The organism is Exiguobacterium sp. s50, from assembly GCF_018618175.1.
Lineage (GTDB): Bacteria > Bacillota > Bacilli > Exiguobacteriales > Exiguobacteriaceae > Exiguobacterium > Exiguobacterium chiriqhucha.
Map to the genome: position 1 here is coordinate 113,948 of NZ_JACSLP010000003.1, position 115,343 is coordinate 229,290.

114 protein-coding genes and 3 other annotated features (2 of these 117 running past the window's edge) are annotated in these 115,343 nt (G+C 51.9%); of the genes, 25 read left to right on the plus strand and 89 right to left on the minus strand.

Annotated elements, in window-relative coordinates; genetic code table 11:
- From aspS to secD, 8 genes are all read right to left on the minus strand, one after another.
- Positions 1-27 carry the start of an aspartate--tRNA ligase gene (gene aspS / locus KNP68_RS05095; protein WP_131471105.1) on the minus strand. The gene continues 1,746 nt to the left of window position 1, outside the view, so only the first 27 of its 1,773 coding nucleotides appear in the window; its start codon is at positions 25-27; the stop codon falls past the left edge of the window.
- Positions 24-1,304 (minus strand): histidine--tRNA ligase, encoded by a 1,281-nt coding sequence (gene hisS, locus KNP68_RS05100; RefSeq protein WP_021066907.1) that lies wholly within the window; start codon positions 1,302-1,304, stop codon positions 24-26. Before hisS ends, aspS begins: the two co-directional genes overlap by 4 nt.
- Before the next feature lie 39 nt (positions 1,305-1,343).
- Positions 1,344-1,578, minus strand: a binding site (T-box leader).
- Positions 1,579-1,616: 38 nt separating this feature from the next.
- The gene (gene dtd, locus KNP68_RS05105; RefSeq protein ID WP_021066906.1) at positions 1,617-2,060 is read right to left on the minus strand and encodes a D-aminoacyl-tRNA deacylase; all 444 of its coding nucleotides are present in this window, start codon (positions 2,058-2,060) and stop codon (positions 1,617-1,619) included.
- Between the two features lie 16 nt (positions 2,061-2,076).
- Positions 2,077-4,266 carry a RelA/SpoT family protein gene (locus tag KNP68_RS05110; RefSeq protein ID WP_021066905.1) on the minus strand — a complete coding sequence of 730 codons (2,190 nt, stop codon included), beginning with the start codon at positions 4,264-4,266 and terminating at the stop codon, positions 2,077-2,079.
- 189 nt (positions 4,267-4,455) lie between these two features.
- Complete coding sequence (locus KNP68_RS05115; RefSeq protein ID WP_021066904.1) at positions 4,456-4,974, minus strand: adenine phosphoribosyltransferase; 519 nt, start codon at positions 4,972-4,974, stop codon at positions 4,456-4,458.
- Position 4,975: 1 nt separating this feature from the next.
- A complete protein-coding gene (recJ, locus tag KNP68_RS05120; protein ID WP_131471103.1) occupies positions 4,976-7,267 on the minus strand; it encodes a single-stranded-DNA-specific exonuclease RecJ in 2,292 nt (763 codons plus the stop codon).
- A gap of 101 nt (positions 7,268-7,368) precedes the next feature.
- Positions 7,369-8,292, minus strand: a complete 924-nt coding sequence (gene secF / locus KNP68_RS05125; RefSeq protein WP_125318020.1) for a protein translocase subunit SecF — start codon at positions 8,290-8,292, stop codon at positions 7,369-7,371.
- Positions 8,282-9,583 carry a protein translocase subunit SecD gene (gene secD, locus KNP68_RS05130; RefSeq protein ID WP_131471102.1) on the minus strand — a complete coding sequence of 434 codons (1,302 nt, stop codon included), beginning with the start codon at positions 9,581-9,583 and terminating at the stop codon, positions 8,282-8,284. Before secD ends, secF begins: the two co-directional genes overlap by 11 nt.
- A 218-nt stretch (positions 9,584-9,801) precedes the next feature.
- Between secD and zupT the strand changes: the two genes are divergently transcribed.
- Positions 9,802-10,656 carry a zinc transporter ZupT gene (zupT, locus tag KNP68_RS05135; protein ID WP_021066900.1) on the plus strand — a complete coding sequence of 285 codons (855 nt, stop codon included), beginning with the start codon at positions 9,802-9,804 and terminating at the stop codon, positions 10,654-10,656.
- 40 nt (positions 10,657-10,696) lie between these two features.
- Here zupT and KNP68_RS05140 read toward each other — a convergent pair whose 3' ends face one another.
- The 9 genes from KNP68_RS05140 to KNP68_RS05180 form a co-directional block, all read right to left on the minus strand.
- Positions 10,697-12,457 (minus strand): methyl-accepting chemotaxis protein, encoded by a 1,761-nt coding sequence (locus KNP68_RS05140; protein WP_021066899.1) that lies wholly within the window; start codon positions 12,455-12,457, stop codon positions 10,697-10,699.
- A 186-nt stretch (positions 12,458-12,643) separates the two neighbouring features.
- Positions 12,644-12,922, minus strand: coding sequence for a preprotein translocase subunit YajC (gene yajC, locus KNP68_RS05145; RefSeq protein ID WP_021066898.1), 279 nt, complete (start codon positions 12,920-12,922; stop codon positions 12,644-12,646).
- 83 nt (positions 12,923-13,005) lie between these two features.
- Positions 13,006-14,151, minus strand: coding sequence for a tRNA guanosine(34) transglycosylase Tgt (gene tgt, locus KNP68_RS05150; protein ID WP_131471101.1), 1,146 nt, complete (start codon positions 14,149-14,151; stop codon positions 13,006-13,008).
- Entirely contained in the window at positions 14,148-15,191 is a 1,044-nt protein-coding gene (gene queA, locus KNP68_RS05155) for a tRNA preQ1(34) S-adenosylmethionine ribosyltransferase-isomerase QueA (RefSeq protein WP_131471169.1), read from the minus strand. Before queA ends, tgt begins: the two co-directional genes overlap by 4 nt.
- A 20-nt stretch (positions 15,192-15,211) precedes the next feature.
- Positions 15,212-16,207: a Holliday junction branch migration DNA helicase RuvB gene (gene ruvB / locus KNP68_RS05160; protein WP_021066895.1), complete on the minus strand. Its 996-nt coding sequence runs from the start codon at positions 16,205-16,207 to the stop codon at positions 15,212-15,214.
- A gap of 10 nt (positions 16,208-16,217) precedes the next feature.
- Entirely contained in the window at positions 16,218-16,805 is a 588-nt protein-coding gene (gene ruvA / locus KNP68_RS05165; RefSeq protein ID WP_021066894.1) for a Holliday junction branch migration protein RuvA, read from the minus strand.
- Between the two features lie 83 nt (positions 16,806-16,888).
- Positions 16,889-17,968, minus strand: coding sequence for a quinolinate synthase NadA (gene nadA, locus KNP68_RS05170; protein ID WP_214798961.1), 1,080 nt, complete (start codon positions 17,966-17,968; stop codon positions 16,889-16,891).
- Positions 17,931-18,800 carry a carboxylating nicotinate-nucleotide diphosphorylase gene (nadC, locus tag KNP68_RS05175; protein WP_214798964.1) on the minus strand — a complete coding sequence of 290 codons (870 nt, stop codon included), beginning with the start codon at positions 18,798-18,800 and terminating at the stop codon, positions 17,931-17,933. Before nadC ends, nadA begins: the two co-directional genes overlap by 38 nt.
- Positions 18,754-20,187, minus strand: a complete 1,434-nt coding sequence (locus KNP68_RS05180) for an L-aspartate oxidase (protein WP_214798966.1) — start codon at positions 20,185-20,187, stop codon at positions 18,754-18,756. The genes nadC and KNP68_RS05180 overlap by 47 nt, the downstream gene beginning before the upstream one ends.
- A 96-nt stretch (positions 20,188-20,283) precedes the next feature.
- Here KNP68_RS05180 and KNP68_RS05185 point away from each other — a divergent pair, with 96 nt between their 5' ends.
- From KNP68_RS05185 to KNP68_RS05200, 4 genes are all read left to right on the plus strand, one after another.
- Positions 20,284-21,414, plus strand: a complete 1,131-nt coding sequence (locus KNP68_RS05185; protein WP_131471098.1) for a cysteine desulfurase family protein — start codon at positions 20,284-20,286, stop codon at positions 21,412-21,414.
- Positions 21,392-21,931, plus strand: coding sequence for a transcription repressor NadR (locus tag KNP68_RS05190; protein ID WP_021066889.1), 540 nt, complete (start codon positions 21,392-21,394; stop codon positions 21,929-21,931). Before KNP68_RS05185 ends, KNP68_RS05190 begins: the two co-directional genes overlap by 23 nt.
- A 104-nt stretch (positions 21,932-22,035) precedes the next feature.
- Positions 22,036-22,617 carry a DedA family protein gene (locus KNP68_RS05195; protein WP_214798968.1) on the plus strand — a complete coding sequence of 194 codons (582 nt, stop codon included), beginning with the start codon at positions 22,036-22,038 and terminating at the stop codon, positions 22,615-22,617.
- 125 nt (positions 22,618-22,742) lie between these two features.
- Positions 22,743-23,519, plus strand: a complete 777-nt coding sequence (locus tag KNP68_RS05200; RefSeq protein WP_131471096.1) for an NUDIX domain-containing protein — start codon at positions 22,743-22,745, stop codon at positions 23,517-23,519.
- A 43-nt stretch (positions 23,520-23,562) separates the two neighbouring features.
- Here the strand turns inward: KNP68_RS05200 and KNP68_RS05205 are convergent, their stop codons facing one another.
- The 24 genes from KNP68_RS05205 to KNP68_RS05320 form a co-directional block, all read right to left on the minus strand.
- Positions 23,563-24,849 carry a hemolysin family protein gene (locus KNP68_RS05205; RefSeq protein WP_256442330.1) on the minus strand — a complete coding sequence of 429 codons (1,287 nt, stop codon included), beginning with the start codon at positions 24,847-24,849 and terminating at the stop codon, positions 23,563-23,565.
- A 16-nt stretch (positions 24,850-24,865) separates the two neighbouring features.
- Complete coding sequence (gene obgE / locus KNP68_RS05210) at positions 24,866-26,155, minus strand: GTPase ObgE (protein WP_021066885.1); 1,290 nt, start codon at positions 26,153-26,155, stop codon at positions 24,866-24,868.
- Complete coding sequence (locus KNP68_RS05215; RefSeq protein ID WP_021066884.1) at positions 26,156-26,596, minus strand: Spo0B domain-containing protein; 441 nt, start codon at positions 26,594-26,596, stop codon at positions 26,156-26,158.
- A gap of 75 nt (positions 26,597-26,671) precedes the next feature.
- Complete coding sequence (rpmA, locus tag KNP68_RS05220) at positions 26,672-26,953, minus strand: 50S ribosomal protein L27 (RefSeq protein WP_016508537.1); 282 nt, start codon at positions 26,951-26,953, stop codon at positions 26,672-26,674.
- A 12-nt stretch (positions 26,954-26,965) separates the two neighbouring features.
- The gene (locus KNP68_RS05225; RefSeq protein WP_031200131.1) at positions 26,966-27,301 is read right to left on the minus strand and encodes a ribosomal-processing cysteine protease Prp; all 336 of its coding nucleotides are present in this window, start codon (positions 27,299-27,301) and stop codon (positions 26,966-26,968) included.
- Between the two features lie 3 nt (positions 27,302-27,304).
- Positions 27,305-27,613, minus strand: a complete 309-nt coding sequence (gene rplU / locus KNP68_RS05230; protein ID WP_016508528.1) for a 50S ribosomal protein L21 — start codon at positions 27,611-27,613, stop codon at positions 27,305-27,307.
- 15 nt (positions 27,614-27,628) lie between these two features.
- Positions 27,629-27,700: a sequence feature (ribosomal protein L21 leader region), on the minus strand.
- A 55-nt stretch (positions 27,701-27,755) separates the two neighbouring features.
- A complete protein-coding gene (locus KNP68_RS05235; protein ID WP_214798970.1) occupies positions 27,756-29,081 on the minus strand; it encodes a ribonuclease E/G in 1,326 nt (441 codons plus the stop codon).
- Between the two features lie 42 nt (positions 29,082-29,123).
- Positions 29,124-29,981 (minus strand): septum site-determining protein MinD, encoded by an 858-nt coding sequence (gene minD, locus KNP68_RS05240; RefSeq protein WP_021066881.1) that lies wholly within the window; start codon positions 29,979-29,981, stop codon positions 29,124-29,126.
- 5 nt (positions 29,982-29,986) lie between these two features.
- Positions 29,987-30,655, minus strand: coding sequence for a septum site-determining protein MinC (locus KNP68_RS05245; RefSeq protein WP_021066880.1), 669 nt, complete (start codon positions 30,653-30,655; stop codon positions 29,987-29,989).
- Between the two features lie 5 nt (positions 30,656-30,660).
- Positions 30,661-31,155, minus strand: coding sequence for a rod shape-determining protein MreD (gene mreD, locus KNP68_RS05250; protein WP_052013683.1), 495 nt, complete (start codon positions 31,153-31,155; stop codon positions 30,661-30,663).
- A 1-nt stretch (position 31,156) separates the two neighbouring features.
- Positions 31,157-32,047: a rod shape-determining protein MreC gene (gene mreC / locus KNP68_RS05255; protein WP_214713915.1), complete on the minus strand. Its 891-nt coding sequence runs from the start codon at positions 32,045-32,047 to the stop codon at positions 31,157-31,159.
- A gap of 13 nt (positions 32,048-32,060) precedes the next feature.
- The gene (locus tag KNP68_RS05260; RefSeq protein ID WP_021066877.1) at positions 32,061-33,098 is read right to left on the minus strand and encodes a rod shape-determining protein; all 1,038 of its coding nucleotides are present in this window, start codon (positions 33,096-33,098) and stop codon (positions 32,061-32,063) included.
- A 204-nt stretch (positions 33,099-33,302) separates the two neighbouring features.
- Complete coding sequence (locus tag KNP68_RS05265; protein WP_214798972.1) at positions 33,303-34,139, minus strand: DUF2785 domain-containing protein; 837 nt, start codon at positions 34,137-34,139, stop codon at positions 33,303-33,305.
- Between the two features lie 186 nt (positions 34,140-34,325).
- On the minus strand, positions 34,326-34,949 hold the full coding sequence (radC, locus tag KNP68_RS05270; RefSeq protein WP_235420135.1) for a RadC family protein: 624 nt from the start codon (positions 34,947-34,949) through the stop codon (positions 34,326-34,328).
- A gap of 29 nt (positions 34,950-34,978) precedes the next feature.
- Positions 34,979-35,566, minus strand: coding sequence for a Maf family protein (locus KNP68_RS05275; protein ID WP_251130757.1), 588 nt, complete (start codon positions 35,564-35,566; stop codon positions 34,979-34,981).
- 138 nt (positions 35,567-35,704) lie between these two features.
- The gene (locus tag KNP68_RS05280; RefSeq protein WP_058763221.1) at positions 35,705-36,412 is read right to left on the minus strand and encodes a hypothetical protein; all 708 of its coding nucleotides are present in this window, start codon (positions 36,410-36,412) and stop codon (positions 35,705-35,707) included.
- A complete protein-coding gene (pilM, locus tag KNP68_RS05285) occupies positions 36,409-38,052 on the minus strand; it encodes a pilus assembly protein PilM (RefSeq protein ID WP_214798974.1) in 1,644 nt (547 codons plus the stop codon). Before pilM ends, KNP68_RS05280 begins: the two co-directional genes overlap by 4 nt.
- 12 nt (positions 38,053-38,064) lie before the next feature.
- Entirely contained in the window at positions 38,065-38,817 is a 753-nt protein-coding gene (locus tag KNP68_RS05290) for a prepilin peptidase (protein WP_214798976.1), read from the minus strand.
- 88 nt (positions 38,818-38,905) lie between these two features.
- Positions 38,906-39,388, minus strand: coding sequence for a prepilin-type N-terminal cleavage/methylation domain-containing protein (locus KNP68_RS05295; RefSeq protein ID WP_214798977.1), 483 nt, complete (start codon positions 39,386-39,388; stop codon positions 38,906-38,908).
- Between the two features lie 141 nt (positions 39,389-39,529).
- On the minus strand, positions 39,530-40,747 hold the full coding sequence (locus KNP68_RS05300; RefSeq protein WP_029595836.1) for a type II secretion system F family protein: 1,218 nt from the start codon (positions 40,745-40,747) through the stop codon (positions 39,530-39,532).
- 4 nt (positions 40,748-40,751) lie between these two features.
- Positions 40,752-41,786, minus strand: a complete 1,035-nt coding sequence (locus KNP68_RS05305; protein WP_021066866.1) for a type IV pilus twitching motility protein PilT — start codon at positions 41,784-41,786, stop codon at positions 40,752-40,754.
- A gap of 4 nt (positions 41,787-41,790) precedes the next feature.
- Entirely contained in the window at positions 41,791-43,440 is a 1,650-nt protein-coding gene (locus KNP68_RS05310; RefSeq protein WP_242678896.1) for a GspE/PulE family protein, read from the minus strand.
- 10 nt (positions 43,441-43,450) lie between these two features.
- On the minus strand, positions 43,451-43,732 hold the full coding sequence (locus KNP68_RS05315) for a hypothetical protein (RefSeq protein ID WP_021066864.1): 282 nt from the start codon (positions 43,730-43,732) through the stop codon (positions 43,451-43,453).
- Complete coding sequence (locus tag KNP68_RS05320) at positions 43,729-44,955, minus strand: G5 domain-containing protein (protein ID WP_131471086.1); 1,227 nt, start codon at positions 44,953-44,955, stop codon at positions 43,729-43,731. Before KNP68_RS05320 ends, KNP68_RS05315 begins: the two co-directional genes overlap by 4 nt.
- Positions 44,956-45,118: 163 nt before the next feature.
- Between KNP68_RS05320 and KNP68_RS05325 the strand changes: the two genes are divergently transcribed.
- The 3 genes from KNP68_RS05325 to KNP68_RS05335 are packed head-to-tail and all read left to right on the plus strand — an operon-like array spanning position 45,119 to position 47,755.
- The gene (locus KNP68_RS05325) at positions 45,119-45,568 is read left to right on the plus strand and encodes a prepilin-type N-terminal cleavage/methylation domain-containing protein (RefSeq protein WP_131471085.1); all 450 of its coding nucleotides are present in this window, start codon (positions 45,119-45,121) and stop codon (positions 45,566-45,568) included.
- Positions 45,516-46,079 (plus strand): PilW family protein, encoded by a 564-nt coding sequence (locus KNP68_RS05330; protein WP_131471084.1) that lies wholly within the window; start codon positions 45,516-45,518, stop codon positions 46,077-46,079. Before KNP68_RS05325 ends, KNP68_RS05330 begins: the two co-directional genes overlap by 53 nt.
- A gap of 14 nt (positions 46,080-46,093) precedes the next feature.
- Complete coding sequence (locus KNP68_RS05335) at positions 46,094-47,755, plus strand: hypothetical protein (RefSeq protein WP_131471083.1); 1,662 nt, start codon at positions 46,094-46,096, stop codon at positions 47,753-47,755.
- A 44-nt stretch (positions 47,756-47,799) separates the two neighbouring features.
- Here KNP68_RS05335 and KNP68_RS05340 read toward each other — a convergent pair whose 3' ends face one another.
- Both KNP68_RS05340 and KNP68_RS05345 read right to left on the minus strand, forming a co-directional pair.
- Positions 47,800-49,383: a hypothetical protein gene (locus tag KNP68_RS05340; RefSeq protein ID WP_131471082.1), complete on the minus strand. Its 1,584-nt coding sequence runs from the start codon at positions 49,381-49,383 to the stop codon at positions 47,800-47,802.
- A 44-nt stretch (positions 49,384-49,427) separates the two neighbouring features.
- Positions 49,428-50,672 (minus strand): bifunctional folylpolyglutamate synthase/dihydrofolate synthase, encoded by a 1,245-nt coding sequence (locus tag KNP68_RS05345; RefSeq protein WP_131471081.1) that lies wholly within the window; start codon positions 50,670-50,672, stop codon positions 49,428-49,430.
- A gap of 108 nt (positions 50,673-50,780) precedes the next feature.
- Here KNP68_RS05345 and KNP68_RS05350 point away from each other — a divergent pair, with 108 nt between their 5' ends.
- The 3 genes from KNP68_RS05350 to KNP68_RS05360 all read left to right on the plus strand — a co-directional run bounded on the left by KNP68_RS05350 (position 50,781) and on the right by KNP68_RS05360 (position 52,678).
- Positions 50,781-52,217, plus strand: coding sequence for a protein adenylyltransferase SelO (locus tag KNP68_RS05350; RefSeq protein ID WP_131471080.1), 1,437 nt, complete (start codon positions 50,781-50,783; stop codon positions 52,215-52,217).
- Between the two features lie 87 nt (positions 52,218-52,304).
- On the plus strand, positions 52,305-52,481 hold the full coding sequence (locus KNP68_RS05355) for a hypothetical protein (RefSeq protein WP_158001045.1): 177 nt from the start codon (positions 52,305-52,307) through the stop codon (positions 52,479-52,481).
- The gene (locus KNP68_RS05360; RefSeq protein WP_029595847.1) at positions 52,478-52,678 is read left to right on the plus strand and encodes a hypothetical protein; all 201 of its coding nucleotides are present in this window, start codon (positions 52,478-52,480) and stop codon (positions 52,676-52,678) included. Before KNP68_RS05355 ends, KNP68_RS05360 begins: the two co-directional genes overlap by 4 nt.
- A 200-nt stretch (positions 52,679-52,878) precedes the next feature.
- On the opposite strand, the gene KNP68_RS05365 is transcribed toward KNP68_RS05360, so the two are convergent.
- From KNP68_RS05365 to KNP68_RS05480, 24 genes are all read right to left on the minus strand, one after another.
- Complete coding sequence (locus KNP68_RS05365) at positions 52,879-53,226, minus strand: hypothetical protein (protein ID WP_029595848.1); 348 nt, start codon at positions 53,224-53,226, stop codon at positions 52,879-52,881.
- Positions 53,227-53,364: 138 nt separating this feature from the next.
- The gene (locus KNP68_RS05370; protein ID WP_029595849.1) at positions 53,365-53,712 is read right to left on the minus strand and encodes a hypothetical protein; all 348 of its coding nucleotides are present in this window, start codon (positions 53,710-53,712) and stop codon (positions 53,365-53,367) included.
- A gap of 18 nt (positions 53,713-53,730) precedes the next feature.
- A complete protein-coding gene (locus KNP68_RS05375; protein WP_131471079.1) occupies positions 53,731-54,507 on the minus strand; it encodes a hypothetical protein in 777 nt (258 codons plus the stop codon).
- 94 nt (positions 54,508-54,601) lie between these two features.
- Entirely contained in the window at positions 54,602-57,253 is a 2,652-nt protein-coding gene (locus KNP68_RS05380) for a valine--tRNA ligase (protein ID WP_029595851.1), read from the minus strand.
- Positions 57,254-57,308: 55 nt separating this feature from the next.
- Positions 57,309-57,528 (minus strand) — a binding site (T-box leader).
- 47 nt (positions 57,529-57,575) lie between these two features.
- Positions 57,576-58,880 (minus strand): glutamate-1-semialdehyde 2,1-aminomutase, encoded by a 1,305-nt coding sequence (gene hemL, locus KNP68_RS05385; RefSeq protein WP_058763202.1) that lies wholly within the window; start codon positions 58,878-58,880, stop codon positions 57,576-57,578.
- Entirely contained in the window at positions 58,877-59,857 is a 981-nt protein-coding gene (hemB, locus tag KNP68_RS05390) for a porphobilinogen synthase (RefSeq protein ID WP_021066852.1), read from the minus strand. Before hemB ends, hemL begins: the two co-directional genes overlap by 4 nt.
- Positions 59,854-60,519 carry a uroporphyrinogen-III synthase gene (locus KNP68_RS05395; RefSeq protein ID WP_029595854.1) on the minus strand — a complete coding sequence of 222 codons (666 nt, stop codon included), beginning with the start codon at positions 60,517-60,519 and terminating at the stop codon, positions 59,854-59,856. The genes hemB and KNP68_RS05395 overlap by 4 nt, the downstream gene beginning before the upstream one ends.
- Complete coding sequence (hemC, locus tag KNP68_RS05400; protein WP_029595855.1) at positions 60,512-61,429, minus strand: hydroxymethylbilane synthase; 918 nt, start codon at positions 61,427-61,429, stop codon at positions 60,512-60,514. Before hemC ends, KNP68_RS05395 begins: the two co-directional genes overlap by 8 nt.
- A gap of 60 nt (positions 61,430-61,489) precedes the next feature.
- Positions 61,490-62,833: a glutamyl-tRNA reductase gene (gene hemA / locus KNP68_RS05405; protein ID WP_021066849.1), complete on the minus strand. Its 1,344-nt coding sequence runs from the start codon at positions 62,831-62,833 to the stop codon at positions 61,490-61,492.
- A 185-nt stretch (positions 62,834-63,018) separates the two neighbouring features.
- Complete coding sequence (locus KNP68_RS05410) at positions 63,019-64,185, minus strand: AI-2E family transporter (RefSeq protein ID WP_131471167.1); 1,167 nt, start codon at positions 64,183-64,185, stop codon at positions 63,019-63,021.
- A 123-nt stretch (positions 64,186-64,308) separates the two neighbouring features.
- Positions 64,309-64,905, minus strand: a complete 597-nt coding sequence (gene yihA, locus KNP68_RS05415) for a ribosome biogenesis GTP-binding protein YihA/YsxC (RefSeq protein WP_131471078.1) — start codon at positions 64,903-64,905, stop codon at positions 64,309-64,311.
- A 3-nt stretch (positions 64,906-64,908) separates the two neighbouring features.
- Positions 64,909-67,209, minus strand: coding sequence for an endopeptidase La (gene lon, locus KNP68_RS05420; protein WP_131471077.1), 2,301 nt, complete (start codon positions 67,207-67,209; stop codon positions 64,909-64,911).
- Positions 67,210-67,279: 70 nt separating this feature from the next.
- Positions 67,280-68,548 carry an ATP-dependent protease ATP-binding subunit ClpX gene (gene clpX, locus KNP68_RS05425; RefSeq protein ID WP_021066845.1) on the minus strand — a complete coding sequence of 423 codons (1,269 nt, stop codon included), beginning with the start codon at positions 68,546-68,548 and terminating at the stop codon, positions 67,280-67,282.
- A gap of 210 nt (positions 68,549-68,758) precedes the next feature.
- The gene (gene tig, locus KNP68_RS05430) at positions 68,759-70,051 is read right to left on the minus strand and encodes a trigger factor (RefSeq protein WP_021066844.1); all 1,293 of its coding nucleotides are present in this window, start codon (positions 70,049-70,051) and stop codon (positions 68,759-68,761) included.
- Positions 70,052-70,139: 88 nt separating this feature from the next.
- On the minus strand, positions 70,140-71,045 hold the full coding sequence (locus tag KNP68_RS05435) for a hypothetical protein (protein WP_131471076.1): 906 nt from the start codon (positions 71,043-71,045) through the stop codon (positions 70,140-70,142).
- A gap of 541 nt (positions 71,046-71,586) precedes the next feature.
- A complete protein-coding gene (locus tag KNP68_RS05440) occupies positions 71,587-72,099 on the minus strand; it encodes a metallophosphoesterase family protein (protein WP_131471075.1) in 513 nt (170 codons plus the stop codon).
- Between the two features lie 5 nt (positions 72,100-72,104).
- Positions 72,105-72,695: an XTP/dITP diphosphatase gene (locus KNP68_RS05445; RefSeq protein WP_131471074.1), complete on the minus strand. Its 591-nt coding sequence runs from the start codon at positions 72,693-72,695 to the stop codon at positions 72,105-72,107.
- On the minus strand, positions 72,692-73,441 hold the full coding sequence (rph, locus tag KNP68_RS05450; RefSeq protein ID WP_131471073.1) for a ribonuclease PH: 750 nt from the start codon (positions 73,439-73,441) through the stop codon (positions 72,692-72,694). The genes KNP68_RS05445 and rph overlap by 4 nt, the downstream gene beginning before the upstream one ends.
- Positions 73,434-74,240 carry a glutamate racemase gene (gene racE, locus KNP68_RS05455; protein ID WP_031200117.1) on the minus strand — a complete coding sequence of 269 codons (807 nt, stop codon included), beginning with the start codon at positions 74,238-74,240 and terminating at the stop codon, positions 73,434-73,436. The genes rph and racE overlap by 8 nt, the downstream gene beginning before the upstream one ends.
- A gap of 116 nt (positions 74,241-74,356) precedes the next feature.
- Entirely contained in the window at positions 74,357-74,620 is a 264-nt protein-coding gene (locus KNP68_RS05460; protein ID WP_021066838.1) for a phosphocarrier protein HPr, read from the minus strand.
- Positions 74,621-74,691: 71 nt separating this feature from the next.
- The gene (locus KNP68_RS05465) at positions 74,692-75,132 is read right to left on the minus strand and encodes an acyl-CoA thioesterase (RefSeq protein ID WP_131471072.1); all 441 of its coding nucleotides are present in this window, start codon (positions 75,130-75,132) and stop codon (positions 74,692-74,694) included.
- 9 nt (positions 75,133-75,141) lie between these two features.
- Positions 75,142-75,930: a succinate dehydrogenase iron-sulfur subunit gene (gene sdhB / locus KNP68_RS05470; protein ID WP_207391685.1), complete on the minus strand. Its 789-nt coding sequence runs from the start codon at positions 75,928-75,930 to the stop codon at positions 75,142-75,144.
- Between the two features lie 8 nt (positions 75,931-75,938).
- Entirely contained in the window at positions 75,939-77,696 is a 1,758-nt protein-coding gene (gene sdhA, locus KNP68_RS05475; RefSeq protein WP_131471070.1) for a succinate dehydrogenase flavoprotein subunit, read from the minus strand.
- Between the two features lie 15 nt (positions 77,697-77,711).
- Complete coding sequence (locus tag KNP68_RS05480) at positions 77,712-78,329, minus strand: succinate dehydrogenase cytochrome b558 subunit (protein ID WP_021066834.1); 618 nt, start codon at positions 78,327-78,329, stop codon at positions 77,712-77,714.
- Positions 78,330-78,552: 223 nt separating this feature from the next.
- Here KNP68_RS05480 and KNP68_RS05485 point away from each other — a divergent pair, with 223 nt between their 5' ends.
- A complete protein-coding gene (locus tag KNP68_RS05485; protein ID WP_242678873.1) occupies positions 78,553-78,945 on the plus strand; it encodes a YslB family protein in 393 nt (130 codons plus the stop codon).
- Between the two features lie 48 nt (positions 78,946-78,993).
- On the opposite strand, the gene KNP68_RS05490 is transcribed toward KNP68_RS05485, so the two are convergent.
- Together KNP68_RS05490 and uvrC are read right to left on the minus strand one after the other, a co-directional pair.
- Complete coding sequence (locus tag KNP68_RS05490) at positions 78,994-79,800, minus strand: aminoglycoside adenylyltransferase domain-containing protein (RefSeq protein WP_131471068.1); 807 nt, start codon at positions 79,798-79,800, stop codon at positions 78,994-78,996.
- The gene (gene uvrC / locus KNP68_RS05495; RefSeq protein WP_029595863.1) at positions 79,797-81,581 is read right to left on the minus strand and encodes an excinuclease ABC subunit UvrC; all 1,785 of its coding nucleotides are present in this window, start codon (positions 81,579-81,581) and stop codon (positions 79,797-79,799) included. Before uvrC ends, KNP68_RS05490 begins: the two co-directional genes overlap by 4 nt.
- 72 nt (positions 81,582-81,653) lie before the next feature.
- Here uvrC and KNP68_RS05500 point away from each other — a divergent pair, with 72 nt between their 5' ends.
- Complete coding sequence (locus KNP68_RS05500; RefSeq protein WP_131471067.1) at positions 81,654-82,967, plus strand: dihydrolipoyl dehydrogenase family protein; 1,314 nt, start codon at positions 81,654-81,656, stop codon at positions 82,965-82,967.
- A gap of 108 nt (positions 82,968-83,075) precedes the next feature.
- Here KNP68_RS05500 and mnhG read toward each other — a convergent pair whose 3' ends face one another.
- The 16 genes from mnhG to KNP68_RS05580 form a co-directional block, all read right to left on the minus strand.
- The gene (gene mnhG / locus KNP68_RS05505) at positions 83,076-83,435 is read right to left on the minus strand and encodes a monovalent cation/H(+) antiporter subunit G (RefSeq protein ID WP_214755725.1); all 360 of its coding nucleotides are present in this window, start codon (positions 83,433-83,435) and stop codon (positions 83,076-83,078) included.
- Positions 83,413-83,712 carry a Na(+)/H(+) antiporter subunit F1 gene (locus tag KNP68_RS05510; protein WP_131471065.1) on the minus strand — a complete coding sequence of 100 codons (300 nt, stop codon included), beginning with the start codon at positions 83,710-83,712 and terminating at the stop codon, positions 83,413-83,415. The genes mnhG and KNP68_RS05510 overlap by 23 nt, the downstream gene beginning before the upstream one ends.
- Positions 83,709-84,194: a Na+/H+ antiporter subunit E gene (locus KNP68_RS05515; RefSeq protein WP_131471064.1), complete on the minus strand. Its 486-nt coding sequence runs from the start codon at positions 84,192-84,194 to the stop codon at positions 83,709-83,711. The genes KNP68_RS05510 and KNP68_RS05515 overlap by 4 nt, the downstream gene beginning before the upstream one ends.
- 7 nt (positions 84,195-84,201) lie before the next feature.
- Positions 84,202-85,686: a Na+/H+ antiporter subunit D gene (locus tag KNP68_RS05520; RefSeq protein WP_131471063.1), complete on the minus strand. Its 1,485-nt coding sequence runs from the start codon at positions 85,684-85,686 to the stop codon at positions 84,202-84,204.
- Positions 85,679-86,020 (minus strand): Na(+)/H(+) antiporter subunit C, encoded by a 342-nt coding sequence (locus KNP68_RS05525; protein ID WP_131471062.1) that lies wholly within the window; start codon positions 86,018-86,020, stop codon positions 85,679-85,681. Before KNP68_RS05525 ends, KNP68_RS05520 begins: the two co-directional genes overlap by 8 nt.
- The gene (locus KNP68_RS05530; protein ID WP_131471061.1) at positions 86,020-86,460 is read right to left on the minus strand and encodes a Na(+)/H(+) antiporter subunit B; all 441 of its coding nucleotides are present in this window, start codon (positions 86,458-86,460) and stop codon (positions 86,020-86,022) included. Before KNP68_RS05530 ends, KNP68_RS05525 begins: the two co-directional genes overlap by 1 nt.
- Complete coding sequence (locus tag KNP68_RS05535; protein WP_131471060.1) at positions 86,444-88,882, minus strand: Na+/H+ antiporter subunit A; 2,439 nt, start codon at positions 88,880-88,882, stop codon at positions 86,444-86,446. Before KNP68_RS05535 ends, KNP68_RS05530 begins: the two co-directional genes overlap by 17 nt.
- A gap of 278 nt (positions 88,883-89,160) precedes the next feature.
- Positions 89,161-89,475, minus strand: a complete 315-nt coding sequence (gene trxA, locus KNP68_RS05540; RefSeq protein ID WP_021066822.1) for a thioredoxin — start codon at positions 89,473-89,475, stop codon at positions 89,161-89,163.
- Positions 89,476-89,582: 107 nt separating this feature from the next.
- On the minus strand, positions 89,583-90,548 hold the full coding sequence (locus KNP68_RS05545; protein ID WP_131471059.1) for an electron transfer flavoprotein subunit alpha/FixB family protein: 966 nt from the start codon (positions 90,546-90,548) through the stop codon (positions 89,583-89,585).
- A 13-nt stretch (positions 90,549-90,561) separates the two neighbouring features.
- Positions 90,562-91,335 (minus strand): electron transfer flavoprotein subunit beta/FixA family protein, encoded by a 774-nt coding sequence (locus tag KNP68_RS05550; protein ID WP_021066820.1) that lies wholly within the window; start codon positions 91,333-91,335, stop codon positions 90,562-90,564.
- Positions 91,336-91,415: 80 nt separating this feature from the next.
- Entirely contained in the window at positions 91,416-91,994 is a 579-nt protein-coding gene (locus tag KNP68_RS05555) for a fatty acid metabolism transcriptional regulator FadR (RefSeq protein WP_021066819.1), read from the minus strand.
- Positions 91,995-92,074: 80 nt separating this feature from the next.
- Positions 92,075-93,748 (minus strand): AMP-binding protein, encoded by a 1,674-nt coding sequence (locus KNP68_RS05560; RefSeq protein WP_214755724.1) that lies wholly within the window; start codon positions 93,746-93,748, stop codon positions 92,075-92,077.
- A gap of 137 nt (positions 93,749-93,885) precedes the next feature.
- Positions 93,886-94,353: a DUF4825 domain-containing protein gene (locus tag KNP68_RS05565; protein ID WP_029595873.1), complete on the minus strand. Its 468-nt coding sequence runs from the start codon at positions 94,351-94,353 to the stop codon at positions 93,886-93,888.
- An 11-nt stretch (positions 94,354-94,364) separates the two neighbouring features.
- Positions 94,365-95,498, minus strand: coding sequence for an ABC transporter permease subunit (locus KNP68_RS05570; protein ID WP_021066816.1), 1,134 nt, complete (start codon positions 95,496-95,498; stop codon positions 94,365-94,367).
- The gene (locus tag KNP68_RS05575; RefSeq protein WP_021066815.1) at positions 95,488-96,369 is read right to left on the minus strand and encodes an ABC transporter ATP-binding protein; all 882 of its coding nucleotides are present in this window, start codon (positions 96,367-96,369) and stop codon (positions 95,488-95,490) included. Before KNP68_RS05575 ends, KNP68_RS05570 begins: the two co-directional genes overlap by 11 nt.
- A complete protein-coding gene (locus tag KNP68_RS05580) occupies positions 96,344-96,745 on the minus strand; it encodes a GntR family transcriptional regulator (protein WP_131471055.1) in 402 nt (133 codons plus the stop codon). Before KNP68_RS05580 ends, KNP68_RS05575 begins: the two co-directional genes overlap by 26 nt.
- Before the next feature lie 179 nt (positions 96,746-96,924).
- On the opposite strand from KNP68_RS05580, the gene KNP68_RS05585 reads away from it, so the two are divergent.
- Positions 96,925-97,677 carry a hypothetical protein gene (locus KNP68_RS05585; RefSeq protein WP_214798979.1) on the plus strand — a complete coding sequence of 251 codons (753 nt, stop codon included), beginning with the start codon at positions 96,925-96,927 and terminating at the stop codon, positions 97,675-97,677.
- A gap of 61 nt (positions 97,678-97,738) precedes the next feature.
- On the opposite strand, the gene KNP68_RS05590 is transcribed toward KNP68_RS05585, so the two are convergent.
- Positions 97,739-99,309, minus strand: a protein-coding gene (locus tag KNP68_RS05590) for an IS3 family transposase (RefSeq protein ID WP_214798981.1) whose coding sequence is annotated in 2 segments (ribosomal slippage) — positions 97,739-98,670 and positions 98,670-99,309 — 1,572 coding nt in all. Because the reading frame shifts where the segments join, the coding sequence is not laid out codon by codon here.
- Positions 99,310-99,487: 178 nt separating this feature from the next.
- Between KNP68_RS05590 and KNP68_RS05595 the strand changes: the two genes are divergently transcribed.
- From KNP68_RS05595 to KNP68_RS05610, 4 genes are read left to right on the plus strand one after another with little or no spacing between them, the layout of a single operon-like run.
- Positions 99,488-99,898, plus strand: a complete 411-nt coding sequence (locus KNP68_RS05595; RefSeq protein WP_034776750.1) for a MarR family winged helix-turn-helix transcriptional regulator — start codon at positions 99,488-99,490, stop codon at positions 99,896-99,898.
- A 23-nt stretch (positions 99,899-99,921) separates the two neighbouring features.
- Positions 99,922-100,560, plus strand: a complete 639-nt coding sequence (locus KNP68_RS05600) for a nitroreductase family protein (protein ID WP_058763170.1) — start codon at positions 99,922-99,924, stop codon at positions 100,558-100,560.
- Between the two features lie 15 nt (positions 100,561-100,575).
- Complete coding sequence (locus KNP68_RS05605; protein WP_021066808.1) at positions 100,576-100,869, plus strand: putative quinol monooxygenase; 294 nt, start codon at positions 100,576-100,578, stop codon at positions 100,867-100,869.
- A 1-nt stretch (position 100,870) separates the two neighbouring features.
- Positions 100,871-101,227 (plus strand): DUF1304 domain-containing protein, encoded by a 357-nt coding sequence (locus tag KNP68_RS05610; protein ID WP_131471053.1) that lies wholly within the window; start codon positions 100,871-100,873, stop codon positions 101,225-101,227.
- A gap of 111 nt (positions 101,228-101,338) precedes the next feature.
- On the opposite strand, the gene KNP68_RS05615 is transcribed toward KNP68_RS05610, so the two are convergent.
- Together KNP68_RS05615 and KNP68_RS05620 are read right to left on the minus strand one after the other, a co-directional pair.
- Positions 101,339-102,877 (minus strand): hypothetical protein, encoded by a 1,539-nt coding sequence (locus tag KNP68_RS05615; RefSeq protein WP_214755721.1) that lies wholly within the window; start codon positions 102,875-102,877, stop codon positions 101,339-101,341.
- Between the two features lie 127 nt (positions 102,878-103,004).
- The gene (locus KNP68_RS05620; RefSeq protein ID WP_251131468.1) at positions 103,005-103,253 is read right to left on the minus strand and encodes a hypothetical protein; all 249 of its coding nucleotides are present in this window, start codon (positions 103,251-103,253) and stop codon (positions 103,005-103,007) included.
- A gap of 150 nt (positions 103,254-103,403) precedes the next feature.
- Here KNP68_RS05620 and dndD (KNP68_RS05625) point away from each other — a divergent pair, with 150 nt between their 5' ends.
- From dndD (KNP68_RS05625) to KNP68_RS05655, 7 genes are all read left to right on the plus strand, one after another.
- On the plus strand, positions 103,404-105,650 hold the full coding sequence (dndD, locus tag KNP68_RS05625; RefSeq protein WP_214798984.1) for a DNA sulfur modification protein DndD: 2,247 nt from the start codon (positions 103,404-103,406) through the stop codon (positions 105,648-105,650).
- Positions 105,651-105,654: 4 nt separating this feature from the next.
- Complete coding sequence (locus tag KNP68_RS05630; RefSeq protein WP_214798985.1) at positions 105,655-106,050, plus strand: hypothetical protein; 396 nt, start codon at positions 105,655-105,657, stop codon at positions 106,048-106,050.
- Positions 106,051-106,206: 156 nt separating this feature from the next.
- Positions 106,207-107,307, plus strand: coding sequence for a DNA sulfur modification protein DndB (gene dndB, locus KNP68_RS05635; RefSeq protein ID WP_214798987.1), 1,101 nt, complete (start codon positions 106,207-106,209; stop codon positions 107,305-107,307).
- Positions 107,308-107,335: 28 nt separating this feature from the next.
- The gene (gene dndC, locus KNP68_RS05640; protein ID WP_058763153.1) at positions 107,336-108,991 is read left to right on the plus strand and encodes a DNA phosphorothioation system sulfurtransferase DndC; all 1,656 of its coding nucleotides are present in this window, start codon (positions 107,336-107,338) and stop codon (positions 108,989-108,991) included.
- A complete protein-coding gene (gene dndD / locus KNP68_RS05645; protein ID WP_214798988.1) occupies positions 108,981-111,005 on the plus strand; it encodes a DNA sulfur modification protein DndD in 2,025 nt (674 codons plus the stop codon). Before dndC ends, dndD (KNP68_RS05645) begins: the two co-directional genes overlap by 11 nt.
- Positions 110,989-111,369, plus strand: a complete 381-nt coding sequence (locus tag KNP68_RS05650; RefSeq protein WP_214798990.1) for a DndE family protein — start codon at positions 110,989-110,991, stop codon at positions 111,367-111,369. The genes dndD (KNP68_RS05645) and KNP68_RS05650 overlap by 17 nt, the downstream gene beginning before the upstream one ends.
- Position 111,370: 1 nt before the next feature.
- The gene (locus KNP68_RS05655; RefSeq protein WP_214798991.1) at positions 111,371-112,489 is read left to right on the plus strand and encodes a cysteine desulfurase family protein; all 1,119 of its coding nucleotides are present in this window, start codon (positions 111,371-111,373) and stop codon (positions 112,487-112,489) included.
- Positions 112,490-112,539: 50 nt separating this feature from the next.
- On the opposite strand, the gene dptH is transcribed toward KNP68_RS05655, so the two are convergent.
- Positions 112,540-115,343, minus strand: partial view of a DNA phosphorothioation-dependent restriction protein DptH gene (gene dptH, locus KNP68_RS05660; protein ID WP_214798993.1) — the 3' portion only. 1,234 nt of this gene lie beyond the right edge of the window; the window shows 2,804 of its 4,038 coding nt (coding positions 1,235-4,038); its start codon lies off the right edge, out of view; its stop codon occupies positions 112,540-112,542.

Below are 115,343 nucleotides of genomic sequence, written 5' to 3' on the forward strand. Positions count from 1 at the left end.
GCCGTTCATATGTGTGCGTCCAATCATTGTCCTGCTCCTTCCGATAGTTCACGAATTTTGTCTGCGACAGCCGAAAGCGGCACGTCGACTTGTTCCCCGGTCGCCATGACCTTGAGAGAGGCCGAGCCGCGTTCGACTTCATCGTCTCCGAGGATGACGGTGAACTTCGCGTTCAAGCGGTCGGCTTGTTTGAATTGTCCTTTGAACTTGCGGCCGAGATAGTCGCGGTCCGCCTTGAAGCCTTCGATGCGAAGCAGTTGCAACAGGCGTGTCGCCGTCACTTCGACTTCTGATCCGCCTTGGGCGACGACGAAAACATCAAGTCCCGTCTCGAGTGCCGGGAGCACCCCTTCATTCTCGAGAGCGAGGATGAGACGCTCGAGCCCGATCCCGAAACCGATGCCCGGCATGTCCGGTCCACCGATGTCTTGGACGAGACCGTTATAGCGTCCACCGCCGCATAGCGTCGTGATGGCGCCGAAGCCTTCTGCCTCTGACATGATCTCGAACGCTGTGTGCGTATAGTAGTCGAGACCGCGGACGAGCGTCGGGTCGACGACGTAAGCGACGCCGAGCGCATCCAAGTGCGCGAGTACTTTCTCGAAGTACGTCTTCGACTCTTCGTTCAAGAAGTCGAGAATCGAAGGTGCCGACTTCATCGACGGGTGGTCGCGGTCGACTTTACAGTCGAGGACGCGAAGCGGGTTTTGGTGCAATCGCGTCTGGCAATCTTGGCACAGCTCGTGCTGGACCGGTTCGAAGTGACGGATGAGCGCTTCGCGGTGAGCGTTGCGGCTCTCGGCGTCACCGAGCGAGTTGACGACGACCTTGATTTGCTTCAGGCCGAACGATTTGTAAATCGTGTAGGCGAGGCTGATCACTTCTGCGTCGACGGCAGGGTCACTGCTACCGATCGCCTCGACACCGTATTGGTGCAGTTGGCGGAACCGGCCTTTTTGTGGACGTTCGTAGCGGAACATCGGTCCCATGTAGTACAGTTTCGTCGGCTGGTCGGGGCTGCCGAACAGCTTGTTCGTGACGAAAGCGCGGACGACCGAGGCCGTCCCTTCCGGACGGAGCGTATACTCGTCCTTGCCTTTCTTGACGAGCGTGAACATCTCTTTTTGGACGATGTCCGTCGTCTCGCCGACGCTGCGTGTGAACAGGTCGGTCGTTTCAAAAATCGGGGTACGAATCTCTTTATAGTTGTAACGGGCGCTAATGTCGCGTAGTTTCTCTTCGACATACTGCCACGTCTCGACCGTGCCCGGAAGCAGGTCTTGTGTGCCGCGTGGTGCTTTCATCTAAATTCCCTCCTTAGAATACAAAAAGGCTCTCGTCCGCAAAGGGACGAGAGCCTGTTAAAGTTTCCCGTGGTACCACCCTCGTTGCAGAGCCATAATCGATACTCTGCCACTCGAAATCGGTTAACGCCCGATGAAACGGCTCCCCCTACTAAGAGTTCAAGGAAGCACCTCCAAAGTGTCGTTCGGGTCATCATCCAGTCGATGCTTTCAGCCTCGGCATCGCTCTCTTTGCTGGTGGGGTGACCGTACTTTTCTTTATCGTAGGTGTTAGGTTATATGGTTCATGATGCCGAATCACGCCTGCTTCTGTCAAGCGTTTTTTTCGAGCATGAGCGTGACCGGACCGTCATTGACGAGCGCGACATCCATCATCGCCCCGAACTTCCCGGTCTCGACGACGAGCCCGTGCGTCCGCAAACGCTCGTTGAACTTCTCGTAAAGACGTTCGGCGATATCCGGCTTCGCTGCTTGCGTGAAAGCGGGACGACGGCCTTTGAGCGTGTCCCCGTAAAGCGTGAACTGCGACACGGACAACACTTTGCCGGCGACGTCTTGAATCGATAAGTTCATCTTCTCGTCCGCGTCCTCGAAGACACGGAGTCCGGCCACCTTGTCGGCGAGCCAGTTTACTTCCGTCTCGGTGTCCTCGTGCGTCACCCCGACGAGGAGCAAATAACCGGCCTCGATTTGACCGATCGTCTCCTCATCGACGGTGACGGATGCTTCTTTTACTCGTTGCAACAATACACGCACAGAAATCTTCCTTTCGTCACGTCATCATGACTCGGCTGACCGAGTACACGTCCGAGATTTGCTTAATCCGGTCGACGACTTTTTGCAGATGGTTCACGTTCGGAATCGAGATCGTCATCGAGATACGGGCCTGTTTGTTCTGGTCCCCGCGTCCGCTCACCGCCACGATGTTCGTGTTCGTCGCCGAGACGGCTTGGAGCACGTCGTTCAACAAACCGGAACGGTCGTAGCCGGTGATCTCGATGTCGACGTTATAGTTCTTCTCCTTCGCCTGACCGACTTCCCACTCGACCGTGAGGAGTCGCTCCGGGTGCTGCTCATTGATGATGTTCAAGCAGTCCTTCCGGTGAATCGACACGCCGCGTCCACGTGTGATATACCCGACGATTTCATCGCCCGGCACTGGGTTACAGCAGCGGCTCATGCGGATCAGCATGTTGTCAATCCCTTTCACCGAGACGCCGGCCTCGGCCGTCTTCTTCTTCGGCGACTGACTGACTTTCAATTCGTTGATCGCGTCCGACAGCTCGAGTTTTGGCTCTTTGCGCTGCTTCTCCGTCAACTTGTGGGCGACTTGGGCGGCCGTGATGCCATGATAGCCGACCGCGGCGTACATCTCTTCCTCGTTCCCGAAGTTGAACTTCTCGACGACGACGGCGAGCGACTGGTCATCGATCACTTCTTTCGGCTCGAAGCCGAGCTTCTTAATCTCGACGTCGACGAGCTCTTTGCCTTTCTCGACGTTCTCTTCACGCTGTTGGCGCTTGAACCATTGGCGAATCTTGTTCTTCGCCTGGCTCGAGACGGCGAGCTTGAGCCAGTCCTTGCTCGGCCCATAGCTATGTTTCGACGTGATGATCTCGATGATGTCACCTGTCTCGAGTTTATGGTCGAGTGGCACCATCCGTCCGTTCACTTTCGCCCCCGTCATCCGGTGACCGATCTCGGTATGGATGCGATAGGCGTAATCGATCGGGACCGATCCTTTCGGCAACTCGAAGACGTCCCCTTTCGGTGTGAAGACGTAGAGCATGTCGCTGAAGAAATCGACTTTGAGCGATTCCATGAACTCCTCGGCGTCGGTCGTATCTTTTTGTAGCTCTAAAATCTCGCGCAGATGGGCGATCTTTTCATCGAACCCGTTCGTCGCGACACTCTTTCCTTCTTTATAGGCCCAGTGCGCGGCAATCCCGAACTCGGCGATGAAGTGCATGTCCTTCGTACGGATTTGCACTTCGAGCGGCTCACCCTTCGGTCCGATCACCGTCGTGTGGAGCGACTGATACATGTTCGGTTTCGGCATGGCGATATAATCCTTGAACCGGCCCGGCATCGGCTTGTATTGCGTGTGGATGATGCCGAGGACGGCGTAGCAGTCGCGAATCGAATCGACGATGATGCGGACGGCCATCAAGTCATAAATCTCATTGAACTCTTTCTTATGCTTCACCATCTTGTTGTAAATCGAGTAGATGTGCTTCGGACGGCCGTTGACGTCGGCCTCGATGCTCACGTCCTCAAGTACGGTGTTCACTTCTGTGATGACCGAAGTGACGAGCGCTTCCCGCTCGGTCCGCTTCTGTTTCATCATCGAGACGATTTTATAGTATTGCTGCGGATTGATATAACGTAACGAAATATCCTCGAGCTCCCATTTGATCGTCGAGATCCCCATCCGGTGGGCGAGCGGCGCGAAAATCTCGAGCGTTTCTTCCGCTTTTTGAACTTGCTTCTCTTTCGGCATATGTTGAAGCGTCCGCATGTTATGCAGACGGTCGGCGAGTTTGATCAAGATGACACGTACGTCTTCAGCCATCGCGATAATCATCTTGCGGTGATTCTCGGCGAGCTCTTCTTTTTTCGATTTATATTTGATTTTACCGAGCTTCGTCACACCGTCGACGAGCATGGCCACCTCGACCCCAAACTCGTCAGCGAGCTGTTTGAGCGTGATGTCCGTGTCTTCCACGACATCATGAAGAAGCGCACCGATAATCGTCGTCGCGTCTAACCCGATATCAACGAGAATACCGGCCACTTGGACCGGATGCAGAATGTAGGGTTCGCCGGAACGTCGGAACTGACCGGTATGATGCAGTTTTGCGTATTCGTAAGCGCGTCTCACTTCGGCAATCTCGTCTTCACCCATATACTCCCCGAGCGCGTCGAGAAGGTCCTCAATACTTACGATTTGTTTTTTGGTCATAACATTCGACACCCTTTTTCTTACCGCTCCAATCGACTTGGACTCGTCGCAGCATGGTAGTAGTTAACGTGCATGAGTAATGTAATTTTACTTACTATTATCGAAAAAATCTGACGACCTGTCAAAGGTTGTGGGTTATTTTCCTCAAAAACTATTCAAAAACGGGAAGCTAATCGCTTCCCGTCTAGGTCAATCTTCGTAACGGATGAGTGAGAACACGTCGTATCCTTCGAGACGCTCACGTCCACCAAGTCCATCAAGTTCAATTAAGAATCCAATCCCCGCGACGACGCCGCCGAGTTGTTCAATCATTTTGATGGTCGCTTCAATCGTGCCGCCTGTTGCGAGCAAGTCATCCAAGATGACGACTTGTTGGCCCGGTTTGATTGAATCTTTGTGCATCGTCAAAATGTCTGTGCCGTATTCGAGGCCGTATGCGACGCGAACCGTCTCACGTGGCAACTTGCCTTCTTTACGGACCGGGACGAACCCGAGTTCAAGTGCGTACGCTGCCGGGCAACCGACGACGAATCCGCGTGCTTCCGGACCAGCGATGAGTTCAGCACCGCGCTCCTGAGCGTAAGCGATGAGCTCATCGACCGCTTTTTTGTAAGCCGGCCCGTCTTGCATGAGTGACGTGATGTCTTTGAAGCTGATTCCTTCTTTCGGGTAATCCGCTACTTCTTTAATATGCTGTTTGAAATCCATTTTATGTGTAAGCCTCCTGCATCTTGTTCGATCGCAATGATTGTAACCGCTCTTTCAGTTCTGCCAACGACGCATAGATGAAACGCTCCTCGAGTTGGACTCGTCCGACCCGGCGCTTATAACACGGCGCTTCGGTCAAATCGCGTTTCGGCGCTTCTGGATTCACTCCAGGCAGTCCGTCTTCCATTGTAACAAGAAATTCGAGTTCAGAGAATACTTGATGCATAAATTGAATCGTATTTTTTGACCATTTTCGCTCGATTGACAAACGAATCAAGTTTTCGCGCAGGTTTTTCCGTTCGCACGTCGCCATGTGGACGTAGTATGTTCGGAAATCTTCACGCGTCGGCAACTTCTCGAAGAACGAGCCGCCTTGTCCGAACGCACAGTAGATGCGTTCGACGTCCTCGGTCAACAAGTCCGCCAATACGTCTTCCTCGTCCGGCAAATCGAGCAAGACGACAAACGGCTTGAGCGGCGTATCAAGGTCGTGGAGCGGGAAGTCGTCCCGCCCTTGGAACGAGATGAACGACGTCGTGTCGCCCGGGAGCTGTTTCAATTCGTCGAGCGAATTTTTCTTGCCCCGATAATCGAACACTTGGAACCCGTCGACACGGATGTCTTGAATCATGAGCTGCGGCTTGCGCATCCCGTTCCATTCATTTACTTGCAGACTGCCCATGACCGAGACGTGGGCCATCTTCGAGATTTCAGAGACGACGTGACCGAAACCGAAGCCGATGCCATCAAGTTCCCGCTTATCCCCGGCGAGCTGAACCTTCAAATGGGTGTTGTCGCGCCCGATTTGACGGATATCGCGAAGTCTAGCGTCTGCCACGACGACACGCGGTGACGGATTACCCATCCCGAACGGGGCGAGCTTGCCAATCTCTGAAATCAAGTCGAGCGACACATCGTTCACGTCGAGCTTCAAGTCGACGTTGACGCGGGCGACGAACGTCTCGTCCGGAATCGATTCGGCTTGTTCGTTCAGACGACGGCGCAGTTCGGCCACGTTTTCCGATAACAGCGTCATCCCGGCTGCGGCCGGGTGGCCACCGAAGTGCGGCAAGATGTCTTCGTTCTTCGATAGTTCTTTGAACAAGTCGAAACCGTCAATCGACCGGCCCGACCCTTTCGCCTTCCCTGTCTTCGGGTCATGGCACAATAGGATGACCGGACGATAGTACGCCTCGACGAGACGTGAGGCGACGATTCCGACGACGCCTGGGTTCCAGCGTTCACTGGCGACGACGAGGACGCGGTCGTCCGTCATCGAGGCTTCGACGAGTTCCGTCGCTTCTTTGGCGATCGTCTTGACGATGTCTTGGCGTTCTTTGTTCTGTTTGTCGAGCTGTTGTGCCAGTGCGAGCGCTTCTTCCTCGCTCTCGGCGAGCAACATCTGGAGCGCCGGCATCGCCGAGTCGAGACGACCAGCGGCGTTGATGCGCGGACCGAACGCGAACCCGACCGATTCCTCGTTCAATGTCCCGTCCGTCAACGCACACACTTCACGGAGCGCCAAAATACCCGGGCGTTTCGAATCATCGAGCGCCTTGAGTCCGAGCTTGGCGAGCAGACGGTTCTCTCCATCGAGCGGGACGAGATCGGCGATCGTGCCGAGGACGGCCAAGTCGAGAAGCTCGTCCGGCATCCGGTCGAGCACGGCGTGCGCCACTTTGAGGGCGACGCCTGCCCCGGCGAGTTTGTCATACGGATACGACGGGTCGATATGAGGATGGATGATAGCGAATGCATCCGGTAACGTCTCTTTCGGTTCGTGGTGATCGGTGATGATCAAATCGACACCGAGCTCTTTCAAGAGCGCCGCTTCTTCAATCCCCGAGATGCCGCAGTCGACCGTGATGATGAGGGTGAACCCTTCACCGGCGGCCCAGCTGAACGCCTCTTTGTTCGGCCCATATCCTTCGGTGAACCGGTTCGGGATATAGCATTCCGCCATGACGCCAATCTCGGTCAAGGCGTGCCACATGACGGCCGAGGCGCTGACACCATCGACGTCATAGTCACCATAAATCAATACCATCTCACCTTCGTCGGCCGCTCGTTTCAAACGTTCGACTACTTTTGGCATCTGTTCAAATAAAAACGGGTCGTGGAACGTCAATTCATCCTCGACGTATAAAAACGCCTTGGCCGCCTCGACGTCGCGGTGCCCCCGTTGCATGAGGAGCGTCGCAAGTTGCTCCGATATATTCAGTTCTGTCTGTAACTGTTCAACAGCCGTTGTATCCGTCTCCGGATACACCCAACGTTTCTTCGCATGATACATAATGCCTCACTCCAATCAATTGTAGATTATATCAGAACGAGCGAGTGAAGTGCCGTCTTGACATTCAAAAAGGTCCCCCGATTAATTCGGGAGACCAGTGGTTACGCCTCTGGGGCAGCTGATTTCTTTTTGTTGAGCGACATACCTTTGATGAGCAACCAAAGGTACGAAGCGATGAAGATCGACGAGTACATTCCCATGATGAGGCCGACGAGAAGCGCGAGCGAGAAGCCGCGAATCGATTCGGCACCAAAGATGTACAAGGCGATGACGGTGAACAATACAGTGACGACCGTATTGATCGAGCGGACGATCGTCTCTTGAATCGCTTTGTTCACGAGCATACGGTACTCGTCCATCGTCTTGATTTTCCGTTCTTTCTCATACGCTTGAATGTTCTCGCGCACCCTATCGAACGTAACGATCGTATCGTTGACCGAATACCCGATAATCGTCAAGATCGCGGCGACGAAGTACAAGTTGACCTCGATGCCAAAAATCGAGAACGCCACAAGCATGAAGAACGCATCGTGGAGCATGGCGACGACGGTGGCGACACCGTAAGAGAATTGGAAGCGGAACGTGATATACAAGATAATCCCGAGCGATGCGAGCGAGACGGCATAAATCGCATTACGGGCGATGTCTCGGCCAACCTCGGCTGAGACGGTGCTGATGTTCGGGTCGTTCCCGAACGTCTCCGTGAATACAGTCTTCACCGAAGCGACTTCATCTTGAGTGAGCTGCCCGACGAACGTCACGTTCGCGAGCGTCCCGCCTTCTGCATATTGGACAGAAGAGATGTCTTCATCCACGCCTGCCTCGGTGAAGGCGGCCGCTAAATCGTCTTGCGACACTTGCGACTCGGTCTGGACTTCGACCCGCGTTCCAGACGCGAAGTCGATTCCGAGGTTCAAGCCGCGGAAGAACAAGATCCCGAGCCCGATGATGACGACGGCACATGAGATGAGGAACAACGTGCGCATCGGTTTAATATAGTTTAATTCAGTGAGCTTAAAGTTCACGGATTTCACTCTCCTTCACACCAAACCAGCCTTTGCGCTTGTCGAAGAGACGACTTGCGACGAGGAGGTGCATCAAATAGCGCGAGATGAAGACGTTCGAGATGAACGTCATCGCGATCGAGATCATGAGCATGAGCGCGAACCCTTTGACGGAACTCGTTCCGAAATAGAACAAGACCGCTGCCGAGATGAGCGTCGTCAAGTTGGCATCGATGATCGTACTGAGCGAGCGACGGTTACCGGCACGGAACGCCGATAGGACCGACTTCCCTGAGCGGAGTTCGTCTTTAATTCGCTCGGCCGTGATGATGTTGGCATCGACTGCCATACCGATACCGAGAACGAGACCGGCAATCCCCGGGAGCGTCAAGACGGCGTTAATCCCGTTAAAGAACAACATAATCAAATTGATATACAAAATGAGTGTGATGATCGAGACGAGACCGGGTAAACGATAGAAGAACAACATGAACAAGAAGATAGCGACGACACCGATGACCGAAGCGAATACAGTCTTCTCAAGTGCATCTTGACCGAATTGGGCCGAGACCGACGTCGAATAAATCTCTTCAAGTTTGACCGGGAGTGCCCCGGCGTTCAAGATGTCAGCGAGACGTTGACCACTCTCGGCGTCGATATCCCCACCGGAGATGATGGCTTTATCCGAAAGAATCGGTCCGTTGACCGAGGCGTCCGAGACGATTTTCGAGTTCTCTTTTTGAATCTCTTCTTCGTACGAGTCACCTTCCTCATAATCGAGCCAGATGACAAGGCGGTTTTCCGGTGCCGGGCGCTGAGCGATCTCAGACGTCACTTCACCGAACTGTTCTGCCGATTGGAGCGTCAATTCAACGACCGGGTTGCCTTGCTGATCGTAGCTGATTGAGGCGCCGCGCGGCGCGAGATCTTTTCCGTCGAGCAGGACGTTGTCATCGATGTCGCGGAACGTAAGCTGCGCCGTCGACGAGAGCACTTCTCGGGCATCGTTTTGGTTCGATACACCCGCGAGTTGGACACGGATCCGGTTATCATCCTCAATCCGAATGTCCGGTTCAGACACACCGAGCACGTTGACCCGGTTGTTGATAGCGCGAACGGTTGCATTCATCGCAGATTGATCGATGACATCGCCGTCTTCAAGCGGCTGGACTTCGTACAGCACTTCAAATCCGCCTTTGAGGTCAAGGCCAAGGTTCGTGTTCTTCACGACCCATGGTGTCGTCAAGACGGCGAGTAGGATCGTTGCAATCATGATGACCGCAAAGATCGCGATATTCCCTTTTTTGTACATACGACAAATTCCTTTCTAAACACATGTTCTCGTAAAAAACTTCTCTCGTTAACATTACAAATATTCTAAACATTTATCAATCGTTTTCCTAAAATTGTAACACGGGAGCGTTGATTTCCCACGTTTTTTTTGCGTATGCGACTAAAAGTTGCATTAGGGCAAAACTTGAGCTATGATGTGATTATCAACTTACACTACACGTAAAGGAGTCCTTTTCAATGGATAGCACGATTATCTATGCCTTTTTACTGACGTTGTTCGCTGGACTCGCGACGGGGATCGGAAGTATGATCGCCTTCTTCGCCAAACGGACCAACACAGCCTTCTTGTCGGTGTCCCTTGGCTTCTCAGGCGGGGTCATGATTTACGTATCCTTTATCGAGATTTTCCCAAAAGCGCTCGATGAACTCGTCGGCGCCCATGGCGAGCAGACCGGGACACTTTATACGGTCCTCGCGTTCTTCGGCGGTATGCTGTTGATCGCCTTGATCGACAAGTTCATCCCGTCTCCCGAGAACCCGCATGAAGTCAAATTCGTCGAGACGATGCAAAACGACCCGTCGTCCCAAGAACTCGCGACGACGGCGACCGAACGCGTCCCATTGAATCACGAGACGAAACAGCGGCTTCATAAGATGGGAATCTTCATGGCACTCGCCATCACCATCCATAACTTCCCGGAAGGTTTGGCCACGTTCATCTCGGCTCTCGATGACCCGGCCGTCGGTTTAGCGATCGCCATCGCTATCGCACTGCACAACATTCCGGAAGGGATCGCCGTCTCGGTCCCGATTTACTACGCGACCGGCTCTCGGAAGAAGGCGCTGAAACTGTCCTTCTTATCCGGACTCGCCGAACCTCTCGGCGCGGCCGTCGGCTTCCTGTTGTTGATGCCGTTCTTAAGCGACACGGTGTTCGGAATCATCTTCGCGGCTGTCGGCGGCATCATGGTGTTCATCTCGCTTGATGAATTGCTCCCAGCCGCCCGTGAATACGGACGGGCCCACCATGCGGTGTACGGCATGGTCGCCGGTATGATGGTCATGGCAGCCAGCCTGATTTTGTTAATGTAACCGAAACAGCGTCCCCTCGATTGTCGAGGAGACGCTGTTTTTATGCCTTGAATAAGTGGACGAGGTCTTTCAACTCGACCGACATATGACTCATCGTCTCGGCGATGCCGTTGATTTCTTGAATCGCGGCGAGTTGCTCTTCGACGTTCGCGCCCGCCTCTTCGACGCTTCGTTGCGTTGAGACGGCGTTCGTTGACATATCTTCGACCGAGACGGCGACCTCGGTCGTGTTCGCACTTACTTCTTCTGTCGCTGCCGCAATCTCACTCATTTGACGGGACGTCTCTTGAATGACGGTGACGATTTCACGGAACGCACCGGCGACTTCGCCCATTTGGATCACACCGCTTGTCACATGCTGGCTCGTGACATCGAACGCCGCCTCGACTTCCGACGTGTCGCGCTGAATATCGACGACGACCGCTTGAATCTGTTTTGCCGACTGTTTCGATTCTTCGGCCAGTTTTCTGACCTCGGCCGCGACGACGGCAAACCCTTTGCCGTGTTCCCCGGCCCGAGCCGCTTCAATCGCCGCGTTCAAGGCGAGCAGGTTCGTCTGTTCCGTGATGGCCGTGATGGAACGAGTGATTTTCTCAATCTCGAGCGATTGATTCGATAAGCGCTCGACCATCTGTTGCGTCAAGTCGTTCGCTTGTTGAATCTCCCGCATCTGCTGCTCGGCCAACTGAATTGTCTCCAGTCCCCCACTCGCCGCTTCGAGTGTATGAATCGTCTGCTCGTTCACGCCTTGCGAGGCAGCGGCGATTTGGTTCAAGCCGACGACGGCTTGATTGACGCCGGACGTCCCTTCTTCGGCCCGTTTCGCCGACACTTGGGCGGCAAGGTTCATCTGTTCAAATAGACCGGCTACACCTTGCGTCGTCGTGGCGACGTGGTCCGTGCTGGCATACAGTTCTTCCGAGTAGGCCGTCACTTTGTCTGAGGCCGCCCCGACTTGACGAATCAAGCCGACAAGGTTGCGTTTCATATCGTTGAACGCCGTGACGAGGTCACCGAGCTCATCGTTCGAACCGACCTCGATATCACCCCCGGTCAAATCACCTTCGGCGACGACGCGCGCTTCGTTCACGAGTCGATTGATCGGCTTCAAGAACAACTTTTGGAGTGCTACTAATGAAAGTAGACCGACAGCGACGCCGATGATGCTGATGACAACCATCCAGATGATCGACTGCCCGGCACTCGCCTGGACCGCTTCCGACTCAGCTGCGAGCGCTTCGCCTTGATACGTGACGAGGTCGGTCACCGTCATCCGGACGCGATCCGTCGTCGGTGTCACGCTCGTATTGAGCACCGTCTTGTATCCGATCTCGTCTTGTTGTTGACGGAGGTCGATGACGCGCGCCATTTCCGTGTCGAGATGTTGATTGAACTTCTCAAGATCACCGATCCAGGCGATGACTTTCGAATCTGACGACGACTGCTTGAGCGTATCCATCAGTTCGTCACGTTTTGTCTGCGCCGCTTCGAGACTAATCAGTGTCTTCGGGTTCGAGACGAGCAGATAGTAGTTCAAATAACGCTCGGCATCGGTCACGGTCAACGCCAAATCTTCGGCGACGAGCATATCTTGGAGCCGCTCGTTCAAGACGCGGTCATACTCTGACGTCGCATTCTGTAATTGATACGAGCCGAGCGCACCGACGATCAATAAGGCGATCAGTGTCGGCACGAGCGCCATCGCCATCTTACGGCGCATCGACGAGCGTCCTTTCACGCGGTCAGGGCGACGTCGTACCTTCCAATTTTTGAGTGGGCGTAGCAATCGTTTCACATCCATGTCTTCTTCTCCTTCTTTCCAATTCTTCTCAACTTGACGATAATGCAAACGTTTTCACGATTCAATTTGATTTTTGGAAATAAGGTGGATGATTCGTCGGATTGACGAAGTTTGTCAAAAATAAATCATTTTTCAAAGTATGACAAAAAAAAGACGCCTGACCAGGGATGGTCAGGCGTGGTTTGGTTACTCAGCGAATGATGAGTTGCCTTTTTTCGTCACTTCAGCAATCGCACTGCGATTGAACTTGAGGAGTGACTGGTCACATTTCAATGTGACTTGTGTGTCTTCGATTTGGTGGACGACGCCGTGAAGGCCGCCGATTGTTACGACGTGATCCCCACGCTCAAGCGCGTTTTGCATCGATTGTACTTCTTTCTGACGTTTCGTCTGCGGACGGATCAACAAGAAGTAGAACACGACGAAAATAAGGATCATCGGTAATAGTGCTACGAGAGTTTCCATGCGTAAAATTCACCCTTTCCTTCAATATCAGGTTCATTATACCGTGAAACTGAAACGTTGTCACATAATCGCTGTCAGAACAATTAGAAATTCTTGGCGTTTGGTTTGTTATACCCATATTCTTCGAAAAACTCTTCCTTGAAGTCCAAGAGACGGTCTTCGCGGATGGCTTGACGTACTTGACTCATCAAGTTCACGAGGAAGTGAAGGTTGTGTGTCGAGCAGAGGTGAAGCCCGAACATCTCGTCGGCACGAATCAAGTGGTGGACGTACGCACGTGAATAGTTCTTACACGTGTAGCAATCGCACTTCTCGTCGATTGGGCCGAAGTCCGTCTTATGTTTCGCATGTTTGATCGTGACACGGCCTTTCGATGTCATGAGCGTCCCGTTGCGGGCGATTCGGGTCGGCAAGACGCAGTCGAACATGTCGATGCCGCGAATCGAGCCTTCAATCAACGCATCCGGTGAACCGACGCCCATCAAGTAGCGCGGCTTGTTCTCCGGCATGAACGGTGTCGTGAACTCGAGCGCGCGGTACATGACGTCTTTCGGTTCGCCGACCGATAATCCGCCGACGGCATAACCTGGGAAATCAAGCGAGACGAGGTCGGCCGCACTTTGACGACGGAGATCTTCGTACTCGCCGCCTTGGATGATGCCGAACAATGCCTGATCTTGTGGACGTTCGTGTGCCGCGAGGCAACGCTCAGCCCAACGGCTCGTCCGCTCGACCGACTTCTTCATGTACTCATGTGTCGCCGGGAACGGTGGGCACTCGTCGAACGCCATCATAATATCCGAACCGAGCGCGTTTTGAATCTCCATCGCTTTCTCCGGTGACAAGAACAACTTGTCGCCGTTCAAGTGGTTGCGGAAATGGACGCCTTCTTCTTGGATGTTGCGCAGGTCGGCGAGCGAGAAGACTTGGAAGCCGCCCGAGTCCGTCAAAATTGCGCCGTCCCAGTTCATGAACTTATGAAGGCCTCCGGCTTGTTTGACGACTTCGTGTCCTGGACGAATCCAAAGGTGATACGTGTTCGAGAGGATGATGTTCGCTCCCATCGCCTTGACTTGTTCCGGGGCCATCGTCTTGACGGTCGCCTGCGTGCCGACCGGCATGAAGACAGGTGTCTCGAACGAGCCGTGCGGCGTATGGACGATTCCGTGCCGCGCTCCCGTCTGTTTACATGTGTGGATATGTTCGTATGTGACTGCGTGTTTGGTCATTTGTTCTCTTCCTTCCTCGTGATGAGCATCGCGTCTCCAAAACTGAAGAAGCGGTAACGTTCTTGTACCGCTGTGCGGTACGCATTCAAGATGATGTCGCGCGACGCGAACGCCGAGACGAGCATGACGAGTGTCGACTTCGGCAGATGGAAGTTCGTGATCAGTCCATCAATCGCCTTCAACTCGACGCCTGGGTAGATAAAGATGTCCGTCCAGCCCGATGACTCGACGAAATCCCCATGGTCGCGCACGATCGTCTCGAGCGTCCGGGTCGATGTCGTCCCAACTGCGAAGACACGGCCGCCGTTTGTACGGACGTCACGGAGCGCCTCGGCCGAAGTAGCCGACAGCTCGAAATACTCACTGTGCATCGTGTGTTCTTCAATCGTATCCGCCGTGACGGGACGGAACGTGCCGAGCCCGACGTGAAGCGTGAGCGGAATCAACTTGACGCCTTTCGCTTCTGCCGCTGCGAGCAGTTCTTCCGTGAAGTGAAGACCTGCCGTCGGTGCGGCCGCACTCCCGCGTTCACGGGCGTACACCGTCTGATAACGGTCTTGGTCGTCGAGCTGTTCACGGATGTATGGCGGGAGCGGCATCGTGCCGAGCTCATCTAAAATTTCATAGAAGATACCGTCGTAATCGAACTTGAAGCGGCGTCCCCCTTCCGGCAGCTCTTCGACGCATTCGGCCCGGAGCAATCCGTTGCCGAACTCGACGATGGCGCCGACGCGGACTTTCTTCGCCGGTTTGACGAGCGCTTCCCAGACATCATCTTCCGTCTGCTTCAAAAGAAGAAGTTCGACTTTCCCGCCCGTCTCTTGCTTCGCCCCGAACAGTCGAGCCGGGAGCACGCGCGAGTCGTTGACGACGAGGGCGTCGCCTGCCTGCAAATAGTCGAGCACGTCGCGGAAGTGACGATGCTCGATGTCGCCCGTGTCGCGGTCGAGGACGAGCAGTCGTGAGCTCGTCCGATCGAGGAGCGGTACTTGGGCGATCAGTTCTTCCGGTAAGTCAAAATCATAATCGTTTACGTTCAATTGAATGTCTTGCATATCGTTTACTCCTCTTCATAGCCAAAATGCGTCTTTGCGTACTGGGTGATCATGCGGCCGCGCGGCGTCCGTTGCAGGAAACCTTGCTGCAACAAGTACGGCTCATACACGTCCTCAATCGTCTGGGCATCTTCCCCGATCGTCGCGGCAAGCGTCTCGAGTCCGACCGGACCACCGCCGAACCGTTCAACCATCGCCCGTAAAAGCCGGTGGTCGACTTCATCGAGCCCGAGGGCGTCGACGTGTAACCGGTCGAGTGCGTCTGAGGCAAGCACCGGATCGATTTCTTTCGTTCCTGCCACTTGGGCGAAATCACGAACCCGGCGTAACAGCCGGTTGGCAATCCGCGGCGTGCCGCGTGCACGTTTCGCGATGGCACCGCTCGCCTCTGGTGAAATCGACAGGCGGAACAGTTGGGCCGTCCGACTGACGATGGCGGCGAGCTCATGCGTCTCGTAGTATTCGAGCTTTAACGTGACACCAAAGCGGTCACGGAGCGGGGCCGACAACATGCCGGCCCGCGTCGTCGCGCCGACGAGCGTGAACGGTGGCAAGTCGATGCGGACGCTTCGCGCCATCTCGCCTTGTCCGTAAACGATGTCGAGACAGTAGTCCTCCATCGCCGGATAGAGGATCTCTTCAATCGTGCGGCTCAAGCGATGAATCTCATCGATGAACAGAACATCGCCCGGTTCGAGGGTCGAGAGGATTGCGGCGAGGTCACCCGGACGTTCGATGGCCGGGCCGGCCGTCGTCTTGATGCCGACACCCATCTCGTTGGCGATGATTTGGGCGAGTGTCGTCTTTCCGAGTCCCGGGGGACCGTATAGGAGGACGTGGTCGAGTGTTTCGCTGCGGAGCTTCGCGGCTTGGATGAAGATCGACAAGTTTCCTTTCGCCTTCTCCTGTCCGATATATTGCTCGAACTTTTGCGGACGCAAGCTCCACTCTTCAGAGTCTTCATATTGTTGATGGGATTGTGACAACAATCGTTCGTCCATGGTCTCCTCCTTATTTCAATAGCAATTGCAGGGCGCGCTTTATGTAAGCGTCTGTCGTCAATATTTCTGAATTCAGTTCCTTGCGGACACGGGTGATCTCACGCTCTGAGTAACCGAGCGCAACGAGCGCTTCGCACGCCTCGTCTAGTTCGGACGCGCCTTGGGCGAACAGTCCGGTGTTCGGTACATAATCCGGGGCGAGCTCGGACAGCTTGCCTTTCAAGTCGAGCGCCATCTGTTTCGCCGTCTTCTTGCCGACACCTGGGAACTTCATCAAATACTTCTCGTTCTCGGTCTCGATTGCGTCGATGAGCGCATCCATATCGCCCGAGGCGACGATCGCGAGTGCGCCTTTCGGTCCGATTCCGTTGACGCCGAGCAATTTATTGAACAGTTCGCGTTCGCGACGTGAACGGAAACCGTACAGCGTCTGTTGATCTTCGCGCACGTAATGGTGCGTAAATACGATTACATGTTCGTCTTGTTCACGATAAAAAAACGGGTTAGGCACATGTACTTTGTAGCCGACGCCCGAAACATCCAACGTTATATATTCCGCGCACACATAGGCGACGGAGCCTTTTACGAATTCAATCACGGTCATATCTCCTCTTCATAGGAAAACTGCATTCATTGTACCATAACCGTCGCCACGAAAAAAGGACAGGCGATTGCCTGTCCTTAGCGTGCGAGCATCCGCTCGAGGGCGAGTGTCGCCCACTTTGTCGTCTCTTGATCGACGCGAATAATATTTACGGGATCGGTCTCGAGTGACTCGAGCGCCCAGAGCAAATGAGGCAAATCGATTCGGTTCATCGTCAAGCACGGGCACATGTACGGGTTGAGCGAATTGATGTCGAGCTCAGGGTGCGCCGCCGCAAGTCGATTGACCAAGTTCATCTCGGTGCCGACGGCCCACTTCGTCCCCGGCGCGCTCGCCTCGATCTGGTCGATGATATATGACGTCGACCCGGCCTCGTCCGCTGCCTGCACGACATCGAACGTGCACTCGGGATGGACGATGATGCGTCGCTCCGGGTCGTTCTTCCGTAACGCCTCGATTTGGGCGACGTTGAACTTCTCATGGACCGAGCAATGCCCTTTCCATAAAATGACGCGGACGTCCTCAATATCGCCTTCATAGACGAGTCGTTCCCGGAGCGGGTCCCAGACGGCCATCGCCTCGAGCGGCACGCCCAAGTCATATGCCGTGTTGCGTCCGAGATGCTGATCCGGTAAGAACAAGATCCGTTCGCCCGCTTCGAGTGCCCAACGCACGATGTCATGGGCGTTCGACGACGTGACCGTCGCCCCGCCATGCTTGCCGATGAATGCCTTGATGGCCGCTGTCGAGTTGACGTATGTGATCGGGACGATACTGTCGCCGAACGTATCGGTCAGCTCTTCCCACGCAATCTCCGTCTGATCGATATCAGCCATGTCGGCCATCGAACACCCGGCCCGCATATCCGGTAAGATGACGAGCTGGTCGTCACGCGTCAACATGTCGGCCGTCTCGGCCATGAAGTGGACGCCGCAAAAGACGATGAATTCGGCCTCGTTCATCTGTTCGGCGAGCCGTGCGAGCTGGAGCGAATCTCCGGTCGCGTCCGCGAACTGGACGACCTCGTCCTTTTGATAGTGGTGGGCCGGTAAAAATAGGCGGCTGCCGAGCCGTGCTTTAATGGCTTCAATCCGTTGTTCCATCTGTTCAAGCGTCAAGTCAGCGTATAGCGCTGGCATCGTTCCGAGTAACTGCATGTTTGATTCCTCCTACGAGATTTAAACTACAATCGAGCGCCGTCACCGAATGGGTCAACTGCCCGATTGAGATGACGTCGACGCCCGTACCGCGATACGAGGCGATCGTCTCGACCGTGATGCCGCCTGACGCTTCCGTCTTGATATGACTTGGGACGAGCGCGCGCCACGCCTTCAGTTCTTCTGGCGTCCGGTTGTCGAACATGATGATGTCGGCGTCCGCCGCAATCGCCTCATGCAACTGTTCGAGCGTCTCGACCTCGACTTCAATCGGCGTCGTGTGGCCAGCAAGCATCCGGGCCCGGGCGACCGCGTTCGTAATTCCACCGAGTGCCGTGATGTGGTTGTCTTTAATCATGACGGCATCGTCGAGCCGGAGCCGGTGGTTCTTCCCACCACCCGAACGGACGGCATGCTTCTCGAGCATGCGGAGTCCAGGGGTCGTCTTGCGCGTATCCGTGACGGCAATCGCCGGGTCATTGAGCTGTTCGACGCAGCGCCGCGTCATCGTGGCGATCCCACTCAAATGTTGGATGAGGTTCAACAGCACCCGTTCCGTCTCGAGGAGAGTCCGTGTCTTGCCCCGCAACGTGAACAGTTCATCTCCAATCGAGACGACCGTGCCGTCGGGTTGGCATGACTCGACGACGAGCCGTTGCATCTGGGCCAGCTCCAGGACGACGTCCATGCCACAGAACACCCCATCCATTTTGGCGGTGACCGTGGCGAATGACGTCTCGCGCTGATCAATCAGTCCGCTCGAGGTATCGCCAAAGCCGATGTCCTCATGTAGAAATGCCGTCAGCTGTTCGCGCAAAGCAATCTTGTTCATAACCATCCTCCGTCCTCATCATGGCACGAGCCAAAAGCCGTGCCGCTTCTATACTCAATGTCTGTTCACTTAATTGTCTTGTCACGTGTTTCGTCCGTGGCAGTTGTTGGGTATTTTCTAAGAAACTTACGATTTTGCCGAGTTGCGGCGAGATTGTCAGCCATTCCCCAATCTGTTGCCGATAGCGGCCGAACAGATCATCTGAAACCTCAAATACGGTCGTCTCGTTCACCGCGAACGGCTTCTCCTCCAAAGTCATCGTCGCCGCCACCCGCTTCCCGAACACCCAGCATTCAAGTAACGAGTTTGACGCGAGTCGATTCTTCCCATGGACGCCCGTATCGGCGACCTCCCCGACCGCATATAGTCCCGCTACCTTGGTTCGTCCATAGGCGTCGACGTCGACACCGCCCATGTGGAAATGCAGTCCCGGCCGGACCGGGATGCGCCGGATGTCGATGCCGTGCGCGTCACATGTCGCCACCAGTTTCGGGAACCTCTCATCGAGCCGTTCGACACGACTCGTATCCAAGTACACCGGTCCGACATGGTTCGTGAGCGTTCGTGCGACCTCATCCCTCGGGGCGAGGCTACCGAGCGGATGTTGTCCCATCACATGATTCCCGGACGTATCGACGAGCGTGGCTCCCGCCCCGCGTAGCGCTTCCGTCACGAGATGGGGTGAATCGACCGCGAGTAGCGTCGGATGAAACTGAATCCGGGACAAGTTCGTGAGCCGTGCCCCGACCGCTTCCGCCAAGACGAGCCCATCTCCTGTGACCGAGCGACAATTCGACGTCCAGTCAATCAGACCGCCGATGCCACCGGTCGCGAGGACGACGGCCCCGGCCTGAACGTGGAGGCGCGTCTCACCGTTGAAGCCGGTCGCCCCGCTCACACGGCCATCGCTTTTCGTCAACGTATCGATCAGGACATGCTCCATGACGGTCACATTGTCAGGCAGTTGACGCCGCAGCGTCGCCATCACGTGCCGTCCCGTCTCATCGCCACCGACGTGAAAGATTCGATTCATGCCATGGGCACCTTCCCGACCGACCGCGTAGCCAGTCGCGTCGCGATCGAAGACGACGCCGAACCGCTCCAGCTCTTGAATCGCCGTTCGCCCTTCCTCGACGAGTGTATAAACACGGTCGGGTACGGCCGCAAGTTTCGAGGCGACGAGCGTATCCCGCTCATGGTCGACGCTCGACGGTTCCAAGTACGAGCTAGCGATTCCGCCTTGAGCCAAGTCCGAGTTCGCACTCGTCACTTCATGCTTGGCGACGAGCAGGACGTTCAACGTCCGGGGCAGATGGAGGGCGACCGTCACAGCGGCCAAACCGGCCCCGATAATCAACACATCGACCCGTTCAAACTGTAAAGACATCTGTATATCACCTGTTTTTCATATGTAATGTTGACTTGTAAACTAGTTTCGCATAATTTTGTGAAGAAGACAACATAAGAAAAGGGGAACTTTACGATGAACCGTTACTTTGATTATGCGGCGACGCACCCGATGACAAAATCCGCCCTCGACCATTACGTCGCCATGGCGCGGAGCGTATACGGTAATCCGTCTTCCCTCCACACGCACGGATATATGGCCGAAGATTACTTGACCGAGGCAAGGCGTTTGGTGAAGCAGGCTCTCGGGCTCGACATGCTCCGCGGGAAGCTGCTCTTCACCGGGAGCGGTTCGGAGAGCAACTATATCGCGCTAACGAGTCTCCGTAAGCGCATGAAAGGCAGTGAAGTCATCACGTCGTGGCAAGAGCACGACTCGGTCGCCCTCCTTCTCGACGAATGGGAAGCGGAAGGCGTGACCGTCCATCGGCTGAAACTAAAAGACGGTCGCTTCGACCAAGAGACGTTCACGCGTCTGCTCGACCGTGATATCGGGCTCGTGACGTTCCAGCACGTCAACTCCGATACCGGATGGACGCTGCCGCTCCACAACATCCTCTGCCAATTGAAATATAAGAAAGTGTTGCTCCATATCGACGGCGTCCAGGCGCTCGGCAAGATTCCTGTCTCGGTCGACGGGATTGACGCCTATTCGTTCAGCGCCCATAAGGTCGGCGGTCCAAAAGGCGTCGGCGGCCTCTATATGGAACGGCTGTTGCCACCGCCCTACTATCCGGGACACCACCAGTACGGCATTCGTCCCGGCACGATTGACGTCCCCGGCATCTGTGCATTCGTTAAAGCGTTCACCGACCGGCACGAGGCACGGACACGTCATGAAAGAAATTTCTTGGCGTTTCGTGCTATCTTGAAAGAGAAGACATCGTCTTACGTGGACTGGCTCGAGTTCGACCAGCAGAGTCCCGCCATCTTCTCGTTCGTCTCGAATCAGCGGGACGGACAATGGTGGATGACCGAACTCGACGGGCTCGGCTTCCAAGTCTCGGCAGGCTCGGCCTGTCGGGCCGGCCAAAACGGACCGAACCGGATGCTCGAGTCACTCGGCTATGAGACGAGCGCCTGCCACGGCCTCGTCCGCATTTCCTTCGGCGAAGCCACGACCGTTGAAGCCACGACGGCGCTCGCCGAAGCCATCGTCACTTTAGCAAGGAGAGTTGGATCTTATGAACAAACGCTTAGCCGGTGAAGAACGCCGGCGCACATTATTGGAAATGATTGAACAGAGTTCCGAGCCGATCACCGGCTCCGAGCTCGCCCGCCGCGTCGCCGTCAGCCGACAAGTCGTCGTCCAAGACTTGTCGCTCTTGAAGGCGAAGGGCCATCAAATCGTCGCGACCGCCCGTGGATACGTCTATCTACCGGGCGAGTCGTCGCCGTCCGCCTACACCCGTAAAATCGTCTGTCGTCACGAGGCGGAGGCCATGGAGGCCGAAATGAACGCCATCGTCGACGAAGGCGTCACAATTCGGGACGTCATCATCGATCATCCGGTCTACGGTTCGTTAACGGGTCAGTTGATGGTGAAGAGCCGTCGCGACGTCCGTGCTTTCCTCGAACGGGTCGAGGCGAACCAGGCCGCCCCACTTTCGCATTTGACGGGTGGCTTGCATATCCACACGCTCGAGGCCGATAGCGAAGACGCCATCGATGCCGCCGTCTCGGAACTCGAGCGGCTCGGCGTCCTCGTCTCCGAGCTCGACTAAGATGTCACAAATACGTGACATCTTTTCTTTTGCTTTCAGTCCATGTCCGTTATACTGATGGATGGAACAAAGACCGTACATAATTTGGAAAGGAGGGAACGGTCATGTGGCATTTCTTTGAACAACTGTTGCTCGGCTGCGGCGTCTTCAGCGTCCCGCTCGGCATCTTCATCCAATTCATCCCGAACGAGCTCGTGCTCGCCTACGGGGGCCACTTGATTGGGTCTCTCGACGTCTCGTTCCTGCTCGTCTTCCTCCTCGCGTGGTCGGCGTTCGTCTTCAGTCAAATCGTTCTCTATTGGATTGGCCGTTACGGCGGTCGTCCTGTCACCCTTCGGCTCTACAAGTCATTTCGCATCAGTGAAGCGAAGCAACAGCGCGCCGAGACGTGGTTCGAGACGTATGGCGCCTGGATTGTCTGTCTGAGCGTCATTTGGCGCCAGCTGTTCGCCGTCAGCGCCGGCGTCATGCGCTTGTCGTTCCGGAAATTTTTGACGGTGACCGTCGTCGTCTTCGCCGTCTGGTCGTTCGTGTTCGTCAAACTCGGGATGATGCTCGGTAGCAATTGGCGTCATATCGGTGAAGTCACGCACGGGTTCTTGCCGTACGTCGGCACCGCCATCGGACTATATGTCCTCATCCGCTATATCCGCGCGAATCCGCGTCTATTCAAAAAGTCAGCCTGAGCAAATTCGCTCGAGCTGACTTTTTTTGAATAGAGGGAAAATCGGATCTGGTACCGAATTAAGAATAGTGAGGAAAGCGTTTTTTTCTCGGAATAGAGATTACCACCTTCAAAGGAGGAATTACCATGTTCCATCGTCGAAAAACGTACACCATCCGTCCTGAACGCTTAGATGAATTCACCGAGTTTTTCCATACATACCTGTATCCGATACAGGTATCGCACGGCGCCCGTCTCGTCGGTCGTTGGGTGACCGAAGACAAGGACGAGGTCATGGCCCTCTGGGAATATCGTGACCGCGAGCATTACGAACAAGTCGAACGCGATTACCGCTCAAGCAGCCTGCGCCGCGAGGCGATGAAGAAGCGGGCCCGTCTCGGCAAAGATTTATATATCAAGTCGAGCGAGGAGTTCATGATGCCGACCGGTCACTACACACCACCGCGCACCATCGTCTCCGTGACGGCCTACGTCACGAACGCCGACGGCGAGGTGCTCCTCGTTCAGAACACGCACCGGAACGATACGTATGAGATGCCGGGCGGACAAGTCGAGGAACATGAATCGATCGTCGACGCCGTGCATCGCGAAGTAAAAGAAGAGACCGGGATTGAGATCGAGGTCGACGGGATCACCGGCATCTATCAAAACGTATCCTCACGCGTACTCTGTGTCACGTTCCGCGCGCGCTACGTCTCGGGCGACCTGCAACCGCAGGAAGGTGAGACGCAAGAAGTCGGCTTCTTCAAGGTCGACGCCTCGAACGTCGGCGACTATATCAAGCGCAATCACTTCCAGATGCGCCTGCTTGATGCGATCGATCCGACGTATATGCCGCACGCCATCTATAAAGTACGCCCTTACGAGCTGCTCGAACGCGTCGAGCGCCACCACACTGTATAAACAAAAGGAGGGACCGCCGGTTGGCGATCCCTCCTCTGTTCGTTTACGCTTGTTCCGCCGCTTCGGATTGACCCGTTTCGACGAGCAATTTGCGAATCCGACGCTTTTCGACGTGGAGAACGGTGAACGTCATGTCTTCATACGTGACACGCGCACCTTTCTCTGGAATGTCTCCTAACAGTTCGACGATCCAACCACCCATCGTGTTGGCATCTACTTCAGGTTCTTTAATTCCCATGTCATCCGCAAATTCATCGACATCCATGTCGGCCATACACTCGTAGACCCCGTCACGGAGTCGTTTGAGATAGACGATCGACTCATCGTGCTCATCCCAAATGTCTCCGACGAGCTCCTCGAGCATGTCTTCGAGTGTGATGAGGCCGGCCGTCCCACCGAACTCGTCGAGGACGATCGCCATGTGCGATTGTTTTTGCTGAAGGACTGGGAGCAGTTCAATTAATTTTGTCTGCGGTGATACGTATGTGAGCGGACGAATGAGCGAACGAACGTCCGTCACTTCATCCCGCATCATCGAACGAAGGAAATCACGTTCTGACAACACCCCGATGACGTTGTCAATCGAGTCTTTATATACCGGTAGACGAGAATGCCCACCGCTAAAGATCGTGTCTTTGATTTCTTCGAGCGTATCGTCGATGTCGACGGCGAGGATATCAATCCGCGGCGTCAACACATCGTCGACAGTGATGTCGTTGAAGGCGAAGGCGCTATGCACGAGTTCCGCTTCGGTCTCGCCGAGCACCCCTTCTTCTTCTCCCATATCCACGAGCACTTTCAACTCTTCTTCCGTCACCGACGGCTCCTTCGTACTCATACCGAACAGACGAAGCACGAGCTTTTTCAAGCCAGTGAAAATCATCGTGATCGGTTTCAAGATTTTGACGAGGAACAGCAAGATGCCGCTGATGAGAAGCGAATACTTCTCGGCGAACTCTTTCGCGAGCGACTTAGGTAAAATCTCACCGAAGATCAAGATGATGACAGTCGTCACGAACGTCGAGATGACGAGGCCAGTCCCGCCCGAGTAAATACTCGTGGCGATGGCTGTCGAGACGGTCGCTGCCCCGATGTTGACGATGTTGTTCCCGACGAGAATCGTCGAGAGCGTATCGTCGAAGCGGTCGACGAGGTGAAGGACGCGCTTGGCGCCCTTGTCCCCATCTTCCGACATACGAATCATCCGGACACGGTTCACACTCGAAAGCGCGGTCTCGGCAGAAGAGAAGAAAGCTGACAACATAACTAAAACTACATAAAGAATTAAACTAGACGAGGGCACAGGGTCCACGTTTACTTCACACTCCATTTCCTAATTAAAAAGATTATTCGACGAATTCGAATTCAAAGTCCAAGATGGCGACGACGCTACCGTCTTCGGCACCTAATTTGCGAAGGTCGTCATCGACGCCCATTTGACGCATTTGACGCGCAAAGCGCTTGATGGATTCGTCGTGATCGAAGTTCGTCATCTTGAAGAGCTTCTCGATACGAGGCCCTGTGATCACGAAGCGTTCGTATTCATCAATATGAATCTGATACCCCTTCTCTTCCTTCTCGTAACGATAAACGACACGTGGTGTGGCCGTCTTCTCTTCGAGCTCTTCGAGTGGGAACTCAGGTGTCGAGTCTACAAGATTAGCTACTTCGATGAGCAGGTTGCGAAGTCCTTCTTTGGCGAGTGCCGAGATCGGGAAGACTTTGACGTCGTCTCCGATTTTCTTCTGGAATTCTTCAAGTAATTCCGGCGCATCCGGCATGTCCATCTTGTTGGCGACAACGATTTGCGGACGCTCGAGGAGACGTAAGTTGTACGACTCGAGCTCGCGGTTGATCGTCGTGTAGTCTTCGAACGGGTCGCGCCCTTCCATGCCGCTCATATCGATCATGTGAACGATGACTTTCGTCCGCTCGATGTGACGCAAGAATTGGTGACCGAGGCCGACGCCTTGGCTCGCCCCTTCGATGAGTCCAGGAAGGTCGGCCATGACGAAGTCACGGTCGTCTGCCGTCTTGACGACACCGAGGTTCGGTGTGATCGTCGTGAAGTGGTACGCGCCGATTTTCGGGCGTGCCGACGAGACGACTGACAAGAGCGTCGATTTCCCGACTGACGGGAATCCGACAAGACCGACGTCAGCGAGCAATTTCAACTCAAGGCGCAATTCACGCTCTTGACCTGGCTCCCCGTTCTCGGCGATCTCTGGTGCCGGGTTAGATGGCGTCGCAAAACGACAGTTCCCGCGGCCCCCACGTCCACCTTTGGCGATCGTGGCCCGTTGGCCGTGCTCGGTAAGGTCGGCGATGACCGTATCTGTTTGTGCATCGAACACGATCGTACCTGGTGGGACTTTGACGACGAGCGGCTTCGCTTTTCGTCCGTGCATGCCTTTCGACATCCCTTTTTCACCGTCATGGGCGATGAACTTTTTCGAGAATCGGAAATCAACGAGTGTACGTAATCCCTCTTCTACTTCAAAGACGACGTCACCACCATGACCTCCGTCTCCTCCTGCTGGTCCACCGTCTGGAACATACTTCTCGCGGCGGAATGCAACCATCCCTTTACCGCCGTCTCCAGCTTTTACAAAAATATTAACCTGATCGACAAACATTTAATTCCCCTCCTTTATAACGAACGTAGAACATTCTACTGTTTGCTCGTACACTTCATCTGACGTGAACACGTCGTCCGGTACGTGACCGAAGACGCGGACCATCAGTCCGTCCGTGAACGTCACATGAATCGGTCCATCCGTTCCTGACAGAAGACGGACAAGCTTGTCCGCCACGCGCGCGTCGTCTAGCGACACGCGGTCGGCCGATACCTTATAGGTCAACCGCCCTTCCCAGTTCGCTTGCATGAGGACGAGACTCGTCGTCGGCATGTCCAAGCGAATGAGCGCACTCTCCTCGTCGGCGTGCTGACGATATCGCTCGTACAGCTCCTCAAGTTTTTCAGGCTCGAGCGCCGCGTACAAGGAGATCATCTGAAGCCGATTCATCCATTCGTGACGGACGGTCGATAATAGTTTCAGTGCTGCTTGTGAGTTCATGAGATCCTCTCCTAGTAAAACTAGTAAAAAAGACTCTAACCAAATAAGTGGCTAGAGTCTTCTGCGTGGTTCTACTTACGCAACTGGGTAAACGCTCACTTGTTTCTTGTCGCGACCAAGACGCTCGAAGCGTACTACGCCGTCAACTTTTGCAAACAATGTGTCGTCGCCACCACGGCCGACGTTTTCACCTGGGTGAATTTTCGTACCGCGTTGACGGTAGAGAATCGATCCAGCTGAAACAGTCTGTCCGTCAGCGCGTTTAGCGCCGAGGCGTTTCGAAATCGAGTCACGACCGTTTTTAGTCGATCCTACTCCCTTTTTCGATGCGAAGAACTGAAGGTTCAATTGTAACATGAGGTCCACCTCCTATTGTTCAATTTGGATATAATCACCGTAACTATGGGCGATCGTGTCTAGTTGCACGAGCATCCCTTCTAATAACAGTTGGGTGCGAGTCATGTCCTCCGGTGATACGTCAGGATATGTCTCGACATAAAAGTAGCCACCCTCTGTTTTGTCTGCCATTTCTACAAGAAGCGATTGACCGGCAAGTACCTCGACAGCATTATATGCCCCAAAGATGATGGCAGAAACGCCGGCACAGACCAAATCAGAACCGGGTTCAGCAAAGTTGGCGTGACCTGTCACTTCAACGGAACGAATCGACTTCGTCTCGTCTCGTCTGACCATTACTCGAATCATAGCTTACGCTTCGATTTTCTCGATGCGAACTTTCGTGTAAGGCTGACGGTGACCTTGCTTACGACGGTAGTTTTTCTTAGCTTTCATTTTGAAGACAGTGATCTTCTTCGCGCGACCGTGTTTAACGACAGTTGCTACGACTTTAGCGCCCTCTACGAGTGGAGCTCCGACTTTAACATCGTCACCACCAACGAAAAGAACTTCACCGAATTCTACAGTACCCTCGACATCAGCATCGAGTTTTTCGATGTAGATCTCTTGACCTGCTTCAACTTTGATTTGCTTACCACCAGTTTTGATGATTGCGTACATATACGTGCACCTCCTTATTAAACTCAGACTCGCCATCCAGGGCAGGGCGAAACCATTTCAACCCGTTCTGTGCGGTTGTAGCCATTTGGGTGCTTCCAAACGAACTAACGTTATAGATAATACCACTCTCGTTCAATCGTTGTCAATGACGAGATACGAAATTCTGACATTCCTCGAGTGTCCCATAGAACGCCACATCCGGTTCTCCGTCGACGAGCAAGACCGTGCAGTCAAAACCGTCCCACGACGCGTCATGCCACTTGCTCGGGAGTGTCACGACGACACCCTCGGCTTGAGGCGCGAGCTCCATCAGCGTCCGCTCCAGCTGCGAGAAGACGGCAAGCTTCGACGGGTTACCGTTATAGGTCATCCGGTCTTGCATCGAACGTCCGGTTCGTTCTCGCGACAGTTCGAACAAGCCCATGCGCGTGAAGCCGTACACTTCGACACGGCGAGGATCGCGGGCACCGAGCTCTTTCATCTTCTTCAAGAGCCGGGCCTGTCCATCCTTTGACCCCCTCAAGAAGTCGATGACGACCATACCGCCAATATTGCGTAACCGGAGCTGTTCCATGACGGCGTAGAGCGCGGCCTCGTTAATCGTGTCGGCGGCGCGACCCTTGTCTTTGACGGCGACGTTCTTGCCGCTGTTGACATCGATGACGGTCATCGTCTCGACTTGTTCAATCAAGACGTACGAACCGCCTTCGAGCCAGACGACACGCTGGCCGAGCTTCTCGATTGCCCCGTCGAGCCGGACCGCTTCTTTCATCCGGCCTTTGCCGATGTGACGTTCGACGTTGACCTCGAGCCGCGTCAACCGGTCCTGCGCTTCCTTGTCATTCAACACGACCGATTCGACCGCATGGCGTCGCACGAACTGTTCGCACAACAGCTCATCCTGTCCCCCGCGTGCCGTGATGACGTCCTTGGCACGCGTCCGGAGCAAGTCGAGCTCTTCTTGAAGGTCTTCAGGGCTTGCCTGCCCCGACTCGGTCCGGAACAACACCCCTTCTGCCTCTTCGAGGTCGAACACTTTCGATAACCGGTCCTGGGTGACGAAATCGAGCTTGCGGCTATACAACTGGCGCCGACCATAAGGGAAGTAGACGATATGTCGTCCGCCGAAGCGGATGTTCTCCGTCACTTTATGGTGTTTGCCGTTGATGCCTTCTTTCGTCACTTGGACGAGTCGCTTCTCACCGACGACGGCCGCCTGACCGATGGCTGGCACGTCCGGATACGCCTCGAGCGCTTTTAGCGTCTCGGCAATTGGCAAGAAGAGCGTCGTCTCGCCGGTCGTCAAAAACGCGGCGCCGAGCGACGGATGAATCCGTTCGATCGCGGCCTCGAGAATCGTCCCGATCGACAGTTGGTCGATGAAGCGTTCCTCGACTTCGAGCAGACGCTCCCCGTCGACGAGCATGGCCCGTTCGATGGACGGGGTCCGTTCATAGATCAATCGCATATGCGTCTCTCCTTTCGACACAAAAAGGCAACTTTCGTTGCCTTAGGCTTTTTTCATTCCAAATTTCATCATGAGTCGTGTCCAGAAGCCGACCGGTTTTTGTTCGGTCTGAATCGACATGAGCGGCACCGACTCCCCAAGAATCCGGCGCGTGATGTTGCGGTACGCTTGTCCGGCGTTGTTATCCGGGTTCATCGTGACAGGTACCCCGCGGTTCGCGGCGGCGATGACTTCTTCATCGTCAACGACGACGCCAAGCAGGTCGATCGACAAGATGCGCATGATGTCATCGATGTCGAGCATGTCCCCTGATTCCACAAGGTGGTTCTTGACGCGGTTGACGATCAATTTCGGCGCAGCGACATGTTCCGCTTGCTCGAGCATCCCGATGATGCGGTCCGCGTCCTGAACGGCGGCCTTCTCAGGCGTCGTCACGACGACGGCCTCATCGGCGCCGGCGATAGCGTTCATGAAGCCTTGCTCGATGCCGGCCGGGCAATCGATCAACACGAAATCATATTCTGTCTTCAACTGGTCGATGATTTCTTTCACTTGCTCCGGTTGGACCGATGTCTTGTCTTTCGACTGGGCCGCAGGCAAGAGATACATCTCTTCGAACCGCTTGTCACGGACGAGCGCCTGATGCAATTTGCATTGGCCGTTGATGACGTCGACGAGGTTATAGATGCTGCGGTTGTCGAGTCCTAAGATGATGTCGAGGTTACGAAGACCGATATCCGTATCGACGAGACAGACCGAGTGACCAGACAATGCGAGGCCGGTCCCGAGGTTCGCGGTCGTGGTCGTCTTCCCGACGCCACCTTTCCCCGACGTCACGACGATGGACCGACCTTTCTTCACTTCTTTCGCTGTATGTACAGGCTCTACTACTTGCTCCATCAAACTCACCCTCTCTGTAATTCCATTGCATATGCGTCTTTCAGCCCAGTCATGACTTGACGGAGACGCGTCATTTCAATACCTTGATTCGTCTGATATGCGCATCCCATCTCGATCTCCGGAAGCTCTTCGCCGTCGTCCGACGCGAGCACGTGTTCACCGATCGCTAAAAACTTCGGATGGAGTAGACTGGCGGTGATGACCGCTTCCTCCCATCCTTCGACACCGGCACGCACATTTCCTCGTATCGTCCCTAAACAATAGATACTTCCCGTCGCCCGAACCTCGGACCCAGGGTTGATGTCTCCGATAATGAGCACCGAGCCATCGAAATCGAGCACTTGTCCGCTTCGAATCGTCCCGCTATGGTAGTGGAACGTCTTTTTGCCGTAGGTCGCTTTCGCTTCTTCGGTCAACATGACCTCGCTCGATAGCTCCTCGATATAAAAAACGCCATGACGAGCGACGACTTCACGAATTTGACGTGACAGCTCCTCGTCTAAATAACGAGTACCCGCGTGCAATTTGAGTGCAATCTTCCCAGAGGGCGGCTCCATTTCTTGTAACGTGGCCTCAAGCTCTCCGAGCACCTCATCGATGCCACTCCGTGGATTGAAGTGGATTGCAATACCGTTGCGATGTCCTTTTATCGTAATATGTCGTTTACGCTCCATCATGGCTACCCTCTTTTCGCTACAGGTCGCGGCGCCACGTATCGTGTCATCGGCACGTATAACAATGCGATGGCGACAGCGTTGGCGACGAGCGTCCCTGGAATCTGTTCAACTAATAGTGTTTGAATGGTCATGGTTGTCCCACCGACCGCCGTCATGACGCTAAAGATCCCGAAGGAAAACACGAGAATCATGAACGTGAACGTGATGACGACCGAGAAGAAGTTCTCACCTATATATTTTAACACGAAGCTGACTAAGAGAGGAATGAGTGAAAAAGTAAATAAGTAAATTCCGAGCAAGTCGGTATAGACGATGTCATACAACAGTCCAAAGACGAGTCCGAATCCGAACGCCGCCTCGAAGCGACCATACAAACCGACGTACATCAAGCCGATCAGTGTCAAATACAAGAACGGCGTCACATAGTGCCATGAGAAGATGGCGGCCCATGTCCCTTCAATAAGAAAGAGGAGGAACAGGGCGATGAACACTTTCATGTTACTCACCCGCTTCTCCTCCTTCCTCGGGACCCGTCAAGAACGGTTCGTCGAGCGTTCGATTGATGACGAACATTTGCGAGAACTCATTGAAGTCCGCTTCTGGTTTGATGCGGGCGACTTGAGATACGCCATATTCATCCGTCTCGATCGACTCGACCGTTCCGATGACAAGACCGGCCGGATAACGGCCACCGAGACCTGACGTCGACACGATCTCGCCTTCTTTCAACTTGACGCTGTTCGAGACCTTCGTGAAGAAGAGCTCGTTCGTCTCGCTGTCGAAGCCGTCAATTGTCCCGTACGTCGCTTTGCCGTCCTCGTCCTTGACGACGGCCGAGACATTGTTCGTCCGGTTGTTGTCCGAGAGGAGTTGCACTTGCGACGTGTAGGCGCTCGTTTGAATGACGCGACCGACCATACCGCCGGCGGCCGTGACGGCCATGCCTTTCTCGACACCGCGCTCTTCCCCGACGTTGATCGTCACATAGCGCTGCCAGTCGTTCGGCGTGCGCCCGATCACTTCGGCGGGAATCAAATCGAAGTCACGGAGCGATGTATCGGCCGCCTCGACCATTTGCCGCAATTCTTCGTTCTCACGGCGCAGGTCATCGGCTTCGACCGACACTTCCGCGTATTTCGTCAAGTGTTGTTTCAATTGACGGTTCTCTTCATAAATATCGCGTACGTTCGAAATCGAGGACACGGTACTGTCCATCCAGCCGATCGGCACCGTGAACACCCGTTGGAACGTTCCGACCACATCACGCGTGACGTCTTGGTACCAAGCGGATTCCGACCGTCCTCGAATCGAAACCCCTAAAATCACTACGAATAAGATGATACCGATCAGCGTGATGATGAGCTTTTTATTCCGTACGAACCGGCTCATCGTGTGTCACCACTCATCGACGCGACGAGATGCCTGATTTTGAACGGAGGACGTCCATCATTTCAAGAGATTTTCCTGTCCCGATGGCGACGCAATCGAGCGGCTCATCCGCGACGAGTGTCGGGATGTGTGTCTCATCTGAGATCACGTCATCCAAGTTTTTAAGGAGTGCTCCACCGCCTGTGAGGACGATGCCGCGGTCCATGACGTCAGCCGCAAGTTCCGGTGGCGTCTGCTCGAGCGTTTGTTTCACGCCAGCAAGGATCGCTTCGACCGTATCCGAGAGTGCTTCACACACTTCAGCAGCCGAGACTTCGATTTGTTTCGGAAGACCTGTCACGAGATCGCGACCACGGATTTCCATTTTCTCATTTTCGTTCGAAGCGTCGATGCGAGCCGAACCGACTTCCATCTTGAGCGTCTCTGACGTCCGCTCCCCGATCATGAGGTTGTATTTGTTTTTGATGTAACGAATAATGGCGTCATCCATTTCGTCACCGCCGACACGAATCGATTGGCTCGTCACGATGCCGCCGAGTGAAATCACTGCGACTTCGGTCGTACCGCCACCGATATCCACGACCATCGAGCCTGTCGGTTCCCAAACTGGGAGACCGGCACCGATTGCTGCCGCGAACGGTTCTTCGATTGTGTACGCTTCACGCGCGCCTGCTTGCTTGGCTGCGTCTTCCACGGCACGTTTTTCAACTGACGTGATGCCGCTTGGCACACAAATCATGACGTTCGTCTTCGATGAGAACAAACCGCTCTTCGACTTCTGCGCTTGCTCCATGAAGTATTTGATCATCGTCGCTGTCGTTTCGAAATCGGCGATAACCCCATCTTTCATCGGACGGCGTGCCGTGACGTTACCCGGCGTACGTCCAATCATATCCTTGGCCTGGTTACCCACGGCCTCAATTCTACCTGTATCTGTACGGAACGCCACTACCGACGGTTCACGAACAACGATGCCTTGACCTTTTACATAAACGAGCGTATTTGCCGTTCCAAGGTCGATTCCGATTTCTCGGTTAAAACTACGAAACATACGTGCTGCTCCTCTCTTGGTTACACTATTTTTTATTATAACGGAAAAATCATGTTTGAAAACGTTCATTCGATTACAGGTTATTTACAATAACGTTCATCTCAGTCCTGTCTCACCGTATATTAGTGTGCCTTCTTTTCGACAAAAACGCAAATCAAAAAGCAAGCGCGTGAAAGCGCCTGCTTGGATTCTCTCTCGCAATCGTCACATATTTTTCAAGGTGAGCAGCACTGCCGTTTGAAGCACAGGTCGCTCCGTCTCATGCAGTTTGACAAAAAAGCTTTTCAAAAACGTTTTCACGTTATGCACGACGTGCCAATAGTGTTCGGGCTCGAGTTGCTGTTTTTGTGCGCTCAATCGGGCAGGCAAGTCTTCTAACAGAACGATGAGCTCGTGTTCGTCCATCCCGCGCTGCAATAAGGCAAAGATAGGATTCAACAACCGTTCATCCTCGTCATGCATATATACGGTCGGCATCATCACCTTGTTCCATAGCGCCTCGAGCATCTCACCGAATTCCGTCTCATCGAGGTGCGGATGCAGGACGAGCTCATCGAAGGCATCGGCCACGTGGGCGATCGAATGGGCCCAGCCTTTCCCAGGCACATAGCCTCTCGTGTCGATTTCACAATCGAGATAGGCCAGGAGCTTCGCCTTCAACATGTCGAGATCCGCTTCCGATAAAAATCCTCGTTGCCGGTCCTGATACACGATCAAGGCGATCAACAGCGTCGAGAACGCCCGCGTGAAGACGGTGTCCGATGCCGTCTCCCCGATTCCGTGGAACAAATGATATTTGAGCGTCGTGTGGAGCATATCCGTCAATTGTTCGTTCGTCAGGTGATCGTCTTCGATGATGAAGCGATAAAACAGCGTGTAAATCAACTGGTCCCGAAGCTCTGCATCCGTCGAGCCGATGTGATGGAGCATGGATTGGATGACCCGCTCCTCATCTAATTCCTGTAAACGAACCGTCCCGTCCTTGATATCTGTCAAAATCACTTTCAAATCAAGCTCGCTATAAATAGTCTCTTCATTCATGTCTGATCACATTCCCTCTTCGTCGGTCGCATGTAAACGTCTACTCTCGGTGTTCGACGACCGGTTGAACGATTCCTGTTACGGACCAACAACATCTAAAATATGGCTACGATGAAGACGGCGACTGAGCGTCAGGAAGTATGAAGTCTGAACAAAAAAGCAGACGCATATGCGCCTGCCCACTGTTCACCCGTTCATATATCCACGTTGCTTCATACTGACGTAATGGTCCTCCCCGATGATGACGTGGTCAAGACAAGCGATGCCGACGATATGACCAGCCTCAACAAGACGCTCCGACACTTCGATGTCTTCCCGGCTCGGGGTCGCGTCCCCGCTCGGATGGTTATGGACGGCGATGAAACAAGCAGCCGACAGCTTGAGCGCCTCGCGGAACACGTCGCGCGGATGGACAATCGACGAATTGAGCCCACCGACGAACAGCGTCTTCCGGGCGATGAGCTGGTTCTTCGTGTTCAAATACAGGCAAATGAAATGTTCCTGATTCAACAGCCGGAGTTCATCACGGAGCAGTTCATAGGCGTCCTGCGGCGAACGGATTGTCGGCGTCTCCACTTTCGGTTCCTCGACGTAACGGAGACCGATCGCAAACGCCGCGAGCAACTGCTCGGCTTTCTTCTTCGTCATGCCCTCGATTTGACAGAGGTCGCTCACAGACGCCTGCGACAGCGCCCGGAGCGTCGGATATACGTCGGACAGCCGTCGGGCCGTCTCGTGCGGGTCGCCACCCCTGCCCCCGATTTGGAGCAGCCGGGCGATCGCGGATTCAACACTTCGGTCGAGCACCATGGTCATTCCTTCACCAACTTTCGCTTCATTCACAGAAAGCGCGGCGATACCCCGTGTCGTTCGAGCGTCTCGACGAGTGGACGAATCGGCAGACCGACGACGTTATAAAAGTCTCCTTCGAGCCGTTCGACGAACAGACCGCCCGATCCTTGGATGCCGTAAGCGCCGGCTTTATCGTACGGCTCCGTCGAATCGAGGTAGCCGTCGAGCCACGCGTCCGGGATGTCGATGAACGTGACGTGCGTCGTCGTGACGAACAAGTCCTGCCGCTCGGGCCCGATGATGCTGACGCCGGTGAGCACTTCATGCGTCGCTCCCGAAAGCCGTTGTAGCATGGCTCGCGCATCGTCCCGGTCTTTCGGTTTCTCTAAAATCGTCCCGTCTAAGACGACGACCGTATCCGAGCCGATGACGATGGCGTCACGGTTGTCGCGGGCGACGTCCATCGCTTTCTCGCGGGCGAGGCGTCCGACGTACTCGTCCGGATGTTCCCGTCCGTTCGTCCCTTCGATGACGTTCGAGGGGATGACTTCATGCGTGATGCCGGCCTGGGTCAACAGCTCGGTCCGCCGCGGCGACATCGAGGCAAGGATGACACGTTTCTGTGTTGGTTTCATTGTAACGACTCCTTCCATATGTGCGTAACGGGCTTCTTTTCCGTATCACACTTCACTGTAGATTGTAGGCAAACGGGCACGCGAATACAATCAGAGACCTCTCAAAAAAACGCCCCTTCTTTTCGAAGGGACGTGCGGTCACGGTGTCGTATAGTCGTACACCGGGATGTCTTTCGGTGTGAACGTCTGGGCCGGTACGTACCGGTCTTCGACGAGTTGATCGAGGTCCGGGCGATAGAACGCATCGAGTTCGACCGTGAAGTCGAGCGGCTCAGCCGTCTCGGTCGTGTTCGGTCCCGTCTCCGTAGGTCCAGTGAATTGGACCGTGCGCAAGATGTGAATCCGGTTCATCGATTCGACCGACTCAAGGAACAGGACGAGCGACTCGTACGTGTCCGCTTGGAGCGACACCGTCGAGCGGACCGATGAGGCGTTGACCGGCGTGATTTCAACCGGTTCGGCCGGTTCAGCCGTCGCACTCACATCGTTCGGTTCCGGCTCGTCGATGTCTTCTGGTACTTCCGATTCAGCGATGATGCCGTCGGCGAAAGCGATGCTCGTCACGCGAACGTCAGACAGTTGGCTCGCCTGGGACAGCGTCTCGACGACCGTGTCGAGGGCTGCTTCGGTCGGGACACGCGTCTGCAGGCGCTGCGAATCGGCGACGTCGACGACTTCGCCTTCTTGGCGCAACAGTTCGAGCTTCGTCTGTTCGAGCGACAGTTCCCGTTCGAGCGACTTGACGTTGCCTTGGTGGATGAAATACTGGTAACCGAAGTAAGAAGGTACGGCGATGGCCGCGAACAAACAGATTGTGAAAATCAAATAAATCGTCGAGCGTTTCATTCGCTCACCACCTCCTCATCGGTCGTCTCTTCCGTCTCGCCGTCCGGTGTCTCACCATCTGGGCTCTCCCCTTCCGGCGTCTCCGGTTCGGCATCGATGAACGTGAAGGTGAACTCGCCGATGTAGCGTGGGAGCGGTTCGTCTGTCGAATCGAGCACGCTCGGCGACAGCGTCGAATCCGTTTCGGTATCCGTCTCTTCCTGTTCCGTCTCCGCTTTCGTCTCGGTCGTCACGCCGAGCAGTTTGACGTTCTCAAACCGCACGTCGTTCAAGAGCGAGCGTTGGAACACGTTCAAATCGGCGAGCGTCTCGAACTGGGTGCGCACGCTCATGAACGAACCGTCGGCGTAGTTATATGTCAACACGTAGCCCGTCGGTGGCAGTTGTTCCGTCAAGGCCCGTAGTGCTGGCACGGCTAACTTCTCTTCGGCCGTGAGCGCCGTCACCGTCTGGTCGAGCGATAGGACTTGCTGCCCCTTCGAGTTCACTTGCTCGGTTTGATAGATGCGGACGAGCTGCAACTGTTCTTCGACCTGGGCCTCGTTCTGTTTTAATTCGTTCACTTCATAGAACAAGTAACCGGTCGCCCCGCCGCCAATCAAGAGCGCGAGCAGGCTCGCGATAATCGGCCACCGGAGTGTCACATCGGTCGAGTTGATGAAGTTGGCGTCGTGCTCTTTGTCAAGCGTCGCCATTCCGAGGAGCGGCAACATCTGGTGCGACAACGGTGTCGCATGAGAGAGCGGGAGCGGGTCGTCGATGCGTTTGACCGGCACCATCGCCTCGCTTTCAATCGTCCGAACAAGGTCGTCAAGGTTCGGGACCGTCCCCGAGACGAGCAACTCGTCAATCGGACGTCCGTCCGTCCGGAGCGAGTAGCGATAGAAGTCGAGGAAGCGTGCGAGTTCGTTCAACCACTCGTCCGTTTGCGTCGCGAGCGTCTCCTTCGAGCCGCTATATGTATACGTGATGATTCCGTCCGTCGTCTCGGCGCGGTACGGGAGGTCCGTCTCGATGGCCCGGATAAACCGGACTTGCCCTTCCTCAAGAACGAGCAACTGGTGCGCGAACGGTGTCACGTGCCAGAGGAGCGTCGATTTGAGCGGGTCGAGTGTCTCGAGTCGGCTCACGCCGTTCGCGATGGCGACCGGGCGTGGAACGATTTTCTTCAATTGGAATCCTCGTTTTTTCATGTAAGCACGGATGGCTTTCGTCAAATCGACCGAGACGGCGTGGAGCATGACCTCGGTCTTCGTCTCCGTCTCGCCGAGCACCTCGTAGTCGAAGGCGACGTCGTCGAACGGCAAGATGATCGAGCTGCCGATTTCCATGAACAGATAGCCGCGAATCTCATCTTTCGGGATCGTCGATGGAATCTCGACTTTACGGGACAATACCTCGGTCTCGGCCATATCGACGGCACAGACCATCCCTTTTCGTACTTTCAGTTTACGGCAAAGTTCATCGAAGGCGAGACCGAATGCGTTCTCGTCTTCAATCCGTCCCCCCACGTAGGCGCCTTTCGCCAATTGCACGGACGCGCTACGCTTGAACACGCCTTGTTTAATCACGGCCCCGTGGATGCTGAGCGCATCGAACGAGAAATACGCGACCGTTCCTTTCTTTATAGACCGGCTCATGCTGGTTTCCCCCTACATCAAATCAAAATACCAATCAAAGAAGCGTTCGCTGAACCAAAACGTCAGCATCGTGCCGAGTGCGATCGACGGCACGAACGGAATCGGCTGTTTGCGATCCATCCGTTTCAAGCCGATGAGCGTCACTCCGACGATCGCGCCAATCAAGCTCGATAAAAAGAGTGCGACGAGGACGTCGCGCGGCCCGAGGACGAGCCCGATTACTGTAAATAGTTTGACATCGCCGGCCCCAAGTCCCCCCTTGGAGACGAAAAAAACGGTGGCGAGGACAGCGAAACCGAGTGCGGCCCCGGCAATAGGGCTCCACCAGACCACACCCGCGCTATAGGCGAGCAATAGGAGGACCGGTGCCGTGAACATGAGAATCACGTTCGGGACGAGCATCGTCGACAAATCCGACATCGCCAAGGTGAGGAGCGTCGATAAGAAGACGAACGCTAGGAGCGTCGTGAGGCTGAAGCCATACAGCCAGAAGCTATAGGCGTAACCGACCGCTCCGAGCAGTTCAAAGAGCGGGTACGTCGGCGCGATCCGCCCGCCACAGCCGCGGCATTTCCCGCGCAGGAACACGTATCCGAAGACCGGAATCAGTTCCCAAGCGGATAAGACGTGTCCACATGACGGACAGTGCGAGCGCGGTGTGACGATGGACTGTTTACGTGGCACGCGGAGCCCGACGACGTTCGTGAATGACGTGATGACGGCCCCGAGGACGAGGCTATAAATGAGTCCAATGAGTTCAACCAATCAAGGTCACTTCCTTACTTGTAAGTATATGCCAAAAACAGAAAACCGGCTAGGCTGAGCGAGTGCCCAGCGCCAGCCGGAGATTTTATCATAAGCTATCTTTAGTAATAGATGAACTATCAGCATTGGATAATGCATATTCACTCTTGTCACTAGTAAGTGTCACTTCATAAGTGTATTTACCACTAGTGCCAGGTTTTACTGTGACTTTAGCTGTTGGATATGACGGTGTAGCAGTTTCTCCTGCATTTGTGTCAAAAGGATCTTTCAATTTATCGATGTAAGAATCCATCGGTACTTCACCGTCTGCAGCACTGTTGAAATTTAATACAGTATCTGAAGTTACCGGATTTGACGCCGTATACAACTTCGCAGCACTAACCATCTGTTTCGCATCGGCAACCATTGCGTCCTTCTTCGAGTTCTCAATAATTCCACCGATTGCGACAACAGCGATGGCTGCGATAATCCCCAAAATAACGACGACGACGAGCAACTCGACGAGTGTGAGTCCGCGCTCATCTTTCAATTGTTTGGCATCTTGCCAAATCATTTTCATTTTCTCTAACATGATTCATTCTCCCCTTTTGTGTGTTTTGCTGTGATGTAAGCTAGATTCATTACCTTTGACCTAATACTAGTAGAACAATTTTACTATACATTCAAAATTTAGGATTGAAAAGATACAAATCTGCAAATAAATAAAAAGTTTCTACTGATTTTGGATATCGCCATAAATTTGGAACATCGGGACGACAATCGCGATGACGATGACGCCGACGATGCTCGCCAAGACGACAATCAACAGCGGCTCGATAATCGATTTCAGGCGATCCGTCGTCGTCTCGACCTCGGTCTCATAAAACTCCGCTACCTCGTTCAACATCGAGTCCAAATCCCCGCTCTCCTCGCCTACCGCAATCATTTGCGTCATGAGCGGCGGGAAGCTATCGTTCCGTTCGAGCGGTTCATGGAGCGGGATCCCTTGCGCCATCATCTTACGTGCTTGAGCAAGACCTTTACGAATGACACGGTTCGAGACGATCTTTTCGGTGATCTCGATTGCCGATAAAATCGGGACCGCCGCTTGAAGCAAGACGGCCAAACTTCGCGTCAATAACGCGATTTGCGATTTTAGGACAATGGGCCCGAAAATCGGCATCTTCAACAACAATCCATCGATCACATACCGTTCCTTATCGCGCTTCAACATCCATGTGAATACGAGCAGGGCGAGAAGTGCCCCCCCGAAGATGAGCCACCAATAGGCGGCGACGAAATCGGAGACGGCGACGACGATACGCGTGATGAGCGGGAGTTCCCCGCCGAGCTGTCCGAAGATGCTCGCGAACGTCGGGACGACGTTGACCATGAGGAACGCGACAACGCCGATGGCGACGATCGACACGACGAGCGGATACGTCAACGCCGAGATGACTTTCCGTTTGACGTCATATTGTTTTTGGAGCTGGAGCCCGATTTGGTCGAGCGCCTCCTCCAAGTTCCCGCTCGCCTCACCTGCGAGTGCCATCGAGCTGAAGAAGTTCGAGAATACGCGCGGATGTTTCTTAATCGCTTCCGAGAAGGCAATCCCTTCGCGTAAATCGTCCTCGACTTGACTGAGCGTCTTCTTCAACACTTTCGACTCGGTCTGGACGCGCAAGATGGAAGTCGCCCGAACGATTGGCACGCCGGCCCGGATGAGCGTCGCGAACTGGCGCACGTACATAATCAAATGTTCAATCTTGACCCGCTCCGGGAGCAGGTTCACTTCTTTATTCAATCCCGTCGACTCGAGTTCAGCGAGCTCGGTGACGAGAATCGATTCTTGGCGCAGCTTTTCTTTCGCCTCCCGGAGCGAGACGGCGGTGACCCGCCCTTTCTTACGCTTCCCGTTCAGCAGTTTACCTTCGTATTGGAAGATGGCCATTCAGTCACCTCTCTTCATTTGGTACGGCGTTCGGGTTGATGACGCCTTGACGGACGAGCTGTTCGATCGCCATGTCCATCGTCTGCATCCCGTTCTGCCGGTTCGTCTGGATGACGGTCGGGAGTTGGAACTCCTTCTCGTTCCGAATCAAGTTGGCGACGGCCGGATTGCCAATCATAATCTCCATCGCGGCGACACGACCTTTCGGCACGTCGACGCGCGGGAACAAGCGCTGACTGACGACACCGAGCAGGACGTTGGCGAGCTGGGTCCGAATCTGGTCCTGTTGCTCGGCCGGGAACGCGTCGATGACACGGCTGACAGTCGACATCGCGCTCGACGTGTGGAGCGTCGCCATGACGAGGTGGCCCGTCTCGGCAGCCGTCATCGCCGTCGAAATCGTTTCGAGGTCACGCATCTCTCCGAGCAAGATGACGTCCGGGTCTTGCCTGAGCGCGGCCCGAAGACCGTCGACGAACTTCATGACGTCGGAGCCAATCTCACGCTGGTCGACGATGCTCTGATCGTGCGAATGCAAATACTCAATCGGATCTTCGAGCGTGATGATACGTTTGCGCTGCGTGCGGTTAATCTCATGAATCATCGCGGCGAGCGTCGTCGACTTCCCCGACCCGGTCGGACCCGTAACAAGGATGAGCCCGTATGGCTTCTCAATCAACCGCTTTAACACTTGCGGCAAATCGAGCTCGTTCATCGTCGGGATTTCCCCGGAAATGGACCGGAACGCGATGGCGACCGTGCCCCGTTGGTAATAGGCGTTGACACGAAACCGCGATACGCGCGGCACTCCGAACGAGAAGTCGAGATCGCGCTGCATCTCCAGCCGGCCCCGCATTTCTTCGGTCATAATCTCTTTCAAATAGCTCTCGATATGGAGCGGCAACACTTTCTCGTCACCCATCGTGATGAGACTGCCGTCGACCCGGATGATCGGCGGCGAGCCGGCGGTCAAATGGATGTCCGAGGCGCGTTGTTCGACCGCTTTCGTTAAAATCACTTCAATCGACTGATGGATCATAGGCTCACTCCGTTATCACTGTTCTCAATATCTCTTCGGTGTTCGTCAGCCCGAGTGCGACTTTCTCGAGTCCATCGGCGAGGAGGAAGCGGACGCCTTGTGCTTTCGCATAGGCGACCATCTCGGCCTCCGTCGCTTGGTTCATAATCAATCGGCGCAATCCTTCGTCAATCGGCACGACCTCATGGATGGCGAGCCGGCCGCGGTACCCCGTGAAGTTACATGACGCGCATCCGTTGCCGCGCATGATTCGTTCGACAGGGACGCCTTCAGCCGCAAACAGTTCCTGTTCCCGTTTCGAGACGGGCTGTTCGTGGCCACAGTCCCGACAGACGCGACGGACGAGCCGCTGGGCGACAAGTCCGGACGTCGAGGCGGCGACAAGGAACGGTTCGACCCCCATGTCGATCAAGCGAGTGATCGAGCTGATGGCCGAATTCGTATGTAACGTCGATAACACCAAGTGACCGGTCAATGATGCCCGGATGGCAATCTCGGCAGTCTCGGTGTCACGGATTTCCCCGACCATGACGATGTTCGGGTCTTGTCGCAAAATCGAACGGAGACCCGACGCGAACGTCAAGCCGACCTTGGCGTTGACTTGGACTTGGTTGATGCCGTCGAGCTGATACTCGACCGGGTCCTCGACCGTGATGATGTTCTTCGATTCATCGTTCAATTCGCGCAGCGACGCATAGAGCGTCGACGACTTCCCTGAACCGGTCGGCCCAGTGATGAGGATAATCCCGTTCGGCCGTTTCAGCATGTCGCGGTACACCACCTCGTTCTCGTCGCCGAAGTCGAGTTTCGTCAAATCGGTCAACCCTTCCGATGAATCGAGCACCCGGATGACGATTTTCTCGCCATACATCGTCGGGAGCGTCGAGACGCGGAAGTCGTAAGGGCGGCCCCGAAGCGTATATTTGATGCGTCCGTCCTGCGGCAAGCGGCTCTCGGTGATGTCTAGGTTACTCATGACCTTGAGGCGCGTCAACATGACACTTTGAATCTTTTTCGGATAGATGGCTTCGGTTCGTAAATCACCGTCGACTCGAAGACGCACGTGCAACTGTTTCTCGTGCGGGTCGAAGTGGATATCTGAGGCTCGTTGGTCGATGGCGCTCAAGAAGAGCTGATTGACGAGACGGATGACCGGTGCGTCATCTCGCGACGCCGTCTCTTCGCGATCGAGTTCCGGCGCTTCTTCTTTTAAAATCTCGATGAGTGACGCGTCCATCTCGTAATAGCGGCCAATCGTCTTGCGAATCTGTTCGCGCGTAGCAATCCCGACCTCGATGTTCATCCCGGTCTGAAGCCGGACGTCATCGATGGCGATCAAATCAAGCGGGTCCGCCGTCGCGATGAACAGGGTGTTCCCTTGTAGCGAAATCGGCATGATGTCATGTTTTTGGGCGATGACTTTCGGGACGAGTTTCGTCACGGTCACGTTGATATCTTCTGAATATAATGAAATGACCGGCACGTTCAACTGTTCGTGCAACACTTGAATCAATTGCGTCTCGGTCAAATAGTTTAATCGCATGAGCGCGTCCCCGAGCTTTTCCCCAGTCCGCTTTTGTGCGAGCGCTTCGTCGAGCTGGCCTTGCGTGATGATACCCGCCTCGACGAGCATCTCGCCGAGCCGTTTTTTCATTCTTCTCAACTTACTTCACCATCCTCTGTGGTACCTCCTGTGCGACGTCTCGCTGTTCGATGAACGCACTGAGTGCCGCACCGCCGGCCAAACCGAGGGCGAGGAGGACCCACGCCCACCACGTCCGCTCGAGCCCTTCGACGTACAGGCTATAGACGCCGAGCGATAGCACGGCGACGAGCAATACGATGACCCCTTTCGTCTCGCGTTTCCGAATGTACGGAATCGACAAGGCGAACACGGTCAATGTGGCGAGTACCCAAAAGGCGATCAAAATTAAATATCCGATCATCCGACTGCCCCCTCACTTGGTACCGGATCTGTGTCATGAACCGGTGGCTGTTCTTCAAACTGATTCAATCCGTCATCTTCTACATCGTCATCGAACGGGTCATCTTCCAGTGTTTCATCTGGGAAAGTTGGGATGACCGGTTCGACAGGCTCTGGAGGTGGGAGCGGGACGGAACTTTTCGTCACAATCTCCGGAATCGGCTCGTAAAAATCGAATCCGAGCAGTTCAAGCGACTCGCCCGTATCCGTGATGCGGACACGGTATAGCTTGCCTGACTCACCGGTCTGTCCGGACTGGGTCACAGACGAACTACCAGCTGTAAGCGATGGCGAGAAGCGGACGATGTTTTGGTACGGGACGCTCGTCACGTCTTCGACGCGCGACTCGTACGCTCCAACGAATACTTTACCGAGCAATTGGACCGTCATCGCGTTCCCTTCTTCGAGTACGATGAGCGCGTACGGTGTCTGTTCCGTGTTCTGGACAGCAAAGTTCGAGCGTTCGTCGATTTTGACGTCATAACCGAGCTCGATGCCGGTCGGGAGCGTCTCATGTTGCACACGTTCAAGGATTTGGAACGGTGTCGCCGCAAACAACTGATACATCGATGACCCGAGCGTGCTGAGCGCGTCAAAATCTTCCCCGAACGCTTTCAAGCTGAAGATGTCCCCGGCTTCCATCTCGAAGCCGTTCATCCGTTCGAGTGCCGAGCGCATCGCTGGTGTCGGACTGACGGTGATCGAGGCGACGACTTCGCTCTCCGTCGCCGTCATCTCGAGGACCACATCTGAGTTCAAGTTCGATGCCGCTTCGACGAGCGGTGGTGTCACCATCGATAGCGTCACCGGTTGATTCTCTAAGTAAGGCGTCAACCGCTCTTCGTCGACCGTCGTGACGAGCGGATATGTACCCGGTTCAGAAGCCGTCTTGAGCGTCGCATCGACGTTGAATGAGACGACGTCCTTGCCGACTTCGAGGGCCGTCCCATCAACGAGCGTCACCGTGAACGGCGTGTTGTTGAAGTCTTTGATGGCGTTATCGAGCCGGACGACCGCCTCTTCCTTCGTCATCCCCGACACATCGATGCCGGCCACGGTCGTCTCTTTATATGTAGCACTCGTCTTCGCCGAGGCGTCGAGATAGTTCACGAGCCCGATCGTCGGCAATGACACGAGCAGGACAAGTCCCGCCAGGATGAACAAATGCATCCCATATCGCTTCATTCCATTTCCCCCTCTATTTCAAGTCAAATGAGACTTTTGAATTACTATCCGTTCCCACTGTAACTTTAGTATAATATGCATTGTACAGAAAATAACAATTATTTCAGGTTAAAAGTCTCTTTTTTCCTATCTTTAAATGAATTTTGAAAAGGAGGTCAATGCGTTGAACCGTTCCGAACAAGGTTTCACGCTCGTCGAAGTACTCGTCTCGATCGTCGTCGTCTCGATCCTGGCATTATCGCTCATGAATATCTTCTCCCAAAGCTTGCGAATCACCTCCTCGGATCTTGACCGGACCGTGGCGAACCAAGTCGCCCAAAACACGCTCAATACATTGAAGCGCCGGGCAGCCGAGACACGGGACCCGATCGATATCGCGGCGCTCCAACAGACACCGGCCAACGTCTGCGATTTATGTGACGTCACGATCAACGGGCGCGCCTTCGATGTGACCATCCTCTCTCCGGGCAATGAGCCGGCCGCTGACCTCGTCAACGTCGAGATTACCGTCGCCTCGGAGACGTTGCTCCAACCGATTACGTTGAAAGGAGTGGTGACGAATGCGACGCTTCAAGATAAATTCCCTGAGACGGACGTTCCGGAGCTTCCGTGACCGTGAGGACGGCGTCACGCTCGTCGAGTTGTTGCTCTCACTCATCATCTCTGCCATCTTCGCCGGCATCATGATCACCGTCTTCTTGTCCGGCTCGCTCGGTTTCCGTCTGACGAACGATACGAGCTCGCTTCGAAGCGAGGCCGACTATTTGATCACGAGTGTCCTCCAAGACATCAACCGGACCGAGTTCGACGCCTTGACCGTCAACGGGGATACATATTCGTTCCACCGTCTCCATACCCCACGCATCTCGACGGAAGGGATCCTGTATCGTCAAGGCGATTATATAGAGGACGCCGTTCTCGAGCTCGACCCGTCGAGCTTTGTGACGAACAATCCTGACGTCATCGTTCAGTCCGTCGACATCGACCTCCGCGACGAAGTGACCGATCCAAGGCGCGGACGTGAGGCATATATCACTTCTGGATTGATTGAAATTCAAGTGACACTCGCCTCTCGTGAAGATACGACGCTCGTTAAAACATTCACGAGCACCATCCCGTTATGAAAAGAGGGAGTCAAATGAAACAAGATGAACGAGGCTACGTCCTCATCCTCGTCCTCGTGACGATGGCGGCACTCGCCGTCCTCTCGCTGGCAGCGATTCAAGTCAACTTGGCCACGAACAAGCAGACGAATCTCCGTGTCGATGAGACGCAACTCGATACCGACGTCAAAGGCGTGCTCGATGTGCTCGTCGCCGACCTCCGAGCGACGTTCCCGCTCCACGATGCGAATGTCGTCCAACCGTATATGGAGAACGAGCAATTGTTCCAGGCGAAAGTCGAGACTGTACTTAAACAGGATACGTTGTATGCAGGGACGCGCCAATCGGGCGATAACGATATCCGCTACTCAATCACCCGCTCGACAGCGGACCAGGCGAACGCCCCGTTCACGACGGTGCTCACGTTGACCGCGACCGGGACGACGAAAGCGAAGCCGGAACAGCCGATGCAAACGAGCTCGTATAGCCAAGAAGTGTATGTGACGGCGCTGCCGTCATTCCTCTATTACGTGCTCGGGTCGGACGACACGTTGACGGTCAATGGTCCACCGAAGATTGAAGGGAACTTGTTTGCGGGGACAAAGCTCGCACTCGAACGCGACGCGAAGTACCAACTGAAAGACCAAATCAACACGCTGAACAATAGCGCCTCGAGCCGGTTTTATCTCGATGGCCGCATTGACCTCGGAAACGGGGCGACGTGCGACGGCTGCGAGACGCCGAACTATTTCACGAATTCGACCACGCCTGGTGTGAACTATGAACCTGAGATTGGTCCGGTTGAGAGTACCTTTTCTCGCTTTAACTTGAATTACTCGGTCATCCAGTTCGCGAACCGACACCGTGCCACTGCCGGTAAATTGCCTTATACCAATTCACCGAAGCAAACGCTGTTTCAATCAACGTTAATCCCGACATCGACGATTTCACCCTTTCTCAAGCAAACTTACGTCGTCGATGGAGAGACAACGCCACGTGAACGGCCGACCGAGTTTATCGATTCCAGCCAGCTCAATTCGGTCCAAACGTTACAACTCGTCAATCTTCCAGTAGGTGTGACAGGTCCGATGGTCATCACCAAGTCGATTACGAACAGCACCGTCCCGCTTCTCTTAAACGGAGATGTCACCATCGACGCATTAGACACCATCACCATTAGCCGCCCACTAATCATTAATGGGGATTTGACGATTCGTGGGAAAGTCGCGTTCAATACGACCGTTTATACATTAGGAGACGCGTTCATTGATCGCGCGGATTTATTGCCGGTCGCTTCTGGTGCGAATGACAGTTCACTCGTCCTGCTCGCCGAAGGAAAAATTTTATTGAATCGAATCAATGAATTCCAGGACAGTTCTTCGACGCTCCAAGCATTTATGTACAGCGCTTCGACTGAACCGACTCGACTCTATTCTGTCGGCTCCATTGTCAACATGAAAGGCGGTCTGTATAGTAAAGGGCCGCTCGAAGTAAACACATTCCGCGGTTCGTTTAAATCATTACCGCAACAGGCGAATAAACAAGCTTATTTCGCTCCTGGGAATGTGATTGCCTCTCCAGACGTCGACGATTCACGTCTCGTCATGGAATATAATGAGGGTGTATTCCGCCAAATCGACACGCTCCCGGTCACAAACCAGCTCCAACTGTTCGTCGGTCAACAATTGAAGAAATGAAAAAGAGGCTGCTCTCACGAGTAGCCTCTTTTCTATGATTGAGATTAATAGAAATCGCCAGACGGATCTTCGGTTCCTGGGTTCGGATCCGTACCTGCTTTGACGCGGACGTAGAACGTTTGGCTGATGATTTTCGGACCTTCTCCTGCTTTAAATGATGCACTGACGTCCTCTGTGACCAGACCGATTTTCGCGATACCCGGCTTCAAGAGTGTCAATACGCCATCTTTTGCGGTCATGACATCCGTTCCTTCGAGGACAGTCAAACCGTAACCCGTCACGTTTGCCGTCTCCGGCCAGAATTTGACCGGATAGCTATATGGGCTGTCTGTCATGTAGAGAATGACGTTCGGTGTCGAGACTTTTTGTGGATACTCTTTCACGTTAATCAAGACAGGCATCGTCTGTCCGATATAATCCTTTAATTTCGCAACGACCGAAACGTTGCTCGTACTCCCATGCTCGGCTTGTACGGTAGCAGACGTGTTTTGACTTGAGAGAATTTTCAAGGCGGACGAATCAGCGTTCCATTTTACAGCAAGCGGATTGGCAAGAGCTTGTTTATCTTCCACCAATTGTTCCAATGTCAATAAAGTCTGTTGCTTAACCAATGTTCCTGCTTCATTTTTGTACACCCAAAGTTCTTGATCATTTGTAGTTAATGATAAATCCGGTAGTTTTACGACAACCTTCATATCATTTGATTTAACTTTTTGACCGTTCGCGTATTCATAAACGGCTTTCACAGTCGCCTCACCGGCATCCAACGCTTTTAACGTAACGCTTTGATTCGTTGAATTCGTTTGATTTACGAAACTGGACTTATCAATTTCCCATGTGAGTTTCGCATTTGGTGGAATCGCCGCTTTCACAGTCGCTAAGTTAGCTTCTACCGTTTTTGAATTCCCCAAATAAATCGTCGTTTCACTTGGAACGTTGATTTTCAGTTCTTCTACCGTCACCGTCGTTTTTGTGAAGCCACTCCCAGCATCAGTGAACGAACGATTATGTTTTTGCGCACCGCTCCCATTCCCAGAATGGTCAGCTTCCAACGAATAGGCATACCGTCCGTTTTCGAACGTATAACTACCCGGTTTTTCTGCAATCAATTTGACGGTGATGAGGTCAGAGAATGCTGCATTCTTATAATCATTACAAGATTCAAGTCCGGAGTTTTTCTTTCCACAGAGTACATTGATTGTTCCCGTTAAGAGACGTGTTTTAGGATCAAAATTTAAATTGTGAGCTGTTGAAGGAGTTACGACTGCAGATAATCCTTCTGGAATTGTCTCTTCAATTGTCACAGCCCATTCTACATACTTGTAAGAATTGATGTTCGGACCGTTTGTAAAATCAAGAATGTTATTCAATGACAAGTCATATGTCAAATCAAAACTGTCTCCTATGAGCACAGCTTCTGGTGTAACTGTTCGAATTGTCTCATCTTTAATATCCATTTGAAAAACAATGCCCTGTTTGTTTCCATTACCGTTACCATTATTGCCGTTATTGTTCCCATTTCCTCTTCCGTTCCCGTTATTCGCAAACGTTGATGTATACGCGAACAACAATAAGACCATCCCTATTACTATGAGGAACCCGTACTTGGATCTTAGCTGCCTCTTCATCGTTGTGCCTCCAGTCGGTTTGTCATCACACTTCTTCAGTTAATTCATACCCCTTTTTCTTCCTGTTCACAAGCGGTTTTTTTCAAACTTTGGAAATAGGTTCTGACTTCACTGATAAAGTAGAGCGACCCGGTCACGACGAGCGTCTCAGATTTCGGTGCTTCGAACCACGCAGCCAACCACTCCTGCCAGTCCGCGTAACGGGCCCCGTCGGCAATCAGACTGTCTTTCGTTCGAGTACGCGGGAAATCGAACGTCGTCTCATAGACGTCCGCCACCGTCTGGAGCGACGCGACCATCGCCTCGCGGTCCTTATCAGCGAGAATGGCCGCGAGGACAGTCACGTCACGCTCGAGTTTCAGTTGTTCGACGAGTGCGGCGACGCCTTCCGCGTTATGTGCCCCGTCGAGCACGATACGTGGCTGTCTCGAGATGAGCTCATAGCGTCCCGGATGTTGCGCTGACTCGAGTCCCGCTCGAATCGCTTCTTTCTTCCACCCAAGATGTCGCGCGACGGCGACAGCACACGCTCCGTTATACGCTTGATGGTGTCCGGTCAATCCGATTGTCACCGGAGGCATCCCATCATACGTGACGACCGTGTCGGCCCCATCCTCTACGGATGAGACGAGCGGCGTGACGTCGTGAATCGGCGCGTCCATCGTCTCACCTTGTTGTTCGAGCAACTCAATCAACCGCTTCTCCGTCAAGCTATGGAACATCGGCACACCCGACTTCATGATACCGAACTTCTCGAGGGCAATCTCTTCGAGCGTGTCGCCGAGAATCCCTTGATGATCATGTCCAATCGACGTCACGATGGTCGCGAGCGGCTTCTGTAACACGTTCGTCGAGTCGAGACGTCCTCCGAGCCCGACTTCCCAAATGACGAGGTCAGGCTGTTGCTCATGGAAATAGAGCCACGCCATGACCGTCAGCAACTCGAACTCCGTCAACGTCTCTGGTGACGAGCTCGCACAGTCACGGACTCTATTGGCGATGCGGACGAGGTCCTCTTCTCGAATCGGTTCCCCGTTCAACATGATTCGCTCCTCGAACTGGATGATGTATGGCGAGATGAACGTCCCGACGTTCAAGCCCTGTTTCATCGCCATGGCCCGCAAGAAGGCGACCGTCGACCCTTTCCCGTTCGTCCCCGCCACGTGAATCGACGGTAACTCCTTGATTTGTAGCGCGTTCAGCATCCACTCGATTCGTTTCAATCCCGGCTTAATCCCGAACCGCAGCTGCCCGTTCAGCCATTCCAATACGTCTAGTCTCGTCTCCATCTTCCATCACTCCTGTTTTCACACTTCCCCCTCATCTTACCAAAATTCGCGAAGCGCTACGCAAGGAATTGGCTGTGCTATACTCGAGGCGAAGAAGGGGGAATCACCATGACAACCAATTGGAACTTCGAGGCGACCTACCTCGATCTCCGTGATATTTTTTACGACCGAGGACCGGTCCATCCGGTCGATAAGCCCGAGCTCGTCCTTTGGAACGAAGCTCTCGCCGAGACACTCGGACTCGACTCCGAAGCACGTCAAGACGTCGCACTCTTTGCCGGTAATCGCCAGACGGATACGTCGTTCTCGCAAGCGTATGCCGGCCACCAGTTCGGCCATTTCACAATGCTCGGTGACGGACGAGCACTCGTGCTCGGGGAACATATCGCCCCGAACGGAAAGCGTTTCGATGTTCAATTGAAAGGCTCAGGTCCGACCGAGTATTCGCGTGGAGGCGATGGACGGGCCGCCGTTGGACCGATGGTGCGCGAGTTCCTCATCAGTGAGGCGATGCACGCCCTCGGCATCCCGACGAACCGGGTGCTCGCCGTCGTCACGACCGGTGAGCCGATCATGCGCCAAGGACCGAAGCATGGTGCCATCTTGACGCGCGTCGCGGCAAGCCATTTACGTGTCGGTACGTTCCAATACGCCGCTGCGGCCGGCTCGATTGATGACGTCATCGCTCTCGCCGACTATGCGATTCAGCGCCACGACCCTGATCTTGAAGGACAGCCGAATCGCTATGAACAGTTCCTCGGCCGCGTCATCACCCGCCAAGCGAAGCTCATTGCGGATTGGCAACTCGTCGGATTCATCCACGGCGTCATGAACACGGACAACACGTTCATCAGCGGTGAAGGGATCGATTATGGCCCGTGTGCATTCATGGATACGTATCACCCGAACACCGTCTTCAGTTCCATCGACCGCGAGGGACGCTACGCCTATGCGAATCAGCCGTATATCGGGTCGTGGAACTTGGCCCGCCTCGCCGAGACGCTGTTGCCGCTCCTCGCTGACACGCAAGAAGCCGCCGTCGATATCGCAAACAAATTGTTGAACGACTACACGGAAACGTACAAAGAGGCATACTTCACCGGACTTGCCCATAAAATCGGGCTCTACGTCCGAAAAGATGGCGACGATGAACTGACGGACGAGTTGCTCCGACTCATGATGGAGTCTGAGGCTGACTTCACGAACACGTTCCGCGCGCTCACACTCGGCGACACAAATTCGCTTGCCTTTGCTAAGCAAGATGATGGAAAGGCGTGGCTGTCCGCTTGGCAAAAACGCCTCGGAGAGCAAGGTCTCCCGGATGAGGACGTCATCCGGCTCATGCGTCAGCATAACCCGGCCGTCATTCCTCGCAACCATCACGTCGAGGCCGCCCTCACAGCAGCCGAGCGCGGCGACTTCGGTCCGACGCAAGTACTGCTCGACGTATTGCGGAAGCCTTACGATTATGAAGCCGACTATGGACGCTATGTCTCACCAGGACCACCACGGACGTATCCGTATCAGACGTTTTGTGGCACGTGAACCATTCTGCTTCGGCAGGATGGTTTTTTTGGAACCTTTTTCATTTTCGAGCGTAAAGTGGATAACATCACTTTTAGGAGGTTCAACATGCTTCTACTCACTTCACTCATTGCGTTAGGGTTTGCCTGCTTGATGTCAATCGAGCTATTGCAAGGACCATTCATAGATGACTGGGCCTGGCTAATGCCTGCCTTTTTCTTTGCTGTTTCCTTTTCCACCTTGATGAGACATTTGAATAACCTTGAATGGAATGAATCGAAATGAAGATGACTATCTTGCTCATGGCAATCATCGTCTTATCCACGTCCTATCTCGTCTACAGTTTTTATCTGTCATTTACGGGTCAGCCGATTCAGCCGCAAGTAACTGGACTCGCAATCGGCGTCCTGCTCACGTCCTCGTATTTCGTGACAACCGGTCGTCTTCCGTTTTGGACAGAACCGGAGGAAGAAGACGTATGAAGGTTCTTTATTCCGTCTTGGTAGGATTCGGAAGCATCCTTTATGTCGTCTATGCCATGCACCTATTCCGCATTGGTTATCCTCAACCGCTCCTCTTGCATGTTTTGTTTGCCGCCACTGTATTTGGCATAATCTACATCGAACGCAAACGAAACCCCGAACATCGATGACGATGCTCGGGGTTGTTCTTTTCTATAGACTCATAGTCCGAAATGAATCATGTCCTTCTTGTCTACTTGGGCTTGTGTGATTTTGGAAATAAGTCGATTCAGTTGTTCCGACTCATGCGTGTACATCATCGCTTTGACGACTTGATAGAACAGCGCCAGTGACTCATATGGAATGAGCGTGATCCCGCATTCGTCTAATCCGAATCCAGGACGGTCATAGGAGTGGAAATACGTGCGCATCTCGTTCAGCTCCTCGATAAACTCATCCACCCACTCCCCATCCACCGAGACACAATCGAAGTGTTCAGGTGTATACGTATCATATGATGATTGACGATTTGTTGAATCCAATACACCGAATTCGTGCGTGTATGGCATGGCCATCCCTCCCTGTAAAAATATGTACACTTTAAATACCTTCATCGACTTAACCAAGTTTCGACCTACGTTCCTAACACGCATTCTCAATGAGAGTCTATGTAACGAATGGCAATGTATAATTATTTTCTTAGTCCGTTAAATCCCAAAATGAACCAAGTCTTTGCCTTCGCGTTCGGCTTGAATGATGAGACTCGCCAAATCGCTCAACTCTTCTGAACGATGGAATACACGTGACTGCGTGACGATGTCATAAAACATCGATAACGATTCGTTTGGGATGAGGGTAATTCCGTAATAATCCAGCCCGAGATCAGGACGATGATACGAATGAAAATAGGTCCGCATAATCGAGCACGCTTCCATAAGCTCTTGGATAAAATCATCATCAACCTCAGTGTAGCCATTATAATCTGGATTACGTGTAGGTGCTTTCAATGTTCGTTCCCATAAATCAAATTCGTGCACTGGCAAATTAGAACTCATCCTTTCGCCTGCTTCAATTTATTCTTTAATTGGAAAATCCACCGACCACGCCTCCGGTAGCGAGTCCGAAAGGTCGAGCAACACCTCTTCCGACACATTGCCCGTCACGACGATGAGCTTGCCCTGGTCTACGTAAAACAAGCCGTTCCCTTCCGGTTGATTCAAGCGATACCGCTCATTCGAAACGTCACGCCGTTCAATCAATTCTCCGTCAGCCACACTGAAAGCATCGGTCACTAAAATCGTGATGCATTGCGTCTCATCATACAACGTCCACATCTCCACCGGCCGCTCGAGCTGACTCATCTCGAAGTTGTCGACAAACAGCTCTTCTTCAGGCAAGTCCAACCCGTGTCGGACTTTTTCGGCCGCCTCGGGAATCGTAAAGTTTTGAATCCCGTGCAACCCCCACTCCTCGTCCCGTGAATAGTTGAATACGCCGAACGAATCGTCGCGGTTTGGTAACTTAATGGCAATGAGCCCGAGATCATCGATGACGGTTTCATAGATTACACCGTCTCTCGCTGGTCGCTCGGACGTACCATCTGTATATTGAAGCGTGTATTGGGACGTGACCGCATCGACTAGTCGAACGGTCCCTTTCGGCACGTCCTCAATCATCGAGCCGAACACTTCTTTGTCCGTCGTTACGGGAATATCCTTGGAAGACGTCTCTTCTGCACTTTCATTAATTGTCACTCCTGATTCCGTCGGTTCGATCAGTTCAGCTCGTTCCGCCACACACCCACTCAGTCCCATCACTGCCAAACTTAACATCATTCCGATTCGTCTCATGTCACACCACCTTTATATCGTCTCCTCTCCTAAATTCCACCAAACGACAAAAAAACCTTCTTCGGAGAACAAGTCTCCAAAGAAGGTTGATTCATTATTTACGCAACTCTTCCAAACGGGCGCGGACTGCGTCACGTTTGTCGAGGTAGTCTTTCTCTTTCGCCTTCTCTTCGTCGATGACGTGAGCCGGTGCCTTGCCAGTGAAGCCTGGGTTGCCGAGTTTCTTCTGAACGCGCTCGACTTCCTTCTCGTACTTCGCCACTTCTTTTTCAAGACGGGCGATTTCTTCCTCAAAGTTGATGAGGTCAGCGAGTGGGATGAACAGTTCCGCACCCGTCATGATGGCTGACATCGACTTATCAGGAGCCGTCAAGCCACGTCCGATTTCGAGCTCGGTCGCGTTCGTGAACTTGCCGATTGTCGTTTCGTTCGCGCTCAAGTAATCTTGTGTCGCCTCATCCGACGTCGAGATGAAGAGCTGAATCGGTTTCGACATTGGGGCGTTCACTTCCGAACGGATGTTACGGACCGAACGGATGACGTTCATGACCGCTTCGAACGCTGGTACCGAGTCCGCGAAGTGGAGCTCGTCGCGGCGTGTCGGGTAGCTCGCACGGACAATCGAGTCGCCTTCGTGCGGCAAGTGCTGCCAGATTTCCTCTGTGAGGAACGGCATGAACGGATGCATGAGACGCATGATTGAGTCGAGCGTGTACGCGAGCACTGAACGCGTCGTCGCTTTCGCAGCCTCGTCCTCACCGTAGAGCGTGAGTTTCGCCATCTCGATGTACCAGTTACAGAACTCTTCCCAGATGAAGTTGTACAAGTAACGGCCGGCTTCGCCGAACTCATACTTGTCGACGAGACGTGTCACTTGGTCGATTGTGTCGTTCAAGCGAGTGAGAATCCACTTGTCAGCGAGCGTCTTCTCACCTGACAAATCGATCTCCTCATACTTCATGCCGTCCATGTTCATAAGGGCGAAACGGCTCGCGTTCCAAATCTTGTTCGCGAAGTTCCATGTCGATTCGATTTTCTCCCAATAGAAACGAAGGTCGTTCCCTGGTGTCGATCCCGTAAGGAGGAACCAGCGGAGCGAGTCCGCGCCGTATTGGTCGATGACTTCCATCGGGTCGACGCCGTTACCGAGCGACTTCGACATCTTGCGGCCTTCCGAGTCGCGGATGAGACCGTGGATGAGCACGTCGTTGAACGGCTGCTTCCCAGTGAACTCGAGCGATTGGAAAATCATGCGAGATACCCAGAAGAAGATGATGTCGTAACCCGTGACGAGCGCGCTCGTCGGGAAGTAACGTTTGAAGTCTGCCGAGTCCGTATCCGGCCAGCCCATCGTCGAGAACGGCCAAAGCGCTGACGAGAACCATGTGTCGAGCACGTCTTCATCTTGATGCCAGTTCTCACTGTCCGCCGGTGCTTCTTTACCTACATAAATCTCACCTGTCTCATTGTGGTACCAAGCCGGGATGCGGTGACCCCACCAGAGTTGGCGGCTGATACACCAATCACGGATGTTCTCCATCCAACGGAGGTATGTGCCTTCGAACCGCTCTGGGACGAAGTTGACTTTCGTATCGTCATGTCCTTGCGCTTCGAGCGCTGCTTTCGCGAGCGGCTCCATGTCGACGAACCACTGTTTCGAAAGATAAGGCTCGATGACTGCGCCTGAACGTTCCGAGTGACCGACCGAGTGCGTGTGTGGCTCAATCTTGACGAGCGTGCCGTCTGCTTCTAGGTCTTTGACGAGTTGCTTGCGGCATTCGAAACGGTCGAGCCCTTCGTACTTGCCAGCATTCTCGTTCATCTTGCCGCCTTCGTCCATGACGAGGATGCGCGGGAGCTCGTGGCGGTTCCCGATCTCGAAGTCGTTCGGGTCGTGCGCCGGTGTGATCTTGACGCAACCTGTACCGAACTCCATGTCGACGTAGTCGTCAGCCACGATCGGAATCTCGCGGTTCATGACCGGAAGCATGATCGTCTTGCCGACGAGGTGCGCGTAACGCTCATCTTTCGGGTTAACGGCAACGGCCGTATCGCCGAGCATCGTCTCCGGACGCGTCGTCGCGATCTCGATGTGGCCTGAGCCATCAGCGAGCGGGTATTTCATGTGATAGAACGCGCCTTCTACTTCTTGATAGATTACTTCGATATCCGAAACGGCCGTCTTTTGCGCCGGGTCCCAGTTGACGATATATTCGCCGCGGTAAATCAAGCCTTTCTCATAGAGGCGGACGAACACTTCCTGGACCGCTTTCGAGAGTCCTTCGTCGAGCGTGAAGCGCTCACGTGAGTAGTCGAGACCGAGGCCAAGTTTTGACCATTGGGCACGGATCGTATCGGCGTACTCGTCTTTCCATTCCCACGTCTTCTCGAGGAACTTCTCGCGTCCGAGGTCATAGCGCATAATGCCGTCCTCACGGAGCTTCTGTTCGACTTTCGCTTGTGTCGCGATCCCGGCGTGGTCCATCCCTGGGAGCCAGAGGACGTCATAGCCTTGCATGCGCTTGAGGCGCGTCAATAAGTCTTGGAGCGTCGTGTCCCACGCGTGTCCGAGGTGAAGTTTCCCTGTTACGTTCGGTGGCGGGATGACAATCGTGTACGGCTGTTTTGAATCGTCCTCGTCTGCTTTGAATACGTCGTTCTCTAACCAGTAGTCATACCATTTCGCTTCCGTCGCACTTGGATCGTACTTCGTCGGCATGGTGATTTCGTTTGTCTCGTTGGCCATATGCCCAACCTCCTCTAATAATGTGGACAAAAAAACGGCTACTCTCGTCCTTAACGCTAAGGACGAAAGAAGCCGTATCTTCCGCGGTACCACCTTAGTTCGCCACATGTGGCGCCCTCAAAATCGAATAACGGTCGATGGACCGGACCCTCCTACTTCGTTCAAAAGGTCAGCTCCGAGGCGACTTCCGCACCATCCCTCGCGGCCTCACACCAAGCGGCCGCGTCTCTGAAAAAGGATGTTGATTGCGTACTATTCCTCATCGTAGCTTTTGTTCGTATCTGTTAAACAATTGTAGCGACAGAAGCTGTTTCCGTCAAGATTACAATGAAAACTCTTGTTGCAGCTCTTTGAACGTCGCGTCGACCGCTGCGAGCGTCAAGTCGATATCTTCGTCCGTGTGAACGGTCGAGAGGAACAATCCTTCGAACTGTGACGGTGGCAAGAACACGCCGCGCGCCGCCATCTTCTGATAGTAAGCGCGGAACAAGTCGAGGTTCGCCGTCTTCGCCTTCTCGAAGTTCGTCACTTTCTCATTCGTGAAGAAGAATCCGAACATCGAGCCGGCCCGGTTCGTGTCGTGCGGGATGTTATACTTCTCGGCCGCTTTCGTATAGCCTTCAGCGAGACGGTCCGCTTTGCGTTCGAACTCGGCGTAGTGCTCAGGCTTGAGTTGCGATAACGTCGTGTAGCCGGCGATCATCGCGAGCGGGTTCCCTGAGAGCGTCCCTGCCTGGTAAATCGGTCCTTGTGGCGCGATTTGTTCCATAATCTCGCGTTTCCCGCCATAGGCACCGACCGGAAGGCCGCCGCCGATGACTTTCCCGAGGCACGTCAAGTCCGGCGTCACGCCGAAGTAGCCTTGGGCACAGTTATAGCCGACCCGGAATCCGGTCATGACCTCGTCAAAGATGAGGAGCGAGCCGTATTGTTCCGTGATCTCGCGGAGTCCTTCGAGGAAGCCAGGTTGCGGTGGCACGAAGCCCATGTTACCGGCCGCCGGTTCGACGATGACACCAGCGATATCGTCGCCGAACTTCTCGAAGGCGATGCGGAGAGCATCCAAATCGTTATATGGCACCGTGAGCGTCTGGCTCGCCAAGTCTTTCGGTACGCCCGGCGAGTCCGGGAGACCGAGCGTCGCGACGCCCGAACCGGCCTTGATGAGGAGCGAGTCGCCATGACCGTGGTAGCAGCCTTCGAACTTCAAGATTTTCGTCTTGCCCGTGTAACCGCGTGCGAGGCGGAGTGCCGCCATCGTCGCTTCCGTACCCGAGTTGACCATGCGCACCATCTCGATCGATGGGACGCGCTCGATGACGAGCTCGGCCATTTTCGTTTCGAGCTCGGTCGGTGTCCCGAACGTCCAGCCTTTCTCAGCTTGCTCTTGAATCGCCTTCGTGACGACAGGGTCGCGGTGGCCGAGGATGAGTGGTCCCCATGAGAGGACGTAATCGATATATTCGTTGCCATCGATATCGTAGACGCGTGAGCCTTCACCGCGTTCAGCGAAGATTGGCGTCATGCCGACTGATTTATAGGCACGGACCGGGCTGTTCACCCCGCCCGGCATGAGCGGACGTGCTTGTTCGAACGCCGCTTCTGAGCGTGTTTGTTTGTAGGTCATGCGTAGTCTCCTTCCAAATAGCGACAGACGTCTTTTGCGAAATATGTGACGATGAGGTCCGCACCGGCCCGTTTGAAGCCGACCATCGTCTCCATGACGATGCGTTGCTCATCGACCCAGTCGTTCAAAGCAGCCGCTTTGACCATGGCGTACTCTCCGCTCACGTTATACGCCACGATCGGCATATCGAGCGAGTCGCGCATGTCACGGATGATGTCCATGAACGCGAGCGCCGGTTTGACGATCATGAAATCGGCGCCTTGCTCGACGTCCGATTGTGATTCGCGGAACGCTTCACGGCGGTTGGCCGGGTCCATCTGATAGCCTTTGCGGTCGCCTTCACCAGGTGCCGATTGCGCTGCGTCACGGAACGGTCCGTAGTACGCCGATGCGTACTTGACGCCGTAACTCATGATCGGGATATGGTTGAAACCGTTTTGGTCGAGTCCTTCACGGATCGCGGCGACGAAGCCGTCCATCATCGAGCTCGGCGCGATGATGTCAGCGCCTGCTTGCGCTTGCGTGATGGCCGTCTGGACGTGAAGTGGTAGCGACGCGTCGTTATCGACGTCACCGTTCTTCACGATGCCACAGTGGCCTGTCGACGTATATTCGCACAGGCATGTGTCGGCGATGACCGTGAGCTGTGGTGCCCACGCTTTCACTTTACGGATCGCTTCTTGGACGATGCCGTGGTCATGATACGCTTCCGTACCTTCCGGGTCTTTATGTTCAGGTACGCCGAACAAGAGCACCGATTGAATACCGAGGTCGACGATCTCGTTGATCTCGTCCTCGAGACGGTCGAGCGAGAAGTTGAAGACGCCCGGCATCGAGCTGACTTCGCGTTTAATGTCTGTCCCTTCGATGATGAAGAGCGGGTAAATCAAATCTTCTTTCCGAACATGATTTTCACGTACGAGTGCACGCATTGACTTCGATGAACGAAGACGACGATGACGGTCAAACTGGTTCATGAAAAATCCTCCCCTATACACTGTATTAATGCATCCATAGTATAACACTCAGGCACTCGGACCGGTAACGTCGACACTTCCCGGACGGCGCGCTCGGTCACTTCACCGATGGCGTACCACGTCCCGTGGAAATGGTCGAGATATGGCGTGAGCGCCCGGACGGCGGACGGGCTGAGCACGAGGAGCGCTTCGATTCCTTCGAGCGCCTCGACTTCCGTCTCTGTCAGTTCACGGCCAATCGTCTCATAGACGACCCAGTCGTGGACGTTTTCGAGTTGCGTCATGTGCGCCGTGTTCGCCAAGTCGCCCCGGGCGAACAAGACGACCTCGTCTGACTTTACGACAGTTGCAAGGTCATGGAACAACGCCTCGCCCGTAAACGTCTCCGGCATGAGCGCGACGGTGAATCCAACGGCCTCGAGTGCTTGTTTCGTTTTCTCGCCGACGGCCGCGACTTTGACGTCACGTGGGACGTCACAAAGCGCCGGTACCGCTGTCTGGCTCGTCACGACGAGCCAATCGAATCGGCTGATCGGCATCTGGTTGTGCGTCAATCTCGTCTCGATGAGCGGGACGTGATGAACGGAAAGACCGCTCGCGGTGAGCCGGGCTCGCTGCGAAGCGGTCAGTCGTTTTGTCCCTGTGTACCAGACGTCACGCATTGACCGAGGCGAGAATTTCGCGCCCGCCGCGTCCGAGCAGGTCGTCTGCTACGTCTTTCCCGAGTGCGACCGCGTCTGACGACGTCTTCGTCACGCGGAGCACTTCTTTGCCGTCGACCGAGGCGATGAGGCCTGTGAGTGTCACGTCGTCGCCATCAACCGTCGCATAACCGCCGACCGGTACGTGGCAGCTGCCTTCAATCGCCTTGAGGAACGTCCGCTCGGCCGTCGCAGCTTTCGCCGTCACGTCGTCATGGAGCAATTGTAGAATTGCCGTCACTTCAGCGTCGTCCTTCCGGCTTTCGATGGCAAGTACACCTTGTCCGACGGCTGGGACCATCATGTCGGCGTCAAGCGCTTCGAAGTCGACGCGGTCCGTCCAACCCATGCGCTCGAGCCCGGCTTTGGCGAGCAAGATGGCGTTGAAGTTTTCTGTCTCGAGTTTTTTGAGGCGCGTGTCGATGTTCCCGCGAATCCATTGAATGTCGAAGTCCGGGCGAGCGGCGAGCATTTGGGCACCGCGGCGCAGTGAGCTCGTCCCGATGACGGCACCTTCCGGGAGCGTCTCGAGCGTATAGCCGTTCTCGCAGATGAGCACATCACGGGCGTCGACGCGTTTCGGCATGCAGCTGATATAGAGCTCTTCCGGCAACTCGGCCGGGACGTCTTTCATGCTGTGGACCGCGAAATCGATGTCCCCGGCGAGCATCTGTTGCTGAATCTCTTTGACGAACAACCCTTTGCCGCCGACTTTCGAGAGTTGCACGTCGACGATTTGGTCCCCTTTCGTCACGATCTCTTTGATTTCGAACTCGTTTTGAGCCCCGGCTTTCTTCAATTGATCGATGACCCATTTCGTCTGTGTCATCGCAAGTTGTGAGCGGCGTGAGCCGACGATAATTTTACGCATGATCGGTTATCCCCTTCATAGAAAAAGGCGACGAGATCCGCCGCCTTTTTTTGTTTTGTATTAGCGCATCAAGGCGCGAAGTGGTGCTTTCGCTGACATCGCTTCGGCTTCTTCCGTTTCCGGTTCGGCGTCAGGGACGTCGACATCTAGACCGAACGTCTCCACGAACTGATTGATGCGTGTGTTCGCATCTGGTTGCGCAGCGGCGTCTTTGATGTAATCAATCGGTTCACGAAGCATCTGGTTGATGATTGACTTCATATGCTTGCCGATGACTTTTTTATCGCGGTCCGACAGATGATCGAGCTTGCGCTCGAGGCTTTCCATCGTCTCTTCTTGAATGTTGAGCGCACGGGCGCGCAATTCATTCATGATCGGCACGACACCAAGCGTGATGAGCCACGTTTGGAACTCTTGAATCGCCTCATCGATTTTGATTTCAATCTTTTCGGCTTCGATGAGACGGGCCGCCAAGTTTTTATTGACGATGCCGTTCAAGTCATCCACATCGAACAAGTGGACGCCCGGAAGCGCCCGGACCGCTGGATCGATATCTCGCGGCACGGCAATGTCGATTAACAACAGTGGACGTTCCCGGCGGAGCAGTTGTGCTGCGGCGACGTCATCATAGGCGATGACGGCTTCTTTCGCACCGGTCGAGCTAATTAAAATATCAGCGTCAAGCAAGCCGCAAGCAATCTCACGGATCGAGTGGGCCCGGCCTTTGAACTTGTCAGCGACCGCTTTCGCTTTGCTCTCGGTCCGGTTAAAGACGGCAATCTGTTTCGCACCGGCCTCGAACAAGTTGAGCGTCGTCAACTCGCCTGTCTCACCCGCACCGACGACGACGACTTGTTTATCATCGAGCGACGAATACATTTCCTGGGCGAGCGTGACTGCTGCCGCGCTGACCGATACCGACATTTCCCCAATTTGCGTGTCAGTATGGGCACGTTTGGCGAGCGTCACGGCTTCTTTGAACAGTTTGTTGAACACCGTTCCCGTCGTCCCGTTCTCTTGGGCGCGGAAGAAGCTCGATTTCACTTGTCCTAAAATCTGTGTTTCCCCAATGATCATCGAATCGAGTCCAGACGTGACGCGGAACAAGTGGCGAATCGCCTCTTCTCCTTCACGAATCGATAAATAAGGGGTGAATTGGTCCATCTCTAAATCAAACCAGTTCGCTAAAAACCGTTTTGTATAATAACGACCCGTATGGAGCTGGTCTGTGACGACATATAGCTCTGTTCGGTTACAAGTCGACAAAATAACCGATTCAAATATGCTTTTCTCTTCGCGAAGTGCAATCATCGCATCCACGATTTCTTGCTCCCCAAACGAGAACTGCTCCCGAATCGCGACAGGGGCTGTCTTGTTATTTAGTCCAACGACGACAATATGCATGTACCTCTTCCCCTCATCCAAAATCCACCGACGGTTGTCTCTTCTTTTTCACATCTCTACCGTACATTATAACAATTTTTATTTAGGAACTATAATCTTCTGTTCGATTTTTGTGAAATAATTTAAGAACTTTTTGTGACAAAAAAAAGTAGAAACGGACATAGAGACCATTTCTACTTGATTCCTCATTTTAAAGAGGATGGATCGGTGATGATTGTACTCTCTTGGGTCTTTTCTTCTTCCTCCGCTTCGAGGTAATGTTTCCGTTCCCTCAGCTTGTAAATGCGGACGATATTTTGAACGACGACTTTCGCCACCGCGTAGAACGGAACCGCGATGAGCATCCCGATAATCCCGGCCAAGTTCCCGGCGACGAGCAAGACGATGATGATCGTCAGCGGGTGCACCTTGAGTGACTTGCCTTGGATGAGCGGCGAGATGACGTTCGATTCGATCTGTTGGACGATGATGATGACGACGATGACCCAAAGCACTTTAATCGGATCTTGGATGAAAGCGACGACAACGGCCGGTGCCGCACCGAGGAACGGTCCGACGTACGGGATGATGTTCGTCACCATCATGAAGAGCGCGAGTAGGATGGCATAGTCGAGTCCGATAATCCATAATCCGATGAGCGACGTGATTCCGACGAAGAACGCCACGATCAACTGGGCATGGACGTAGTTTTTAACCGTCGTATGCATGTCATGCAAAATGTTGCGTGTCTCACGCTCATAGCTCGACGGCAACAACTTCACGATTGAGTCCGGAAGACGTTTCCCGTCAAGTAACATATACAAAAGCATGAATGGAATGACGACGATTGTGATGACGGCCGACGTGATGAAGCCGACAAGACGACCGAACGATGACGCGACATTCCCGAAGACGTCTCCGAGATACGTCGTGACGTTGTTCGTGAAGTCGGTGAACATGTCATCGTTCTCATTGACGAATCGTGACAAGAACTCGTTTTCCATGAGCGAGTCCCGAACGGCGAAGATTTGCACCTGCAACTCTTTCGCGATGCTCGGCAAGGCGTTCACGAGTGACGTCACTTGCTCGACGAGAAGCGGTCCGAGCACGCTGAAGACGATTGTGATGATGAGCAGGAGTGACGTCAAGGTAATGGCGACGGATACGCCGCGTTTCCCGGAACGTCTCTCCAAGTAGTCGACGATGCCGACGAGAAAATAAAAGAATAGTCCAGCAATGATGAGCGGTACCGTGACGAGCGCCAAGATTACCTTCACCGGTTCGAACACGAATGAGATCTGTGTCCCGACCCAGATGACCAAGAAAATCGTCAACGTCCAAAATAATGCGCGGTACCATTTGTTTCCAAACATAATATGCATCCTTCCACCTCGTTCAATATTCTCTTGTCCTAACAATATGTAGACAATTATACGATAAATACCCGCTCCGGTAACCATGAAAACAAAAAAGACGAGGGAATCCCCTCGCCTCGTTCAGTCGTCTTCGCGTGTCAACAAATCGTAAATCGCTTTCCACGCCTCGTCTTTCCCTTCGGCTGTCTCAGCCGAGAAGGCGACGAACCGGTCAGTCGATTCAAACTGAAGCTTGCGTTTGACGGCCGACTCATGTTTTTGACGTTGCGCCTTCTTGATTTTATCGAGTTTCGTCGCCACGACGATGACCGGAATCTCGTAATGCTTCAAGAAGTTGTACATCGTCACGTCGTCACTTGACGGCTCATGACGGATATCGACCAACAGGACGACGCCGCGAAGCGCGCTCTGTGACGTCAAATATTGCTCCATCATGATGCCCCACTTCTCCCGCTCCGTCTTTGAGACTTTCGCGTAGCCATAGCCCGGCACGTCGACGAACATGATTTCATCGTTGATGTTGAAGAAGTTCAGCGTCTGCGTCTTCCCTGGCTTCGAAGACGTCCGTGCGAGTGCTTTGCGCTGACAAATCTTGTTGATGAACGATGACTTCCCGACGTTCGAACGTCCGGCGAGTGCGACTTCCGGTAACTCATGAATCGGGTAATGGTCAGGTGCGACGGCACTCGTGACAAATTCTGCTTTAGTGATTTTCATTATTTAATTTCCTCCAAATGCTACTTCTAATACTTGATCGAGCGTCGTGACCGGGACGAACGTCAGTTTCTCACGGACGGTGTCTTGAATGTCATCGATGTCACGCTCATTGTCTTTCGGAATGACGATGGTCGTCAAGCCGGCTCGGTGTGCGGCGAGCGCTTTCTCTTTCAATCCACCGATTGGCAGGACGCGGCCGCGGAGCGTGATTTCCCCGGTCATCCCGATGTCACGGCGGACTTTCTTGCCGGTCAACGCCGAGATGAGCGCCGTCGCGATTGTAATCCCCGCCGACGGACCGTCTTTCGGGACGGCACCTTCCGGCACGTGGATATGCACGTCTTGGCGCTCGTAGAACGTCGGGTCAATCCCGAACCGTTCCGCGTTTGAACGGACGTAGCTATACGCCGTCTGCGCCGACTCTTGCATGACGTCACCGAGTTTCCCCGTCAACTGGAGCTTGCCTTTACCAGGTGCGAGTGCGACTTCAATCGTGAGCGTGTCGCCCCCGAACGCCGTGTAGGCGAGTCCGGTGACAGCACCGATCGAGTCTTCCGTCTCCCCTTTGCCGTAGCGGTACTTCGGTTTCCCGAGGTAGTCGCCGAGGCTCTTCAATGAGACGGTGACGCGTTTCTTCTCGCCGATGGCGATTTGCTTCGCCGCTTTCCGGCAAAGTGAACCGATGACGCGTTCCAAGTTCCGGACACCGGCCTCACGCGTGTAACGGCGAACGACTTCGTAAAGTGCGTCCTCTTTAATCGTGAGCTGGCTCTTCTTCAAGCCGTGCTCTTTATACTGTTTCGGTACCAAGTGACGCTTGGCGATCTCGACTTTCTCGAGTTCCGTGTAGCCGCCGATTTGGATGAGTTCCATCCGGTCAAGGAGCGGCGCCGGAATTTGCGAGACGTCGTTCGCCGTCGCGATGAAGAGCACGTTCGATAAGTCGAACGGTTCCTCGATATAGTGGTCCGAGAACGAGACGTTCTGTTCCGGGTCGAGCACTTCGAGCATGGCCGACGCCGGGTCACCCCGGAAATCGGACGCCATCTTGTCGATCTCGTCGAGCAAGAACACCGGGTTCTTGCTCTCGGCCTGTTTCAAACCACGGATGATGCGGCCTGGCATCGCACCGATGTATGTGCGACGGTGCCCACGAATCTCGGCCTCGTCACGCACTCCGCCTAGCGAGACACGGACGAAGTGACGTTCGAGCGCCGACGCGATCGAGCGGGCGAGTGACGTCTTCCCGACCCCTGGAGGTCCGGCGAGACAAAGAATCGGTCCACGGAGCGAGTTCGTCAATTGACGGACCGCCAAGTACTCGAGGATTCGGTCTTTCACCGACTCGAGCCCGTAGTGGTCGTCATCTAACACATCGGCCGCATGTTTGACGTCGAGTTTATCTTCCGTCTCGATGCCCCACGGGAGCGAGGCGATCCAGTCGAGATAGTTGCGGATGACGGCATACTCGGGTGACGTCGCCGGGACGACGTTCAACCGCTCGGCTTCGCGCATGACGTTCTTCCGTGTCGTCTCAGGCAAATCGAGCGCCTCGAGTTTCTCACGGAGACGGTTCGGTTCAGACTCTTGCGACTGGTCGCCGAGCTCTTGCTGAATCGTCTTCATCTGTTCGCGCAAATAGTACTCTTTTTGTGCCTGTTCGATCGTCTTCTTCGTCCGTTCGCGCAACTCTTGCTCGAGCTCGATGATCTCGACCTCGTGCGTCATAATCTCGAGCAGCTCTAAGCCGCGTTTGACGGCGTCCGGTTCTTCGAGCATCGCTTGGCGGATGTCGACGTCGACGTCGAGCTTCGAAGCGATATAGTCGGTCAACGACTCGAGCCGTTCATACATCTCGAAACGACGACGCTCGTCCGGTGACAATCCTTTGATGGACCCGACGAGTTTTCCGAACTGTTCTTTCAATAAGCGCACGAGTGCCGTCCGCTCGACTTCTTCCCCTTCGACGAGTTCAAGTGGCTCGACGTCTGCGAACCAGCCTTCCTTCGTCTCTTCAATCGAGTTGATCTTGACGCGTTCTTTCCCGACTAAGCGGACGCGGACTGTCTCGTTCGACAGCTCGCTCATCTTGGCGATATGGACGCGTGTCCCGATCGCGTACAAGTCTTCCGGTTTAGGTGATTCTTTCCCCGTCTCTTTTTGTGTCACAACAATCAAATCTGTCTCGTGTTCCTTTGCGGCAAGGAGTGCTCGTAGGGAGAGCGGACGCCCAACGTCGATTGTCACTCCGATGAGCGGATACACCACGACTCCACGCAAAGGAAGGATTGGTAATTGTTCCATTACAACGCCTCCTGTGCAAAAAGGCCCAAAACTCGGATGTGCCGAGTGTTTGAGCCTCTTTCGTTCAAAATTATGCTGTCTCTTTATTGTCGCCTGTCTGTTCGACAGTACCATCGCGAAGTACGTATTTCGGACCGGCAAGACCCGTAATCGTTTCATCCGTGATGATGACTTTCTCGATATCGTCGCGCGATGGGACAGTGAACATCACATCGAGCATCATTTCTTCGATAATCGAGCGGAGACCGCGTGCGCCTGTCTTACGTTTGATCGCAAGTTTGGCGATTTCAACCAACGCCTCGTCTGTGAACGAGAGTTCGACATCGTCGAGTTCGAGCATTTTCTCGTACTGACGAACGAGGGCGTTCTTCGGCTTCGTCAAGATCTCGACGAGTGCTTCTTCGTCAAGCGTCGTGAGCGTCGCCATGACCGGTAAACGACCGATGAATTCCGGAATCAATCCGAACTTCTGAAGGTCTTCCGGAAGCGCGCGGGCGAGCAAGTCTTCTTGCGTCAACTCGCGGTTTTCTTGGTCGTTCCCAAATCCGATGACTTTCTTCCCGATGCGGCGTTTGACGACCGCTTCGATGCCAGCGAACGCGCCGCCGACGATGAACAAGATGTTCGTCGTATCGATTTGGATGAACTCTTGATGCGGATGCTTACGTCCACCTTGCGGCGGCACGCTTGCGACCGTACCTTCCAAAATTTTAAGAAGTGCCTGCTGAACGCCTTCACCCGATACGTCACGCGTGATCGATGGGTTTTCCGACTTACGGGCAATCTTATCGATTTCATCGATGTAGATAATCCCTTTTTCAGCCTTCTCGACATCATAGTCAGCCGATTGAATCAACTTGAGCAAGATGTTCTCGACGTCTTCCCCGACGTAACCGGCTTCCGTCAAGCTCGTCGCGTCCGCGATTGCGAACGGGACGTTCAAGACGCGAGCCATCGTCTGAGCGAGAAGCGTCTTACCGCTACCCGTTGGTCCAATCATGACGATGTTCGACTTCGAAAGTTCGACATCATCAGAACGGCCACCGGCGTTGATGCGTTTATAGTGGTTATAGACAGCTACTGAAAGCGCACGTTTGGCGCGGTCTTGACCAATGACATAATCGTCTAGGATGTTACGAATCTCTTGTGGTTTTGGAATGTCTTTAAATTCGACTTCTTCCTCCACACCGAGCTCTTCCTCAACGATTTCATTGCAAAGTTCGATACATTCGTCACAAATGTATACGCCAGGACCGGCGACTAATTTACGGACTTGTTCTTGCGATTTTCCGCAAAACGAGCACTTGAGTTGCCCCTTTTCCTCGTTAAATTTGAACATTCGGTACACCCCTTCTAAATGAAAATGGATGTAAGTGCGATAAATCGCCTATTTGTATTCCCAGGTGCGCATGCACCGTGAAAAGACATTTACATCTCTGCGTTGCAATAATTGTAGCATGAACAAATCACTTCATCAAAGATAAACACATGCAAAGTGTCGTGACGAAAAAAAGGACGACTGCTAGGCAGCCGTCCTTCTGTCATCCGATTACTTCGCTTTCCCGTTTTCAACGAGAACGTCGATCGCTTTACGGAATTTGAGGTCACCTTTAAGTGTCTCGATTCCGCCTTGTGGCGCGAGCATCGTGCGGAGTTGATCCGGTGCGATGTTGTAAAGTTTAGACATTTCTTCGAGTTCTTTCTCAGCATCTTCGTCAGACACTTCGATCGCTTCTTTCTCAGCGATTGCTTTCAAGACGAGACGAGCTTTAACGCGCTCTTCAGCTTGCTCTTTCATCTCTTCGCGCATCGCTTCTTCAGTCGTTCCAGTAAGCTGGAAGTACATGTCGAGGTCGATTCCTTGTGAAGAAACACGTGTGCCGAACTCTTGAACCATGCGATCTACTTCTTGGTCAACGAGTACTGCAGGTACGTCGATTGTTGCGTTAGCTGTTGCTTGCTCGACGAGTTGGTCGCGCATTGTGCCTTCCGCTTCTTGTTTCTTCGCAGTTTCTAAACGCTCACGGATTTTCGCTTTCAACTCGTCGAGTGATGAAACTGACTCGTCGATGTCTTTTGCGAACTCGTCGTCGAGCTCAGGAACTTGCTTCGCTTTGACTTCGTGAAGTTTGACTTTGAATGTCGCTGGTTTACCCGCCAAGTTATCAGCGTGGTACTCTTCAGGGAATGTTACTTCAACGTCTTTTTCTTCGCCAGCCGTCAAGCCGACCATTTGCTCTTCGAATCCAGGGATGAATTGGCCTGAACCGATTTCGAGCGTGTAGTTTTCAGCCGTGCCGCCTTCGAATTGCTCTCCGTCAGCGAAACCTGCGAAATCAAAGACAGCTGTATCGCCGTTTTCGATTGCGCCTTCTTTGACAGCAAGCTCTGCGCCTTGCTGTTGAAGCGCGTCAAGTTCAGCTGCAACTTCTTCGTCAGTGACTGTTGTTTCAACAGCTTCGTACTCGAGACCTTTGTATTCGCCAAGCTCAGCTTCTGGCTCAACGACGAACGTTACTTTGAACGTTACAGGTTTGCCTTTTTCGAGCGTGCCGTCTACATCGATGTTTTCGAGAGCGATTGGTTCGAAACCAGCTTCTTCGACCGCACCTTGAACTGTGTCACGGTAGAGGATATCGAGCGCATCTTGATAGAGTGCTTCTTCTCCGTACATTTTGTTGAACATTGGGCGTGGCAATTTCCCTTTACGGAAGCCAGGCACGTTCAAAGTTTTGACGACATCTTTGAATGCGGCGTCGACTGCTTTATCAAAAGCTTCTGCAGGTGCTTCGTACGTGAGTACGCCTTGGCTACCTGATGTTTTTTCCCATTTTGCTGTCATGCTAAGTCCCTCCAACAATTCGTTTATACGTACAAGAATGTACAACAATCCGTATTATAACATAAATCCGGCGACTGCACACAAGGATTTAGTCTAGAAACGCCTCGGTGAAACGCATGTCCGCCTCGAGGATTTCCGCTGCTAGGCCGTCAGTTTCTTCGTGTTGCAAGATGGCCGTTTTCGCCTGTCCGAGCGCCACCTCCACGTCAGACGCTTCTCGTGGTGTGAACGGGTAGTGCGTGTACATGTAATTCATAAGCAGTTGTGTCGCAATCTCGTCACCGTACACGACCCGCTGCAATTGATTGGTCATCGCTTCCCACGCTTGCGTATGCACGGTCGCCTCGTCTTGCGTCAATCGGTGCCGTGTCCCGAGATCGGTCCATTCGATGACCGACAACTCGTCGAACGCTTTTTGGAGCACGATCAACTTCATCAACTTTGGACGTTCCGCGACGAGGAGCTCTTTCAAGACGTTGTCGAGGACATCGTCGATATTGAAATGGACGTGTTCAAGCGTCTCGATCTGTTCGCCGATTCCGCCTCGATGAAGGATTCGCTTCACTTTGGCAATCGCGGCCGGGAACTCGGTCAACTTCAACACTTGCAGTACTTGATGTGCTTGTGTGTTGACGTGATCGGTCTTCTCTTGCCATTCGAGATAGAGATTGATCCAATGGGCCGCCTCGAACGGTTGGTCACGCATGATGTAATACTGGGCGATTTGAAGCCCGCCGGCTGCAGGTTCTTCTGCGACCGTCATCTGAGTCGTGACGAGTTCTTCGAGTTTCTCAAGCGTCTCCGGTTCTTCCGGACGTTCCATCAGACATTGGAATAGTTCCATGAAAACAAAGGGATCACCGGGCACTGCCTCATACCAATCCCACAGAATCGGTTCGACCCGTTGCCGTTCTCCGGCCGTGTCCGCCTCTTGAATCATCTTCTGAAGCCGCGACCAGTTCCCAGGAAACGGGTACGCTTTCTCTTTTGCCATCTCTCCACACCCTTTCCATTCATCTCCATCTTCCGTTAGGAATCGATTCGTTGTCAATCAATACCCCGAAAAACGAAAAAAGAGACAACCTCCGTGGAGGCTATCTCTATTTTAAATGGAAGTGTCCCAAGAGGGATTCGAACCCCCGACCGACGCCTTAGCTTACCACCATGGCTTTCGCCACCAACGTGTGTTGTTTGTAGTCTGGACTATATCTTCACCATTTCAGGTGCGACACGTGTAGTCTCTACGGAACCTCACGAGCAAGGTGCTCCTTCAATGGCTCTACCTCTAAAGGATGACCTTTAGTCCTTCGAACCATCTTGTCCCCGAAAGGAAATAAGTTTCCTCGGTATTACCATCAGCATGATCTGTTAAGGCTTCACCGATATAGTGTCGTCCACTCCATAGGTTTCTGTTTCCCTATAAAGGCTCCTATTTGTCTTGAAGGGCGTTGCTCTATCCAGCTGAGCTATTGGGACATTGACAAGAAAACTATAATAGAAAAATGGTTTGCTGTCAATTCCTTCTTTTCATTCCGTCACAGCTTTCCGCTCACATCGAGATCCTCGACGACTGAACCGTCCTCAGACCGATAAAAGCGGACGTTGGCCTGCCCGTTCTCGAGATCCATCAGTACATACGTCTTGTCACTCCGTCCGCGCGGCATCCGAATCGAGCCCGGGTTCACATAGAGCACCCCGTCCTCAATCAACGCTCCGGCGACGTGCGAATGGCCGAACAACACGACGTTCGCCCCGACCTCTTCGGCCCGATAACGCAACCGGTTCAAGTCGTACTTCACGTCGTGGTGATGGCCGTGGACGATAAGAATCGTGCCTTCAGCCGTCTCCTCGATTCGCTCGAGCGGCAAGTCGCCACCGAAGTCGCAATTGCCGCGCACCGTGTGATACGGGAGTAGGTGCTCGTCGACGAGCGCGAGTTGCGAGTCGCCGCAATGATACGCGTCGTCAATTTCTTGTTCGTGCCGATTAAAGATGATCGATAGTTCTTCTGTCAATCCGTGACTGTCACTGACTACGAGAAAACGCATACGGGTCACCCTTTCATGAACGGAATGATTTCTGCCTCTAACTTTCGTAGTGCTTGACCGCGGTGACTGACCGCCGCCTTTTCGTCGCGTTCAAGTTCTGCTGCCGTCTTATGGAGCGACGGGACGATGAAGAGCGGGTCGTAACCGAAGCCGTTCTCCCCGTGCGGCGCGTAGCCGATCGTCCCTTCAATCGTACCGCGTACCGTCAACGTCTCCCCTGATGGTTTGGCCAGACAGAGGGCACAGATAAAGCGTGCCGTCCGGTCGGTCGCCCCGTTCAACTTCTCGAGCAAGAGGGCGTTGTTCGCCGCGTCCGATTTTTCAGGTCCGGCGAAGCGGGCCGAATGGACACCCGGTGCCCCGTCGAGCGCGTCGACTTCAAGCCCCGAGTCGTCAGCGAGGACGGCATGGCCGAAGTAACGGGCCGCTTCCTTCGCTTTCAGTTCGGCGTTCGCTTCGAACGTCGTGCCCGTCTCGTCCGTCTCCGGCGCGTCCGGATAGTCGAGCAATGACTCGACCTCGAAGCCGAGCGGCGTCAACATCGCCTCCAACTCTTTCACTTTTCCTGCGTTATGTGTCGCAATAATCAACTTCATGTTGTCTCCTCCAATTGTTCCCCGACATACCACCATGAGGCACCGAGCGCGTCTTCAGCCGCCTTGAACAGCGTCTCGATCCCGCTCTGGGCCATCTGGAGCATCTCGTTCATCTCGAGCAACGTGAACGTCGCCTCTTCCCCCGTGCCCTGCACTTCGACGAAACGTCCGCTCGCCGTCATGACGACGTTCATGTCGACCTCAGCCGCGGCGTCTTCTTCGTAGTTCAAGTCAAGGAGCAATTCGTCGGTCCGTCCGACCGAGATGGCCGCGACGCCTTCTTTAATCGGCGTGTCGTCAAGCTTGCCTTGACGGATGAGCGCATCGACCGCGAGGACGAGGGCGCAGAAACCGCCGGTGATCGAGGCCGTGCGCGTGCCCCCGTCCGCTTGGATGACGTCACAGTCAATCCAAATCGTCCGTTCGCCGAGCCGTTCCAAATCGACGACCGAGCGGAGCGACCGGGAAATGAGACGCTGAATCTCCATAGTCCGGCCCGACTGTTTCCCGCGAACCGACTCACGTACCGTACGGTTGCCGGTCGCGCGTGGAAGCATGGCGTACTCGGCGTTAATCCAGCCTTGCTTCTTGCCGCGCAAAAAGTTCGGGACGCGTTCTTCGACCGTCGCCGTACAGATGACTTTCGTGTCCCCAATCGAGATGAGGACCGATCCTTCCGCATGCTTGTTCACATGAGGAACGATTTCGACGGGCCGGAGCTCGTCCTGTTTTCGTTCGTTACGCATCGACACCGGACACCTCTACTTTCTCCGCTCTCACGGGCTGACCGAGCCACTCTGTCGCGAGCCGGTCAAAGATGACGACGTCCCCCGTCGCATAAAACTGGTGCGCCGGGACCGTGTCGAGGTCGTTCTCGAGCTCTTTGAAGTCCAGGATGGCCGCCACTTCGAGCGCCGTCTCGTCACCGGACGAAATCAAGTGGACGTCCGGTCCGACGACGTCTTGAATGACCGGCGCGAGCAACGGATAGTGCGTGCACCCGAGGATGAGCGTATCCATCTCGGAAGATTGGAGCGGCCGAATCGTCTCGGCAACGATTGCGCGGACGCGTTCCCCGTCGAGTTCGCCGGCTTCGACGAGCGGGACGAACGGCGGACAGGCGAGCGAGTACACATCAATCTCGCCGGCCACGTGCCGGAGCGCCGTCTCGTACGAGTTGCTCTCGATCGTCATCTTCGTACCGATGACGCCGATATGTTTATTGCGCGTCCCTTTGACGGCCGCGCGGGCTCCCGGGTCGATGACACCGATGACCGGGATGTTGAGGCGTTTGCGCGCCTCTTTCAAGACGACTGCTGTCGCCGTGTTGCAGGCGATGACGATCATCTTCACGTTCTTGCTTAACAGGAACTCAATCAGTTCCCACGTATAGGCTTCAATCTCATCGTGCGGGCGCGGGCCATACGGGCACCGTTCCGTGTCGCCGATATAGATAATTTCTTCTTTCGGTAGTTGGCGCATCAGTTCTTTGACCACCGTCAAGCCGCCAACTCCTGAATCGAGTACTCCAATCGCTCGTTTCATGATCATCACTTCCATTCCCATCTATCTTACCAAAAAAGCCGATTCTGAAAAAGAAACGGTCTCGTGACAAACAAAAAAGACGAGGTAGCCGATTGGCCGCCTCGTCCGTCGCTCAATTACTGAGCAAGACCTTCGCTTGTGAGCATGTCAGAAAGCGTGTTAACCGCTTCTTCTGCATCGTCACCAGCTGCAGTGATTTTGATTGTAGAATCTTTAGCGATTCCGAGTGAAAGAACACCCATGATTGACTTGAGGTTTACTGTCTTACCGTTGTACTCAAGGTTGATATCTGATTGGAACTTAGAAGCTGTGTTAACCAACTGTGTAGCTGGACGAGCGTGAATTCCTGAATCTGCAACGACTGTGAACGTTTTTTCCATGACGTGATAGTCTCCCTTCAAATTTCAATTCTACAGGCGGACCTGCAAAATAATTGTTTGTGAACTCATTATCAAATGATAGCGGATTCGCAAAAATTCTGCAAGCGATTTTTATATTCTGGAGTCCATTCGGTCGGACGACCGGATTTCGACAAGTGCACGAGGCTCGTGCGCCCCGCGAACATGAGCTGTTCTCCATCATATGCCCCGTAATGAATATCACATGAAGTGTTTCCGACCGTCAAGACATTGGCATACACCTTGATCGGTTGGCGCGGCATCACCTGGCGGACATAGTCACACTGAGCGTCCGCCACGACGACGAACCCATCTTTCAACGAGAACCCAGTCGCTTCAAGCAACTCGATGCGCGCATCCTCAAAATAGATGAACGGAATCGTGTTATTCATATGGCCGTACGGGTCGCACTCCGAAAATCGGACTTTGACATCTAGCGCGACCCCTGCTCTGACACGTGTTTCCCAATCGGCTTCCCGGAAGTACTTCGTCATCCGGATCCCTTACGCCTCAACCGCAGAACCGGTGCGGCCTTTATCGCTACCGAAGAACGATTTGAACGAGTGAAGCGTCGTCTGACGGTTCATCGCAGCGATAGACGTCGTGAGCGGAATGCCTTTCGGACAAACTTCGACACAGTTTTGTGCGTTTCCGCACTGTGCGAGGCCACCGTCTTCCATGAGCGCTTCCAAACGTTCTTCCGCATGGAAGGCGCCGGTCGGATGCGAGTTGAAGAGACGGACTTGCGAGATGGCGGCCGGTCCGATGAAGCTCGATTTGTCGTTGACGTTCGGGCATGCCTCGAGGCAGACACCGCACGTCATACATTTCGATAGTTCATACGCCCATTGACGCTTGTTCTCTGGCATCCGTGGTCCTGGTCCGAGATCGTACGTCCCGTCAATCGGAACCCAAGCCTTCACTTTTTTCAACGCGTCGAACATGCGCTGACGGTCGACTTGAAGGTCACGGACGACCGGGAACGTCTTCATCGGAGCAAGACGGATCGGCTGCTCGAGTTTATCGACGAGTGCCGTACACGATTGGCGCGGCTTGCCGTTGATGATCATCGAACAAGCGCCACACACTTCCTCGAGACAGTTCATGTCCCAGTTGATTGGTGTCGTCTTGTCCCCGTTCGCGTTGACCGGGTTCCGGCGGATTTCCATCAGTGCCGAGATGACGTTCATATTCGGACGGTACGGGACGGTAAACTCTTCCGTATAGGTCGGTTGATCCGGCCCGTCCTGGCGTTCAATGATAAAACGAATGTCTTTTTGATCTGCTTGCATCGGCGTCGTCATTTCGTCTTCGCCCCTTTCTTCGAGTAATCCCGTTTACGTGGCGGGATTAACGAAACGTCGATCTCTTCATACGAGATATCGACTTCCCCATTGTTATAACGTGCCATCGTCGTCTTCATGAAGCGCTCGTCATCACGTTCCGGGAAGTCCGGTTTGTAATGAGCCCCACGGCTCTCATCGCGTTTCAAGGCGCCGAGTGTGATGACGCGTGCGAGGTCGAGCATGTGGTCGAGCTGTCGGATGAACGATGCCCCTTGGTTGCTCCAGCGGGCCGTATCGGTCGCGGAGATGTTGTTATAGCGTTCACGAAGTTCACGGAGTTTGAGATCCGTCGCTTCGAGCTTATCGTTGTAACGAACGACCGTGACGTTGTCGGTCATGAGTTCGCCGAGCTCACGGTGGATTTGATACGCGTTTTCCGTACCTTCCATCGCGAGGATGTCGTTGAACCGCTCGATTTCTTCACGTTCGTTGAAGTTGAAGAGTGCTTCTGGCACGCTCTCTGTCGCTTGGTCGAGACCGCGCATGTAATGAACGGCCGCAGGACCGGCTTCCATCCCGCCGTATACAGCCGAGAGGAGCGAGTTGGCACCGAGACGGTTGGCACCGTGCATCGAGTAATCGCACTCACCGGCAGCGAATAGCCCTGGGATGTTCGTCATTTGGTCGTAATCGACCCAGAGTCCGCCCATCGAATAGTGAACGGCCGGGAAAATCTTCATCGGGACTTTCCGCGGGTCGTCGCCGACGAACTTCTCGTAAATCTCGAGGATACCGCCGAGTTTGATGTCGAGCTCTTTCGAGTCTTTATGCGACAAGTCGAGGTACACCATGTTCTCGCCGTTGACGCCGAGCTTCTGGTTGACGCAGACGTCGAAGATCTCACGCGTCGCGATATCACGCGGCACGAGGTTTCCGTAGGCCGGATACTTCTCTTCAAGGAAGTACCATGGTTTGCCGTCTTTATACGTCCATACACGTCCGCCTTCACCACGTGCTGACTCACTCATGAGACGAAGCTTGTCGTCCCCTGGGATCGCCGTCGGGTGGATTTGGATGAACTCGCCGTTCGCGTAGACCGCGCCTTGACGGTAAACCGCTCCAGCCGCTTGGCCGGTGTTGATGACCGAGTTCGTCGATTTACCGAAGATGACTCCTGGGCCACCTGTCGCAAGGATGACCGCATCCGATGGGAACGCTTTAATTTCCATCGAGCGTAAATCCTGACAGACCGCACCACGGCATACGCCTGATTCATCGATGATGGCCCGGAGGAACTCCCAGCCTTCATACTTCTCGACGAGCCCTTGCGCCTCATAGCGACGGACCTGCTCGTCTAGTGCGTAAAGAAGCTGTTGCCCTGTCGTCGCACCGGCGTAAGCCGTGCGGTGATGGAGCGTGCCGCCGAAACGTCGGAAGTCGAGAAGACCTTCCGGCGTCCGGTTGAACATGACGCCCATCCGGTCGAACATGTGGATGATTTTCGGTGCCGCTTCCGCCATCTTTTGGACTGGCGGTTGGTTGGCGAGGAAGTCGCCCCCATAGACCGTATCATCGAAGTGTTGCCAAGGAGAATCCCCTTCCCCTTTCGTGTTGACGGCACCGTTGATGCCGCCTTGTGCACAAACTGAATGTGAACGCTTGACCGGTACAAGCGAGAATAGTTTTACCGGAACACCCATCTCAGCCGACTTGATTGTCGCCATGAGTCCAGCTAGACCGCCACCGATGACGATCAAACTTTGATTTGCCATGTACTTTTCCCCCTATTACAAGATGCCAGCGAACGTCAAGATTGAACGGATGCCGACAAAAGATAGTGCCAAGAAGACCGCGCCTGAGACGTAGCTCATGAAGCGCTGTGAACGAGGCGACTGTGTGATCCCCCACGTGATGGCAAACGACCAGAGACCGTTCGCGAAGTGGAACGTAGCCGAGAGGATCCCGACTATGTAGAAGATAAGCATGAGCGGATTGTCGACGATGTTTTGCATCATCTCCGCATTCACTTCAACGCCACGCAACTTCGCCAAGCGCGTTTCCCAAACGTGCCATGCGATGAAGATGACGAGGAAGACGCCCGTGAATCGTTGGAGCATGTACATCCAGTTACGCGCGTATGAGTAACGATTCGTGTTAATCGAACCGAGAAACGCATAATACACGCCATACACGCCGTGGAAAATCATCGGCAAAGCGATGATGGTGACTTCAAGGAAGTACAAGTACGGTAAGCTCTCCATGAATTTTGCTGCCTTGTTAAACGACTCCACCCCATCGACGATATAGTAGTTGACCGACAAGTGGACGATCAAAAACAGGCCGATTGGGATGACCCCAAGTAGCGAATGGACTTTACGACTGAAATAGTCACGCTGCGAAGCCATTCTAGTTCCCCCTTTGTACGAGCCCTTGGCTCGTTTTGTAAATAAAAGCGTTTTCAAATGTAAATATAGCTTTCTGTCTCCTATTCTACTCTTGTGAATTTTGTATGACAAGACAACCTGACCGATTTGTGACACATTCTTTTGCAAAATACCCGGTGACCAAAAGCCGATTCGTCGTTATAATGGTATAGAGAGATTGGAGTGATGGAAGAAGATGGAAACGATGAGCCAACCCACTTTCGCGATCGAACTGTTGCGCGATTATGTGTTGACGGATTTGCTTGGGGACGATTACGCCCAAGTCATCTATTGGTCGGGTAAACGGGTCGCACGCAAGTTCCCGGTCATGCCCAATGAGGAACTGAGCGCCTTCTTTAGTGAGGCCGGCTGGGGAGATTTGACGCTGTTGAAAGAAAAAGGAAATAAATTCTTGTTCGAGCTCACGCCCCCACCCGCAACCCAAGAGAAGGCGACGGGCTACTTCCAGCTCGAGGCTGGCTTCTTAGCCGAACAGATTGCGGGTCGTTTCCAATGCGTCGCCGAAGGATATGCCGACGTGACGCGCGAGGCCGTCCACATCACCGTCCAACTAGACCGAAAAGATACGTATGAATGACGAAGAGCCGATGCGATTTTTACACCGCATCGGCTCTTTCTTTTTGAGTTAATCCTCTAACTCATCCATCTCTTCATGCGGGAAGAGGCGCTCATGGGCGAAGAAATGAAACTCGATGAGCTCCGACCTTGAGAACGTCATGTCTTCGCCCGCATACGCCGCTACCGCTTTTTGAATGACATGCAGGAGATCGGGCGGAATCGGTTGTCGCTTTGCCCAATCGAGCACTTCTCGTTTGGCGAGCACACGTCCATCTATCTCATAGGCCATCACCCGCACGAGATTCAGTACGCTATACACGGGATGATTCTCGAGCGAGCTGAAGCAATCCAACGCGTTGCCCTTGATTGCTTCTCGGTAATGTCCATCCTCAAACCCGAGCAACAACTCATGCAGCGGAGCCCCGAACAAGACACGGCCCCGCTCCATAATGACTTTAAGATGGGCGGCCAAATCCGGATCCGTCATTCCGCGTTGCTCATGGAGCAGTTCATCGATTGACATTTCTTCTAACCGCATGCGCCATTGCTCACTATAATGAAACTCGAACGGACTCGGATGGACCCATTCTTGTAACGCTCGTTCCGTCAGCACGGTCAGCTCGAGCGGATAAGGCTGCGTCGAAGTCTCCAGGCACAGTCGCATCAAACCGAGCCGTTCCTCGTCCGACAGGTCTTGGTCGCTCACGAACAGTAAATCGACGTCGCTCTGTCGCGGATGAAAGCCTCCCATCGTCAAAGACCCGTGCACGTATGCATGTCGAATCGCGTCCGTCACGTCACTAAGTCCACGAATAAACTGTTCGATAAAAGGGGATGTCTCGTCTGGAAAATCGGCTAATGCGTCTCGGTTCATTCATCGGTCTCCTCATGGACGTATTGGATTACGGTCTCGGCCAACTTCTCCGGCAGACCCGCTTCTTTCAACTGTTCGAGCGAGGCGAGACGGATCTGCTTCATCGACCCGAAATGACGAATCAACTGCTGACGCCGCTTCGGTCCGACGCCCGGGATATCGTCGAGCACCGACTTCGTCATCTTCTTCGTCCGCAGGCTGCGGTGGAACGTGATGGCGAAGCGGTGGACCTCGTCTTGCATACGTTGCAGCAAATAGAACGCGCTCGAGCGTGAATTCAATTCGACGACCCCGCCGCCTTCCCCAAACAAGAGCTGGCTCGTCCGGTGACGGTCATCTTTCTTCAACGAGCCGACGGGCAAGTCGAGCCCGAACTCGTTTTGCAGCACATCGAGGGCGGCGTTCAATTGCCCGATTCCCCCGTCAATCAATAACAGGTCCGGCAGACGTTTCTCTTCCGTCAACAGACGGCGGAACCGACGGCGCACGACCTCTCGCATCGTCTCATAGTCGTCCGGTCCTTGGACGGTACGAATCTTGTATTTCCGGTATTCCTTCTTGAGCGGCTTGCCATCCTCGAAGACGACGAGCGCCGAGACGGCGTCCGCCCCTTGGATGTTGGCGTTGTCGATGATGTCGACGCGCGACAAGTTTGGGATACCGATCGCCTCACCGAGCTCACGCATGGCGAGGAGCGTCCGCTCTTCGTCGCGGGCGAGTAACTCGAACTTTTCGTTCAAGGCGATGCCTGCATTTTTCGTCGCCAAGTCGAGCAACTGTCGCTTCGCCCCTCGTTTCGGCTGCATCACTTTCGTGCCGATCGCCTCGTTCAACAGATCGATGCGGACGATCTCAGGGACGAGCACTTCCTTCGGCAAGACGTTCTGCTCGTAGAACTGGACGATAAAACTCTCGAGCTCCTCGGACGGTTCCCCATGAAGTGGGAACAGGGATACGTCGCGCTCGATCATCTTGCCGCCCCGCATATAGAACACTTGGACGCACATCCAGCCGCGGTCGAGTGTGTAGCCAAAGACGTCGCGTGCTGTTGGGTCGGCCGTAATCATGTTCTGTTTGTTCATAATCGATTCGACGGCCCGGATTTGGTCACGGAGCTCGGCGGCGCGTTCGAACTGCATGTCTTCGGCAGCCTGTCCCATGTCGACTTGAAGTTTGGCGAGCGTCTCGCTCGTCTCCCCGTTCAAGAAGCGTCGAATCTCTTGGACGATCTCTTTTTGCTCGTCCGTGTCGATGGCAAGCTCACACGGTCCGAGGCACTGGCCGATGTGGTAATACAGACAGAGCTTGCGCGGCATCGGTTGGCATTTCCGGAGCGGATACAGCTTGTCGAGCAACCGCTTCGTCTCGTTGGCGGCGTAGGCGTTCGGATACGGACCGAAATAGAAGCCGCCGTCCCGTTTCAGCTTCCGCGTCGTGAGTAGTCGCGGATACGGCTCGTTCGTGATTTTGATATACGGGTACGACTTGTCGTCCTTCAAGCGGATGTTATATTTCGGGTCGTGCTTTTTGATGAGCGTCATCTCGAGCAGGAGTGCCTCGAGTTCGCTCGCCGTGACGATATATTCGAAATCGCGAATCTCGGCCACGAGCCGCATCGTCTTGATGTCGTGCGCCCCGGTGAAATACGACCGGACCCGGTTTTTCAGATTTTTCGCTTTCCCGACGTAAATGATTTCGCCGTACTCGTTCTTATGCAAGTAACAGCCGGGCTCATCCGGGAGGAGCGCCAATTTATGTTTAATGTGGTCAGAATGACTCAAATTCGATCACCTCAGTTTAGGTTCCTTCCAGACGGGAAAAAATTGATGAAGTCTCAGAGGGAGGGTTTTTGAATGAAACGGTACGATGTCATCATCATCGGCAGCGGCTCGGCAGCGAGCCAGGCCGCCAGCGTGTTACGTGACGCCGGTAAACAAATTGCGATTGTCGAGAATTGGACGTTCGGCGGGACATGTCCGCAGCGCGGGTGTGACCCGAAAAAAATGCTCGCGGAAGGAGCCAACCTGATTGCCCGGGCCGAACGGATGAAACCGCTCGGTGTGACCGGCGAACTCAAGCTCGACTGGCACGCCTTCAAACATCGTGTCGACGAATACCGTTTTGCCGTCCCGACGACGAAGATGCATCATTGGCAAGAACACGGCATCGATTTGTTCGAAGGCGAACCACATTTCATCGATGAAGACTCGATTGTCATCGGAGGACATGAAATTTCGGCGCATCAATTCTTGATCGCATCGGGGCAAATTCCGCGTCCACTCGACATTCCCGGCGGAGACGCTGCCATCACGAGCAACGACGTCTTCGACCTTGAGGTGTTACCGCAACACGTCATCATCGTCGGAGCCGGTTATATCGCCTTCGAGTTCGCCCATATTCTGCGCCGGTTCGGATGTGACGTGACGCTCCTCGTCCGGTCGCGGGCGCTGAAGCCATTCGACCGTAAAGTCGTCAAACGGCTTGTCGATGAGACGATTCAAATCGGGATCGATGTCCGCTATGGAATCGAACCGGTCGACATCAATGGCGACGTCGTGACACTATCAGATGACTCTACCCTTGAAGGGCTCGTACTTAACGCCACCGGGCGGATTCCGAGCATCGAGCGACTTCGCTTGGATGCGGCCGGCATCGAGTCCGACCACGGCGGCGTCTTGGTCAACGAGTTTCTCCAGACGACGAATCCGAACGTCTATGCGGCCGGAGACGTCGCCAAGAGCCGTAACCCGGCCCTCACCCCGTTCGCCGGACAGGAAGGTCGCATCGCCGCGCTCAACCTGCTCCGCAACAACACGCGTCCGCTCCCCGAGCGCCCCGCCCCGACGGTCGTCTTCACGACACCACCGATTGCCAAGGTCGGGCTGACGGTCGACGAGGCCAAGGCGCAAGGCATCGACTACGAGTGTAAAGACAACGACTTGTCCCATTTCCTCACGTATGAGCGCATCAACGACACGACGGCGTTCTCCCGCATCTTGCTCAGCAAGGACGGACACGTGCTCGGGGCCCACTTGATCGGGCAACACGCGCCGGAACTGATCAACTTGTTCTCGTTCATTATACAAAACAATATCACCCATCAACACGTCAAACACTTGGAGTTCGCCTATCCGACGTCCGCGTCCGACTTGAGCTATTTAATTTAACGTTTTCTCCAACATACGACAATCAACTTAGAGGAGCTCACAATATGAACGGTTCTGCACAGCCGATTGTCACACATAAAAAAGACTCGCCGCAGCGAGTCTTTTTTATCATTCCAATCCTTTATCCTTATCTTCTTTCAACGCGTCCTGAAGCGAGTCTTTCCAGAGCGGTACGCCTTTCGCATGTGCCGCCCGTGCAATCAAATGACCACCGACGGGTGCCGTCAACAAGACGAAAAACAATCCAAGTAAGAGACGGGCATCGAAGACACGCTGGTCGACCCAGACATGGAGCACCGCCGCGAACAGGACGAACATGACACCGAGTGTTGCCGACTTCGACGCCGCGTGAGTTCGCGAGTAGATGTCAGGCAACCGGAGGAGGCCGATTGCCGCCACGACAGTGAAGAACACCCCGATGATTGTAAATACACCGGTCAATATATCAAAGATCATTGTCGCGGTCATGATGGATAATCGCTCCTCTCTCTAGATATTTCGAGAACGCCACTGTCCCGATGAAGGCAAGAATACTGAGCAAGAGGATGACCTCAAAGAACATCGTCGTGTCCAGTAAAATCGACAAGAGCGCAACGACGGAGATGAGGGCAATCCCGATCGAGTCGAGGGCGATGACGCGGTCTGGTGTCGTCGGCCCTTTCACAACCCGATACAACATGAACAGCATCGCGATGAGAAGGATGGCAAGTGAGATATAAATCAAAACGTCTAACCAATGCATCATTCCGTCGCCTCCTTAATGCTTGATTCGAAGTTATCATATATGTCCTGCTTGAGCGCCTCTTTATCCGGCATATGAAGAGCATGGATATAGAGGATCTTATTGTCTTGCGATACTTGGACGACGAGTGTCCCTGGTGTCAACGAGATGAGCATCGACAAGAGGCTGATTTTCCAGCCCGACTTGAGCGACGTCTCGTATCGGAAAATACCAGGCTGAATTTCAAGTTTCGGACTCAAGACGAGGCGCAACACCTCAAAGTTCGCCATGACGAGCTCGCGCGAGAAAATGAGCAACAACTTCACGAGCTTGATGACGCGTGTAAAATAAAAATTGGTACCGGACTCCCGGAAAAAGCGGCGCATCATGAAGATGACGAGCAAACCGAGCAAATACCCGATGAGAAAACCGTACGTCGTGAACGATCCCGTGAGGAACATCCAGATGAACGCCAAGAAAAAGTTGATTAAGATTTGATAGGCCATCTCGTTGTCACTCCTTTAGTACGGCATCGATGTAAAGTTCTGGTTGTGTGAGCGGTTCGATTGCCTGGGTAATATACGGATGCATCAGCTCGGCTCCGAAACCGTATGCGACCGCCACAGCAAGCAACAGGCATACCGGGACGAGCAGTCGGCTCGTATATGGGACGAGCGGTCCGTCATAATGCTTGCGTTCTTCTCCCCAAAAGCCGTACAAGAAAATCTTGATGACCGAGAACAAGACGAACAGGCTCGAGATGAGGACGAGAATCGGTCCGAACAAGTCCCCTTCCCCGACACCACCTTGAATGATGAGAAGCTTTCCGAAGAAGCCACTGAGCGGTGGAATCCCGGCAAGCGAGAGCGCTGCGATGAAGAACGCCCAGCCGAACAACGGGAAGCGTGTGATCAATCCTCCCATATCGCGAAGCTGACCGGAGCGAGTAATGCCAATCATTATCCCGACGAGCATAAACAGCACCGCTTTGATCATCATATCGTGAATCAAGTAGTAGAGCGCACCCTCGAGTGATGTCTGCGTATTGATTGCAATCCCATACAGAATTACCCCGACGGCAATCATAATGTTGTAGATGATGATGAGCTTCACGTCATTATAAGCGATTGCCCCAACCATCCCTGTGATGATTGTGAGCACGGCAAGGACGATTAAAAAAGTCTGCAAGAACGTACCGTTCACGTCGAAGAGGAGCGTATACGTCCGAAGAATCGAGTAGACCCCAACTTTGGTCAGAAGTGCACCAAACAAAGCGAGAATTGGTGTCGGAGCGACGACGTACGATCCCGGTAACCAGTAATGGAGCGGCACGAGCGCACCTTTCAATCCGAAGACGATGATGAACATAACCCCAATGACCGAGATCACGTTCGGGTTGTCGACAAGCGGAATCTTCTGAGCAAGGTCCGCTAGACTTAGTGTCCCGACCGCACCGTATAGATAGGCGACCGCCATGACGAACAGCGCCGAAGCGATCACGTTGACGAGCAAGTATTTAATCGACTCGCGTAGCTGGACACCTTTGCCGCCGAGGACGATCAAGACGTATGACGAAATCAAGAACACTTCAAAGAAGACAAACAAGTTGAAGATATCACCTGTCGTGAACGCCCCATTGACACCGACAAGTAAAAACAGCATCGCCACGTACACGTAATTCTCCTCATAAGCGACCGAGAAGTAATGGACGGCGAACCAGACAATGAAGAGTGTGAGTAGCGTCGATGTCGTGACAAGCAACGCCGATAACATGTCCGATACGAGGGTTATCGAGAACGGCGCCGGCCAATTCCCGAGATTGAGGGTCAGAATGCCCTCTTGTGATACGGTATGCACCAATAAAAGTGATACAAGTAACGTGATAACAATTGACCCGAGTGCCATGCCGCGTTGAAGGCGAACGTTCTTTGGCAGGAACATCATGATGATTGCCGCAAGCGCAGGGATGACAATCGGAAACACAGGTAAGTTAATCATTCGATTCCGTTCCTTTCATTTCCTCCATATTATCCGTGCTCAGCTCTTGATAGGCGCGGTAAGCAAGTACCAAGAAGAACGCGGTCACCCCGAAACTGATGACGATCGCCGTAAGAACGAGCGCCTGCGGTAACGGGTCGGTATAATCGGTCACGCCGTCTACAAGGACAGGTGCGGCGCCTGTCTTCAATCCTGCCATCGTCAAGACGAGCAAGTGAGCGGCGTGACTAAACAATGCCGTACCGATGATGATGCGCAACAAACTCTTTGAGAGAATCATATAGACTGCACACATCGTCAAGGCACCGATAATGATGCTAACGAAGATTTCCATTATTCACTCTCTCCAATCGTTTGAATGATGGTCATCGTGACACCGATGACGACTAAGTAGACCCCAAGGTCAAACGCAATCGCTGTATGGAGTGTCTCTTCACCGAGCAATGGCAAATCGAATTTATCGTAGGCGTGCGTTAAAAACGGCAAGTTAAAGAAAATCGAATGCATCGCGGTCAATACGGCGATGAGCGCCCCCAGTGCCGTCATGCGCCGATAATCGAATGGCAACACTGTGGCAAGTGTCTTCGAGTCGAAGGCGAGGAGCAGGAGCACGAGTGCCGCTGCTGTCATCAAACCTCCGATGAAACCACCGCCTGGTGAGTAGTGACCCGAGAAGAACAAGTGAATCGAGAAGACGATAATGATGAAGAAAATAATCACCGCTGCCGTCTGTAAAATGACGTCATTGACACGTTTATTACTTTTTGGCTTCATGTCCATTTGCATCGTCTCCTTTCGTGCGTTGTACGGTCGTTCTAAACTTAATCATCGTATAAATACCGAGACCAGCAATCGCGAGGACGATAATCTCGAACAACGTATCAAAGCCACGGAAGTCAACAAGGACGACGTTGACCATGTTCTTACCGGCAGCCAAATCGTATACGTTTTCTTTATAGTATTCCGAAATCGAGCTAAGTGATCTATTCGACAATGTCATGAAACTAAGCATCATGACCGTAACCCCAACAAGGACAGACACGATGGCGTTGCCGACTTTGAAGCGCATCCGGGCTTCTTTCTTGCTGATGTCAGGCATGTGGTAAAACACGAGCAGGAACAACGCAACCGACACCGTTTCGATAACAAGCTGGGTAAGCGCGAGGTCCGGCGCTTCGAAGAAGACGAAGAACAACGCAACGCTATATCCGACGACACCAAGCAAGATGATGGCCGGGAGGCGTGAGCGCATGAACAGAATTGCGAGAGCACTCAATACAATGACGGCACCAAGCACATATTCATATGGCGCAATCTCGGCCAACTCGCCGAACGAGAAGTTGAACAAGTCGTACCACCACATCGAGAACAAGAGCATCCCCGACATGAAGACGAAAATGTAAATCAAGTACGAGCGGATGAAACCGGTCATATAGTTGTCTTTAAAGCGGTACGCCGCGTTATTCGACCAGACGAGCGACCCGTCATACATGCCATTGAGCGTCATGCGGTGTGGGATCCGATTATAGATTCCCATCCACTTGTTGATCGTGAAGAACATGAGCGTCCCGAGCAAGATGACCCCGATCGTCATATAAAGTTCAGGTGTCAATCCGTGCCAGAAGTAAATATCGACCTTCACATCTTGACCGCTCGCGACGAGCGTCGGATAGATTGACTCGACGGCCGGCTTGATGAGCGAGTTCGACAACACGTTCGGCACGAAACCGAGCACGACGACGAGGATGGCGAGAATCGCCGGCGGAATCAGCATCCCAATCGGGGCCTCGTGCGGCTGTTTCGGCAACTTGTCGAATTGGGCTTTGCCCATGAACGTCCGTGTGAAGATGATCAAACTGTAGATGAATGTGAACACGCTCGCGATGAACGCGACGACCGGAATCAAGATACCAATCGTATCGAGCGCGAAGAAGTCCATCGAGAACACCTTCGTCGTCGCCTTCAAAAACATCTCTTTACTGAGGAAGCCGTTAAATGGCGGTAACCCTGCCATCGACAACGAACCGATGACGGCAATCGTGAACGTGATCGGCATGACGGTCATGAGACCGCCGAGTTTGCGAATATCACGTGTCCCCGTCTCATGGTCGACAATCCCGACCATCATGAACAGAGACCCTTTGAACGTCGCGTGGTTGATCAAGTGGAAGATTGCCGCGATCGTCGCGACCATATAGATGTTATCATCCATACCGTCATAATGAAGCGCCGCGGCACCAAGGCCGAGGAGCGACATGATGAGTCCGAGTTGACTGATGGTCGAGAAGGCGAGGATTCCTTTCAAATCGGTCTGTTTGACCGCGTTGAATGAACCCCAGAACAACGTGAACGTCCCGACCGCTGCAATCGTCCAGAGCCAGATCGGTGACTCTTGGAACACCGGGCTCATCCGTGCAACGAGATAGAGACCGGCCTTGACCATCGTCGCCGAATGGAGATATGCACTGACCGGGGTCGGTGCTTCCATCGCGTCCGGCAACCAGATGTGGAACGGGAATTGCGCCGACTTCGTGAAGGCGCCGAGCAAGATGAGAATCATCGCTGCGATAAAGAAAGGACTCTCCGCAATCAACGCCTGGTTTGCAACCATGTCACGGATACTGAACGAGCCGACGATCGACTCGAGAACCACGATCCCACCGAGCATCGACAGCCCACCGAAAACAGTGATGAGCATCGATTTGCGCGCCCCGTAACGGGAACGCTCTTTTTCATACCAATACCCGATCAACAGGAATGACGAAATTGATGTCAATTCCCAGAACATGTACATGACGACCATGTTGTCCGAGAGGACGACACCAAGCATCGCGCCCATGAACAAGAGCAGGTACACATAAAAATGACCGAGCGACTCTTTGTCTTTATTCAAGTAATAAATCGAATACAGGACGACGAGCGCCCCGATCCCCGTAATGAGGAGCGCGAATAAAAGACCGAGACCGTCCACATACGCCGTGAAGTTGATGCCGAGCGATGGCATCCATCGTACCGTTTCAGTTACGACACCCCCGTCACTCGTGACGCTGATAAAACGGAAAAAGTACACGAACAACAGCGTTGGCACGACCAACACAAACCAACCCGTATGTATTCGTTTCAAAGCCCGAAACAGAAACGGGATAAACGGCGCCGCCAGAAGCGGCAATAAAATTGCGAGATGTAACACCGACAAGAAAATTCCTCCTTCGAACAGAGTCGTACAAGTGCTGTAACAAGGTGAACCTAAAAGTAGGTTCATCTGACTACATCACGTCTCTACATGAGTATAACGTAAATTTTCCGTTCTTAGCCATGATAAAAACTTCCCCGTTTATTCACAATTCTAAATCATTTTAAAACTTTTAAATATGAAAGAACACGTCGGAAAATGTAAAAAAAATCTCACGATTCAATTTTAGAATGGCGTATAAAAAAACAACCGACGGGAAACCCGAGCGGTTGTTTTGGGCATTATTGTGCTGTCGCGATAAACTCTTTGAGTGCTTCTTTTGGTTGGAAGCCCATTGTTTTCGAAACAGGTTGTCCGTCTTTGAACATCATAAGTGTCGGGATACTTTGGATTTGGAAAGCGCCCGCTACTTCTGGGTTCTCGTCAACGTCGAGTTTGACGATTTGGACTTGGTCGCCCATCTCTTGGTCAAGCTCTTCGAGTACCGGTGCGATCATGCGGCACGGTCCACACCAAGCTGCCCAGAAATCGACGAGGACGACGCCCTCTTTTACTTCTTGTTCAAATGTTTGAGTCGTTGCGTGTTTAATAGCCATTTGGTAAATACCTCCCCAGTAAGATGTGAGAGCCGGATGAAGCACCCTCATGCATTTCATGTTCAGAGTATACCACGGAGGGTACGTTTCCCCAAACGTTCTGCATATCAGCTATTGACGAGGTGTTTGCGGAACTCTTCCGTCAAGAGTGGGACGACGTCGAACAAGTCGCCGACGATGCCGTAATCGGCCACGCTGAAGATGTTCGCTTCCGGATCTTTGTTGATGGCGACGATGACTTTGGCGTTGCTCATGCCGGCCAAGTGTTGAATCGCGCCCGAGATGCCGCAGGCGATATACAGGTCCGGCGTGACGACTTTGCCGGTCTGACCGATTTGAAGCGCGTAGTCGCAATAGTCGGCGTCACATGCTCCACGTGAAGCACCGACGGCCCCGCCAAGCAGTTCAGCGAGCTCTTCGAGCGGCTTGAAGCCGTCTTCGCTCTTGACACCACGGCCACCGGCGACGATGACTTTCGCTTCTGACAAGTCGACTTTGCCGGTCGCCTTGCGGACGACTTCTTTGACGATCATGGCGAGGTCTTTCAGTTCAACGCTCGGTGTCTCGACCGTAGCGCTCGCCCCGGCCGTACGCGGAAGTGCGTCGATGTTGTTCGGGCGGATCGTGAAGAACATGACCGAGTCTTTGAATTTCACTTTCTCGAACGCCTTCCCTGAATAGATTGGGCGGACGAACTCGGCTTCTTTGCCTGACCCTTCGATTGAGACGACGTCACTAATGAGACCTGCGTCAAGACGCGCTGCGAGTTTCGGGGCGATGTCTTTCCCGAGTGCCGTATGACCGAGCACGATCATGTCCGGTGACTCTTGGTCGATGACTTGGCGGAGCACTTGCCCATAACCGTCCGGCGTGTAGTGCTTGAGACGCTCGTCTTCGATGACGAGGACGCGACCCGCGCCGTACTCCCCGAGTTCCGTCGCGAGTGCTTTGACGTCATCCCCGATGACGACTGCCGTCACGTCGTCCGTCAATTGCTTCGCTGCAGCGATTGCTTCAAATGATACGTTCCGTAACGCGCCTTCACGCGCTTCTGCGAGTACTAAAGCTTTCATCTATGTGTCCCCCTTAAATGACTTTTGCTTCCGTGCGAAGTAATTGAACGAGCTCGCTCACTTGTGACGACGTATCCCCTTCAAGGATGCGCCCAGCTTTCTTCTCTTCTGGCAAGAAACGTTCGATCGTCTCGATTTTCGCTTCGATCTCGTCTTCATCGAGGTCGATGTCCGACAGTTCGAGTTCTTCGAGTGGCTTCTTCTTCGCCTTCATGATGCCTGGAAGGCTCGGGTAACGCGGTTCGTTCAATCCTTGCTGCGCTGTCACGAGGAGCGGGAGCGCCACTTCGATCACTTCAGTGTCCCCTTCGACGTCGCGTGTGACCGTCGCTGTCGTGCCGTCGATATCGAGTTTCGTGATCGTCGTCACGTAGTTCATGTCCAACAGTTCAGCGACACGTGGTGCGACTTGGCCGCTACCGCCGTCAATGGCGACGTTCCCTGCGAAGATGAGATCTGGCGCTTGCTCTTTCAAGTACGTGGCGAGCACTTTCGAAATCGTCACATGGTCTGCGTCCTCGACGTCATCCTCGATTGAGATGCGGACCGCTTTGTCCGCACCCATCGCGAGCGCCGTCCGAAGTTCTTTGTCCGCGTCTTCTGGTCCGACCGTCACGACCGTGACTTCTCCCCCGAGATCGTCACGCTTACGGATGGCTTCTTCGACCGCATATTCGTCATACGGGTTGATGATGAACTCAGCGCCGTCTTCTTGAATTTCCCCATTCTCGAGCTGAATCGCTTCCTCTGTATCGAACGTACGCTTCAGCAATACAAAAATATTCATCGTAGTTCCCCCTTATAAGTTGTTCGCACCATCATTCATGAATCAGCGTTCATTTTTTGAGCTAGCGAGAGGGCTTACGGTTAAGCAAGCCCTTTTTTTAACATATGGTGTACTTTCGGTAGCGTCGACATCAAGTCATACTTGAAGCCGCTCGCCATCCAACTCGTGACCACTTCGTCGATCGTGCCGAAAATCATCTGCCGAGCGAGTCGATAGTCGAGATCGCGATCGAATTCGCCGGTGTCGATTCCGTGTTGTACGACCGCATCGATTAAGTTCAAGTACGGTTTGAGCACTTCGCTAATCTTTTGTCGGAGCGCCAAGTTCGACTGCCGGAGCTCGATTTGCGTCACGACGGCGAGGTCGTAATCGGCCGATAGTTGCTTCAAGTGCGACTCAATCAACTGATACAGTTTGTCGCCGGCCGTCGTCTCCCGCTCGATTTGTTGTTTCGAGTAGTCGATGAACAGGCCCATCTTCGTCTGGAACAATTCAATCAACAGATGTTCCTTGTTTTTGAAGTACAGATAAATCGTTCCGTCGGCGACGCCCGCCTCTTTGGCGATGGCCGTCACCTTTGCACCGTGATAGCCATGATCCGCAATCACTTTCACTGCCGCATCGATAATGCGGTCACTTTTTGATCCATTCTTTGTCATAAACACCCAAGCTCCTTACCGCTGCTTAAAAATGAATGATGGTTCATTCATTTATTATTCTATCATGTGACGCGCTTGTGTCAACTGCTTTGTTTCACTTGTTTCGCTTTCTCTTCGTCGACGAGGACACGACGTAAAATCTTACCGACGAACGTCTTCGGCAACTCTTCCCGGAACTCATACAGCTTCGGTACTTTATACGCTGCGAGCTTCTCGCGACAGTGCTTGTCGAGCTCTTCTTCCATCACGCTGGTGCCGTCACGCGTCACGATGAACGCCTTGACCGTCTCACCGCGATACGGGTCCGGTACGCCGATACAGACAGCTTCCTTGACGGCCGGATGTTCGTATAGCACTTCTTCAATCTCACGCGGATAGACGTTGAAGCCTCCGGCGATAATCATGTCTTTCTTCCGGTCGACAATATAGAAGAATCCATCCTCGCCCATATAGCCGAGGTCACCGGTCGCGAGCCATCCGTCCTTCAAGACGGCTGCCGTCTCTTCTGGCTTCTGCCAGTACCCTTTCATGACTTGCGGACCGTGCAGCATGATCTCCCCGATCTCGCCGATATCGGCCAGTGTCTCTCCGTCTGCCTTTACAATTTTAGCAGAAGTGTCCGACAACGGCACCCCGATTGAGCCGACAATCCGTTTATCCCATAAGAAGTTCGCATGTGTGACCGGTGACGTCTCCGACAAGCCGTAGCCTTCGACGATGCGTCCGCCCGTGATGCTCTCGAACTGCTCCTGTACTTCGACCGGCAGCGGGGCCGATCCCGAGATACACGCCTCGATTGACGACAAGTCGTATTTCTTCAGTTTCGGGTCATTGAGGATACCGACGTACATCGTCGGGGCGCCCGGGAAGAAGTGTGGTTTCTTCTTATTGATCGTCTTCAGGACGTCGGTGACGTCGAAGCGTGGCACGAGGACGAGCTCATATCCGTTCGCCATCCCGAAGTTCAGACAGCACGACATGCCGTAAATATGGAAGAACGGCACGACGCATAAGACGCGTTTCTCATCACCACGGTTATATCTATAGAAGAAGTTCGAAATCTGGTCGACGTTCGCCGTCAAGTTGAAGTGGGTCAGCATAACGCCTTTCGGCAGTCCCGTCGTCCCGCCCGTATACTGCAGCACCGCGACGTCTTCTTTCGGGTCGACCGCAACCGGCGTGATTGGATCGAACTGTTTATAGTCCTTGAACGCGACCGAACCTGTCGTATCGATGACGATATTGTTCTCGCGCTTCACTTTGATGGGATACAGCTTATTTTTCGGGAACGGCAGATAGTCGGCGATACTCGTCGTGATAATCGTTTTGACGTCCGTCTTCTGCTTCACACGAAGTGATTTTGGATACAGGAGGTCGAGCGTGACGATGATGCTCGCACCGGAGTCCGTGATTAAGTTCTCGAGCTCATGCTCCGTGTAGAGCGGATTCGTCTGGACGACCGTACCGCCGGCGTACAGGACCGCATAGAACGAAATGACGAATTGCGGACAGTTCGGGAGCATCAGACTGACACGGTCCCCTTTTTGCAGCCCTTTCGATTGAAGCATCGTCGCCAACCGTTTCGCCGCATCGTCGACTTCAGCGAACGTCAACTCTTTGCCGATGAAGGAGATGGCGGTCTTGTTCGGGAAATCGGTCGCGGCTCGGGATAGCGCATCATAGAGCGGCTTCACCTCATAGTCAATCGTTTTCGGCATGTCAGCTGGATAATCTTGCAACCACGGTTTGTTCATCGCTTTTCCTCCTTGGAATGAATAGTCATTCAGTTAACTCTATTATAATGCCAAGAAAACGCTTTCATCTACCCTTTACCCGATAATTTTCAGAAAATATCGAAAAAACGTGTGCGGATGAAAGTTTCCGCACACGTTCAGATTCTCTTGAAATAGGCTTCCGTCTGTTCTTCGTTGCTGATTTTCTCGTCCAAGCGGTCCTTCAACTCTTTTTCCCACTTGATCGTCGAGAAGTCGATGTCGAGCCACGCCTCCATCTCCGGGCGTGAGAATGCGTACGTCCGGTTCGGGAAGGCGAAGCGAACGATTTCCGCGTTTTGGACGAGCGTGAAATACGTCGCCGCGTTGCGGATTGCCAACCGTTCTTGCTCGATGCGCTCGATTTCCGGGTCGCTATAGCGCACCGTCAAGCCGTACGGCCGCTTCGACGTCTGTAGCTCGATCGACTTGTAGCAGTCATGCATCGGCAACGTCTGGGCGATGCCCGAGACGGCGCTGTTGTCCCCGACGTATGAATCTTTGTATTGGAAGGCGTTCGGTCGATGGGTATCCCCGCATCCCGCGAGCATGACGAGCAAGGCGACGAGCAGACTGAGCCGTTTCATGAGAATCCTCCTTACGATTTTAGTTTCAAGTTAAAGCGGTAAAGCAACCGTTTGGCGAGCAAGTGGGCGATGAAGCCGCCAATCAGGAAGCCAACGATGTATAGTGCAAAACCTGACTGCATCGAGAATGCTGAGAGAACGATTCCTCCTAACATGGCGAAACAGAGAACCATGATGATGTGGATCAGCCATAGCCATTTCGAAAACATAAAAAATCGTCCGTTGTTTTCTTGAGGTGCTCGGTTGAACATCCAAAGGCCGAGTCCGAATGATAATGCGATGAAAGCTAGTGCGCTCCATGGCGCAATTGCTAAGAATTTCTGCCATTCAGCTTGGTTAGTAAAGTATTGATACATGTCTACGTTTGCCAAGTTAGAGAATGGCGACAAAACACGTAAAAACGTACTCTGGAACAAATCGTCGAAGAATGCATACCTCGAATCATACTGTTGTGAAAACGCATAGACAGATCCTTGCACGAGCGCAATCAAACCAATTGGGAAGACTAACGCAATGAATGTCCAAATCACCTGTGAAATCGATTCTCCTCCGAACGATCCCATCCATAGAGCAGCTGAGAAGAAAGAGATACCACTAAGCATCAAAAGAACGACAAGCGCGATGACTCGATTCGTGCTTCCTTCCATTAAAAACGCGTAGTCCGAGAAGCGAATCATCATTATCATGAGCGTACCACCGAGCACAGACGATACAATAATTCCTACCGTTCCAATTAACCATTTCGATATGTAAAGCTGATTCCTTGTGAACGGGAGAGACATCGTGAAATCGGACATTTGACTGTTCCGTTCTGCTCCAATCAAGACGGATGCCATGAGAGCACCAAAAATAACGAATAAAAACAATACCCCACCCATCGGTATGAGCGATTGTAAGTCACCAATCCAATAGCCTGTCCCATTATTTTCATTAAAAAAGTCTTGGACGGACAAATCAGACGAATCCCCATCGATCCAATCGGCATATTCATCTGGATTTTCTTGAATGTTACGAAGTTCCTGGTCAAAGTATTGCATTTGTGACCAAACTGGTACCGTGAACGCAATCACTCCGAGAAAAACCAGCAACATCCACAAAATCGAGACTTGTTTCCAATCTTTCTTTAATAGGACTTTAAAAGACACTTGCCTCACCTCCTAATTGGACCCGGAAGATGTCTTCGAGCGACATCGGGATTTCTTCGACGAGCATCGGGTCGTGCGCATCGACGAACGTATCGAGCTCTTTCGTCCGTTCTTTCGCCATGAACAAGGCGACGCGTCCGGTCACATTGATGATTTCGATGTCCTTGCGCTCGAGCAGTTCGACCGGTACTTGGTCGTTGAAGACGACTTGCAGTTTGACGCTCGTCTCGCGCGCCTCCTCGAGCGACATGATCGCCTTGACGCGGCCCTTCTCGATCATGATGATGCGGTCGGCGATTCGTTCGAGCTCATGTAACTGGTGACTCGAGACGATGATGGAACAGTTACGTGCCTCGACTTGGGCGATCATCAGCTTCAAAACGTCCGACTTGGCGACGACGTCGAGTCCGTCCGTCGGTTCATCGAGCAGATAATATTTCGCTTGGACGGCGAACGCGAGCGAGAGCGTCACCATCGCCTTCTGCCCTTTCGAGAGCTGGCGAATCTTCTTGTTGTCGATGTTATAGCGAGTGAGCGTCTCTCTGAAAATCGATCGGTTGAACGATGGGTAAATCGATTCGTAGAGCGCTGCCGCCTCGTTAATCGTATAATGTTTGAGGGCGTCGGCCGAATCCGGGACAAAGATGACGTCACGCTTCAACTCCGCCTTCTCAAAGATGCTCGACGGTCCGTAACGGACATCACCTTTATCCGGTCGAATGATACCGACCATCGTCCGGAGCAACGTCGTTTTGCCGGCCCCGTTCCGTCCGACGAGCGCGATGATTTCACCGGAGTCGACCGTGAAGTCGATATCTTCTAACACTTGCTGGCGATCGATCGTCTTACTCAGTTGCTGTACTGTCAGCATGGTTCTCCCCTACTTTCTTATACTCTGTCTCAAATAGCGTCAGCGCTTCGGTGAGCTCAATATTGGCATAATGGCAATCGATGGCGAGTTTCTTGATTGCTTCAAGGATCGGCGCGCGCGGCGAGTCTTGGTCAATCCAGTCCTCGGACACGAACGTCCCGCGTCCGCGATGCATCTCGAGCAAGCCGAGCCGTTCGAGTTCCTGATACGCCTTGCTGACCGTGTTCGGATTGATGACGAGGTCGGTCGCGAGTTCACGCACCGACATGACTTTATCCCCTGGACGTAAAATGCCACGGATGACGAGCGCTTTCGTCTGGTTAACGATTTGTTCATACAGCGGTTCCACGCTCTTCATATCAATTTTATATAACATGGGTCACACCCTTTCTTGTGTACGTAACTTAAGTGTATTATATGTATTAGTACACGTAAAGATATTAGTTCTTCAAGGGCACTTTCAGTTTACAGGTATTTGGTAATAAATTGAATACGACTTTGGACCGAGGTAGGACACTTCCATTTCAGGTACATTGGTAGAGAGGTGAATCAAAAATGAGAAAACGATGGTTAGTCGCGACCGCTGTCGCCGTGACCGCGCTTGGCACGACATGGTCGACGTATGCAAAACAAGATGAGGAAGAACGATACGCATCCTATATTGAAGATACATATGGAGAGGACGTCGAGGTCACGCTCAAGCGTGACTGGAAGATGGGCGGCTATGCGGCCGAGTTCACGCTGACTGATCCGATACTCGAAGGTGACTACTGGGCCGAGACGTATCGGTCTGATCAAACAATCCATGACAACGTGCTCGAACATGTCTGGCAACAAGAGGCCGAAGACACGTTCAAGGAGCGACTCGAGCAACTCGACTTGTTGACGGAGGCAGAGACGGTTCGCGCGAGTGTGCCGACCGGTGTGGATGAAGGGGTTGCGACGACCGTACGCCCTACCCCGACGTCCGTCTTCGACATCGAGTCGAAAGAGTTCTTGGACGTGTCGGTCATGTTCCATGAGGACTGGGCCAATACCGATTCGCAGAAACAACGGATGCTCGACGTGATTCGTGCTTTGGAGGACGACGTCTACTCGATTCACTTCTCGTTCGACGGGACACCGTATGAGGATGACGACTTCACCGAGCGGTATTTGAACGTCGCCCGCGATTCCTTACCGGGAGAACCGGCGATGCATGAAATTCAGACGATTGAGGACTTGAATCGTCATGATCGACTATATGGCTTCGACGAGACGACGTTCATCCATGACTACCACTTCGACGGCACCAAATATGAGGAGTGATCACCATTCGCAAAATGAACTGCTCCCCGTCAAGTAGACAGGGCAAATAATGAAAACCAACCTAGGCGGCTTGAGACCTGTATTCGACAGGGCTCAAGCCGTTTAGTCGTTTCTGGAGACGCTCGTGGTTGTAGAACGATATGTATTTCTCGATGGCCGTCGTGAGTTCGTTATAGGCCTGGAACTGACGCAAGTAGTACATCTCAACTTTCAAGGTGCCCCAAAAACTCTCGATCGGGGCGTTGTCGATACAACGTCCGACCCGGGACATGCTGTGGGTCAGTCCCGCGTCTTCCACCATTCGCTTGAACCCTCTCGAGGTATATTGGAACCCTCGGTCGCTATGGATCATCGGACCCGCTCCTGACCGGAGCCCCGCGATGGCTGGCATCATCGTCTGGAAGACGAGAACGTTGTTGTTGGACCTCCCGATACGATAGGCGACGATCGAGCCGTCATACAGGTCGATGATTGCGCTGAGATATGCCTTTTTTCCGGAACCATATTTGAACTCGGTGACGTCGGTGCACCATTTCTCGTCCGGGCGGGACGCACTGAACTCTCGGTTCATCAGGTTCTCCGCCACATGCTGTGGCGTCGACTTCTTATGTTTCTTCCGCTTCCGGCGGATGATTGATTGGATCCCATGGATATGCATCAAACGATAGACTCGCTTTTCATTGAACGGGGACAGACCTTGTTGCCGACGCAGCCGATTGATTGTCATCGTGATCCGACGGTATCCGTATGTGCCGTTCGCCTGGTCATAGAGTAGAAGAATGTCCTCCAGAAGCTCCTCGTTCTCTTCTTGACGCACCGGTATGGTGCGATTCAACCATTTGTAATAGGCCGCCCGTGAGATGCCAGCGACCCGACAGAGGAGGACGATCGAAATGGCCTCCTCTTCGTATAGTTCTTTGATGGCGGTGTATCTTTGCTGTAGCCGTACCTGGCTGATCACGACCTCCTCTCGATCTCCTCTAACTTTTTTAGGTACAGGTTGTCTGCACGAAGAAGTTCGTTCTCAAGCTCCATTTGCCGGATACGGCGTTTCAGCTTCTCTTCTTCACTTAGTTCGTCCTCTGGCTTCGTACGCCCACGGCGGTCTAGGAGCGCTTCTGCCCCGTTCGTGTCATACTTCTTGACCCAGCCATAGACCTGGGCATAGGACATCTGAAATTTTTCCGCGGTCTGTTGGTAGTTGCGTCCATTCTCCAAACAGTATTTCACGATTTCAAAGCGTTCTTCGAATGTAGTTTTTCTTCCTTTTGTCATAGCTCGATCCATCCCTTTCCTCGAATCTGTTAACTCGCTATGACTAGTATACTTCTTAACCCATCTTCGAAGAACAGACCAATCACTGATCTGATGTTTGGAGAGAACTTCCATAGTAGTGATCCCATCTAGATAGTCGCGGACGGCCTCAATCTTCTGTTCCTTGGTGTAAGGTCTCCATGTCTTTGATTCCTTCAACGCATCGATCCCACCGGTATCGAATTTCACTTTCCATACCCGAAGGGTATGCTTAGAGACGTGATGGGCCTCCATGATTTCCTTCCAAGTATATTTTTCTTCATTCATCATGCGCAGCGCGCTCAGTTTTTGTTCGATCGAATGCCGACTTCTCGCCATAAAAAAACACTCCCCAATCAGATAAACAGATTTGTTATTTCATCTGTCTACCTATTGGGGAGCATATCAAAAGCGGATGTTTTTTTTGTGAGCATTCTCCTTTACAGCACGTCGTGAATATTTTACATTTGACGAGTCAACAATTGACTTATCAAATGAGAGGGGTGAGACACCACAGATGGAATTACGAGATATCAGCCGACTGCTGTACCAAATCAAACTGGCGGACCAACGCGTCGCAACCTCGTTCGAGAAAGAGACGGGCTTCAGCCTGACCCGCTATGAGATGCTCATGATTGTGCATGACAAGGGCGTCTGTTCGCAAAGCGAAATTCAGCAGGCGATGAAAATCGACAATGCGGCCATCACCCGCCATTTGAAGATCCTTGAAGAAAAAGGCTACGTCCGACGAGAACGGAACACCGCGAACCATCGTGAAGTGTTCGTCCATTTGACCGACGAAGCCAAGCATGACTTGACGAGTTGTGAACAAGACCACGACCGCGGCAAACACTTAATCACGAAAGTGCTGTCCGAGTCAGAGATCAATCAGCTGTCGAGTCTGCTGCAAAAGCTTAACCAACTATAACAAGAGAGAAAGAGGTAATATCCATGGCAACTACATTCGAAAACAACACATTCACTGACGTGATGCTCGGTCGTAAATCGATCCGCGTCTACGACGAGAACGTTAAAATCTCACAACTTGAAATGCTTCAAATGATCGAGGAAGCGACAACGGCCCCTTCTTCAGTCAATATGCAACCGTGGCGCTTCGTCGTCGTCGAGAGCCCTGAGGCGAAAGAAACGCTCAAGCCGCTCATCCGCTTCAACGTCCGTCAAAACGACACGTCGGCTGCGATGGTCCTCATCTTCGGCGACATGGAATGCTACGAGCTCGGTGAAGAGATTTATGACCAAGCTGTCGCAGAAGGCAAAATGCCACAAGAAGTACGCGACCAACAGCTCGGCGCCATCCTTCCGTACTACAAGAACTTGTCGACACAAGAGATGAACGACATCGTCAAAATCGACTCGAGTCTCGCAGCGATGCAATTTATGCTCGTCGCTCGTGCTCACGGTTACGACACGAACCCAATCGGTGGTTTCGAGAAAGACCAACTCGCGGAAGCGTTCGGTTTAGATAAAGATCGTTACGTGCCGGTCATGATTCTCTCGGTCGGTAAAGCTGCAGAAGAAGGCTACCAATCGGTACGTCTCGACGCTGAAAAAATCACATCATTCAAATAATCGGAGGACACCCACATGATCTTAATCAATGCTATTTTCGACGTGAAAGAAACGGAATTTGACAACTTCTTGGCAGACATCAACAAGCTCATCGACTCGTCGAAACAAGAAGCCGGTTGCTTGAGCTATGAACTGTTCCAATCGACGACTTCAGAGAACCGCTTCGTCATGATCGAGAACTGGGCCGATCAAGCGGCCGTCGAACAACACAACCAAAACCCGGACCTCATCGCGTTCGCCCAAAACGTAGGCAATTACGTGACGGCGAAGCCGGTGCTCCATGTGACGGAAGTCGCGACGGCCAACTAACATGTCCGGACTCACCCTCGTCCTCGGAACGCTCGTCGCACTCGAGTTCTTCTACATCCTGTATTTAGAGACGTTCGCCACTCGTTCAAAAACAACGGCCCGTGTCTTCAACATGACGGAACAAGAGCTCGCGCGTGATTCCGTGTCGGTGCTGTTCAAGAATCAAGGTGTCTATAACGGATTGATCGGCGTCGGCTTGCTGTACGGGTTGTTCGTCAGCCAGTCAATCGAGATTGTCACGATGCTCCTCATCTATATCGTGCTCGTCGCGCTGTACGGCAGTATGACGAGCAATAAAAAAATCATCCTCACGCAAGGCGGATTGGCGATTTTGACGCTATTGTCCATGTTGTGGTGAGCCTGAAGCGGTCGACTTCGTGTCGGCCGTTTTTTTGTCTCATCGATTCATCGGTTCGATGTTTCGGCACACAAAAAACCGCTTCTACGCATTTGTAGAAGCGGCTGTTTGTTATACGCCGAGAATCGCGAACGAGACTCCGACGACACCGATGAGCGCCATGGCGTAAACCGGTACGCGTGGCATTTCACCGTTATTATCGAGCGCCTTTCCGAACATGTAGAACACGATTGGGTGGACGAGGAACGGCATTGAGAAGATAAGCGGGATGAGAAGCGATGCTTCTGTCCCGAACATGCCGCCTTGGACGGCTGCGAAGAGACCAAAGTGCGAGATGGCTGACGATTGAGCCATCGTCGTGTAGTCGAACGCGATCGTGCTGAAGCTGAGGATGACAAGTCCACCGAAGACCGCCATCATCTGCCAACCGAACGAGAACTGCATGAGCGCCTTCACTTCTTTGAAGTCTTCTCCGTTGGCACCGCGCAAGTTTTTGAGCGAGAGCGCCGTCAATGTGAGACCGACCAAGACGATGATTGCCGTCGGCCAAATCCAGAGCGCCCCGTTGTCGGCACTGACTGCCAAAATCGAGAACACGAAGATGTGACCGAAGAACGGGATGTTAATCATGATTGGGGCACGTTTTGCTGCCACTTGACCGAAGTCACCAGCCGTACATGCACCTGTGAGACCACTGTGCGAGAGCGAGCCGGCCATACCTGGTGCGAGGTTGCGGATATGTCCTGTGCGGGCGAACCACATGAGGAGCGCAATCCCACCGAACATCCAGAACAATTGACCGAAGAAACCGTAAACGAGAATCGAGTTCATGCCTTCGATGGCGAACGCATCACCGATTCGTGAACCACCGACCATGAAGTTGGCGGCCAAGACGACCGGGATCCCGGCGAACAGAAGCGCACGGACGGTCGGTCCATACGTCCAATTGTGGAAGATGGCACCGAGTGCTGACGAGAGCAACATGGCGAAGAAAATCTGTGGCAATGCGATGATTGGTTGTACCGCCATGGCGATGCCGTACGAGACGAACAAGATGACGAGCATCAAGACTGTCTCGATGACACCTTTACGCATGTATACCTTCTTGTCGTCGATTTGCGCCTTGTGGTCGATCAAGAGGAAAGATGCCGCGAGACCGATTAACGCGAGGATCGGGTAGTAGAGCATGATGCCCTCTGCCGCGCCCGGTTGAATCATCATACGGAAGAACCCTTCGAGACCGACGAGCAAGAAGAACGAACGGACGATGAAGATGAACTGTGTCCGCCCTGTCCCGAGGAACATCTCTTCTTTAGACGGCACGACGATATCCTTCACGTCGAGCTCTTGCTTGCTCAAAATCTTACGAAGTTCTTGTCCACCGACGAAGAACGATACGACGAGCGCGATGATCGTCGTCCGTGACATGAAGTCGACGAGCGGGAATTCAGGAAGACCCGGTGTCGCGATGCCCATCTCGACCATGGCGAAACCAAGTCCGAGACCGAAGATGACGATGACGAGGATTGGTGAGAACCGTGAGCCGGCCACGACCATCCGCGATAAAATGACCATCGGGATGACGAAGGCCATGAGCAACCAGAATTGGTTGAGTAATTGTACTTGCGATAATTGCTGAACGATTTCCATGGATAAACCCCTTATACATTTTTTTCACACTGTCTCGAAGTGTAACGTATTGTCGACTTTGTGACAAGGGGGTGTGACGGATTGTAAATATTGAAAGCGGAACCAACTGAAATGGTTCCGCTTTCGGTTACTTATTCGGTTGGCGAAGGCCCCAGATGCCCTTATTTCCCGTGGAATAAAACAAGTCTTCTTTACCCGCGAAGCTGGCCGAATCACTCGAATGGGCCCGAATCTGTTTGTTAACGTGAGCCTTCCAATCTTTATACCGATCGAGTTCAAGTTGATAGTATGACCGCTCGATGTATTCGTTAATTTCTTTCAATGACGCCGTCCCACCGTGATGCTGGAGGGCGAATTGGATTTTGCGAAGTAACATTTTTTTCAATGTAATCTCCCCTTTTATGTATGTATTACTACATGGTTTATTTATCCAAACCTCTTCTAAAAAAGTTACAGGTTTTTAAGTTATTTTCCTTTATAATAACAATATAGTCTCAACATATTATTTTCTAGAAAGGATTTTACTATGAATCACAAGATTTATGAGAATGAGCAAGACATTCTAAAAGAAGTTTCTGCCAATCACCAACTATCTCCTAACCTACTTCAAAACGTTCTCACTACTTCAAAGGCTAATTATTACGGTGAAGCAATATCCCCTACTAAACGCCAAAAAGAGTTAGAAGAAGAACTTAAATATTTAATCAAAAAAGGGGACTCTTTAACCCATTCGGCTTCATCAAGCAGAAGATCCGGATTGAAGTTAGTTCGCATTCAATTAAATAATTACAAAACATACTTAAATTCACAAACAATTAATTTCGATACACACTCGGACGATAAAAACATAATTCTGATCGGTGGCTTGAACGGTGCCGGGAAAACAACGATTTTGAAGGCCGTTCGCTACTTATTATACGGTAAGCGGGGCATGACTGATGCTGAGTTTCAACAACAGTTCACGAACACCATAAATAATTCATTCTTCGAACAAGGCGGACGTGAAGCTAGTGCCTCTCTTGTATTCGAGCCTGGGGATGGTCACCACTATGAAATAAAAGTCGTGTGGCAATACAATAGTAAGAAACAGGTTGTCTCAGAAAGCAAGACGTTCAGTAAGCGTACAATCGGTGCTGCCCGTGCAAAACGGAATGAACAAATCGGGCCGCACAATGTTGACGACTTCAACCGCACCATCGACAAATTGATTCCATTTGAAGCGTCGCAATTTTTGATTTTTGATGGTGAAGAAATTCGACGGATTATTTCTTCTCGTAATTCAGCAGACTTTAAAGCAACAATCCGACGGATGAACGGGATGTCATACTTTAATGAACTCAAAGGCGATTTAGACAAAATCTATTCACGAAAAGTCAATGAACTAGCCACTGCTCAAAAGAGCACTGAACTATTAAAATTCAACAAAAAAATCTCTGAATTAAAAGACCAATTAAGTGAACTGACAGAAAAAAGAACTAAAGCCGAAGGGCGCGTTTCCACATACAATAAACAACTTGATCAACTCAAAAAGCTTCGCAATGAGAAGCTGATGCAAAACAACGAATCACGAGAAAAATTTATCTCAACTATGAGTTCATTGACAGCTCAGCATACTCAAATCATGGAGCAAATCTCCAAACTGTTTGGTGAGCAAGGAATTCCGTCTTTTGCCCCTACAAAGATTGATGCTTTAAAAAAACGCTTAAATTTGGAACAACAATATGCTACTGATCAGCAAAGAGTTGAACAAATTTTGACGCCTTATCATCAATTTATGTCGAAACTTCTTTCTGAGCCAATCAATCCGCCCTTGACTGAAGAGCAATTACATCAAGTCGAAGAGATTGGAAAAACGATTTGGTTATCAAAGGAGAACTATAAGGCTACGACATCAGTAGACAATCAACAAACGTGGCATGACCTGTCTCCGAATGATCGCAGATTTATCATGGGTGTCAATGCTTCATCTGTTAAGAAACAAATTGTTGAATTGATTAAAAAGGCAACCAACATCAAGCATTCAATCGAGTCGTTACAACAAAAAATTGATTTAGCTCCATCCTCAATCAGTGTCGATGAAGAAGATAAAAAAATTCAAGAAATTACAGAAGTGCTCGGAAGAACGAAGAGCATTCATATGAATATCAAGAAGAAAGAACAAGAGTGCGTCCAAGAGATTCGTTCATTAGAAGCGAAGTTAAAAGGAACAAAGTCCACTGCCTTAAACGCCGATGATTTGATAAACGATGTAGATATGTATCGTAAAATCAAAGAAGCTATCGATGAATACTCAGAAAAAGTTTTAAGCTGGAAAATTGATTTGATCAGCCGCGAATTCGATAAAATGCTGAATAGGCTCATGCGAAAACAAGATGAATTTGGTCGTGCTTTCGTCGATCGCCATAAGATGATCATTCGAATCGAGAATGAGCGCGGCGCTGAAATTTCAGTCGAAGAACGTTCGGCTGGCGAGATGCAAATCATCTCATCTGCATTTATTTGGGGAATGATTAAAGCCGCTGATTTGGACTTGCCGATGATCATCGACACCCCGCTCGGTCGCTTGGACAGTTATCACCGTAAAAACTTAGTAGAACATTTTTACAAGCATCTCAGTAAACAAGTTGTTATCCTGTCGACAGATACGGAAATCACACCTGAGTATGTAGAACTGATGAAAGAATACACGTCTAAGCAAATCATGTTGGATTATAACCAAAAAGAGAAGTATACATTGATTCGTGAAGGTTACTTCGAACTAGTGAAAGGATAAAATCATGGACTCAAAAGGAATTAAGCTGTCTCAAGTAAGTAAAGATCGAATCGACAACATCATCAGTCACTTGGAGCACTACGTACCAAAGGATCCGAGACCGTTTGTCGTTAAGCTCAGTTTGATGCATGGAATCGAAAACTACTCTATCACATCCGAGCTCCCTTCTGAACTAAGTTCTGGGGCATGGGATATGGGATCAATCATCAACGGTAACGACTACCTGCTTGCCAAACATCTCATCATCAATGAGTTACAAAAAGAGGTAGAAGATGAAAAAATCATCCGTGATTATATGAAACGGTTTATCGAATTAGGAGTAGCACATATTTCATCTTTACTTGAATCAGATGATGCCCTATTTGAAGAAGAGTTTTTAATCAAGCTACTGACTGCATAATCTCAGCGAATTATCGCTGAGATTTTTCTTGCTTAAATTTCTAATTTAATTGAGCTTTCCGCTATTTTTGAAAAGAAGCATATGATAAACTTTACCTAATAAAACATTGTACTTTCTTTAAATTACGTACGTAATTTATTTTAAAGGAGATTAGCTATGGATCCTAATTTCAGTTATAACTTCCCTGCTTTACGAGGTCATCAAGCCGAAAAAGAATATTTCGTGGTGATGTGCCCTCTTAAATTGATTCCAAAAATCTTTCTTTTTGACGAGGAAGAAGTTCCTCCACAATACCGCTCACAACGTATATTGAATAAATCTCGAGTTCCTGAGATTACAAATTATATCGTAGATCAATCAAAGGATTATGTCTTTTCTTCTTTGACTGCATCGATTGATGGTGAGATTCAATTTACTCCATTTTCAGACGAACCGAATTTTAAGGACTTAGGAAAACTCGCTATCGCGCTAGATTCACGCTTTTTAATCAACGATGGCCAACATCGACGAGCCGCCATTGAAGAAGCCCTTAAGATTATGCCTGAGTTAGGAAATGAAACGATTTCGGTCGTCTTTTTCCATGACGAAGGATTAGAGCGTTCTCAACAAATATTCTCGGATTTGAACCGTCATGCTGTGAACACTACGTCTTCGATTGGGATTTTATACGATCACCGGGACCAATTGTCACTTTTGACAAAGGAACTTGTCGAAGAGATACCGCTTTTAAAGCGCTATACAGAAATGGAAAAGACTTCGCTGTCTAAAAACTCGCCAAAACTATTGGCATTGAATCATATTTACAATGCGAATAAGCGCTTAATCAACAAGAAAAAAGGTGCGTTTTTAACTGAAGAAGACGCATTGAACATTAAAACGTTTTGGACGACTCTATGCAATAGTATTCATGAATGGGAGCAGGTATTTAATAAAGAAATCTCTCCCCGTGATCTTCGTATGATTTCAATTGCCGGTCAAGGTCTATTCATCGAGGCTGCAGCAGAAGTAGCTCGTGCTTTGATTGAACAGAAACCTGATACATGGACTGCATATCTTTTAAAATTCAAAGACATCGATTGGAGTCGATCGAATGAGAAGGATTGGAAAGGTCGTGCTTTTAATGAGAATGGAAGAATATTAAAGAATAACTATACGATTCGTTTAACTGCCATTCGCATCAAATCTTTACTTGGCATCGAACTTACTAAAGAAGAGAAAGACTTCGACCAACAAAAATCCAGCATGAACGTTATATAACTGTTTTGGCACGAGAGGATGATGATTTATGACACAAGGTATTATTAGTAATTTATTTACTCAGCATGAAGGAGACACGGTCTCTAGACGCTCTATCGATTTGATTAAACGAGTCTATTTAAATGACTCACGTCCGTGGGTAGTCGGATTCAGCGGCGGAAAAGACTCAACACTGACGACACAACTTATTTTTGAAGCGCTGTTGGAGCTCTCACCAGAACAACTCCATAAAAAAGTATTTATCATTTCATCTGATACATTGGTCGAGAACCCGCTCGTCGTCTCGATGATTAATGGATCACTCCATCGGATGCAGGAAGCCGCGTTAAAATATAATCTCCCGATTGAAACACAGAAGGTCAAACCGCTAACGGAAAAGACGTTTTGGACGAATATTATCGGCCGTGGCTACCCTACCCCTAACCAGACTTTCAGATGGTGTACAGACCGCCTAAAAATCGATCCAGCTAACCGCTTCATTAAAGATAAAGTCTCCAAATATGGTGAAATTATTATGGTGCTTGGAGTCCGTTCATCTGAGAGTACGAGCCGGGGACAGTCTATTAAAGACCATGAAATCATGGGCAGCGAATTGATGCGACACACTTCATTGGCTAATGCATATGTTTTCGCACCAATCAAAGAGTTTGTGTTAGATGATGTTTGGAGCTACCTTCTTCAAAACCCCGCCCCTTGGGGAGAAGATCATCATAAACTTCAAAAAATGTACATGGACTCAAGTAGCGAATGTCCGTTAGTCGTCGACCAAAATATAAAAGAGAGCGCTGGTTCGTGTGGGAACAGTCGCTTCGGCTGTTGGACATGTACCGTCGTCAACCAAGATAAATCGCTGACTGGTTTCATTCAAACTGGTGAACATGACTGGTTGAAGCCTTTATTGAAATTCCGTAATAAGATGGTACTTATTCGAGACGACCGTTCGAAACGGATGCATAAGCGGATGAATGGTGCCTTCTACTTGCTAGAAGTTCCACACGAAATTAAAGAAGATGGTATTTATATCGCTCAAAAGAAAAAAGGTGGTCGTGCAGCTACTTCTCATAAAGTTGTAGATCGTATTGAGGACTTAACAGACGAGAGCGTTCTTGCAGTTCCGAAACGTCAATTAAGTCAGTTCATTGCGACACATAATATTGATTTGAGTAAACCAGAGGAATTCAATATTCAATTTGTCGTTCTTGAAACGAATAACGACGGGCAAGCTGTTTACTCACATCTTGGACTCGGACCGTTCACGTTAGCTACTCGAATTGAACTGATGCGTGATTTGCTCATCCTACAACGTGACTTAAAAGTTCCAAACTCGGTGGAGTATAAGTTGATTCAAAACGATGAACTACGTGCAATTCGTCGTCTATGGCTTCGTGAAGGTGATTGGAAAGACACGTTACCTGGACTATATCGTGAAGTATTCGGTGTCGATTTGGATTGGGAACAAGACGATCGCCAAATCTTGACGAGTGATCAAGCAAATGACTTGGAGCTACTCTCTCAAAAGCATGGTCTTGATTTCAACATGGTTCAAAAATTATTTACGACGGCAAATGATTTTCTAGGTGTAAAAGTAAAGCGTGGATTCAATAAAGATGTTGCTGCATTATTGAGCCAAGATTATTTGAATCTGTATAAAGAGCAAGGAGATTTAAAGAACTATGAAGATTGAATCGATTGTCCTGAAAAACATCGGAGCCTATAAGAATCAAACGTTTGATTTTACGAATCAAAATTCTAATAAAAATGTTGTTTTAATCGGAGGGAAGAATGGCGCAGGTAAAACGACATTTTTGAATGCTCTCCGCACAGGTTTATACGGGAGTCAGGCGTTTGGAATCAAAGCGCCAACTCCCTCTTATTTCCGTGAGATTGAAAAGTTAATCAATAGCGAAATTCGAGACCAGCGTGAATGGTATAACGTGAAAAAAGTGATTTCAAAGATTCAAATCACGTTCACTACGACTACGAATCAAACAATGTCTCGCTATCTGTTTGAACGGTCTTGGGGAATCGACGCAAAAAATATTAAAGAATATTTTAATATCTATCGGGACGGGAGTACCCTACCGTTAGCAGAAAAAGATCAGAGCCAAGTTTATTCATTATTCTTGGAACGAACTCCGTTATACCTCTTCAATGTCTCTTTATTTGATGGCGAAACCATTAACCAAATCATCAACGAAGGAAAGCTTTCGGAGTACCTTGATGACTTAATGAAAAGTGCCTTTAAGTTGGAAATTCCTGATTTGTTAACGGAAACTATTGAAACGCTTGTTCGCGATGAAGCGAAAACGAAACTGAGTAAAGAAAAATCAAAACGTTTGGATGAAATCAAGAATGACTTGATTGAGGCTGAACAAAAGCTTCAAAAAAATCAGATTGAAAAATCACAAGCTCTTAAGAAAATCGAAATCAGTGAAGCTGAAGTCGCCTCTTTTTCTGAATCACTAAAAGCCCATGATGTGATTAGTAAAGAAGAAGAAGCGAAATTAAAAGATGACATTAGAAGACTCGAACATGAGCGTCAATCGTTGAAGCAATTGAATTCAGACTTCTTTAGCGAATATTATGCCTTTACGATTAATCACGACTTACTTAAGCAAGCTGCTGATCAAGTGGAGTCAGAATTATTAGTGCGAAGTGTGGAGGACTTAGAAAAGGTCTTCTCCGATGAGTTCTATAAAAATGTCTCACGCAACTTAGGCGGTACGGTTCAACATGATTTGTTAAAGAACGAATTCAATGCCGCTTTAAAAATGGCGGTCCCATCTACTGAAATCATTCACGATGCTTCATTCAGCTCGAAAGCAAAAGTAGAAAATATGCTCTCGCTTGTTGATGCTCATTCATCTGAAAATTTATTGTCAAACCTCAATCGAGATGATGAAATCATCGACGAATTGAAAACGTTGCGAAGAAAACTGATCATTCGAGAAGAAAATCATATCGATTTCGAGAAGCAGTTTGAAGAGCTAAATCGATTAAAAGTAAATCACCTTCACTTAAAAGAACGTTTTGAACACATCCTTCAAACTGAAGATGAACTTCATGCTCAATACTCAAATTTAGTAGAAGAAAATGCCCTACTCAAGCAAGAGATTGAGAAAATCACTTCAAAATCAAGTCTTCTTTCGCAGAACGCAAATCTTACATTAGCTTTACTTGAAGACTTTAGACTACAACAACGCTACAAAGTCATTCGTAATGTTGAAGAAAATGCTTTACGGATGTTAAAAACATTGATGCGCAAAGAAGATTACATTGAGAAGCTATCGATTATGCCTGAAGATTTCTCTTTGACTTTATTATCCAAAGATCAATCTCGAATCTCTGTGGCCACTTTGTCTTCTGGTGAGAAACAGATTCTATTGCTTTCATTGATTTGGGCAATCTTTAAAGTTTCTGAAAACCAAATGCCATTTATTTTCGATACGTTGTTAGGTCGCCTGGACCGAGACCATCGTTATAATATTCTTCGCAACTTGCTCCCTAAATTCGGTGAACAGGTCTTAGTACTATCTACTGACTCAGAAATCAGTAAAGATTACTATGACGTACTAAAACCGTCTATTTCTAGAGAGTATAGTCTCCAATTTGATAACGAGCTTTTAGAAACACAAGTCATTCCATCGTATTTTGAATTTGAAAACGCGCAGGTGAAAACTAATGAATTACCGTCTTAAACTAACTGAGCAAACTCATCTCTATTTTAAAGAGATTTCAAACTCGACTCATATCACGCCAAATATACTGGCTCGTTTTGCCGTGGGTATTTCATTAAAGAACAAACAAACTCCAACCAGCATTAAGGGCCAAACGATTTCAAATTTTGAAATTAATCGTGCCACTTTAACTGGGGAGCATGATGAGATGTTCAAAATAATGATTCTCCAACATGCAAATAAGCATATTGAGGAAGAGCATTACTTTCCTGACTATTTCAATGCACACATTACTAGAGGCGCTGAAGAACTTTATCAAATGTTTCAGTTCTCAAGAAGTACGAATCAATTCTTAAGAGAGTTATTGGCTCTACAGGAGGGGTAACATGCTATACCTAGACAACAGTTCGACAACACCTGTTTATCCTGAAGTACTTGAAGCGATGCTCCCCTACTTTCTTGAAGAGTTCGGAAATCCTTCTAGTAAATATTACTCGCTCGCAGAGAACTCCAAGGATGCTGTTGAACAGGCTCGAGAACAGTTAAGCAAATTTTTTAGTTGTTCTTCTTCAGAGCTCTACTTCACTTCGGGAGCCACAGAAAGTAACAATTGGATTTTAAAAAGTGTGGGTTCTTCCCTACCGGACCATCAAGTGATTACAACGGTAGCCGAACATTCATCTAACTTGGAAATTGCAAAGTATTTGAATGAACAATTGAAAATCCACGTCGAGTATCTATCTGTTGATCAGTTCGGCAGAATCGACTTTTCCGAATTAGAGTCTCTACTAAAAAAACGCCCTACTTCACTCGTTTCAATCATCTGGGGAAATAACGAGTTAGGGTCGTTAAATGACATTCAGAGAGCTTCTGAACTAGCTGCTCAATATGGTTCACTCTTCCACACCGATGCGACACATGTCATCGGAAAGATGAAAATCAACCTGTCAGAACTGACGAACGTTCATTTCTTATCCGCTTCTGCGCATAAGTTCAACGGTCCAAAAGGTATCGGCGTCGCTTATGTGCAAAAGGATGAGGATGGTATTCCAAGAAAGTTGACACCCTTAATACATGGTGGTGGCCAAGAACAAGGCGTGCGCGGTGGAACGTTAGCTGTTCCTTTAATCGTAGGAATGGGGAAAGCCGCTGAAATGCATCAGGCATCCTTGTCTAAGAACATTCAAAAATTACAAAAACTTGAACAGCATTTGGTTCATCTTTTATCTGAGAAGTTCGGGTCAAATATTCGGTTCAACAGTGATCATACTGATAAAATACCTGGAATTGTGAATGTTCAATTTATCGGGATTAATAATGAGGTACTCGTGAAGCAGTTAGCTCCGGTAATGGCTGTTTCCACCGGATCAGCCTGTAGCTCAAGTAAGCCGAGTCACGTGTTGCAAGCAATTGGATTAACATTGGATGAAGTGCGATCATCGATTCGGTTCTCTCTTTCTTCAAGTATCTCTTCAAAAGACTTGGATATTTTTAAACAACTTTGAAAAGCATAAAATAAGACCGGCTCATTTTAAATTGAGCCGGTCTTTTACGTTCAAACTTTATTAATTTTGAATGTTTCGAGCATTTCTTCTCTAGGGATGTCCTTTTTCCCGTGTACAATTGATTGTCGAATCTCTTCAATCGAATATGAACCACCACTGATTCCATATTGTTCTGGTAAATTGAGCAACAGGATGTCATCCTCCACTCGTTCTACTGACGAAATGGTCTCTTCCGTTTTAAACGATACAACTACACCTTTGTTGAAGTAATCGGCTAATTCGTTAGAAATCTCATAGTCGCCTTTCATCAATTTCTCGACGACAGAAAGGCGTTCATTTTCAAAATCATAGTCGTTATCTTTTTCGCACCACAAGTTCCCTTCGAACAATTTCTTGGCATTCGCTAAGAATAAGTGGGCAAAGAACATCCGATAGTACTGTTGCGAGAATGTAGTCTCCGTCTCTCCAACACCTAATTCGTAGTCAAAGAGGGATTTCGTCCGGACGACTTGATTTCGTGCTTTATCTAATACGTTATTCAAGTTTCTACCAATCTTCACTTCAATCGGGTAGAAATGCATTTTCAATTTACCTTCCGTCTCTTGAATACCAATTAAGAGTAAATCGTCTGAGTAGCTTCCCGATTTCCCTAGCGCCTTAACGGTAAACGGTGAGCTCGCGTGATTTAGACCAATTGCTTTTGCAACACGTAAGATTTCCTCTAGCGAAATCGGAACCCACGTGATGTCGTCGGTTGTGAACATAGCCAACGAATATTTCACAGCCGCCAACAAACTGAATTTTTCTCGACTCTTATGGATGTTTCGAGCTGTCTCATTGCTGAGCCCTTGTTGGATCATAGAGAGCAGCCATTCACCGTTGATGACGTTGAACGTTTGAATAATCTCTTTGATACTCTCATCTGTATTCAAATCAGGTTTTTCATGGTTCAAATAATCTTTAATGACCGCTTGATATTGCGCTGTTTTTTTCGTAACAGTAATCGCATCATACCGGTAAGAAGAAGATTGATCGTTATAGTGAATGATAATCAATTCATTATCGGGATTTCCTTGCTTAGATGAAAAATATCCAAGGTCAACAGTCGGTTCAATTAACGTGACCCAATGAGAACTTTCATAGATATTCTGCAACTTGTAGCCATCTCTAGCATCAGTAATACTAGCCAGTGCCGTGACACCATGTGCGAATGAACTACTACCGTTGTCTTTCATATGAACGTTCAATTCATTAAACGACTTAGCACAGCGCAAGAGTAAATCATTGTCTTCAATTTCATAACCGCGAAGTCCAAAGCCCATACTAAATTGCCCGTCTTTGATGGTCGGTGCGAGCGTCGAATACAAACCACTCATCGCATTACCGCTCTTAATGTACTCCATTTTATCGGTAATGACTTGCTCCTCACCACTCATTTTATAGAAACTAATGTGAGCATAATCAAAATCATTAAATTGCTCATTTTGAATATGATAGTGATTGATGAACGATTGAATCTTCTCTGCCACTTCTTGTGGAGAAAGAATAAAGTTTTTTGGAATGAGCGTGTATAAATACTCAAACTGTTCCCAATCCTCTTCCATAAAATCTTTAGCTGCAAATTGATCGAATGCACTTCTGTATCGACCGGAATCGCAATAAAGTTTTACTTCAACAGGAATCACTTCATCTTTATTCTTTTCGTAGCTGTCTTTCAGTTGACGGAAAATCCATTCAACAACACCTTTTAATACCATCTCATCATTTCGAATTTCAATCACATTTAAATATAAAGGCGCTCTAACGACTTGATTTGTCTGATAAAACAGCGAGGTGAAGTGGTCTACAAATTGATTTAATTTTTCTTTGACCACTTCTGATAGGAAGCGGTCAGCCTCAGCTACAACAACTTCTTCCTTTACTCGATAAATCATCCACTCTGGTAAATTCGACTGAGCTTCTGCTTTATATGCTTTACCTTCAAACCATAGGTATGGAGCCAGTGCATCTGCGCGTAAACGTTTAAGCACACTTTCTGATACTTCTTCATCTCCAAGTTGCGTATTCAACTCTAATTGAAACGCGACGTTAACCGGATGGAATGGAGTGAAATAGACGATTTCTTCTTTTTTATTAAACAACACGCCTAATTTTAAAATCGAGTGTCCGACTTCAAATAACCGATCGGCCTCTTGAATCGATTCAATCGCTTTTACATAAGCTTGCACATAATTCAAAGCGACTCGCTTATATTCATCATCCCAATATGCTAACATCGGGACAGTCTTTTTGATTTTAAAGTGATTTAGGAATAGGTTGTACGCTTCTCTCAGCTCATAGAAAGCACCAAACTCTAGATTGACAGGACTGATGACACCGGAAGACAATACAGCTGTTTGCATACTTTGATCAAGCCATTCCATTTCATACTCTAAAAAATCTTTATATTCATTCTGTGGATAGTAAATTTGGTTCTTTAAAATTAATTTCCCATCTGTACCGTGGACAATCGAAGAACGCTTCTCACGTTTCTCTTTGTACAATCTAATATTTGCGATTGGATGCGGTTTAGAGGCATCAACACTAAGCTTGATATTAATTGGAGTTGATTCTCCAACGCTTAACTGCAAAAATTGATCTTCTTCAAACAAATCTTGATCAAAATGATACGTGACGTTCGGTTCATCATCTACTTTTACTAGCGCTTGCTCTTGAGAGACAGGGGTTTGTGAACCGTCCCCTAATCGTAGCTCGCCTTCTTTATTCCCTAAAATCAAATATTCGATATCGTTCCCTTTCATCCGCTTCACTTCATAAGTTCCAGCGTAGTCTTTAAAGACCTCGCTCGAGAATG

Bases quoted from the DNA above. Each gene is read 5' to 3' on its own strand.
- hisS (WP_021066907.1), bottom strand. From the start codon at position 1,304: ATGAAAGCACCACGCGGCACACAAGACCTGCTTCCGGGCACGGTCGAG.
- KNP68_RS05110 (WP_021066905.1), bottom strand. From the start codon at position 4,266: ATGACCAAAAAACAAATCGTAAGTATTGAGGACCTTCTCGACGCGCTC.
- KNP68_RS05115 (WP_021066904.1), bottom strand. From the start codon at position 4,974: ATGGATTTCAAACAGCATATTAAAGAAGTAGCGGATTACCCGAAAGAA.
- recJ (WP_131471103.1), bottom strand. From the start codon at position 7,267: ATGTATCATGCGAAGAAACGTTGGGTGTATCCGGAGACGGATACAACG.
- secD (WP_131471102.1), bottom strand. From the start codon at position 9,583: ATGTACAAAAAAGGGAATATCGCGATCTTTGCGGTCATCATGATTGCA.
- zupT (WP_021066900.1), top strand. From the start codon at position 9,802: ATGGATAGCACGATTATCTATGCCTTTTTACTGACGTTGTTCGCTGGA.
- KNP68_RS05140 (WP_021066899.1), bottom strand. From the start codon at position 12,457: ATGGATGTGAAACGATTGCTACGCCCACTCAAAAATTGGAAGGTACGA.
- yajC (WP_021066898.1), bottom strand. From the start codon at position 12,922: ATGGAAACTCTCGTAGCACTATTACCGATGATCCTTATTTTCGTCGTG.
- tgt (WP_131471101.1), bottom strand. From the start codon at position 14,151: ATGACCAAACACGCAGTCACATACGAACATATCCACACATGTAAACAG.
- ruvB (WP_021066895.1), bottom strand. From the start codon at position 16,207: ATGGACGAACGATTGTTGTCACAATCCCATCAACAATATGAAGACTCT.
- nadA (WP_214798961.1), bottom strand. From the start codon at position 17,968: ATGCAGTTACTCGGAACGATGCCAGCGCTATACGCTGACTTGACGCTT.
- nadC (WP_214798964.1), bottom strand. From the start codon at position 18,800: ATGAACAAGATTGCTTTGCGCGAACAGCTGACGGCATTTCTACATGAG.
- KNP68_RS05180 (WP_214798966.1), bottom strand. From the start codon at position 20,187: ATGTCTTTACAGTTTGAACGGGTCGATGTGTTGATTATCGGGGCCGGT.
- KNP68_RS05185 (WP_131471098.1), top strand. From the start codon at position 20,284: ATGAACCGTTACTTTGATTATGCGGCGACGCACCCGATGACAAAATCC.
- KNP68_RS05190 (WP_021066889.1), top strand. From the start codon at position 21,392: ATGAACAAACGCTTAGCCGGTGAAGAACGCCGGCGCACATTATTGGAA.
- KNP68_RS05195 (WP_214798968.1), top strand. From the start codon at position 22,036: ATGTGGCATTTCTTTGAACAACTGTTGCTCGGCTGCGGCGTCTTCAGC.
- KNP68_RS05200 (WP_131471096.1), top strand. From the start codon at position 22,743: ATGTTCCATCGTCGAAAAACGTACACCATCCGTCCTGAACGCTTAGAT.
- KNP68_RS05205 (WP_256442330.1), bottom strand. From the start codon at position 24,849: ATGGAGTGTGAAGTAAACGTGGACCCTGTGCCCTCGTCTAGTTTAATT.
- obgE (WP_021066885.1), bottom strand. From the start codon at position 26,155: ATGTTTGTCGATCAGGTTAATATTTTTGTAAAAGCTGGAGACGGCGGT.
- KNP68_RS05215 (WP_021066884.1), bottom strand. From the start codon at position 26,596: ATGAACTCACAAGCAGCACTGAAACTATTATCGACCGTCCGTCACGAA.
- rpmA (WP_016508537.1), bottom strand. From the start codon at position 26,953: ATGTTACAATTGAACCTTCAGTTCTTCGCATCGAAAAAGGGAGTAGGA.
- KNP68_RS05225 (WP_031200131.1), bottom strand. From the start codon at position 27,301: ATGATTCGAGTAATGGTCAGACGAGACGAGACGAAGTCGATTCGTTCC.
- rplU (WP_016508528.1), bottom strand. From the start codon at position 27,613: ATGTACGCAATCATCAAAACTGGTGGTAAGCAAATCAAAGTTGAAGCA.
- KNP68_RS05235 (WP_214798970.1), bottom strand. From the start codon at position 29,081: ATGCGATTGATCTATGAACGGACCCCGTCCATCGAACGGGCCATGCTC.
- minD (WP_021066881.1), bottom strand. From the start codon at position 29,981: ATGGAGCAAGTAGTAGAGCCTGTACATACAGCGAAAGAAGTGAAGAAA.
- KNP68_RS05245 (WP_021066880.1), bottom strand. From the start codon at position 30,655: ATGGAGCGTAAACGACATATTACGATAAAAGGACATCGCAACGGTATT.
- mreD (WP_052013683.1), bottom strand. From the start codon at position 31,155: ATGAAAGTGTTCATCGCCCTGTTCCTCCTCTTTCTTATTGAAGGGACA.
- mreC (WP_214713915.1), bottom strand. From the start codon at position 32,047: ATGAGCCGGTTCGTACGGAATAAAAAGCTCATCATCACGCTGATCGGT.
- KNP68_RS05260 (WP_021066877.1), bottom strand. From the start codon at position 33,098: ATGTTTCGTAGTTTTAACCGAGAAATCGGAATCGACCTTGGAACGGCA.
- KNP68_RS05265 (WP_214798972.1), bottom strand. From the start codon at position 34,139: ATGAATGAAGAGACTATTTATAGCGAGCTTGATTTGAAAGTGATTTTG.
- radC (WP_235420135.1), bottom strand. From the start codon at position 34,949: ATGGTGCTCGACCGAAGTGTTGAATCCGCGATCGCCCGGCTGCTCCAA.
- KNP68_RS05275 (WP_251130757.1), bottom strand. From the start codon at position 35,566: ATGAAACCAACACAGAAACGTGTCATCCTTGCCTCGATGTCGCCGCGG.
- KNP68_RS05280 (WP_058763221.1), bottom strand. From the start codon at position 36,412: ATGAAACGCTCGACGATTTATTTGATTTTCACAATCTGTTTGTTCGCG.
- pilM (WP_214798974.1), bottom strand. From the start codon at position 38,052: ATGAGCCGGTCTATAAAGAAAGGAACGGTCGCGTATTTCTCGTTCGAT.
- KNP68_RS05295 (WP_214798977.1), bottom strand. From the start codon at position 39,388: ATGTTAGAGAAAATGAAAATGATTTGGCAAGATGCCAAACAATTGAAA.
- KNP68_RS05300 (WP_029595836.1), bottom strand. From the start codon at position 40,747: ATGGCCATCTTCCAATACGAAGGTAAACTGCTGAACGGGAAGCGTAAG.
- KNP68_RS05305 (WP_021066866.1), bottom strand. From the start codon at position 41,786: ATGATCCATCAGTCGATTGAAGTGATTTTAACGAAAGCGGTCGAACAA.
- KNP68_RS05310 (WP_242678896.1), bottom strand. From the start codon at position 43,440: ATGAAAAAACGGCTCGGCGAGATGCTCGTCGAGGCGGGTATCATCACG.
- KNP68_RS05315 (WP_021066864.1), bottom strand. From the start codon at position 43,732: ATGATCGGATATTTAATTTTGATCGCCTTTTGGGTACTCGCCACATTG.
- KNP68_RS05320 (WP_131471086.1), bottom strand. From the start codon at position 44,955: ATGAAGCGATATGGGATGCATTTGTTCATCCTGGCGGGACTTGTCCTG.
- KNP68_RS05330 (WP_131471084.1), top strand. From the start codon at position 45,516: ATGCGACGCTTCAAGATAAATTCCCTGAGACGGACGTTCCGGAGCTTC.
- KNP68_RS05335 (WP_131471083.1), top strand. From the start codon at position 46,094: ATGAAACAAGATGAACGAGGCTACGTCCTCATCCTCGTCCTCGTGACG.
- KNP68_RS05340 (WP_131471082.1), bottom strand. From the start codon at position 49,383: ATGAAGAGGCAGCTAAGATCCAAGTACGGGTTCCTCATAGTAATAGGG.
- KNP68_RS05345 (WP_131471081.1), bottom strand. From the start codon at position 50,672: ATGGAGACGAGACTAGACGTATTGGAATGGCTGAACGGGCAGCTGCGG.
- KNP68_RS05350 (WP_131471080.1), top strand. From the start codon at position 50,781: ATGACAACCAATTGGAACTTCGAGGCGACCTACCTCGATCTCCGTGAT.
- KNP68_RS05355 (WP_158001045.1), top strand. From the start codon at position 52,305: ATGCTTCTACTCACTTCACTCATTGCGTTAGGGTTTGCCTGCTTGATG.
- KNP68_RS05360 (WP_029595847.1), top strand. From the start codon at position 52,478: ATGAAGATGACTATCTTGCTCATGGCAATCATCGTCTTATCCACGTCC.
- KNP68_RS05365 (WP_029595848.1), bottom strand. From the start codon at position 53,226: ATGCCATACACGCACGAATTCGGTGTATTGGATTCAACAAATCGTCAA.
- KNP68_RS05370 (WP_029595849.1), bottom strand. From the start codon at position 53,712: ATGAGTTCTAATTTGCCAGTGCACGAATTTGATTTATGGGAACGAACA.
- KNP68_RS05375 (WP_131471079.1), bottom strand. From the start codon at position 54,507: ATGAGACGAATCGGAATGATGTTAAGTTTGGCAGTGATGGGACTGAGT.
- KNP68_RS05380 (WP_029595851.1), bottom strand. From the start codon at position 57,253: ATGGCCAACGAGACAAACGAAATCACCATGCCGACGAAGTACGATCCA.
- hemL (WP_058763202.1), bottom strand. From the start codon at position 58,880: ATGACCTACAAACAAACACGCTCAGAAGCGGCGTTCGAACAAGCACGT.
- hemB (WP_021066852.1), bottom strand. From the start codon at position 59,857: ATGAACCAGTTTGACCGTCATCGTCGTCTTCGTTCATCGAAGTCAATG.
- KNP68_RS05395 (WP_029595854.1), bottom strand. From the start codon at position 60,519: ATGCGTGACGTCTGGTACACAGGGACAAAACGACTGACCGCTTCGCAG.
- hemC (WP_029595855.1), bottom strand. From the start codon at position 61,429: ATGCGTAAAATTATCGTCGGCTCACGCCGCTCACAACTTGCGATGACA.
- hemA (WP_021066849.1), bottom strand. From the start codon at position 62,833: ATGCATATTGTCGTCGTTGGACTAAATAACAAGACAGCCCCTGTCGCG.
- KNP68_RS05410 (WP_131471167.1), bottom strand. From the start codon at position 64,185: ATGTTTGGAAACAAATGGTACCGCGCATTATTTTGGACGTTGACGATT.
- yihA (WP_131471078.1), bottom strand. From the start codon at position 64,905: ATGAAAATCACTAAAGCAGAATTTGTCACGAGTGCCGTCGCACCTGAC.
- lon (WP_131471077.1), bottom strand. From the start codon at position 67,209: ATGGAACAATTACCAATCCTTCCTTTGCGTGGAGTCGTGGTGTATCCG.
- clpX (WP_021066845.1), bottom strand. From the start codon at position 68,548: ATGTTCAAATTTAACGAGGAAAAGGGGCAACTCAAGTGCTCGTTTTGC.
- tig (WP_021066844.1), bottom strand. From the start codon at position 70,051: ATGACAGCAAAATGGGAAAAAACATCAGGTAGCCAAGGCGTACTCACG.
- KNP68_RS05435 (WP_131471076.1), bottom strand. From the start codon at position 71,045: ATGGCAAAAGAGAAAGCGTACCCGTTTCCTGGGAACTGGTCGCGGCTT.
- KNP68_RS05440 (WP_131471075.1), bottom strand. From the start codon at position 72,099: ATGCGTTTTCTCGTAGTCAGTGACAGTCACGGATTGACAGAAGAACTA.
- KNP68_RS05445 (WP_131471074.1), bottom strand. From the start codon at position 72,695: ATGAAGTTGATTATTGCGACACATAACGCAGGAAAAGTGAAAGAGTTG.
- rph (WP_131471073.1), bottom strand. From the start codon at position 73,441: ATGCGTAACGAACGAAAACAGGACGAGCTCCGGCCCGTCGAAATCGTT.
- racE (WP_031200117.1), bottom strand. From the start codon at position 74,240: ATGAAACGAGCGATTGGAGTACTCGATTCAGGAGTTGGCGGCTTGACG.
- KNP68_RS05460 (WP_021066838.1), bottom strand. From the start codon at position 74,620: ATGGAAAAAACGTTCACAGTCGTTGCAGATTCAGGAATTCACGCTCGT.
- KNP68_RS05465 (WP_131471072.1), bottom strand. From the start codon at position 75,132: ATGACGAAGTACTTCCGGGAAGCCGATTGGGAAACACGTGTCAGAGCA.
- sdhB (WP_207391685.1), bottom strand. From the start codon at position 75,930: ATGCAAGCAGATCAAAAAGACATTCGTTTTATCATTGAACGCCAGGAC.
- sdhA (WP_131471070.1), bottom strand. From the start codon at position 77,696: ATGGCAAATCAAAGTTTGATCGTCATCGGTGGCGGTCTAGCTGGACTC.
- KNP68_RS05480 (WP_021066834.1), bottom strand. From the start codon at position 78,329: ATGGCTTCGCAGCGTGACTATTTCAGTCGTAAAGTCCATTCGCTACTT.
- KNP68_RS05485 (WP_242678873.1), top strand. From the start codon at position 78,553: ATGAGCCAACCCACTTTCGCGATCGAACTGTTGCGCGATTATGTGTTG.
- KNP68_RS05490 (WP_131471068.1), bottom strand. From the start codon at position 79,800: ATGAACCGAGACGCATTAGCCGATTTTCCAGACGAGACATCCCCTTTT.
- KNP68_RS05500 (WP_131471067.1), top strand. From the start codon at position 81,654: ATGAAACGGTACGATGTCATCATCATCGGCAGCGGCTCGGCAGCGAGC.
- mnhG (WP_214755725.1), bottom strand. From the start codon at position 83,435: ATGACCGCGACAATGATCTTTGATATATTGACCGGTGTATTTACAATC.
- KNP68_RS05510 (WP_131471065.1), bottom strand. From the start codon at position 83,712: ATGATGCATTGGTTAGACGTTTTGATTTATATCTCACTTGCCATCCTT.
- KNP68_RS05515 (WP_131471064.1), bottom strand. From the start codon at position 84,194: ATGGCCTATCAAATCTTAATCAACTTTTTCTTGGCGTTCATCTGGATG.
- KNP68_RS05520 (WP_131471063.1), bottom strand. From the start codon at position 85,686: ATGATTAACTTACCTGTGTTTCCGATTGTCATCCCTGCGCTTGCGGCA.
- KNP68_RS05525 (WP_131471062.1), bottom strand. From the start codon at position 86,020: ATGGAAATCTTCGTTAGCATCATTATCGGTGCCTTGACGATGTGTGCA.
- KNP68_RS05530 (WP_131471061.1), bottom strand. From the start codon at position 86,460: ATGAAGCCAAAAAGTAATAAACGTGTCAATGACGTCATTTTACAGACG.
- trxA (WP_021066822.1), bottom strand. From the start codon at position 89,475: ATGGCTATTAAACACGCAACGACTCAAACATTTGAACAAGAAGTAAAA.
- KNP68_RS05545 (WP_131471059.1), bottom strand. From the start codon at position 90,548: ATGAAAGCTTTAGTACTCGCAGAAGCGCGTGAAGGCGCGTTACGGAAC.
- KNP68_RS05550 (WP_021066820.1), bottom strand. From the start codon at position 91,335: ATGAATATTTTTGTATTGCTGAAGCGTACGTTCGATACAGAGGAAGCG.
- KNP68_RS05555 (WP_021066819.1), bottom strand. From the start codon at position 91,994: ATGACAAAGAATGGATCAAAAAGTGACCGCATTATCGATGCGGCAGTG.
- KNP68_RS05560 (WP_214755724.1), bottom strand. From the start codon at position 93,748: ATGAACAAACCGTGGTTGCAAGATTATCCAGCTGACATGCCGAAAACG.
- KNP68_RS05565 (WP_029595873.1), bottom strand. From the start codon at position 94,353: ATGAAACGGCTCAGTCTGCTCGTCGCCTTGCTCGTCATGCTCGCGGGA.
- KNP68_RS05575 (WP_021066815.1), bottom strand. From the start codon at position 96,369: ATGCTGACAGTACAGCAACTGAGTAAGACGATCGATCGCCAGCAAGTG.
- KNP68_RS05580 (WP_131471055.1), bottom strand. From the start codon at position 96,745: ATGTTATATAAAATTGATATGAAGAGCGTGGAACCGCTGTATGAACAA.
- KNP68_RS05585 (WP_214798979.1), top strand. From the start codon at position 96,925: ATGAGAAAACGATGGTTAGTCGCGACCGCTGTCGCCGTGACCGCGCTT.
- KNP68_RS05595 (WP_034776750.1), top strand. From the start codon at position 99,488: ATGGAATTACGAGATATCAGCCGACTGCTGTACCAAATCAAACTGGCG.
- KNP68_RS05600 (WP_058763170.1), top strand. From the start codon at position 99,922: ATGGCAACTACATTCGAAAACAACACATTCACTGACGTGATGCTCGGT.
- KNP68_RS05605 (WP_021066808.1), top strand. From the start codon at position 100,576: ATGATCTTAATCAATGCTATTTTCGACGTGAAAGAAACGGAATTTGAC.
- KNP68_RS05610 (WP_131471053.1), top strand. From the start codon at position 100,871: ATGTCCGGACTCACCCTCGTCCTCGGAACGCTCGTCGCACTCGAGTTC.
- KNP68_RS05615 (WP_214755721.1), bottom strand. From the start codon at position 102,877: ATGGAAATCGTTCAGCAATTATCGCAAGTACAATTACTCAACCAATTC.
- KNP68_RS05620 (WP_251131468.1), bottom strand. From the start codon at position 103,253: ATGTTACTTCGCAAAATCCAATTCGCCCTCCAGCATCACGGTGGGACG.
- dndD (WP_214798984.1), top strand. From the start codon at position 103,404: ATGAATCACAAGATTTATGAGAATGAGCAAGACATTCTAAAAGAAGTT.
- KNP68_RS05630 (WP_214798985.1), top strand. From the start codon at position 105,655: ATGGACTCAAAAGGAATTAAGCTGTCTCAAGTAAGTAAAGATCGAATC.
- dndB (WP_214798987.1), top strand. From the start codon at position 106,207: ATGGATCCTAATTTCAGTTATAACTTCCCTGCTTTACGAGGTCATCAA.
- dndC (WP_058763153.1), top strand. From the start codon at position 107,336: ATGACACAAGGTATTATTAGTAATTTATTTACTCAGCATGAAGGAGAC.
- dndD (WP_214798988.1), top strand. From the start codon at position 108,981: ATGAAGATTGAATCGATTGTCCTGAAAAACATCGGAGCCTATAAGAAT.
- KNP68_RS05650 (WP_214798990.1), top strand. From the start codon at position 110,989: ATGAATTACCGTCTTAAACTAACTGAGCAAACTCATCTCTATTTTAAA.
- KNP68_RS05655 (WP_214798991.1), top strand. From the start codon at position 111,371: ATGCTATACCTAGACAACAGTTCGACAACACCTGTTTATCCTGAAGTA.